This window comes from Spirochaeta dissipatitropha (assembly GCF_054657935.1).
Genome location: NZ_BAAHXT010000006.1, coordinates 172,593 through 283,963 on the forward strand (window position 1 = coordinate 172,593; position 111,371 = coordinate 283,963).

At 48.6% G+C, this 111,371-nt stretch carries 94 protein-coding genes (1 of these 94 only partly in view); 45 read left to right on the top strand and 49 right to left on the bottom strand.

Features of this window, described 5'->3' with window-relative positions:
* Positions 1–346, bottom strand: partial view of a hypothetical protein gene (locus ACYQ2L_RS09230; protein WP_460054324.1) — the 5' portion only. 5 nt of this gene lie to the left of the window's left edge; the window shows 346 of its 351 coding nt (coding positions 1–346); the start codon lies at positions 344–346; its stop codon lies off the left edge, out of view.
* Positions 347–469: 123 nt separating this feature from the next.
* Between ACYQ2L_RS09230 and ACYQ2L_RS09235 the strand changes: the two genes are divergently transcribed.
* The 12 genes from ACYQ2L_RS09235 (at position 470) to ACYQ2L_RS09290 (ending at position 19,632) form a co-directional block, all read left to right on the top strand.
* Positions 470–1,354, top strand: coding sequence for a glycoside hydrolase family 16 protein (locus ACYQ2L_RS09235; protein WP_460054326.1), 885 nt, complete (start codon positions 470–472; stop codon positions 1,352–1,354).
* 115 nt (positions 1,355–1,469) lie between these two features.
* The gene (locus ACYQ2L_RS09240) at positions 1,470–2,633 is read left to right on the top strand and encodes an ROK family protein (RefSeq protein ID WP_460054328.1); all 1,164 of its coding nucleotides are present in this window, start codon (positions 1,470–1,472) and stop codon (positions 2,631–2,633) included.
* A 181-nt stretch (positions 2,634–2,814) separates the two neighbouring features.
* Positions 2,815–3,615, top strand: a complete 801-nt coding sequence (locus ACYQ2L_RS09245) for a sugar-binding protein (protein ID WP_460054330.1) — start codon at positions 2,815–2,817, stop codon at positions 3,613–3,615.
* Positions 3,616–3,659: 44 nt separating this feature from the next.
* Positions 3,660–6,689 (top strand): hypothetical protein, encoded by a 3,030-nt coding sequence (locus ACYQ2L_RS09250; RefSeq protein WP_460054334.1) that lies wholly within the window; start codon positions 3,660–3,662, stop codon positions 6,687–6,689.
* 82 nt (positions 6,690–6,771) lie between these two features.
* Positions 6,772–8,121, top strand: coding sequence for a hypothetical protein (locus ACYQ2L_RS09255; protein WP_460054337.1), 1,350 nt, complete (start codon positions 6,772–6,774; stop codon positions 8,119–8,121).
* 86 nt (positions 8,122–8,207) lie between these two features.
* Entirely contained in the window at positions 8,208–9,929 is a 1,722-nt protein-coding gene (locus ACYQ2L_RS09260) for a glycosyl hydrolase family 17 protein (RefSeq protein ID WP_460054340.1), read from the top strand.
* 213 nt (positions 9,930–10,142) lie between these two features.
* Positions 10,143–11,429, top strand: coding sequence for an ABC transporter substrate-binding protein (locus tag ACYQ2L_RS09265; RefSeq protein WP_460054345.1), 1,287 nt, complete (start codon positions 10,143–10,145; stop codon positions 11,427–11,429).
* Between the two features lie 63 nt (positions 11,430–11,492).
* Positions 11,493–12,347: a carbohydrate ABC transporter permease gene (locus tag ACYQ2L_RS09270; RefSeq protein WP_460054349.1), complete on the top strand. Its 855-nt coding sequence runs from the start codon at positions 11,493–11,495 to the stop codon at positions 12,345–12,347.
* A gap of 4 nt (positions 12,348–12,351) precedes the next feature.
* Positions 12,352–13,272 (top strand): carbohydrate ABC transporter permease, encoded by a 921-nt coding sequence (locus tag ACYQ2L_RS09275; protein ID WP_460054352.1) that lies wholly within the window; start codon positions 12,352–12,354, stop codon positions 13,270–13,272.
* A gap of 8 nt (positions 13,273–13,280) precedes the next feature.
* Positions 13,281–16,439, top strand: a complete 3,159-nt coding sequence (locus ACYQ2L_RS09280) for a hypothetical protein (RefSeq protein ID WP_460054354.1) — start codon at positions 13,281–13,283, stop codon at positions 16,437–16,439.
* 2 nt (positions 16,440–16,441) lie between these two features.
* The gene (locus ACYQ2L_RS09285; RefSeq protein WP_460054359.1) at positions 16,442–19,147 is read left to right on the top strand and encodes a GH36-type glycosyl hydrolase domain-containing protein; all 2,706 of its coding nucleotides are present in this window, start codon (positions 16,442–16,444) and stop codon (positions 19,145–19,147) included.
* A gap of 38 nt (positions 19,148–19,185) precedes the next feature.
* A complete protein-coding gene (locus tag ACYQ2L_RS09290) occupies positions 19,186–19,632 on the top strand; it encodes a cupin domain-containing protein (protein ID WP_460054362.1) in 447 nt (148 codons plus the stop codon).
* A gap of 17 nt (positions 19,633–19,649) precedes the next feature.
* Here ACYQ2L_RS09290 and ACYQ2L_RS09295 read toward each other — a convergent pair whose 3' ends face one another.
* A complete protein-coding gene (locus tag ACYQ2L_RS09295) occupies positions 19,650–20,834 on the bottom strand; it encodes an ROK family transcriptional regulator (protein ID WP_460054365.1) in 1,185 nt (394 codons plus the stop codon).
* A 140-nt stretch (positions 20,835–20,974) separates the two neighbouring features.
* On the opposite strand from ACYQ2L_RS09295, the gene ACYQ2L_RS09300 reads away from it, so the two are divergent.
* Both ACYQ2L_RS09300 and ACYQ2L_RS09305 read left to right on the top strand, forming a co-directional pair.
* Positions 20,975–23,023: an FAD-dependent oxidoreductase gene (locus ACYQ2L_RS09300; protein WP_460054367.1), complete on the top strand. Its 2,049-nt coding sequence runs from the start codon at positions 20,975–20,977 to the stop codon at positions 23,021–23,023.
* A 39-nt stretch (positions 23,024–23,062) separates the two neighbouring features.
* Complete coding sequence (locus tag ACYQ2L_RS09305) at positions 23,063–25,546, top strand: beta-glucosidase family protein (protein WP_460054370.1); 2,484 nt, start codon at positions 23,063–23,065, stop codon at positions 25,544–25,546.
* Here the strand turns inward: ACYQ2L_RS09305 and ACYQ2L_RS09310 are convergent.
* On the bottom strand, positions 25,530–26,531 hold the full coding sequence (locus ACYQ2L_RS09310; RefSeq protein ID WP_460054372.1) for a phosphotransferase family protein: 1,002 nt from the start codon (positions 26,529–26,531) through the stop codon (positions 25,530–25,532). The two genes, ACYQ2L_RS09305 and ACYQ2L_RS09310, sit on opposite strands and share 17 nt — an antisense overlap.
* Before the next feature lie 83 nt (positions 26,532–26,614).
* On the opposite strand from ACYQ2L_RS09310, the gene ACYQ2L_RS09315 reads away from it, so the two are divergent.
* The 5 genes from ACYQ2L_RS09315 to ACYQ2L_RS09335 all read left to right on the top strand — a co-directional run bounded on the left by ACYQ2L_RS09315 (position 26,615) and on the right by ACYQ2L_RS09335 (position 32,512).
* The gene (locus tag ACYQ2L_RS09315) at positions 26,615–28,018 is read left to right on the top strand and encodes a glycoside hydrolase family 16 protein (protein WP_460054374.1); all 1,404 of its coding nucleotides are present in this window, start codon (positions 26,615–26,617) and stop codon (positions 28,016–28,018) included.
* A gap of 82 nt (positions 28,019–28,100) precedes the next feature.
* Complete coding sequence (locus ACYQ2L_RS09320) at positions 28,101–28,979, top strand: nitroreductase family protein (protein ID WP_460054377.1); 879 nt, start codon at positions 28,101–28,103, stop codon at positions 28,977–28,979.
* A gap of 37 nt (positions 28,980–29,016) precedes the next feature.
* Entirely contained in the window at positions 29,017–30,045 is a 1,029-nt protein-coding gene (locus ACYQ2L_RS09325; protein WP_460054382.1) for an ABC transporter substrate-binding protein, read from the top strand.
* The gene (locus tag ACYQ2L_RS09330) at positions 30,042–31,373 is read left to right on the top strand and encodes a sensor histidine kinase (protein WP_460054386.1); all 1,332 of its coding nucleotides are present in this window, start codon (positions 30,042–30,044) and stop codon (positions 31,371–31,373) included. Before ACYQ2L_RS09325 ends, ACYQ2L_RS09330 begins: the two co-directional genes overlap by 4 nt.
* Positions 31,374–31,429: 56 nt before the next feature.
* Complete coding sequence (locus ACYQ2L_RS09335; protein WP_460054389.1) at positions 31,430–32,512, top strand: endo-1,4-beta-xylanase; 1,083 nt, start codon at positions 31,430–31,432, stop codon at positions 32,510–32,512.
* Here ACYQ2L_RS09335 and ACYQ2L_RS09340 read toward each other — a convergent pair.
* A complete protein-coding gene (locus ACYQ2L_RS09340; RefSeq protein ID WP_460054391.1) occupies positions 32,493–33,638 on the bottom strand; it encodes a substrate-binding domain-containing protein in 1,146 nt (381 codons plus the stop codon). The two genes, ACYQ2L_RS09335 and ACYQ2L_RS09340, sit on opposite strands and share 20 nt — an antisense overlap.
* Before the next feature lie 227 nt (positions 33,639–33,865).
* Between ACYQ2L_RS09340 and ACYQ2L_RS09345 the strand changes: the two genes are divergently transcribed.
* The 4 genes from ACYQ2L_RS09345 to ACYQ2L_RS09360 all read left to right on the top strand — a co-directional run bounded on the left by ACYQ2L_RS09345 (position 33,866) and on the right by ACYQ2L_RS09360 (position 38,716).
* Entirely contained in the window at positions 33,866–35,200 is a 1,335-nt protein-coding gene (locus tag ACYQ2L_RS09345; RefSeq protein ID WP_460054394.1) for an ABC transporter substrate-binding protein, read from the top strand.
* 82 nt (positions 35,201–35,282) lie between these two features.
* Entirely contained in the window at positions 35,283–36,224 is a 942-nt protein-coding gene (locus tag ACYQ2L_RS09350; protein ID WP_460054397.1) for a carbohydrate ABC transporter permease, read from the top strand.
* Positions 36,221–37,054 carry a carbohydrate ABC transporter permease gene (locus ACYQ2L_RS09355; RefSeq protein WP_460054401.1) on the top strand — a complete coding sequence of 278 codons (834 nt, stop codon included), beginning with the start codon at positions 36,221–36,223 and terminating at the stop codon, positions 37,052–37,054. The genes ACYQ2L_RS09350 and ACYQ2L_RS09355 overlap by 4 nt, the downstream gene beginning before the upstream one ends.
* Positions 37,055–37,060: 6 nt before the next feature.
* Positions 37,061–38,716, top strand: a complete 1,656-nt coding sequence (locus ACYQ2L_RS09360; RefSeq protein ID WP_460054403.1) for a glycoside hydrolase family 43 protein — start codon at positions 37,061–37,063, stop codon at positions 38,714–38,716.
* A 37-nt stretch (positions 38,717–38,753) separates the two neighbouring features.
* Here ACYQ2L_RS09360 and ACYQ2L_RS09365 read toward each other — a convergent pair whose 3' ends face one another.
* Together ACYQ2L_RS09365 and ACYQ2L_RS09370 are read right to left on the bottom strand one after the other, a co-directional pair.
* The gene (locus ACYQ2L_RS09365; RefSeq protein ID WP_460054405.1) at positions 38,754–39,341 is read right to left on the bottom strand and encodes a CDP-alcohol phosphatidyltransferase family protein; all 588 of its coding nucleotides are present in this window, start codon (positions 39,339–39,341) and stop codon (positions 38,754–38,756) included.
* A gap of 35 nt (positions 39,342–39,376) precedes the next feature.
* Positions 39,377–40,915, bottom strand: coding sequence for a sensor histidine kinase (locus ACYQ2L_RS09370; RefSeq protein WP_460054409.1), 1,539 nt, complete (start codon positions 40,913–40,915; stop codon positions 39,377–39,379).
* 75 nt (positions 40,916–40,990) lie between these two features.
* On the opposite strand from ACYQ2L_RS09370, the gene ACYQ2L_RS09375 reads away from it, so the two are divergent.
* From ACYQ2L_RS09375 to ACYQ2L_RS09395, 5 genes are all read left to right on the top strand, one after another.
* A complete protein-coding gene (locus ACYQ2L_RS09375) occupies positions 40,991–42,058 on the top strand; it encodes an ATP-binding response regulator (protein WP_460054410.1) in 1,068 nt (355 codons plus the stop codon).
* Between the two features lie 115 nt (positions 42,059–42,173).
* On the top strand, positions 42,174–42,530 hold the full coding sequence (locus tag ACYQ2L_RS09380) for a response regulator (RefSeq protein ID WP_460054632.1): 357 nt from the start codon (positions 42,174–42,176) through the stop codon (positions 42,528–42,530).
* The gene (locus tag ACYQ2L_RS09385) at positions 42,527–42,973 is read left to right on the top strand and encodes a chemotaxis protein CheX (RefSeq protein WP_460054412.1); all 447 of its coding nucleotides are present in this window, start codon (positions 42,527–42,529) and stop codon (positions 42,971–42,973) included. The genes ACYQ2L_RS09380 and ACYQ2L_RS09385 overlap by 4 nt, the downstream gene beginning before the upstream one ends.
* 18 nt (positions 42,974–42,991) lie before the next feature.
* Positions 42,992–45,754 (top strand): ammonium transporter, encoded by a 2,763-nt coding sequence (gene amt / locus ACYQ2L_RS09390; protein WP_460054415.1) that lies wholly within the window; start codon positions 42,992–42,994, stop codon positions 45,752–45,754.
* Complete coding sequence (locus ACYQ2L_RS09395; RefSeq protein ID WP_460054417.1) at positions 45,751–47,172, top strand: PAS domain S-box protein; 1,422 nt, start codon at positions 45,751–45,753, stop codon at positions 47,170–47,172. Before amt ends, ACYQ2L_RS09395 begins: the two co-directional genes overlap by 4 nt.
* Here ACYQ2L_RS09395 and ACYQ2L_RS09400 read toward each other — a convergent pair.
* The 6 genes from ACYQ2L_RS09400 to ACYQ2L_RS09425 all read right to left on the bottom strand — a co-directional run bounded on the left by ACYQ2L_RS09400 (position 47,126) and on the right by ACYQ2L_RS09425 (position 53,590).
* Complete coding sequence (locus ACYQ2L_RS09400; protein WP_460054420.1) at positions 47,126–48,358, bottom strand: hybrid sensor histidine kinase/response regulator; 1,233 nt, start codon at positions 48,356–48,358, stop codon at positions 47,126–47,128. The genes ACYQ2L_RS09395 and ACYQ2L_RS09400 overlap by 47 nt on opposite strands.
* 71 nt (positions 48,359–48,429) lie before the next feature.
* A complete protein-coding gene (locus ACYQ2L_RS09405) occupies positions 48,430–50,472 on the bottom strand; it encodes a M3 family metallopeptidase (RefSeq protein ID WP_460054422.1) in 2,043 nt (680 codons plus the stop codon).
* A gap of 43 nt (positions 50,473–50,515) precedes the next feature.
* Positions 50,516–52,288, bottom strand: a complete 1,773-nt coding sequence (locus ACYQ2L_RS09410) for a FliG C-terminal domain-containing protein (protein ID WP_460054425.1) — start codon at positions 52,286–52,288, stop codon at positions 50,516–50,518.
* Between the two features lies 1 nt (position 52,289).
* Positions 52,290–52,535 carry a FliM/FliN family flagellar motor switch protein gene (locus ACYQ2L_RS09415; protein WP_460054429.1) on the bottom strand — a complete coding sequence of 82 codons (246 nt, stop codon included), beginning with the start codon at positions 52,533–52,535 and terminating at the stop codon, positions 52,290–52,292.
* The gene (locus tag ACYQ2L_RS09420) at positions 52,532–52,765 is read right to left on the bottom strand and encodes a hypothetical protein (protein ID WP_460054431.1); all 234 of its coding nucleotides are present in this window, start codon (positions 52,763–52,765) and stop codon (positions 52,532–52,534) included. The genes ACYQ2L_RS09415 and ACYQ2L_RS09420 overlap by 4 nt, the downstream gene beginning before the upstream one ends.
* 54 nt (positions 52,766–52,819) lie before the next feature.
* Entirely contained in the window at positions 52,820–53,590 is a 771-nt protein-coding gene (locus ACYQ2L_RS09425; RefSeq protein ID WP_460054435.1) for a helix-turn-helix domain-containing protein, read from the bottom strand.
* 64 nt (positions 53,591–53,654) lie between these two features.
* Here ACYQ2L_RS09425 and ACYQ2L_RS09430 point away from each other — a divergent pair, with 64 nt between their 5' ends.
* A complete protein-coding gene (locus tag ACYQ2L_RS09430; RefSeq protein WP_460054440.1) occupies positions 53,655–54,212 on the top strand; it encodes a gluconokinase in 558 nt (185 codons plus the stop codon).
* A 48-nt stretch (positions 54,213–54,260) separates the two neighbouring features.
* On the opposite strand, the gene ACYQ2L_RS09435 is transcribed toward ACYQ2L_RS09430, so the two are convergent.
* The 13 genes from ACYQ2L_RS09435 to ACYQ2L_RS09495 all read right to left on the bottom strand — a co-directional run bounded on the left by ACYQ2L_RS09435 (position 54,261) and on the right by ACYQ2L_RS09495 (position 69,788).
* Entirely contained in the window at positions 54,261–55,148 is an 888-nt protein-coding gene (locus tag ACYQ2L_RS09435; protein WP_460054445.1) for an EFR1 family ferrodoxin, read from the bottom strand.
* Between the two features lies 1 nt (position 55,149).
* The gene (locus tag ACYQ2L_RS09440; protein WP_460054448.1) at positions 55,150–56,100 is read right to left on the bottom strand and encodes an aldo/keto reductase family protein; all 951 of its coding nucleotides are present in this window, start codon (positions 56,098–56,100) and stop codon (positions 55,150–55,152) included.
* Between the two features lie 66 nt (positions 56,101–56,166).
* Positions 56,167–56,541, bottom strand: coding sequence for a MerR family transcriptional regulator (locus tag ACYQ2L_RS09445; RefSeq protein WP_460054450.1), 375 nt, complete (start codon positions 56,539–56,541; stop codon positions 56,167–56,169).
* Between the two features lie 48 nt (positions 56,542–56,589).
* A complete protein-coding gene (locus ACYQ2L_RS09450; RefSeq protein ID WP_460054453.1) occupies positions 56,590–57,936 on the bottom strand; it encodes a metal ABC transporter permease in 1,347 nt (448 codons plus the stop codon).
* Positions 57,933–59,297: a metal ABC transporter permease gene (locus ACYQ2L_RS09455; RefSeq protein WP_460054457.1), complete on the bottom strand. Its 1,365-nt coding sequence runs from the start codon at positions 59,295–59,297 to the stop codon at positions 57,933–57,935. The genes ACYQ2L_RS09450 and ACYQ2L_RS09455 overlap by 4 nt, the downstream gene beginning before the upstream one ends.
* On the bottom strand, positions 59,294–60,076 hold the full coding sequence (locus ACYQ2L_RS09460; protein ID WP_460054462.1) for a metal ABC transporter ATP-binding protein: 783 nt from the start codon (positions 60,074–60,076) through the stop codon (positions 59,294–59,296). The genes ACYQ2L_RS09455 and ACYQ2L_RS09460 overlap by 4 nt, the downstream gene beginning before the upstream one ends.
* Positions 60,077–60,091: 15 nt before the next feature.
* A complete protein-coding gene (locus ACYQ2L_RS09465) occupies positions 60,092–61,078 on the bottom strand; it encodes a metal ABC transporter solute-binding protein, Zn/Mn family (RefSeq protein WP_460054464.1) in 987 nt (328 codons plus the stop codon).
* 161 nt (positions 61,079–61,239) lie between these two features.
* Positions 61,240–62,850 carry a methyl-accepting chemotaxis protein gene (locus tag ACYQ2L_RS09470; protein ID WP_460054466.1) on the bottom strand — a complete coding sequence of 537 codons (1,611 nt, stop codon included), beginning with the start codon at positions 62,848–62,850 and terminating at the stop codon, positions 61,240–61,242.
* Between the two features lie 18 nt (positions 62,851–62,868).
* Entirely contained in the window at positions 62,869–64,749 is a 1,881-nt protein-coding gene (locus tag ACYQ2L_RS09475) for a putative bifunctional diguanylate cyclase/phosphodiesterase (RefSeq protein WP_460054469.1), read from the bottom strand.
* Positions 64,750–64,769: 20 nt separating this feature from the next.
* A complete protein-coding gene (locus ACYQ2L_RS09480; protein ID WP_460054472.1) occupies positions 64,770–65,414 on the bottom strand; it encodes a CPBP family intramembrane glutamic endopeptidase in 645 nt (214 codons plus the stop codon).
* Entirely contained in the window at positions 65,407–67,650 is a 2,244-nt protein-coding gene (locus ACYQ2L_RS09485) for a transglutaminase-like domain-containing protein (protein WP_460054478.1), read from the bottom strand. The genes ACYQ2L_RS09480 and ACYQ2L_RS09485 overlap by 8 nt, the downstream gene beginning before the upstream one ends.
* Positions 67,644–68,828, bottom strand: coding sequence for a DUF58 domain-containing protein (locus tag ACYQ2L_RS09490; protein WP_460054481.1), 1,185 nt, complete (start codon positions 68,826–68,828; stop codon positions 67,644–67,646). The genes ACYQ2L_RS09485 and ACYQ2L_RS09490 overlap by 7 nt, the downstream gene beginning before the upstream one ends.
* Positions 68,829–68,840: 12 nt before the next feature.
* Positions 68,841–69,788, bottom strand: a complete 948-nt coding sequence (locus ACYQ2L_RS09495; protein ID WP_460054484.1) for an AAA family ATPase — start codon at positions 69,786–69,788, stop codon at positions 68,841–68,843.
* Between the two features lie 115 nt (positions 69,789–69,903).
* On the opposite strand from ACYQ2L_RS09495, the gene ACYQ2L_RS09500 reads away from it, so the two are divergent.
* On the top strand, positions 69,904–71,058 hold the full coding sequence (locus ACYQ2L_RS09500) for a polysaccharide deacetylase family protein (RefSeq protein ID WP_460054487.1): 1,155 nt from the start codon (positions 69,904–69,906) through the stop codon (positions 71,056–71,058).
* Here ACYQ2L_RS09500 and ACYQ2L_RS09505 read toward each other — a convergent pair.
* Genes ACYQ2L_RS09505 through lepB form a run of 3 tightly spaced genes read right to left on the bottom strand, consistent with a single transcriptional unit; the run spans position 71,006 to position 75,214 of the window.
* A complete protein-coding gene (locus ACYQ2L_RS09505) occupies positions 71,006–72,871 on the bottom strand; it encodes a motility associated factor glycosyltransferase family protein (RefSeq protein ID WP_460054490.1) in 1,866 nt (621 codons plus the stop codon). The two genes, ACYQ2L_RS09500 and ACYQ2L_RS09505, sit on opposite strands and share 53 nt — an antisense overlap.
* Positions 72,872–74,764, bottom strand: a complete 1,893-nt coding sequence (locus ACYQ2L_RS09510) for a penicillin-binding protein (RefSeq protein ID WP_460054494.1) — start codon at positions 74,762–74,764, stop codon at positions 72,872–72,874.
* Complete coding sequence (gene lepB, locus ACYQ2L_RS09515) at positions 74,765–75,214, bottom strand: signal peptidase I (RefSeq protein ID WP_460054496.1); 450 nt, start codon at positions 75,212–75,214, stop codon at positions 74,765–74,767. It lies immediately after the preceding gene.
* Positions 75,215–75,270: 56 nt separating this feature from the next.
* Between lepB and ACYQ2L_RS09520 the strand changes: the two genes are divergently transcribed.
* Complete coding sequence (locus ACYQ2L_RS09520) at positions 75,271–76,455, top strand: peptidoglycan DD-metalloendopeptidase family protein (RefSeq protein ID WP_460054502.1); 1,185 nt, start codon at positions 75,271–75,273, stop codon at positions 76,453–76,455.
* A 204-nt stretch (positions 76,456–76,659) separates the two neighbouring features.
* Here ACYQ2L_RS09520 and secA read toward each other — a convergent pair whose 3' ends face one another.
* On the bottom strand, positions 76,660–79,395 hold the full coding sequence (gene secA, locus ACYQ2L_RS09525; RefSeq protein ID WP_460054504.1) for a preprotein translocase subunit SecA: 2,736 nt from the start codon (positions 79,393–79,395) through the stop codon (positions 76,660–76,662).
* 90 nt (positions 79,396–79,485) lie between these two features.
* Between secA and ACYQ2L_RS09530 the strand changes: the two genes are divergently transcribed.
* The 5 genes from ACYQ2L_RS09530 to ACYQ2L_RS09550 are packed head-to-tail and all read left to right on the top strand — an operon-like array spanning position 79,486 to position 83,697.
* Positions 79,486–80,730, top strand: coding sequence for an LIC_12708 family protein (locus ACYQ2L_RS09530; protein WP_460054507.1), 1,245 nt, complete (start codon positions 79,486–79,488; stop codon positions 80,728–80,730).
* 35 nt (positions 80,731–80,765) lie between these two features.
* Positions 80,766–82,304: an NAD(P)H-hydrate epimerase gene (locus ACYQ2L_RS09535; protein WP_460054509.1), complete on the top strand. Its 1,539-nt coding sequence runs from the start codon at positions 80,766–80,768 to the stop codon at positions 82,302–82,304.
* Positions 82,301–82,840 (top strand): hypothetical protein, encoded by a 540-nt coding sequence (locus ACYQ2L_RS09540; protein ID WP_460054512.1) that lies wholly within the window; start codon positions 82,301–82,303, stop codon positions 82,838–82,840. The genes ACYQ2L_RS09535 and ACYQ2L_RS09540 overlap by 4 nt, the downstream gene beginning before the upstream one ends.
* A 35-nt stretch (positions 82,841–82,875) precedes the next feature.
* Positions 82,876–83,289: a hypothetical protein gene (locus ACYQ2L_RS09545; RefSeq protein WP_460054515.1), complete on the top strand. Its 414-nt coding sequence runs from the start codon at positions 82,876–82,878 to the stop codon at positions 83,287–83,289.
* Between the two features lie 3 nt (positions 83,290–83,292).
* A complete protein-coding gene (locus ACYQ2L_RS09550; RefSeq protein WP_460054518.1) occupies positions 83,293–83,697 on the top strand; it encodes a (deoxy)nucleoside triphosphate pyrophosphohydrolase in 405 nt (134 codons plus the stop codon).
* A gap of 3 nt (positions 83,698–83,700) precedes the next feature.
* Here the strand turns inward: ACYQ2L_RS09550 and ACYQ2L_RS09555 are convergent, their stop codons facing one another.
* Positions 83,701–85,005, bottom strand: coding sequence for a glucose-1-phosphate adenylyltransferase (locus ACYQ2L_RS09555; protein WP_460054522.1), 1,305 nt, complete (start codon positions 85,003–85,005; stop codon positions 83,701–83,703).
* 110 nt (positions 85,006–85,115) lie between these two features.
* Between ACYQ2L_RS09555 and ACYQ2L_RS09560 the strand changes: the two genes are divergently transcribed.
* Both ACYQ2L_RS09560 and ACYQ2L_RS09565 read left to right on the top strand, forming a co-directional pair.
* Complete coding sequence (locus ACYQ2L_RS09560) at positions 85,116–87,467, top strand: DEAD/DEAH box helicase (protein WP_460054525.1); 2,352 nt, start codon at positions 85,116–85,118, stop codon at positions 87,465–87,467.
* Positions 87,454–88,647, top strand: coding sequence for a ribonuclease H-like domain-containing protein (locus ACYQ2L_RS09565; RefSeq protein ID WP_460054528.1), 1,194 nt, complete (start codon positions 87,454–87,456; stop codon positions 88,645–88,647). The genes ACYQ2L_RS09560 and ACYQ2L_RS09565 overlap by 14 nt, the downstream gene beginning before the upstream one ends.
* A gap of 55 nt (positions 88,648–88,702) precedes the next feature.
* On the opposite strand, the gene glgA is transcribed toward ACYQ2L_RS09565, so the two are convergent.
* Genes glgA through ACYQ2L_RS09580 form a run of 3 tightly spaced genes read right to left on the bottom strand, consistent with a single transcriptional unit; the run spans position 88,703 to position 92,698 of the window.
* Positions 88,703–90,157 (bottom strand): glycogen synthase GlgA, encoded by a 1,455-nt coding sequence (gene glgA / locus ACYQ2L_RS09570; RefSeq protein WP_460054530.1) that lies wholly within the window; start codon positions 90,155–90,157, stop codon positions 88,703–88,705.
* Entirely contained in the window at positions 90,150–90,983 is an 834-nt protein-coding gene (locus tag ACYQ2L_RS09575) for a GNAT family N-acetyltransferase (protein WP_460054534.1), read from the bottom strand. Before ACYQ2L_RS09575 ends, glgA begins: the two co-directional genes overlap by 8 nt.
* Positions 90,980–92,698 carry a glycoside hydrolase family 3 protein gene (locus ACYQ2L_RS09580; protein WP_460054539.1) on the bottom strand — a complete coding sequence of 573 codons (1,719 nt, stop codon included), beginning with the start codon at positions 92,696–92,698 and terminating at the stop codon, positions 90,980–90,982. Before ACYQ2L_RS09580 ends, ACYQ2L_RS09575 begins: the two co-directional genes overlap by 4 nt.
* 109 nt (positions 92,699–92,807) lie before the next feature.
* Between ACYQ2L_RS09580 and flgN the strand changes: the two genes are divergently transcribed.
* Genes flgN through csrA form a run of 5 tightly spaced genes read left to right on the top strand, consistent with a single transcriptional unit; the run spans position 92,808 to position 97,192 of the window.
* On the top strand, positions 92,808–93,308 hold the full coding sequence (flgN, locus tag ACYQ2L_RS09585; protein WP_460054542.1) for a flagellar export chaperone FlgN: 501 nt from the start codon (positions 92,808–92,810) through the stop codon (positions 93,306–93,308).
* A 20-nt stretch (positions 93,309–93,328) separates the two neighbouring features.
* Positions 93,329–95,206, top strand: coding sequence for a flagellar hook-associated protein FlgK (gene flgK, locus ACYQ2L_RS09590; protein ID WP_460054547.1), 1,878 nt, complete (start codon positions 93,329–93,331; stop codon positions 95,204–95,206).
* A gap of 6 nt (positions 95,207–95,212) precedes the next feature.
* Positions 95,213–96,460 (top strand): flagellar hook-associated protein 3, encoded by a 1,248-nt coding sequence (locus ACYQ2L_RS09595; protein WP_460054549.1) that lies wholly within the window; start codon positions 95,213–95,215, stop codon positions 96,458–96,460.
* Between the two features lie 34 nt (positions 96,461–96,494).
* Positions 96,495–96,938 (top strand): flagellar assembly protein FliW, encoded by a 444-nt coding sequence (gene fliW, locus ACYQ2L_RS09600; RefSeq protein ID WP_460054551.1) that lies wholly within the window; start codon positions 96,495–96,497, stop codon positions 96,936–96,938.
* Positions 96,932–97,192: a carbon storage regulator CsrA gene (csrA, locus tag ACYQ2L_RS09605; protein WP_460054554.1), complete on the top strand. Its 261-nt coding sequence runs from the start codon at positions 96,932–96,934 to the stop codon at positions 97,190–97,192. Before fliW ends, csrA begins: the two co-directional genes overlap by 7 nt.
* Before the next feature lie 13 nt (positions 97,193–97,205).
* Here the strand turns inward: csrA and tsaB are convergent, their stop codons facing one another.
* The 9 genes from tsaB to ACYQ2L_RS09650 all read right to left on the bottom strand — a co-directional run bounded on the left by tsaB (position 97,206) and on the right by ACYQ2L_RS09650 (position 104,971).
* The gene (gene tsaB / locus ACYQ2L_RS09610; protein ID WP_460054560.1) at positions 97,206–97,904 is read right to left on the bottom strand and encodes a tRNA (adenosine(37)-N6)-threonylcarbamoyltransferase complex dimerization subunit type 1 TsaB; all 699 of its coding nucleotides are present in this window, start codon (positions 97,902–97,904) and stop codon (positions 97,206–97,208) included.
* The gene (gene tsaE, locus ACYQ2L_RS09615; protein ID WP_460054565.1) at positions 97,901–98,377 is read right to left on the bottom strand and encodes a tRNA (adenosine(37)-N6)-threonylcarbamoyltransferase complex ATPase subunit type 1 TsaE; all 477 of its coding nucleotides are present in this window, start codon (positions 98,375–98,377) and stop codon (positions 97,901–97,903) included. Before tsaE ends, tsaB begins: the two co-directional genes overlap by 4 nt.
* Positions 98,367–98,639 (bottom strand): hypothetical protein, encoded by a 273-nt coding sequence (locus ACYQ2L_RS09620; protein ID WP_460054568.1) that lies wholly within the window; start codon positions 98,637–98,639, stop codon positions 98,367–98,369. Before ACYQ2L_RS09620 ends, tsaE begins: the two co-directional genes overlap by 11 nt.
* Before the next feature lie 7 nt (positions 98,640–98,646).
* The gene (locus tag ACYQ2L_RS09625) at positions 98,647–99,612 is read right to left on the bottom strand and encodes a flagellar brake protein (RefSeq protein ID WP_460054574.1); all 966 of its coding nucleotides are present in this window, start codon (positions 99,610–99,612) and stop codon (positions 98,647–98,649) included.
* Positions 99,605–100,492 (bottom strand): DUF8042 domain-containing protein, encoded by an 888-nt coding sequence (locus tag ACYQ2L_RS09630; RefSeq protein WP_460054579.1) that lies wholly within the window; start codon positions 100,490–100,492, stop codon positions 99,605–99,607. The genes ACYQ2L_RS09625 and ACYQ2L_RS09630 overlap by 8 nt, the downstream gene beginning before the upstream one ends.
* Positions 100,493–100,518: 26 nt before the next feature.
* A complete protein-coding gene (gene fliD, locus ACYQ2L_RS09635; RefSeq protein WP_460054584.1) occupies positions 100,519–102,483 on the bottom strand; it encodes a flagellar filament capping protein FliD in 1,965 nt (654 codons plus the stop codon).
* Positions 102,484–102,514: 31 nt separating this feature from the next.
* Positions 102,515–102,895, bottom strand: a complete 381-nt coding sequence (locus tag ACYQ2L_RS09640; RefSeq protein ID WP_460054588.1) for a flagellar protein FlaG — start codon at positions 102,893–102,895, stop codon at positions 102,515–102,517.
* A gap of 131 nt (positions 102,896–103,026) precedes the next feature.
* Positions 103,027–103,881 (bottom strand): flagellin N-terminal helical domain-containing protein, encoded by an 855-nt coding sequence (locus tag ACYQ2L_RS09645; RefSeq protein WP_460054593.1) that lies wholly within the window; start codon positions 103,879–103,881, stop codon positions 103,027–103,029.
* A 229-nt stretch (positions 103,882–104,110) separates the two neighbouring features.
* Positions 104,111–104,971 carry a flagellin N-terminal helical domain-containing protein gene (locus ACYQ2L_RS09650; RefSeq protein ID WP_460054598.1) on the bottom strand — a complete coding sequence of 287 codons (861 nt, stop codon included), beginning with the start codon at positions 104,969–104,971 and terminating at the stop codon, positions 104,111–104,113.
* A gap of 286 nt (positions 104,972–105,257) precedes the next feature.
* On the opposite strand from ACYQ2L_RS09650, the gene ACYQ2L_RS09655 reads away from it, so the two are divergent.
* The gene (locus ACYQ2L_RS09655) at positions 105,258–106,556 is read left to right on the top strand and encodes a hypothetical protein (protein WP_460054602.1); all 1,299 of its coding nucleotides are present in this window, start codon (positions 105,258–105,260) and stop codon (positions 106,554–106,556) included.
* Between the two features lie 15 nt (positions 106,557–106,571).
* On the opposite strand, the gene ACYQ2L_RS09660 is transcribed toward ACYQ2L_RS09655, so the two are convergent.
* A complete protein-coding gene (locus tag ACYQ2L_RS09660) occupies positions 106,572–107,684 on the bottom strand; it encodes a tetratricopeptide repeat protein (RefSeq protein ID WP_460054609.1) in 1,113 nt (370 codons plus the stop codon).
* On the bottom strand, positions 107,681–108,550 hold the full coding sequence (locus tag ACYQ2L_RS09665; RefSeq protein WP_460054611.1) for a PilZN3 domain-containing protein: 870 nt from the start codon (positions 108,548–108,550) through the stop codon (positions 107,681–107,683). Before ACYQ2L_RS09665 ends, ACYQ2L_RS09660 begins: the two co-directional genes overlap by 4 nt.
* A 47-nt stretch (positions 108,551–108,597) precedes the next feature.
* Between ACYQ2L_RS09665 and ACYQ2L_RS09670 the strand changes: the two genes are divergently transcribed.
* Positions 108,598–109,563, top strand: a complete 966-nt coding sequence (locus ACYQ2L_RS09670; RefSeq protein WP_460054613.1) for an adenosine kinase — start codon at positions 108,598–108,600, stop codon at positions 109,561–109,563.
* Positions 109,564–109,577: 14 nt separating this feature from the next.
* Here the strand turns inward: ACYQ2L_RS09670 and ACYQ2L_RS09675 are convergent, their stop codons facing one another.
* The 5 genes from ACYQ2L_RS09675 to infC all read right to left on the bottom strand — a co-directional run.
* Entirely contained in the window at positions 109,578–109,886 is a 309-nt protein-coding gene (locus tag ACYQ2L_RS09675) for a cell division protein ZapA (protein WP_460054616.1), read from the bottom strand.
* Positions 109,887–109,905: 19 nt separating this feature from the next.
* Complete coding sequence (locus ACYQ2L_RS09680) at positions 109,906–110,367, bottom strand: cell division protein ZapB (protein WP_460054619.1); 462 nt, start codon at positions 110,365–110,367, stop codon at positions 109,906–109,908.
* Positions 110,368–110,370: 3 nt separating this feature from the next.
* Complete coding sequence (gene rplT, locus ACYQ2L_RS09685; RefSeq protein ID WP_460054622.1) at positions 110,371–110,730, bottom strand: 50S ribosomal protein L20; 360 nt, start codon at positions 110,728–110,730, stop codon at positions 110,371–110,373.
* Positions 110,731–110,779: 49 nt separating this feature from the next.
* Positions 110,780–110,977, bottom strand: a complete 198-nt coding sequence (gene rpmI / locus ACYQ2L_RS09690) for a 50S ribosomal protein L35 (protein WP_460054625.1) — start codon at positions 110,975–110,977, stop codon at positions 110,780–110,782.
* Between the two features lie 28 nt (positions 110,978–111,005).
* On the bottom strand, positions 111,006–111,371 hold a 366-nt coding region (gene infC, locus ACYQ2L_RS09695; protein WP_460054627.1), incomplete at its 5' end, for a translation initiation factor IF-3.

Sequence of the window (111,371 nt, forward strand, 5' to 3'; positions counted from 1 at the left end):
TTCGTTCCAGTGTACCCGCTATTTTCTGTATTCTCAGTACCCTGTTCCTTCGAATAGCAGCTGAGATTCCTCGCCTTCGTAGGGTTTCGGAAAATGTCCGGCCATTTTTATGATCCTCCATAATACCACGGTAGGGTACGATATGGTGCACACGGTAATCAATTGAAAAGGTTCGCTCGCTGAAGTATCTGCCGCATGACTTGCACTGGAATCGCTGGAAGTCTCCGGCACATTCTGAATGACGCCTGCCTTTCAGCCAGAACCATTTTCGGGGACCAGTGCTTTGAATCTGCTCGGGATCATGGTTATCACATGTACAGTTTGGGCAGTGAGGGGGTATTTTCATTTCTATCTCCTGTTATATGTGTATACAGCAGAGATGTTCATCCGCATTGAGTACACGGGGAAAATATTCTGGTTTTTCTCGATTGTTTATTGCAACCACAAACAAACCATGAGATACTCAGGTATGTTTTTAATCAAGTCAGCATTTATAACTGTAATAGTAATTTTCTTCTCCGGCTGCATAGGTGATTGGCTATGGGCCGATGCAGGAGTTAATCAACCCGTCCCGGATAGTGACTGGGCACTGGTATGGGGAGATGATTTTACTTCACCTGAGCTGGATCTGTCGAACTGGGATTTTGATCTTGGAGATGGTTCTGTCAGAGGAATTCCCGGGTGGGGTAATCATGAACTGCAGTACTATACGAACGATGAGCAGAATGTGTTTATTCGCGACAACAAACTCGTTATCAGAGCAGTTAAGGAAAGTCGCTCGGATGCCCTGGGCAGCGGCTCATATACCAGTGCCAGATTGGTAACACGCGGGCTGCATTCATGGAAATACGGGAGAATTGAGGCGCGAATGCGTTTGCCTGAAGGGCAGGGATTATGGCCGGCTTTCTGGATGATGCCTGAACCCCCAGAAGCCTACGGAACCTGGGCAGCCTCCGGAGAGATAGATATTATGGAAGCCAGGGGAAGTAATACAGGATCTGTTTCAGGAGCAATCCATTTTGGCGGCCAATGGCCGGATAATACATATAGACATAATGATTACGACCTGCCGAATACACTCACGACCGATTTCAATGAATATGCCATTGAATGGGAGGAAGGGGAAATCCGTTGGTATGTAAACGACAGGAGATATTATACGGTACGGGAATGGTTTTCTATGAATCCGGAAGGGTCATACAACGAATTCCCTGCACCCTTTGATCAACCCTTCCATATTATTCTGAATCTTGCCGTTGGTGGATGGTTTGATGGGAATCCTCCGTCTGGTGCTGACTATTTTCCAGCCGAGATGGAGATTGATTATGTGCGTGTATTTGAAATGAGGGAATAAGCTTGAGCATTGGTGCAAAGCTGGCCGCTCTTCGCAGGATCGACGGTAGAACCAGAGATATTTCTTGCATAAGCCTCGCTGCTGCTGTACTATTCCGTGAGTAAAGGGGTTAGGTATGACAGTCGATCGTGTATCCAGTATAAATATGTCAAGAATTCTCCAGATGTTGTACAACAAGGGAACGATTTGCCGACCGGATATTGCACAGGAGCTGAGACTGGACCGATCGACGGTTTCCAAGATGATCAATTCCCTGGTAGACCGCTCGGTTATACGGCTCCTTGAAAAGGGAGATTCTACCCCGAAGGGTGGCAGAAAGCCTGTTTTTCTGGAGCTGAATTATGACCTTGGTCATGTAATCGGAATCGAGCTGCAAACCGATTTCTGGTACATGGTAATTGTGAATCTCAAGGGGGAGATACTGTTTTCTCTGGCTGGTGAACATGCTTTTGAGTCAACTATAGACTCAGTCATAGAGGTAATTGCCTTACAGGCACGGGAAGCATCGAAAGATATGGATTCACCACTGCTAGGTGTAGTAGTATCGGTGCCTGGCATTGTCAAACCGCTGGAAGGCATTGTTCTGCTTTCAAATCCTCTAAATATTTACGCTCCGGTTAATGTTGCTTCGATGATGAATCGGTATTTTGATGTACCTGTACTCATAGAAAACGATGCCAACAGCTGCTGCTGGGCTGAACTGTTCCGTCAGCGGAGAGATACCCCTGACAATTTTCTTTGTGTGCTGGTTGAGTTCAGGCGAACCCGGATAGGGCAGGAAGAGCAGCAGGGAATAGGGGTAGGGCTCGGTATAGTCATAAATCAGCATGTACATTACGGAAGCAGTTTTTCAGCTGGAGAATTCCAGAGTGTTTTTGCATACGGAAACCACTCAACACAGTTCAGCATCTCGGATGAAGAAGCGGCGAGGGTCTCCCGTGATGATGATGTTCTGAGCCGTGTGTTCGGTGAGTTTTCCGACAATGCTGCCCTTCTGGTGAACGTATTCAACCTGAGTGAGATAGTCATTATCGGTGACTTGCTTCATAAAAAAGAAGAGTTCACAGAAATGATGCGGGCTGCAATCCAGGCGAAATGGCCATATGATACGGTCGTAGACTGTACCGTACGCTTTGCGGATCTCGGTCGCGAAACTGTGGCCTTTGGAGCTGCCTGTATGTTTATGCAGAGGCTCTTCTCGGTCCCCAGATACAATAGTGAAGGTGATCTATACCCGTGCGGGGTTGATCTTCTGAGTCATGTACACCCACTTCTGTAGAATCGGAAAGAACGCTCTTTCGAATTCTCACGCAAAATGCAATTGAATAAGCGCCTCTAAAAAATTCAGTAAAATATTTGTTGACAGCTGAAACAATCTGCCTCATAATCACCTATTATTATGTTGATGGTGACCACAAACAAACCATTAACTATGTTGAATGTAATTTTGGAGGTGCTGAATGCGAAATGGGAAAATCCGGAAACAATCATCGGCCGGATTTATAGTAAGCGCTGTGCTGCTGACGGCTACACTGTTCACCGGCTGTCTTACAACTACTGCCAGAGTGCCGATTCCACCGCCGCGGGTAGTGGAAGTGGATGAGGCAATACAGCAGTACGATCCCCCGGTAGGCGAGGTTGCACCAGTTTTCTGGCTGGACGAGCCCTTCGTTGTGGATGGCGATATATCGAAGTGGAATGGATTGATTACTGCCGTACCAAGAGTAATGGTATATGGCGGGTCCTATAATCCGGATATAACCTCGGGAGAGTTTTCCCTGGCTACCGACGGAGAGCAGCTGTTTATGCTGGCGAATATCCGTGACAACGTTCCCAACGAAAATCTGTTTTCACCCGGCCTGGCCTGGCGCGGGGATTCTGTAGAAATCTTTATCGGAACTGAAACTGGAACTCATACTCGATATGCAGCTGGAGATAACCAGATCCGTTTGGTGCCTGTAAGCAAGACCGACAGTTCTGCTTTCAGGGCAGCGGTAAACGATGTGGAAATGACCAGCCAGATGAAGGGACACGTTCAGTTCCATGATCATGGCTACATTATCGAGGCATCTGTACCGCTGGATGTGCTGAATATCAGCTCATTGCGTCCGGGGCAGAGAATCAGGGTGGAATTCCAGATCAATGATGCAGACAGGGGTGAGCGCGAGCGAATGGTTCACTGGATGAGCCCGGCAGACGATGTCTATTACGACCCATCCGCATGGGGTGATGGAATAATCGTGCGGCCTGACGGAGAGTAAAAATGAAAATGAAGTTATCTGGAACAAAATTAATATCCGTGAGTATGTTGCTGTCAGTAATGCTGCTTCTTGTTGGTGGTGGTAGTGTAGCAGCGCAGAGCCGTGGTACTCACTCGGCAATTGAAAGAAGTGCGAACGGCTATCGCTTGATGGTCGACAGTGCACCCTTTGAAGTAAAGGGTGTCGTCTGGTCCTATACCCCGATTGGCGAAAACTATACCTATGACCTCTGGTCAGAGCCTGAGTCGATTATCCGGGAGAATATCGACCGTGATGCAGCCCTCATGAAAGAAATAGGTGTGAATGCAATCCGTGTTTTCTCGGATGTGCCCCCGAAATGGATTACCTACCTGTACCGGCAGCATGGTATTTACACCGTGGTGAATCCCCTGTTCGGACGTTACGGCGTCAGCGCACGGGGAATCTGGTGGCCGAATACCGATTATTCTGACCTCTACAGCCGCCAGGCTATTCTGGATGAGGCACTGTCCGCAGTCGAACTCTACAAGGACGTGCCGGGCGTGCTTATGTTCATGTTCGGAAACGAGAACAACTACGGCCTGGAATGGCAGTCGAATATTATTCAGGACCTGCCGGTAGGTCAGCAGAACGAAGCTCGGGCTGCATACATGTACAGCCTGTTTGAAGAAGCAATTTCACAGGCCAAGGAGATCCATCCGGATACCGTATACAGCCTTGTAAATGGTGATATTCAATACCTTAATCTGATTGAAGAGCTTGTTCCGAGTCTGGATGTGCTTTCGGTCAATACCTATCGCGGTGTTGAATCCGGGGATCTCTTCTACAGAGCAATTGCCGAACTGGACCTACCCATTGTGTATGCGGAATTCGGTGCTGATGCCTACAATGCATTGACGAAGCAGGAAGATCAGTATCATCAGGCATATTTTCTTTTCCATCAGTGGCTTGAAATATATCAGCAGGCTTATGGAAAAGGAAAATCACAGAATGCTATTGGTGGATTTGTCTTCCAGTGGATGGATGAATGGTGGAAGCATAAGCAGGAAGCGGATCTGGATGTTCATAATCCGGAAGGTTCCTGGAGAAACGGCGGATATTTTCACGATTCTGCACCGGGACTCAACAATATGAATGAGGAATGGTTCGGGATTATTGCCCTCAGTGAGCGGAAAATGAACGGTGTACACCGCCGGATTCCCCGAGCTGCCTTCTACATGCTGGGAGAACTCTGGGAACTGTCACTCTATGATTCTACAACGCAGGATATACAAGAGCATTTCAGTTCCATACAGTCCGGCTTGCACCTTGCGCGCGGTGAGTCTATGGGAATTAGAGAAGCGCTGGCTTTCAAGCCGATTAGCCTCGACGGATTTTTCCTGCGCTTTTCTGCTTCAGCAGAGCTTGATGATGTCGCAATCGAGGACGATTGGCGGACAAATGCCGAACTTAGATCCGGTCAGGAGCTTGGCTTGACATTTGGCTTCGAGCCCTATGAAAACTTCAGCGGAACTGCCGAGATGAGATTCTGGCGGAATCCTCTCCTGCCGGCATTCCTGCAGCACAGTGCATACGCTACCTACTATGAGTATGACAGTGCCTCTGGAGAGACGGACGTTAACGCTATGCTCTATTCTGCTGAATTTGAGTATGACAATCCTGCATTCCTGCTCGAAGGTTTTTACCGAAGCGGAAGGCCTGACTGGATGCTCCATGGTGACCCCTTCAATCTGAAGCCGGAAGCCTGGGATCGCTTTAACATGGATATTGCCGGTTCGGATGCACCATTCGGGCTTGAGCTGCAGATGAAGGGAGCGCTTGACGGATTGCGTATAGCCGCCGGTCCTGAATTGTATTGGGGTGCCGAGCCCTCAGTTGCGGTAAATTACTATAATGAATTTTCTCTGGGCAATGCTCGCGCTGATCTGGGACTTATGTACCGTGAGCAGCTTTTTGAAACCGAGAGTGCAGAACCTGGCAAAAAGGCTGGTCGTAAGGCAAGTATATCCAGCGGCTTTGAACTCATGCCCTATATTTCACTGGATGCAGCTGTTCTGCACTCAGGAGCAGAGAAGATTGGTGAGGAGTATGTATACAGCAGGCCGACAGATGAGGGACAGGGATATCTGAATTCAGATTATCTGCTCTTTCAGGGTGAGATTGATTACCTGGATACATTGGCCGGGAAGGTGACAGTTGCAAGTGAGATTTTCCGTTATACCCGGCTCTATGCCCGTTATCTATATGCTGGTCTGGTCGCCAATGCCGAGCCCATGATTCCCAGATCTGGATTTCAGAAAGCAGATTCCGGCAGTGGCAATCGTCAGGAAGTAAATGCCGGCGGGCGCTTTGTCTACGGAGACTTCGCTGCTGAAGGGGAAGTCCGCTGGAGAAAGCCTCTGGTAGGTCCTTTCAGTCCGATAGGATTGTATTCAAATCGAAACAGAATAGATGACCCTTTCTCGGTTTTCTGGAACAGGGAAACTATTGAAGGTGAACTCGTGCTGACCTATGACCAGGAAGGTGCGACTTATTTTCATGACTGGAACAACAAGGATCGCGAACGGTCAACTGTGGCTGGATCACTGTCACTTCTCTACACCTACTATCAGGGGCCGACGGATACCGGGGTCTTCAAGTCAGGCGAAGGTGACTGGTACCCATTCGAGAACGGTCTGCCGGAAGCCTATCATCTGTGGTCGGCTGTCGCCCGGATTGTCCTGAATCCTCTGCCTGGCTTACGGGCCAATGTTGGCGGCCGGATTGGACACCAGCAGAGTACCGGACAGGATGAGCGGCTTGTCAATTATCTTGGCGGAGATCTGGCGCTGCGCTACCGCAGAATAATGCTTGATGGCTCAATTGATCTGAATACCTGGGGACCTCAGACCTGGCACCGTGAGTTCAATCTGACTTATCCAATGCAGTGGTCCGTTGATCTGGCCTATGGCTTTGATATTCCTTCGTTCTACGAGCGAACCGGGAGAATCGGGGTGAATACTACAGGACGGACATTCGGTGAATATTCAGCAGGATCAGAGCCGGAGGACGGGTATCAGACAATCACCGGATTGTATCTGGAGATAAGTTATTAAGGCCTGGTCTCTATAAGAATGTGTAATGATCCGGCCGTAGGCCGGATACATAAATTGCGATCAATTTTTTCAGGAGGAAAAAATGAAAAAGAATCTAGTATGGATGCTTTTAAGCATCGTATTTGCAGCGGCGCTGGTATTTACCGGCTGTCCAAATGACTTCTTAACAGATGAAACACCCGTAGGTGAAACACCAGCAGAGGAAAGCCCTGCTGAGGAAAGCCCAGCAGAAGAAACACCGGAGCCTGCTGATTCTACAGCAGGTCTAATCGGTATTGATGCCTCCATCGATCCGTGGGGTTCGGGGACAGCAATTGTAACCTATGAAAATGACCCATATTACAACTCAGTTCTTCAGCTTACCAGTGGATTTGGCTGGAATATTGATGCAGTTGCCGCAGGATTTGTGGGGATCGTTCCCGGAACCTTGTCTCAGTTTGAGACACTTGAATTCAAGGTGAAATCAGATGATGTCGACTCAATCAAGGTTCAGATGACAGGCGCAGAAAATGCTGAGCTTGAGTTTGATTTTGTGAAGGGAGAAGAGTCTCAGGAGTTGTATGAAGTAACTGAGCTGGAAGGCGGCTGGGTGCAGATGACAATTGATCTGGATGTTTTTGGAATACGTGCTGTTGATCAGGTTCAATTCGGTATTTTACTTCAGAATGCCTCTGGGGTTGTATATCTTGCTGATATTCAGTTCACTGGCGAAGTTGCCCCTGATACTGCAGTTCTGGATGCCCGAATTGAAGCAGCACAGGCTTTGAATGGTGCTCACGTAGTGGGGGAAGAAGGCGGCGATGTCCCTCAGGCGGCTAAAGATGATTTTACAGCCGCTATTGCAGCAGCTGAAGCAGCTGCGGTTTCGACATGGATAGAGATCGCTGCTGCTTATATCGAATTGTCTGCTGCAATGGGTGATTTTCAGTCCGCAGTTATCATTCCTCCACCTGAAGCAAAACCAGCTGAACCTACCCAAGATGCGGCTGATGTGTACGCCTTCTATTCAGCAACTTATGGTGCAACTGACCTTCCTGCTCTGGCTGGCTGGAGTGGTGGTGGCGCTGCAATAGAGATTGTAGAACTTGAAGACGAGAGTAATGTACTTAAGTTAAGTGGAAGTAATTTTTGGGCAGGGTTTGAAGGCGTAAGCTTGAATGCAACAGATCCTGAGAAGACTCACTTCAGAATTGATGTCTGGAACATAAATGCAGATCAGTTCCGGATAAAACTTGTTAATTTTGGTGACCCGAATACTGAACATGAGTTGATATTCACAGGTGATGATTTACCGACAGGAGAATGGATCAGTTTTGATCTGAACCTGAATGATTTTGCTGGTATGACAAGTCGAGATAATATCCAGCAGCTCATAATCTCTTCAACATCAGAAAATGCAGTGTTCTTTATTGATAACATCTACTTCTATTAATAGAAGAAAGTAATGTTGCACTTTGTCAAGCAACAATTCCAGGCGGACCATCCGGTCCGCCTTTAACAGCTCTATTGGAGGGCATAATGAAAAAGATTTTCATTTTAAGTATAGGAATTATCGTTCTGCTGGCAGTGTCATTTGTCGGCTGCGATACTACTGGCTCAGGTGTCCCGATTGTCATTGATGATCAGACGGTAGGTGACCTTAGAGCGCTTGATTCTGAGGTGTTTTCGCGCAAAGCACTCTCATATTCAGGATTCAGGGAAGGGCAGAGCCCGGAGGATGGAATTTACCCGAGTAAAGCAGAGATCCTTGAGGATCTTCAGCTTCTTGCGGCAAAAGGATTCGGCCTGATTCGTGTTTTCAGTTCCGGACAGCATGGCCGTGATGTAATTGAGGTTATTGATGACAGCAGCCTCGACATAAAAGTCCAGCTTGGGGCTTATGTAAGCGGTACGAACTCAGATACAGCTAATCTGGCTGAGCTTGATGAGGCTATTGATCTTGCAAACGATTATAAAGACATTGTTGTAGCTGTGAGCGTCGGGAACGAGACTCTGGTTGACTGGTCTTTTGTTTCGGTTGATCCGGCTGATCTTGTAACATATATCCGTCGTGTGCGTTCAAAAATTGAACAGCCGGTTACGGTAAATGACAACTGGGCTCCTTTTGCAATGGGATCCGGATATGACACGCTTCAGGTCTGGAAAGAGATCGATTATGCTTCAATTCATACCTATGCCTACTGGGACTCCGGATACAATCTCTGGGACTGGCAGCAGTCAGAGATTTCCGAAGGTTCGAGAGCCCGGGCAATGATGGATGCTGCTTTGGCGCATACCAAGAAGAACTTCTCGGATGTCCGGAATGCGCTTATGGCAGCAGGAATCGATATTCCGATTGTTATTGGCGAGACTGGCTGGCAGAGTGTTCCAAGTGCAAGCATTGGATCAGCTCAATACCTTGGTCATCCGGTAAATCAGTCAATGTTTTATAATGATATACGAAAATGGGCCTATGGATCGACTGGGAATGATGCTGGTGATGGCTTTACCCGGCCAGCTGCGGTCTTCTATTTCGCAGCTTTTGACGAACCATGGAAACAATCCGACGATAACTGGGGGCTGTGGGATAAAGATCGAAACGAAAAATATGTGCTGAGCCGTTCAGGATTCAGTCTTTCAGATGCAGTGTATTTTACCGGTTCCGAGGATGCAATTGTGGTTACCGAGGATCGATTTGTTGTCTTCCGCGATGCAGATGAGGCAGCTGGCGAGTTCAAGCCCGACCTTCAATGGAATGCCTGGGAGAATGGAACGACAGCATCCATTGCTACAGGTGATGATAATCCGCCAGAAGGCGAGACCTATGCTATTGTTAATCCCACACCGGCGGGTTGGGGTTGGGGAATGACTCTTGGCAGTGGTATTCAACCCTATGATCTCAGTGCATTCAGCTCAGGCAGTCTGAAATTCAGTGTGAAGACAACATACCCCGGAAAAATCGAAATCGGGTTCTTTACCGGTAATGTCACAGATCAGACTGGTGTGGATGTCTACCTTACTGTCGATCCAGCAAATAACAGCTATGGATATGCAAATGATGGAAACTGGCATGAGGTTGTCATTCCTATTTCTGCTATTGTGCCGAACGCAGCACCGGCATACGAACAGCCGTCTTCGGCAACAATGAACATGGAAGAGATATTCACTCCCTTTGTGATCGGTGATCGATTTGAAGTTACTGGCAACCCAAGCGGTGCAAAGCCTCAAATTGCACTGGACAACATCCGCTGGGAGAAATAATTCATAATAAGAATGTTATTCCTGTCTGCAGTAATGCCGGCAGGAATAACAAATTCCTGTGAAAATTTCCCGAAATAAAAAGTTGACAGGATCATAAATCCATAGGATACTTAGTTTGAGTCGGAAACCAACCAAGGATAAGGAGGAAATGAACAAGAGAGAGAACGCAAGTTATCGACATTGTCTATTTTCAAACCAAGCAAGGAGGAAAGTATGAAGAAACTTTCAACAATTTTAGTAAGTATCGTTCTGGTTACTGCGGTAAGCATGAGCGCATTCGCCGGTGGACAGCAGGCAGCTGCTCCCACAACAGATTTTGATCCCAACAGGACCTATGACCTGACTCTGGGAGCATTCGGAGACCTGGAAGCAGCCTATTCGGTTGTTTTTGAGTCAGCTGATTTCAAAGCCAAGTATCCGAACATCAACATCACCTTCCAGTCTGCTGATTTCGGTGGTCACCATGACCGACTGACAACACAGATTGCTGCTGGTGAGCGCACAAACGACATCGAGTCACTCGAAGTTGGTTTCATCGCTCTCTTCGTTGAGCAGGGTGATGCACTGCTTGATCTGAACCAGGCTCCTTTTAATCATTCCCAGGCAACTGGTGATCTGGTTGAATTTGCTATGGCTCAGGGTCGAACTCGTGCGGGTGAGCAGGTTGCTCTTCCTGTAGACATCGCTCCTGCAGTTCTTTTCTATCGGGAAGGTCTTGCTGCTGAAGCTGGTGCCAACTTTGTTGGACTGAACAGCTGGGACGAATATATTGAAGAAAGTAAGAAAGTAACAGGAAATGGTCGCTGGTCAGTTCCTAATGCTGCTGATGTAGCCAATATCCCACTTGCTGGTGCTAAGGGCGGTTGGTTTGATGCAAACGGAAACGTACTTCAGCCAAAAGAAAGATTCCTTGGAGCATTTGAGCTTGTTACAGCTGTACGTGAAGCAGGTATTGATGCTGACCTCGGCGCATGGAGTGGTCCCTGGATTGAGGCCTTCTCTAACGGAACAGTTGTTACTATGCCTAACGGTGCATGGTGGGGTGGTGCTCTTCGAACATGGGTTGCTCCAGATGTAGACGACTGGAGAGTAACATATCTGCCGGGCAAGGCAATGTCATCACTTGGTGGATCGTACCTTGCTATTCCTGCAACTGTTCCTGCTGACAAGCGTGCTGCAGCATGGGAAGTAGTTAAGTACCTGACAACCAGCAAGGAAGCTCAGCTGCTTACTTTTGCAACCATTGATGCATTCCCTGCGCTGACTTCTACCTATGATGATCCTATCATGAGCGAGCCTGTTCCTTACTTCGGTAATGAGCCTGTTCGTCAGATCTTCGCAGATGTTGCTCTGAACATGCCTAACCAGACTGTAAGTGAATATGATCGCATGATTGAGAGTATCTGGGGATCAGTTCTTGGTCAGGTGATTGAAGGTGATCTTACTCCTGAAGAAGGCTATGATGCTGCTCTTCGCCAGATCAGGGCTCAGATCGATTAATCATTATCTGATATCGTGCGGGTGCAGCAGTAGCTGCACCCGTTTTCTTACAGGAGTTGAGTTGTGAAAAAATCATCGATATCCATACCTGGAATAATCAAGTCCACAGGCCTGTATACAGCACTGATTGGACTTGCTTTTATATTCTTTTTTCCTTTTTATTATATGTTCATCATAGCATCCCATCCGAGAGAGACGATGTTTCGCACTCCTCCCAACATGTGGTTTGGTGGTGCGTTATGGGAAAACCTGCACAGGCTTCTGGTTGTTCAGGAGCAGATCCCGTTTCTGCAGAACTATATGAATAGTATTATCATTTCTGTCCTTACTGTGGTAACCACATTGTTTTTTTGTACCATGGGTGGCTTTGCACTCGCCAAATACGATTTTAAAGGCAAGAAATTTATTTTTATGTTTATTCTGGCCACCATGGCCTTTCCCCCTTTTCTGAATATTATTCCTTTCTATAGGATGATGGTCGCATTTGGATGGATCAACAGATGGCGTGCCTTGATTGTTCCTGGAATGGCAGGAGCTTTGGGTATATTTCTGATGCGGCAGTACATGGAAGAATCAATTCCCAGCGATCTGCTGGATGCTGCTCGCATAGACGGTATGAATGAATTCGGAATATTAATGAAGATTGCATTTCCTCTGGCCAAGCCGGGAATGGGAGTTCTGGCAATAATTACCTTTGTCGGAAGCTGGAACAACTTCCTTGGAGCTTTTATCCTTCTTCCCAGGATGAGTGTCACGAATCTACAGGTTGCCCTGAATACCTTGAATGCTGTCTCTTTCGGGCAGTTTGGGATGGTTTACGCGGGAACGGCCCTGACGATTCTTCCGCTTCTGATCATCTTTTTTGTGGCGTCGCGTCAATTTATATCCGGTCTGACTGCCGGTGGTGTGAAGGGGTAATAAAATGAAAACTGCAACCCAATTATGGGAAAAAATTGGATTTAATCAGAAGCTGGCGCCGTATTTCTTCGTCAGTCCATTCTTTATTCTCTTTTTGATATTTGGTGTGTATCCTATTGGATATTCGTTCTACATGTCGCTGTTTGATATGCGTCTGGTTGGTAATCGCGGTTTTACCGGTCTTGCCAACTATACCCGGCTGTTTACTGTCGATGAGTTTTTTCATATAGCAGTAGTAAATACGGTTATTCTCTTGATTACCGGATCTTTGCTGCAGCATGTTTTTGCAATACCAATGGCGATTCTTGTGAACAGTCCACGGGTTCGAGGCCGACATGCATTCAAGGCGCTCTTTTTTGCACCTTTTATTACCAGTACTGTTGCAACGGTTATTATTTTCGGGATGGTTTTTGACCACAATTTTGGTCTGTTAAACTATATAGGACAGAATTTTCTGGGGCTTGAGCAGATTCGCTGGACCGGCCGTAGTGCACCAATTAAGGCCACAATTTCCATACTTCTGAACTGGCGATTCATTGGTTTTAATATGGTGATATATATTGCTGGACTTCAGGGAATCCCGAATGAGCTGTATGAAGCAGCAGAGATTGACGGTGCAAGCACTCTGCAGCAGCATCGTTTGATTACACTGCCATTGCTGATACCGATCATTTTCTTTGGTGTTAGCCTGAGTCTTATAGGCGGTTTCCAGCTTTTTGATGAACCTTTCGTTCTTCTGGGCGGCTATGATACCGTAGGTGGTCCTGGATCCGGTGGTCTGACAATAGCTTATTATCTAATGCTTACCGGCTTCAAGAACGGACGTTTGGGTCGTGGTGCTGCTATTGCATGGGTACTTTTCTTTATTATCGTCACGGTAACTGCAATCAACCGTAAAGTAACCAACAAATTACAAGGAAAATAAGAGGGATTATGCAGTATTTTGTACAACAGGATTTTCACAGCAAACCGGCGTTCTCGGGATTTCTCCCGGGAATTGCCGGGGTACATGGTATTCCTCTCTGGGTTTTCTATGTAAATCGGGGGCAAGGTATTGCTGGATTCGGCGTTGAGAGTAAGGATGGCTGTATTTCCGAATATCACTCGGCAAAGATGGCATACCACACCGTACGGGAGCAGGGTTTTCGCAGTTTCATTCGAGTGAATGCTGATAATCCCTCCCTGTACGAGCCATTTGCCCAGGGAAATAGCTCAGTTCAGAACGAGTTCAGGGTCGGAATTGATGAGCTGGCCTTAATGGAAGAAAATCATGAGTTAGGCCTTCGATTTGAAGTTCTGTACCGAACTCTTGGTGAGGCCCCGTTGGCTGGACTGGTCCGGGAAGTAAAGGTTACGAACATCGGCAAGCAGAAACTTTCCTGTGAACTGCTTGACGGTCTCCCGCAGATCGTACCTGCAGGTGTTAACTTCAGTGCACTAAAGGAAATTTCCACCACTGCCCAGGCCTGGATGAATGTATTTCCTGTAGATGGCCTCTGTGCCCTGTACAGGGTTGGTGCCAGCATGCAGGATACTGCTAATGTCCAGGTGCAGAAGATGTCCAATTTTGCAATGGGACTACAGAAGACCGCAGACGGCTTCAAGGTTCTTGAACCTGTGTTTGATCCGGATATTCTTTTTCCGGCCCAGCAGTTTATGTCGGTGCCTGAACACTTTGAAAAGAGTGGTGTCAAAGGTCTGGCTTATAATCGACAGATAAAAGAGGGGAAACAGCATTGTGCTTTTTTCTGTGACACTATCTCGCTTGCACCAGGTGAATCCTATGAGCTTGTCGAGCTTTATGGTGGTGGGGCTGAAGAAAAGCAGATTGTTGATTTCCTTGGTTGGTTTCGAACCAACACCAACTATGCTTCTCTTGTCAAGGCAGGTAAGTCAATTACCGACTCGATAGTCAGAAACAGTTATACACATACCTCCAACCCGGTTTTTAATGCGTACTGTGAACAGAATTATCTTGATAATGTACTGCGTGGAGGATTCCCGCATATCGAGAAATCCAGTCAGGGAGGAACCTATATTCCGGTTTTCTCCAGAAAGCATGGCGATCTTGAACGAGATTACAACTGGTTTGTAATACCGCCGGAGTACTACTCCCAGGGATGGGGCAACTATCGAGATGTTAATCAGAATAGACGTGCCGATATCTTTTTTGTGCCGGAATCCGGCAAGGAAATATTAAAGGAATTTGTCAGTCTCATTCAGACAGATGCCTACAATCCTCTGGTCGTACAGGGTAGAACCTACTTCCTGACTGATAAAGCAGCTTCTGCATTTAACTGGAATGAGCTTCCGAAAGCCAGTAAGTATGCCGGTGGTGAGAAATTCTCTCCTGGTGCTCTCTATGCGGCCATTCTCGAAGATATTGGACCTGATAATGCAAAGGAAACATCCGAAAAATTCGCTGAAATTCTTCAGGCGGCAGATGTCAAATATAATGCGGTTCATGGTGAAGGTTTCTGGATTGATCACTGGACCTATAATAATGATCTGCTGGAAAACTATCAGGCCGTCTACCCTGAGCTGATCGATGATCTGTTCTGGGACAGTCGTGAGTATCCTTATTATTTCAGCGGTCATAAGGTATTACCCAGGAAGAAAAAGTGGCAGCTCACCGATGCCGGCGTGCGGCAGTACGAGGCTGTAGAAGAACCTGATGTCAAGCCTGAGAGCAGCTGGATGAAGGACAGAAGCGGGAACATATATCTCGCCAGTCTGGGAGAAAAGCTGCTCGGAATGGCAGCCTTGAAATTTCTCGGTCGTGATCCTTTTGGTATCGGCGTAGAAATGGAAGCTGGCAAACCCGGCTGGTATGATGCACTCAACGGATTACCTGGAATTCTGGGATCCTCATTGCCTGAATCCTGGGAATTGCTGCGTCTTATCCGCATTCTTCTGACTCATGCAGTGAAGCCGGAAAGTCAGGTCAAAGCAGAATTAGCAGAAGAAATCTACGAACTATATTCACGCATACAGGAGTTTCTGCAGCTGGATATTTTTGATAACAAGGATCTGCACGTCAGATGGGATCTCATGGCTTCATGCCGCGAAGAATACCGTGAAAAAACCGCATCCGGTTTCAGCGGTGAGCGGAAGGCGATGAATATTACCCGGCTGAGGGCACTGCTTGAGGATATGGAGCAGGATGTTCTTGCTGGTCTCAATCGTGCAGTTGAACTGAATGATGGAACTCTGCCCTGTTATCTGACGATTCAACCCAGAAATCCAAAGGAAATAAAATATTTATTTCTTGATACTGCTGAAGCTTTCGTTCCGGATTTCGATTTCAAGGCCCTGCCCTTGTTCCTGGAAGGATTTGTTCGTGCTCTCGCGCTGCAGCCGGACCTGGAATCAAAAAAAGCCCTGCATGAAAAGGTTATGAACAGCGAGCTCTATGACAGAAAGCTTTCGATGCTGCGCGTCAATGCCCCGCTGGATGAATTGTCCCATGAAATCGGCCGTGCACGGGCTTTTACACCCGGCTGGCTTGAAAATGGTTCAATATGGATGCATATGCAGTATAAATATCTGCTCGCTTTGCTGCATGCAGGTCTATACAAGGAATTCTGGCAGTTGTCCCGAACCATGCTTGTTCCATTCATGGATCAGGAGGTTTATGGACGAAGCCCGTATGAAAACTCGAGTTTTATTGTCTCGAGCCTGCATCCTGACGAAAACCTGCATGGTCGGGGTTTTGTTGCAAGATTATCCGGTTCAACCGCGGAGTTCATCAGTATTCTTAATATCTGTCTCTGGGGAAAGCAACCTTTCCGTTACAATGAGGGACAGCTTGAACTGCTTTTCGAGCCATGTTTACCGGAAGATCTTTTTGATGACAAACAGATTATTACTGCAATGTTTATGGGAAATACCCTTGTTACCTATCAGCACAAACACGGTGGAGATGTTTTCCCAGGTGGAAATATCGGTATCGGTGCCATTAACCTTCGCATGAGGGATGATAACACTTCAATCGATGTAGAGGGTCCGGTTATTCCTGCACCGTATGCAGCAGCAATCCGTGAAGGTCGCGTGAGTGAGGTAAGGATTGAACTGGAAAGGATCGGAGGTTGATTATGAATTCGTGGGAGTTTACCGGAAAAGACGCGGTATTCCGTCTTGAGAATGCTGATGCTGTCCGCGGAGTATATTTCCCGGTAGCGAATGAGGCCGGATTTATGGCATCGATCTGCCCGGATGGTGGAGGAGATGCCAAAATCGATCATAATCATTTTCTCATGCCACCGGTGTCGGTTGTTGATCTGCATAACAGTCGTTTGAAGCGGACTGCCTGGCTGATACAGGAGAATCAAACACCGTGGTCAATTACCGGTTCTTCACATGCGCAGAAAAACTCGGAAGCGGAGAGTCAGAGTATTGAGGCCGGTCTTTTGTGGCATAAGACCAGCAGACAATCCGGGGATAAAAAGCTTGAATCTGAAATGCTGACATTCAGTCCAGCCGCCTCTGAGCGACTGGAAGTCAGCAGAATCAGCATTAAGAATAATGGTAATTCGACAGTAAAAATCTCACTGGTCCCGGTATATCCATTATACGGCAGGTCAGCAGATTCGTTGCGGGACCATCGACATGTCACATCTCTTCTCAACCGCGTACAGGTCACTGATCAGGGCATGCACCTGATCCCTACCATGAGTTTTGATGAGCGGGGACACAAGAAAAATACTACTGTCTACTCCGTACTAGCTCAGGACAGTCATGGAACTGCTCCCATAGGTTGTTATCCGGACCTCGATCGATATATCGGGGAGCGGGGTGATGCTGAACGTCCACAGGCTGTATTCGATAAGGATTATGCAGCTGGTGTGGTGAAAATATCCGGTAATACCGTTGAGGGTTGTGAATCCATTGCGGCTCTTCAGTTCTCTCCGGTTGAGATTGCGCCAGGTGCTGTATATTCGGTTTTTATGATTAGCGGTGTCTTTGAAACAGCCGCTGAAGCAGAGGATGCATTGAAGCTATATGCTTCTGAAGATGGATTCTCTGCAGCTCTGGATAAAAACAGGGCTTTCTGGGCCGAAAAAACAGAGCCAGTATTGTGTGGTCTTCAGGATGAAAAATTCAACCAGTGGATGCGCTGGGTTTCCGTCCAGCCAATACTGCGCAGGATTTATGGCTGTTCCTTCCTTCCGTATCATGATTACGGCCGGGGCGGCCGGGGCTGGCGTGATTTATGGCAGGATTGTCTTGCCTTACTGCTCATGGAACCTGACGATGTTCGAAAGCTCTTGTTGTCGAACTTTGCCGGTATACGCTTTGATGGAACGAATGCAACCATAATAGGCAGTGAGCCTGGAAGTTTTCTTGCAGACAGAAATAACATTCCGCGGGTGTGGATGGATCACGGTGCCTGGCCGGTACTTACCGTGAAACTATACATCGATCAGAGCGGAGATCTGGATTTTCTTACAGAACAGCAGGAATATTTTTCCGATTCACTCTGGGCTAGAGCCGCGCAGCGGAGAGACACCGCAGCCGGGGCCGATACCCGGCTACGGACTTCTGCCGGTGACATCTATACCGGTACAGTGTTCGAGCACATGCTACTTCAGCAGCTGTCGGCTTTTTTCCATGTAGGGGAGCATAACACCCTTCTACTTGAGGGGGCTGACTGGAATGACGGCCTGGATATGGCTGATGAGAAAGGCGAGAGTGTTGCATTCTCCAGTCTCTATGCAGCAAATCTCCAGTGGCTGGCTGAGGCCGCCGAGCATCTGGCCGCAGCTGGATCAGAAATCATGATTGCTGATGAGTTACTGATCCTTCTTGACCGCTATAATGGTACCCCGATTGATTACACAAACCCGGACAGTAAGCAGCAGCTTCTGTCATCGTATTTCGTAAATGCCAGTGAAGGCCCAGCTGGAAAAAGGACAGCCGTCAATGCTGCGTCTCTGGCTGCTGATCTCAGGGAAAAAGCCGATCATCTGCTTCTGCATATACGAAAGAATGAGTGGATAGATAGCTCCAGCGGGCATGGCTGGTTTAACGGATATTATGATAATAAAGGAAAAAGGGTAGAGGGTGATTTTCCCGGTGGTGTGCGTATGACCCTTACCGGACAGGTTTTCTCCCTGCTTTCCGGTGCTGCTGACAGCAGTCAGGTCAAGAAGATAATTTCTGCTGCGGACACATTTCTCTGTGACCCCGCGGTTGGCGGTTATCGCCTCAACACCGATTTTCAGGAAGTCAAACTGGATCTTGGCCGCTGTTTCGGTTTCGCCTATGGTCATAAGGAAAACGGGGCTATGTTCAGTCATATGGCGGTAATGTATGCCTATGCGCTCTATGCTCGAGGTGAAGCCGCTGCCGGCTGGAAAGTAATGAAAATGATGCACTCTGCTGCTTCAGATTTTTCCCGTTCCAGAATGTATCCCGGTTTGCCGGAATATTTTGATCCGGACGGGAGGGGGCTCTACTGCTACCTTACTGGATCTGCAAGCTGGTATCTGTTGACACTGGTGACCAGAATGTTTGGTGTTCGTGGTGCTTGGGGAGATCTGATTATCGATCCTCAACTGGCATCCGAGCAGTGGGGTGCTAGTGACATGGTGTCTATCCAGACCTATTTCCGTGGAGCATCCCTGCAGGTTGAATTTCTAAATCCTGAAAGGCTGGATGCCGGCTTTTACAGGGTGAAAAAAATAGAGATAAATGGTGCAGAATCAGTATTTACGGCAGAAGAGAGTGGTGTGAAAATTGCAGCTTCCAGTCTATCTGATTCCGGGGCCAGAATTACAGTTCATTTAGGATCTGCGTAATATTGTAGCAGTGACCATTCGGCACAAAGGAGACAGTAATGGGAATCGAACATCTTGTACAACAGAGAGAATATACCGGTGAAGGGTATTCTCCGGTCGTCGATTTCGGCAGCTGGCGTGTTGCAATACTGAACTTTCACCCGGAACTGCTGCCGGAGAATATTGAAAAGTTTCATTGTCATGATGAAACAGATGAGGTTTTCGTACTGCTGCAGGGGAACTGTAAGCTTTATATTGGTGAAACCGATCCTGAAGATTCAGGCCACATAATTGCAATTCACTGTATTAACATGCAGCCTGGAAAAATGTACAATGTAAAAAGCGGGGTATGGCATTCCCATACTCCGAGTATCAATGCCATGGTTTTAATTGTGGAAAACAGAGATACCGACAGCAGCAACTCCCGCGAAATAATGCTCACCAGTGAACTGAGATCAGATCTCACGGCCTTTTCCGGGGTGCGCAGAAAACACAGCATGCTGTAGGAGCTTGTTATAGTCCTCTACAGCTGCTCCATTCTGAAATCCGTTGCGCGGGCAGACCGCTCGCGCAACGAATTCTTCATTTCATCGTTTTTGCTTGCCGAGACATCAGGCAGGGAAAACAGCTGTTCAAGAAACATTCCTGCTGCGCCATAAGCTACTGTCTGTTCCTGGAGATCGCTGAATCTTACCTTGACCCGGGTTGGGGTGTCATAGGACCAGTTTTTGTATATTTCTTCCTGCATGACATCAATAATTTCTGGATGGTACTCAATACGGCCTCCCAGGATTACCTCTTTCAGGTTGAGTACATTCACCAGGAATGCGATGTTTTTGGAGAGCTCATGTGCTACCTTCAGGAATAGTTGTTCATCATCCTCATAAATTCCTGCCTCTTCATCGGTGATATTGAACTGGTTGTTGTATTCGCCGCTTCTAAAAACACTCTGGAATTCTCCTGAAGAATAATCGTGACCGTAATGTACCTTGTGGTCAATGACAATACTTGTTCCGATTGCTATGCCCTTGTATTCTGCATCTATTGCCTTGTTGTTACGGGTTTCTCCGAGTATGTAGATAAAATCTCTGGTGCTCTGGTGAAGCTTGCTGAATGCAATCTCTCCCCACGCTCCGCAGTTCGCATCGTTTTCTATCAGTACAGGTATGTCCAGGCATTTGTCCAGTTCGTCATAGATATTTTCTGGTTCACGCAGATTGAGCGGGTTTGATTGATACATGATACCTTTATATGGATTTATTATACCGCCGGCACCTACTGTAGCTCCAATTACCTTGATTCCCATATCAACGAAGCCTGGAATAAGGCTGTCGTATATGGAGCAGAAGGCCTCAGATATCGTCTGTTTTCCAAGTGAATATTCTTTTTTTACAGTGTATAAAATCCTACCATGAAGATTCACCAGGACAGCAATGAAGGTATCAGTTTGTATTTCAACACCCAGTACTGCACCGTATTCCGGGTTGAGGGACAGAAAAAGAGGTTTTCGACCGCCTGTGGGACCTGAATCACCTTCGGATACAATATTGATAATGCCGGTGTCTATCAGATCATTGATCAGTTTAGATACGGTTGATTTGTCGATTCCGAGGTGTCTGGCCAGCTCTATCCGGCTCATTGTTTTTCTGATCCATAGGCTTCGGAGGATGCGTGCTGTATTTATTCCGATCGTCAGTGACTTGGCCATTTATATATCCATTCGGTAAGGTTGATTTACTCTACCAACTAATGAAGAGATAGTCCACACGATATTAGTTTCAATTACAATTTCAGTCTTGACAATATAATAAAATATGTATATATAAATAATCAGATAAGGAGATTGTGATGAATAAAGTATTGATTATCGGCGGTGTTGCAGCTGGCGCAACTGCAGCTGCGCGGATCCGGCGGCTAAATGGTGACGTTGAGATTACTCTACTGGAATCAGGGCCGGATGTTTCATTTGCGAACTGCGGATTGCCTTATTATATCGGTGGAGAGGTTGAGCATCGTTCTTCTCTCATACTTGCAAGTCCGGAAACCTTTCGCGATCAATACCGTGTTCAGGTTGAACTCCACACCGAAGCCCTGAAAATCAATCGCAGGAAGAAAAAGGTATCGGCCGTAAACAGACACACAGGCCGTAAACGCGATTATTCATATGATGTTCTGATTCTTGCGCAGGGAGGCAAGCCGGTAATACCGGGACTGCCGGGTATCGAAATGGAGCACGTGTTCCAGCTGTGGACCTTGCAGGACATGGATGCAATTCACGGCTTTATAGAATCACGGCAGCCTAAAACTGCAGTCGTTGTAGGCGGGGGCTTCATCGGGCTGGAAATGGTAGAGGCTCTCGTGCACAGGGGTATCAAGGTAAGGCTTGTAGAAATGGCAGGACAGATCATGCCGAATCTTGAAGCGGAGTTTGCCGGATTTCTCAGCAAGCAGCTTCAGGATCATGGTGTTGAATTGAATATGAAATCTGCCCTTTCTTCGATTGAAGCAGGCAGTGTACTGCTGAATGACGGCAGAAAGCTGCCGGCGGACATGGTTATTCTTTCCATTGGTGTACGACCGACACTGAATCTGGTCAAGGACGCAGGTTTTGACATTGGTGAAGCAGGCGGCCTTCTGGTTAACGATAAGCTCCAGACAAGCGATCCTGCAGTTTTTGCAGCCGGGGACATGGTTGAACTTGAGCATCGGATTCTCGGTAAAAAAGTCAGGATCCCTCTGGCAGGACCTGCTAACAGGCAGGGCAGAATCGCCGCTGAGAATGCATTGGGCGGGGCCAGGAAGTACAAGGGATCAATCGGTACATCGATTCTCAAGCTCTTTGATGCAGCAGCCGGATCAACCGGAGTCAGTCTTTCTGCGGCCCGGGATGCAGGAATAGATGCAGATGCGGTTGTTGTTCATAAACTCAGTCATACCGCATACTATCCAGGGGCAGAGAAGGTCAGTCTTATGCTGGTCTATGACCGCAGCAGCGGCAGAATTATCGGTGCGCAGGCGGCGGGTAAAGTCGGTGTAGACAAACGTCTGGATGTAATGGCTACCGCAATCGCAGGAAGACTCACCCTGGAAGACCTGGCCGAACTTGATCTTGCCTATGCGCCTCCTTTCAACAGTCCGAATGGGCCGGTAAATATGGCGGCCTTTACGGCGCAGAACAAGCAGGATGGCTTCAGTCCAATGCTGCTTTCCTCTGAGTTCCTGAGCTTTACAGAGCAGAATGATCCGTTGATTATTGATCTGAGGGATCCTATCAGTTTCCGGAATGCGCATGTTGCGGGTAGCATCAATTTAAGTCAGAACATGCTGCGTGAGCGAATGTCGGAAATCTCTCCGGATACTGCTGTTCTGCTCATAAGTGATGATGGTCAAAAGGGGCATGTATCCCTGAGAATGATGAAAGCGGCTGGATTTTCCAGGGTTTTTAATCTTGCTGGAGGATATATTTCTCTGGAAAGATTTTCCCGGATTCTCTCATTACGCGGAGAGCAGCCTCTTGCTGAATTATTCCCGATTGATTCCAGGGATGCTGCAGCAGAAATGAATGCAGGTCGCAGCGGTGGAAGCAGTGGTGAAAGCAGTGAATCAATAGAAGAGAGTGCAGAAAAAGATCTGCAGGCTGCCCTCGCGGCAAGCGAACCGCTTGTAATCGATGTCAGAACTATAGAAGAGTTCTCATATGGAGCGTATCCCGGAGCAATCCACATTGCACTCGATGAGCTTCCCGGACGGATAGACGAACTCGGTGACCGTGACAGGAAATTGATTCTCTACTGTGCCTCAGGAGCAAGATCTGCCTATGGTGTCCGCCTGCTGCAGAAGCTTGGTTTCGTGAGAGCGGAAAACGGCGGTGGACTTCACGATATGATGTCCAAATAATCACCGGGCAGTGTTATACTGTCTCTCAGGAGGCAGTTTGTGCACAATATTGATCAGATTATCGAGTCGCTGAGCCTGGAAGAAAAGGCATCGCTCTGTTCCGGCAAGGATTTCTGGACCCTCAAGGAAATACCAGATAAAGGAATTCCCTCGATTATGGTCACCGATGGGCCGCATGGACTGAGAAAACAGGCAGGAAACTCGGATCACATCGGACTGAACTCCAGCGTTCCGGCCACCTGCTTTCCTACCGCATCAGCCACAGCTTCGAGTTGGGATGAGGATCTGCTGTATCGAATTGGAGCTGCCCTCGGCGAGGAATGCAGACAGGAAAAAGTGGCGGTGCTGCTTGGTCCTGGCGCTAATATCAAGCGTTCTCCCTTGTGCGGCCGGAATTTCGAATATTTTTCCGAGGACCCGATTCTGAGCGGCCGTCTGGCAGCGGCAATTATCCAGGGAACCCAGGATCAGGGAATCGGCACCTCTCTCAAGCATTATGCGGTGAATAATCAGGAACGGCGAAGAATGCATATAGATGCCAGGGTCGATGAGCGGGCGCTCCGGGAAATCTACCTCAGAGGCTTTGAAATAGCGGTAACACAAGGCAAGCCGGATACCCTGATGTGTGCATATAACCAGGTTAATGGAGTATTCTGCAGTGAGCATCAGGAACTGCTGACTGAAATCCTGAAAAAGGAATGGGAGTTTCCTGGACTGGTTATGACAGACTGGGGAGCAATAAATGACAGGGTCGCAGGGCTTGCTGCCGGACTGGATCTTGAAATGCCGGGTAGTAACGGGGTCAATGATAAACTGATTGTAGAGGCTGTACGTTCCGGTAAGCTGAATGAATCCGTACTGGATGAATCTGTTCGCAGGATTCTCGGAATTGTATTTCGAACGTCTGAAACTCTCAAGGAAGATTACAGCTACGATGAACTGGAGCACCATGAACTTGCAAGGGAGGCAGAAGCTGATTCAGCTGTCTTACTCAAGAATGAAAACCTGCTACCCCTGGATGCGCAGAAAATAAAATCAGAAAAGAAAAAAATTGCTGTCATCGGGAGTTTTGCGCGTGTGCCCCGTTACCAGGGAAGCGGCAGTTCACTTATTAATCCCTGGAGGCTGGATAACGTCTGGGATTCACTCCTTGGCGAGCTCGGTGAGGAACATCTGCTATGGGCTGCCGGATATGATCCGGATTGTGAACAGGCGATCGATGAATTGATTCAGGAAGCCGTCAGGATAGCTGCCGAGGCTGATATAGTTCTCGTGTTTGCGGGCCTGCCGGAGATTTCCGAATCCGAAGGTTTTGACCGTGAGCACATTTCGATGCCGGACAGCCATGTTGAGCTAATTCATGCGGTGGCTCATGCCAATGCAGAGACCGCGGTTATTCTTTCGAATGGGGCTCCGGTTTCTATGCCATGGATTCCTGAGGTCCGCGCTGTTCTCGAGACTTATCTTGGCGGTCAGGCCTGGGGTTCTGCTGTATGCGACTTGCTGCTAGGTAAGATTAATCCTTCCGGGAAGCTGGCCGAAACCTTCCCCTGCTCCATGGATCAGGTCAGTTCTTCCGTCAATTTTCCAGGTGGCACTGCAAGTGTCGCCTATGCTGAATCGATTTACGTAGGCTATCGGTACTGTGACAAGGCGGGTATCGAGCCCTTGTTTCCCTTTGGATACGGGCTCAGTTATACAAGCTTCACGTATTCTGATCTTCAGATGAGCCGTGAGAATGAAAATATTTCTGTCGGGTTTTCCATAACAAATACCGGAAAAAGAAAAGGGAAGGAAATCGCCCAGGTCTATCTTCGCGACTGCGAGTCCAGCGTGTTCAGACCGGACAAGGAATTGAAAGGTTTTGCCAAGGTTGAGCTTGAACCGGGGGAATCCAGGAAACTTCAGATTGATCTTGAGGCGAAAGATTTTGCCTTCTGGGATTCGGGAAACCGTCAATGGTGTGTCGAGGCCGGAGATTTTGAGGTTCTCGTCGGAGCCTCATCAGAGGATATCCTTTTGACTGAAAAGCTGAATTACTCCCTCTCCACTGACAGGAGTCCCGATGGAATAAACTCTGTTCTTTCTTCGACCTCTGCTGACATGAAGAATATTGTACCTGAATATTTCACTCCGGATACCGGTATTTTCCGTAACCTGACTGAGTCAGGAGCTTTTTCACGCCTGCTCGGTAGTGGATCGCATCCGATTGATTTACCGCCCGGTGACCATGACCCCACAGATGGATTCAGCCGTACATCGACACTGGAAGACATCAGCCGAACCCTTACCGGGCGAATTCTCTATCGATTTATCATGAAAAAAGTCAGGCAGTCATTTTCTAAATCTGCTGATCCTAAAACAGCCGCAATGATACAGGCGGTTGTAAAGGAGACACCCTTGCGAAACTGGTGTTTTATGAGCGGTGGCCGGATACCGATGCGGGCAATTGATGGCCTGGCGCTTTTTCTGAGTGGTAAGCGGTTGCGTGGGATTTTGAGAATGGTCAGGAAAGAGCGTTGACTGCTTCCTCAGCACTCAGGACAGCTTTAATCAGCTGCTCCTGAGTCCAGGCACGGTGGTCTTCAGCGAATCCCCTGAAATCGCATTCAATGCGCATAACCAGGGCGAGATAAAGATCGTACAGTTTGATGCGGGTGATGGTGTCTGGATCATCGTTTCTGTATAAGCTGCTGCTGATGGTTTTCTGGAATGCTGTCCTCAATTCTCCGCGGTCTCCAGCGAGCCCCCTGAACCAGAATTCCATGAGGGGGTCACCGAGAAATGAACGGTCACAATCGATGACAGCACGGATTACATGATCATTCATGATAATATTACCATCGTGCAGATCCCATAATACGAGGGCTGCTTGTGTATCCAGGTGGAGTGCTTGTTTACTAGCATCAAGAATTGACTGGATATCGTCTACCGGGAAACCGAGGTCGCTTGAAACATCCTCGGCATCACGGATCAGATCCATCATCATAGAGTTGAAGCAGTCATACCAGCTCTCAAAACGTTTCCCTTTGTCCGTAACTGAACCCCAGAAATCAAATTTCTGGCCAATATTATTTATTTCAGCCTGTAAAACCCCAAGTTTACGGTCAATCTTCAGATTATCTTCAGGTCGAAAATCTGGACTCTGGCGAACTGCGCTTAGTGTGCTGCCCTCAATAAATTCCATGAAAAAACAGGGGTGATCTATGACCTCATTGGCTTCCAGAAAAGCGTATACTTCAGGAACCGGAATTCTGTGTTTCGCCAGCAATTCGAGCACGGCCGTTTCTGTATAGATGAGATCCTTCTCGTATCTCATGACCGGGCAGTCGGAGGGTGGGGATATTTTCAGTACACATGTCCGGCCGTCCTCCACCTTGATTCGGTAAATGGTGTTGGCCCAGCCATCGGTGAGCTCATGAGCTTCGATGGTGTCCGTGTCCATTGCTGCCCGGGAGAGTCGGGTTATTTGCGCTAATCCAATGTTGATTTTTGATTTACTGTGCATGAATCACCTCATGTTCGTTTTTTAAATCTATGTTGACGGCAGCCACCAACAAACCTATACTATTGGGAAAGGAGAGACAATCCATGAAAAGAATTCTTGTTTTAATTATAGCACTGCTTATACTTTCCGTCTCCTGTACTACTTCTGATGATCCTATGGGTAATCTGGAGCTGGTATGGGCGGATGAGTTTGAAGGTACGAGCCTGGATACAAGCAAATGGTCCTACATGCATGGTACCGGAGAACAGTTCGGACTGACCGGCTGGGGAAATAATGAGCTTCAATACTATACAGACCGGGCTGAGAATATTTTTGTTCAGGACGGGAAGCTTCATATCAGGGCAGTTGAGGAAGAATATGAAGGTATGCAGTACACCTCTGCCAGAATCCGGACCCTGGGAAAAGGTGACTGGCGCTATGGAAGGTTCGAGATTCGAGCCAAACTTCCAGAGGGGCAGGGCTTGTGGCCGGCCATCTGGATGCTTCCATCTGATGACGTATACGGTGGTTGGGCTGCCAGCGGGGAAATCGATATAATGGAACTGGTAGGCCATGAACCCGGTACAGTTCACGGAACTCTTCATTTTGGTGGTGAGTGGCCGCACAATACCTATAGTGGTGGCTCGTACCGTCTTGATTCAGGTAAATTCTCGGATGATTTTAATGTCTTCACTCTTGAATGGGAGGAAGAAGAATTCCGCTGGTATGTGAATGGTGAATTGTTCCGGACACAGAAGAGATGGCATACACTCCGTCATGATTTTCCGGCGCCCTTTGACCAGCCCTTCCATCTGCTGATGAACGTTGCCGTAGGCGGCGACTGGCCTGGAGATCCCGATTCCAGCACTGTATTTCCCCAGGAAATGGTTATTGATTATGTCCGGGTGTATCAGGCTCCTGGTGCGGACAATACTCCTTCTGCCTCCGCAGTTGAACAGAGTGAGCCTGCTGAACCGGCTGCAGCAGTTGAGGAACCCGCTGTCGAAGCAGGTCCAGCTAAAGCTGGCCTGCCGATAGACTTCATGCAGGAAGGAATAGACTGGGACAATGTATTCAATGGCTTTGAAGGTGGAGCAGTAGAGGTGGTTGATAATCCATATATTGATGATCAGAACGATAGTCCGCGTGTCGGGAAAATGATCAAGGGAGCCGGGCCGTTCTGGGCTGGCGCATATGGCCTGCTGAATGAATCGTTCAGATTCTCTGAAGAAAATCACACTATCTCGATGCAGGTCTGGTCTCCGAGAGAAGGCGTTCCGGTTCTGATGAAAATTGAACAGCAGGATGGTGGCAATACCTATGAGATCACAAAGGACACTACAACCAGCGGAGAGTGGGAACTCATGACCTGGGACATGAGCAAAGCCGGCTTTACCCGGAATTGGGATGTGATTACCTTGATTTTTGACTTCCGGAATAATGGAGTTGGTGATGGAGGAGAAAATTTCACCTGGTACTTTGATAATCTGCAGGTACATGCGGACTAGCATGAATTAGCTGTATGGCTTCGGGGGGGGCATTGTCTGCAGGGGATGCCCCCCTTTATCTATGTGTATATAATGGGTAGTCATGAAAGAGACCGAGACTGAATACAGATTTCCACAGATCTGTGCTGATACCTGTATCCGCTGCGGACTTTGTATCGCTGATTGTATTGCCGATGCAATTAATTCTCCGGATATGAGCATAAACTATGAGCGCTGCATTCGATGTTCACACTGTTCCGCAATCTGCCCGACAGCAGCTGTCAGCTGGAGAGCGCCTGAAGGAACTTCCTTTACCGGTCATCCTGTACATGATCTCCCTGCCGGTTTTTCCGGGGAACTTGCCAATCTTCTGAAACGGAGACGAAGCATACGACGCTTCAGCGGAAAAGAACTTCCGCATCATTTAATTCAGGACATTATCGAAATTACCAATCATAGTCCCACCGGGACCAATTCCCGCGGTGTCGGAATTACAGTAATCAGTGGATCAGCACGAATGAGAGAATTCAGTGATCTATGCATGTTATTCTTCAGACGGATTTCACGTATTGTCTTGAATCCGCTCAGCAAACCGGTTCTGCGGATTTTTATGGGAAAGAAGGCATTTTATAGATTGATGTCTTATAATAAACACATTGATCGTTATTTTGCGGGGCGTAATAACCTGACACATGGTGCTGCTGCATTGTTTGTGTTTCATGCTGACCGGAAAAGCAGCTGTCCGTCCGAAGATGCCTTGATCTGGGCGGCTCATGCTGCTTTGTATGCCGAGAGTCTTGGAGTCGGAACCTGTTATAACGGCTTTATTGTCCGGGCAGCTCGATACTCTAAAGCAGTTAGACATTATCTGGGACTTCCTCCAGGACATCGTGTGTATGAGACCTTCACTGCTGGTTTTTCGGCGCACTCATATCAGCGGTCAGCTTTTCATGAGGTGGCTTACAGCCGTGTTATAAGCTGAAGTCCTGGAGATGGCTGCATTATTTCGAGGGGTATGAATGAACAGACTTCACCTGCTTCTTATTTCCTTTATGCTGCTGACTGGTATCCACGAACTGTATCCGGATGAGATGATTCCGGAAAACCCTGTCCGTCTGCTGGTGATCGACTCGCAGGTTGGAGAGCCCTATACATCCATTCTTTCTTCACTTTTTCAAAGCCTCCAGAGTAGAGGATTTATTCCAGGTGATTCGATGATTGTGCAGCGCTATTCATTGGGTAATGAATCAGGGGCAATACGCAGGATCCAGCTCGAAGAGGCAGGGCTTGAGTATGATATCGTTCTGGTAAATGGAACAATTGCTGCAATGGCTGCCCAGGAAATAATAGGCAAGGACGGCAGTCTCATGGGGCATGATAAAGTATTTTTTGCCGGTGTAACAGATCCCGTCGGACTTGGTTTAATAGATGATTATGCAGTGCCACCTCCGGGCGCTTTTACCGGGACTGGTTTTACCGTCGATCCAGCAGTCCGCTTGCGGGTTCTCAGGGAGCTGCTGCCGGAGGCGAGAACCATCGGTCTGGTATACTCCGAAATGCCGCAGTCAATTGCCTATCGTGCAATGCTGGAGAAAGCACTTGAGCAGCCGGAGCTGTCGGACCTTAGCATTGAATATCGTTCTGTTGAATTCATAACCGGTGAAAAGGGATACAGAAGAAGTGTTCAGCTGGCACGAGAGCATATACTGGAACTGGATCCGATCGTTGATGTATTTATGAGCCCGAGTGATCAGATGGGGGTGCATTATTCCTTCAGCAGAATGGTATTCGAGACCGCTGAGAAGCCATTAATCGGCTTGTCTCCTCAGGATGTGAACAGTAACAACGGAGCAAGCGCAGCAGTCTTCAGCTCATATGTCCATACTGGAGAAATTCTGGCAGACCAGATGCTCAGATATCTTGCAGGAGAGGATTTCAGACGATTGCATCCGGAGATAGCGCAGCCGGAGATTGCCATACATGATGGACGTGCAGCTCGATTCAACATGATGATTCCGGATCCGGAACCGAGGAAGGTAGGTCAATGATCCCTGGACGAAACTCCCTGAAAGTAAAGATTAATATTCTTGTTATCCCTCTTACCGTGTTCATATTGAGCCTCGCCGGTCTGGTTTCTTTTTTAGGTGCCAGGAACAGTCTTGCTGCGGAGCTGGATGCCCGGGCATACAGAATTGTATATCGCCTTGAAAATGCATTGAGAATCCCCTTGTGGGGCTATAACATGGATACGGCCCAGGCATTTGTTATGGCTGAGTTGAATGACCCGGATGTTATTTCCATATCAATTATTGAAGGTACAGATTCTGTTAGTCCATGGTTCATTTATGTCAGAGATGAGAATGGAGAACTTCACCTGTATGACGAAGAGCCTGCACAAAAGAAGGTAGACACCTCTGCGATTATTACGGTCGAAGGTTCAATACTATATAACGGAAATCAGATAGGTAGTATTGTAATAAAATACAGCCGTCAGAGTGCCATGGCAGAAATCCGAACGCAGGCAATTGTTCTGTTTTCCGGGGTTGTTGTGGTAATAATCGTGCTTGCGGCGGCCTTGAACGTCGTGCTGAATAGTCTGGTTGTCAAGCCTATCGGTAAAATTGTCGGGCGCATGAAATACTTCTCTGAGGAGCAGGGTGGCAGTCTGGAGTTCGGAGAACAGGAGGATGAGATTGCTCATCTTTCTGCGGCTTTTGATCAGATGCTCGATCAGGTCTGGCATAGGGAGGGAGCCCTTCGGGGGGCTCTTGCCGAGAAGGAGATCCTGCTGAGAGAAGTGCATCATCGGGTCAAGAATAATTTTCAGGTGCTGGCAAGCCTTTTCAGCCTGCAGATGCCCAAGGTCAGCAAGGAAGCTGCTGCATCACTGCAGGAAGGTTATAATCGCATTTATTCCATGTCTCTGGTGCATGAAAAGTTGTATGAATCAGATAACCTTGAAAAAATAGATGTTTCGGATTACTTCCGTGATCTTATTGACGTGCTGAAATCAACCTATGGTTCTCTGGATATTATGGTGTCGCTGGAGAGTGAGGAAATTCTGCTTGATCTTGATACAGCAATTCCTCTGGGGCTGATCGTGAATGAACTGGTGAGTAATTCTTTCAAGCATGCATTCAACGAAGCAGATCTGTCAGACAAGAGAGTGGAACTGGTTTGTAAATCCGGAGAAACCGGCATTACAGTTTCTGTGTCAGATAGCGGAAAGGGGCTTCCTGAAGGTTTTGAAATTGAGCGTGATGCTTCACTGGGAATGGATCTTATTGTGAACCTCAGTGCACAGCTGAATGGCAAGTGGACCATGCATTCCGACATAAAAGGAACCAGGTTCGACCTTATAATTCCTTCTGATTGAAATATGTCTCGACAAATCAATAAAGACATGGTATTTGTATTAATGAAGGGGTTGATATGTCTTATAAAAGAATACCTATATTTATATTTGTATTAAATGTGTTTGTTGTTCTACTGCTGGCTTCCTGTATTTCGGGGGCTTTCTCATCCAGGCCAGATACTCTGAAAGATGCCTTCAGTGAGCACTTTACAATCGGAGCGGCCCTGAATTCTTCAACTGTTATTGGCTCGAGGGATCTTGCACTCAGGCATTTCAACAGTTTGACCGCTGAAAATGAAATGAAACCTGCTGTTATTCAGCCCAGGATGAACACCTGGATAACCTTTGGTGCCGATGAGATTGCAGATCTTGCACGTGAGCACGGGCTGGTAATGCGGGGGCACACTCTTGTCTGGCATGAGCAGACTCCAGGGTGGTTTTTCGCGGGAGTAGGCGGACGGGTAGAGCCGGATGTCCTGCTCGAGCGGATGAGACGGCATATGACCGGAATGTATGAGCGCTACGGAGATGTGGTTGTTGTATGGGATGTTGTAAATGAGGCTATATCCGATCAGCCGAATGAGTTTCTGCGTCCATCACCGTATCTGAACATACTGGGTGAGGACTATATACGAATTGCATTTGAAATGGCCAGGGAAATAATGCCGGATGCAAAATTATACTACAACGATTACAGTGTCCTTGATCCGGTCAAGCAGGACAAGATATATGAACTGTTATCTGGATTGATTGCTGAAGGCGTTCCGATAGATGGAATCGGCTTTCAGGGGCACTGGAATATACACTTCCCGAATGCACAGACCCTGGAGCGCGGGATACGACGCTTTGCAGATCTGGGGTTGGATGTGCAGATTACTGAACTCGATGTTTCAATGTACAGACACGAGGATAGAAGTACTCGGTTACCGGAACCTACGGAAGAAATGCTGCAGCTGCAGGCAGAGCGATATCGTGAAATCTTTGAGGTCCTGCTGCGGAACAGCGATGCTGTAAGCAATGTGACATTCTGGGGTGTGGCAGACGATAGAACCTGGCTTGATAATTTCCCTGTCAGCAATCGCAAGAACTGGCCCATGCTGTTTGATGTGGATCATCAGCCAAAGCCTGCATATTATGCTGTTATGAGCCTGTTTGACTGAAAGATGCTGTGCTTTCTCTGACAATGAGTTTAGGTTCAAAAACCAGCTTTTTCCGCAGGTTATAACTGGTATTCTCCAGTTCATTCAGCACGATCTGGGCTGCCCAGCGGCCCAGATCATATTTCGGGTGTTCGAAGGTCGTCAGTGGTGGATTCATGAAAGCAGTTGGCTGGTAGTTATCAAAGCCAAGGACAGAAATGTCCCGGGGTATGCGATACCCGGCTTCATTCAGTGCATGATAACCTTGTTGGGCTGTCATGTCGTTGAAATAAAAAATTGCACTGATTCTATTCTTGTTATCTGCTATCAGTTTTTGTGTGCACATGTAGCCAGGTTGCTCACCAGGCATATCCTCGGCATTCGAAAAACCGGCACACATGCTTTCGGGAACCGGAAAGCCGGCTTCGGACATCTCCTGTCTGAAGCCTTCCAGGCGGTCGAAACCTGACTGTACGTCATTTTTATACACGATTGCAGCATTGTAATGTCCTAGCTGAATGAAATGTCGTGCTGCTAGTCTTCCAGCGATTATGTCATCTACGGTTACTGTTGAGACGAGTTGATTGCTGATTCCCCAATGGGTAGCCACTACTGGTATCCTGATGTTTCTGATTACCTCACTTATTGGATGATCCTCGTTGATCTGCAGGTTAGTCGAGGGTTCGATAATCAATCCTTTCACTCCCTGATCAATAAGCCTGCGGATTGACTGTATTTCCTTGTCCAGATCCCGGTTACAGGGTGCTATTGCAAGGGAATACCCTTCCGAGGCAAGTGTCTCCTCTGCTCCTCTGAAAATTTCCGGGTAGATATAGTCCATGTAATTAAAATTAACCAGACCGATAAATCCTTTTTGTAGCTTGTTATTCTCCTGAGTCCGGGATTCTGCTGATTCCGGTTTGAGATTGAAGCCCCGGAAAAAGGTTCCGCTGCCCTGGATTTTCGAGATAATACCTTCTTCTCTTAACAGCTCAAGGCCTTGCCGTATTGTGGTTCGGCTGACTTTCAATTTTTCTGTCAGTTCCAGTTCTGTCGGGAGTTTCTGTCCCGACTGGTAGTTTTCACTTTGCAGTGTCTGCACCAGGAGGTCTCGTACCGCGCGATATTTAAGGCTTTTTTTGTTCATTTTATCTTCCGTATGTCAATATTTATCTGTAGGGATACGATTATAGAACAAATATTCAATTATTGCACTATATCCTGGAACAGATATCAACTCCTCTTCCGTATTTATCTATGTTTCCAATAAAAAAAGTCTTTACTCCCGTATGATCTGGTGATAGTATGGTACATATCAAGAATAAAAGCAAGTTTGTATCATACAAATTTGCAGGCAATCCAAGGAGGAAACCTATGAAAAAACTACGCATTTCAGCGTTTGTTTTCGTTCTGATGGCATTCGCAGCAGCTGCTGTATTTGCTGGCGGACAGGGAGAGGCTCGGCCTGCATCAACTGCAGACGGCCTGTCGGGAAAACTGGTGGTATGGTCATTTACCGATGAACTGGGCGGCATGCTGGAAGAATTCCAGGCTGTGCACCCGAATGTAGACATTGAATTCACCATTTATCCGAATGATGATGAGGTGTATCTGAATCGTATCAACAATACTATGCGGTCACGCAGTGCTACACCTGACGTGTTCACCGGTGAGCGGGCATGGTTCCGACAGCTGATTGAAGCTGGTTACTGGGAGCCTGTTTCTGGTGCCCCTTATAATGCTGAAGCGCTGACCGATGCGATGGCGGACTATGTTGTTGACCTCGGCCGTAATGCCAATGGTGAAATAACTGCTCTTTCATGGCAGGCAACCCCAGGTGGACTGTTCTATCGACGCAGTATAGCCCGGGAAGTTCTCGGCACTGATGATCCTGCGGTTGTCAGCGAGTGGACCAGTGATCTGGGCAAGTTCTATGAACTTGGTGAAATGATCAAGGAAACTTATGGTGGAGATCGATACCTGCTTTCCGGCTATGGTGATATGTCAGAATTCGTATATAACCGCCGGACAGAGCCCTATATTCAGGGTGATAAGGTAGTTATTCCAGCCACACTGGTTGAGTATATGGAACTCGCAAAAGAAATGCGCGACAACCGAATTGAAGCTGGTGCAACAACATGGTCACCTGCATGGTTCAGTTCAATGACTGATGCCAGCGTATTTGCCTACATTCTGCCGACCTGGGGTCTGCACTATGTACTCAAGCCAAATGCAGAACCTGAAGCCAATGCGGGTGAAGCAGCATGGAGCGGCGACTGGGGCCTTGCCGATCCTCCTGCTACCTATAGTTGGGGCGGTACATGGATCGGTGTTAACACCAACAGCCGGAACAAGGAACTTGCATGGGAACTGGTAAAATTTATTGGAAGCAATCCTGAATTCCAGGAAGCATGGGCTCGTTCTACCGGTGACTTTGTATCTAATGTTGATGTTGTAGATCGCATTAAGGGTGATTTCTCTGAACCATTCCTGGGCGGACAGAATCACTATGCATACTTTGCCGAACAGGTTGCTGGAATTGATGTGTCCTTCATTGGACCATGGGATTTCCAGATCCAGAATGCATGGGGCGATCAGGTTGACCTGTATGCTAATGGTCAGAAAACACTTGATCAGGCAATCAATGACTTCAAGGTTGCTGTACGTGACATAATTCCACGCATCAGCGAAGTAATTGTAGAGCGCTGATCCAGCAGCAGCTGCACCGGTATTGCGGATCAGAATTGATCCGCAGCCGGTTCGGCTGCTTTCCATATCCAGGAGATATATTATGAAACTGCACAGCCTGAATAGAAATACGAAGGGCTATTTATTTATAATGCCGTATTTTCTGGCATTTTTAACCTTCCAGCTCTATCCGATTATATCTACATTGTGGTTGAGTTTTCAGACACCGATTAACATGTTCGAAAATGAGTTTGCCGGCTGGTCGAACTATCAGCGCTTATTTACAACCCCGGTATTCTATCAGTCGATCTGGAATACAGGGTACATGTGGACTGTAAACTTTGTGCCGCAAATTGTAATTGCCTTGCTGCTCGCTGTTATTCTTACTGAGTATGGAATTCGCGGCAAGGAGATGTTTCGCACCTTTTTCTTTTTACCAAACCTGGTGACAGCCGCCTCGATCGGCGTTCTGTTTGCAGTCCTGATGGACTGGAGGTTCGGGACACTTAACATGATACTTATGAGATTGCAGATAGTAAGTGAGCCGATAAACTGGCTTACACGACCCTTGATCGCACAGGGTACTGTTTCCTTTATTCAATGGTGGCAGTGGTTCGGATATACAACGATTATTTTCCAGGCTGGACTTACAGCTATTGATACCGAACTCTATCAAGCGGCTGTTATTGACGGCGGGAGCCGTAGACAGGTTTTTCAGTACATCACGCTTCCACTAATGAGACCTACCATGGCCTATGTTATGGTTACTTCGCTTATCGGCGGGCTGCAGATCTTTGATATTCCCCGTGTGCTCACGAATGGCCGTGGTGCGCCGGATAATGCATTGACCACCATGGTTCTGTACCTGTATAACCAGGCCTTCAGAAACTACAACATCGGATATGCTGCTGCTGTCGCCTACGTTCTGTTCTTTATGATTCTGATACTATCAGTTCTGTTCTTCAAACTGATATATCTCGAGAAAAAGACCGTGACAAATCAGATCAAGAAAATCAAGGATATCAAGAAGGAGGCTGTAGCATGAATCTGTACAAACAGCATCCAGTACAACGGGCCGTTATGTACACCTTTCTGGTGTTTCTGGCTCTGATTTGTATTACCCCGTTTTATATGATGATAATCAACTCAACCCGCAGTAATGTAGAGATATCGCAGAATGTCTGGCTTACTCCCGGTCAGCATCTGCTGCGCAACTATGAAATAATCCAGTCAAGGGTCAATATCTGGCGCGGTTTCTACAACAGTGTAATAATTACCGTACCATCGATTGCTCTTGCTGCCTTTTTCAGCGCAATGACTGCCTATGGATTTGCCAAGTTTAATTTCAAGGGACGGGAACTCCTGTTCTGGATCGTACTTGGAACGATGATGATTCCCCAGCAGCTGGGTCTTATTGGTTACTATGATCTGATCGCTAATATGGGGCTGCTTGATTCATTTGCTCCTCTCATTCTCCCGATGATAGCCAACGCTGGAATGGTGTTTTTCATCCGGGCGTATATCGAGCAGAGCATCAGTGATTCCTTGATTGAGGCGGCCGTTATCGATGGTGCTGGAGAGTTTTTTATATTCAGCCGTTTGATTATTCCGCTTGCTATGCCGGCAATTGCAACAATGTCAATGTTTACCTTCATTGTTAAATGGAACGACCTCATAACACCAATGGTGCTGTTGCACTCAATGAACAAGTTCCCCATGCCGCTGGTTATTTCCAATATACGTGGTTTGTATGAAATGAACTACGGTGCAATCTACCTCGGCGTAACCATCTCTATAATGCCGATTCTTATTGTTGTAGTGCTTTTCTCCAAAGCAATTATACGTGGATTAACCATTGGTGCAGTCAAAGGATAGGACATAATGATACAGATTCAAAACCCCGTACTGAAGGGGTTCCATGCCGACCCTGCAATATGCAGGGTCGGAGAGACGTTTTATATTGCAGTCAGCACATTTGAATGGTTCCCGGGGGTTCTGATTTATCGCAGTAAAAATCTTCGGGACTGGGAACTGGCAGGACGGCCCCTGGATCGTCTTTCCCAGCTGAATATGGCCGGGAATCCATCTTCCGGCGGTATATGGGCTCCTTGTCTCAGTCATGCGGATGGAAAATTCTGGCTGATTTATACAGATGTCAAGAATTGGGCAGGAACCCCTCCGGAGTACAGTAATGGATTCAAGGACTCACATAATTATCTGGTGACAGCCGATTCTGTTGATGGTCCATGGTCTGAACCGGTGTATATGAATTCCAGTGGATTTGATCCCTCACTGTTTCATGACGACGATGGACGGAAATGGTTTGTCAATATGATGTGGGATTACCGTCCCGGCAAGAACAGTTTTGCCGGAATCGTTCTGCAGGAATATAACCATGAGAAACAAGAGCTGTTCGGACCAAGAAAGAACATTTTTCCCGGTAGTCCTCTGGCACTGACTGAGGCTCCTCATTTGTACAAACGCAATGGATGGTATTACCTCATGACCGCAGAGGGTGGAACATCCTATTCTCATGCAGTTACGTTGGCACGAAGCCGGGAGATACAGGGTCCGTATGAACTGCATCCGCAGACTCCCTTGTTGAGTTCTGTGAATGACTGGAAGACCTTTCAGAAGGCTGAAGCAGATGGAACTGATATCAGGCTATCACTTTGTGACGGTCTGCAGAAAGCTGGTCATGGAAGCATGGTTCCTGTCAGTGACACAGAATGGGTGCTCGCTCACTTGTGCGGCAGACCGCTGCCTGGCAGCCTCCGATGCCCTCTGGGTCGGGAAACCGCACTACAGCGTTTAACCTGGAAGGATGATGACTGGCCATGGCCCGAAACCTCAGTGCCGCAAACCGTGGTGAGTTTCGAGGGCATAGCAGAATCTGCGGATTCAGGATCTTCTGAACCATATTCATGGAGAGATGATTTTGATGCTGCAAGCGCTACACCTGAACTGCAGTCCTTGAGAATACCGCTTGATGAACGCGTCAGTCTGAAGGCAAAATCTGGCTGGATCTGTCTTCTGGGGGCTGAAAGTCCTGAAAGCAGATTTCGACAGTCGCTGCTGGCGCGGAGGGTGCAGCATTTTTCATGGTCTGCTGAAACCAGAATGCAGTTTGATCCTGAGGACTTTCAGCAGTTTGCAGGTTTGATCGTACGTTACGATGAACGTAATCAGTATATTCTGCGCATGCATGCGGGAGAGAATGCCAGGCTTGAACTGGGTCTGATCGTGTATGATGCGGGTACCATTGATCTGCCTCTTGGTGAACGTGAGCAGCAGCTTGATTCAAATGAGGTTTATCTGGGTGTTGATGTGCATGAAGGTGATCTACAGTTCCGTTGGAGCTCTGACGGTAGTAAATGGCAGTCTATAGGCCCGGTACTCGATGCCTCGAAGCTCTCCGATGAGTATGCCTTGCCGATGGGATTTACCGGGACATTTGTAGGTATTTCCTGCTTCGATACCAGCGGTCGGAATACACCAGCGTTTTTTGATTATCTGGAATATAAAGAGAAGGCTTGATTGGAGCCCTTTTCTCTTCGCGGAGAAAAGGGCTTTTTTATTGTTCTTTCCTTGTTTCTTTCATTAAATGGAAGATAGATTTTGTATCCGGGCTTATCTCACCGTAGATGAGAAACATGAGAGCAAGCTCCAGGTATGCGAGATAGTAAATCAGGATTATAGCCCGGACTAACAAGGTGATATCTGTCATAAAGGATAGTACAATTACGGCAAATACCAGAACACCATTCAGTTTTAACAGGAATGTGTGCAGGAAAATTACTTTTCCGAATCTTATATATGGTAGCAGTATTGAGCCAATGAAAATAACAATAAATCCAATGAAAAAAGATAAGTTAGGAACAAGATATTCAGGAAACAGTGCGATAATAAAAAACGCCGCCGAAAGGTAATACGCCAGATCTGCAACAGAGTCGAGTAAAGAGCCGAAGGCGCTGCACTGGTCAAGATATCTGGCGATTTTTCCATCCAGAAAATCCGTAGCACCGAGGACAATGAACCAGACAAGGAAGGCATTATAATGTCCTGAGAATGCGAGCGGGTATAAAAAGGGGACTCCTATAAGTCTGAAGAATGAGAGAGCATTTGGTATTGTTAATAGTATCTGTTTTTCCGGGATATTCATGGCCACAGTATATACCTGAATGTCTGAAATACGCATCAGATTTCAACAATAAAGAGCGTACCGTCTCTGCTTTCTATCCTGATATTCCCATTGATTTGCCTGAGCAGCAGCCGCACGAGCTCCATGCCGAAACCTTCCTTCTGCATGTTTTCAGGAAACCCGCATCCGTTATCCATAATCCTGACAATGGTCCGGCTGTTTCTGTTTTCTGCACTTACTTCGATGCGTGGGTGTACGGTGTCGTGAAATGCATGTTTAATTGCGTTGCTGATCAACTCATTAACGATTATTCCCAGGCTTGAAACATATCTGGCTTCCATTTTAATTTCCTGAATATCAGTTATCAGATCAATTTTCCTCTGAGCACTGCTGCTGTTGATTATCTCTCTGCATAATGCGTTCAGGTAGTCTTTGAGGGATACGCTGTTTCTGTCAGACGACTGGTAGAGTTTCTCGTAGAGAACGCTCATACCAATCAGTCTCTGTACTGCTGCCTGTAATTCGGTTTTAACTTCTATGCTGCTGCTCAATTCGGCTTGCAGTGTAAGTATGTTGCTGATTGTGTACATGTTGTTCTTGATTCGGTGATGTACCTCCCGCAGCAGGATTTCTTTTTCCTCAAGAAGTCTCTTGTTTTCATCCATAGACAGTATCAGATCCGAGATATCCGTCAGTACGCAGAGCATAAAATCCCTGCCTTGCAGAATCAGAATTTCTGCTGAAATAACAACATTATGAATGAGACCTGTTGATGATCTTATGTGTGCAGGGTAATTTGTAATCCGGTTATTTGCCCGGAGTTTGTTGTATAACTCAGTCCGTTCTTCCGGTTCCGGCCATATCCCGAGATCTATGGATGATTGCTGTATCAGTTCTGTCTTCGGGTACCCGAGGAAATCTGATCCAGCCTTGTTAATGTCAATAAACAGTCCGGTTTTCAGTTCCGAGAGGATTACAGGATTCGGATTACCGTAGAACAATCTGGCAAATATCTCACGGCTATCACGCAATGCTGTTTCGGTTTTTCTTCTGCGGCGAATGTTGTAAAGCAGCATGAGTGTGAAGAGGCCGAGTACAATAAGTCCGCCAGTCGTGAGGCTTATAATCTGGATATTTCTCTGCTGAACTGCAATCTGAGCAGCTATCTTGTCGCTTATATCTACAATAATCGAAAAAAGCAGGAGCTCATCTTCGAATTCGATGGGGTAGCTGTAGACTTCGACATCCCGGATATTGCTGTCCGATAAACGATGCCTGAAAAGGAAGTAGTTTCTGTCCATTTCGGCGGCCAGCATCATCTCTGTCTGGATTTCTTTCTCTGTCAGGGTGTTTATTTCACTAATATACATCGATTCAATTTCAGGATACCCGTAGAACTCTTTGGCAGCGCGGTTCGCATATACAATCCGACCGGAATCGGGTTGGATCAGCAGCATAATCGTACCGTGATCTTCAAAGAGTCTCGAAGGGCAGATTTCCCTGCCGGATATCTGAATGCCCGGAAGAAGAAGGGAGATCGAAATCAGGAATACCTTATTTCCGCAAATCAGCGCGCTGTAGATTTTTTTCAGCATATTGTATGAGTTATCTCCTTGTATAATTATAGGGGAGGGGGATATCCCTATGCAAATGCATTACAGTACTTGTATATGAGTGGCTCTTATATACTGCTAGTTGATGATGATCCTCTCAGCCTCCTCCAGATGAAGCGAGCTCTTAGCGGTTGTGCTTATATCATAAGTGCAGACCTGGATGGGTATTCAGCTTTTAATCGGATAAAAAACGGTGATATACCCGATTTGATCTTGATGGATATTGACCTTGGCACTGAAAGCTGGGATGGTCCGGAAACTACCCGAAGAATTCATGAACTATGTGAAATCCCGGTTGTGCTGCATACTGCTTATGCTGATCCCCAGACCTTTGCCTCAGCCCGTGAGATGACAAAGTACGGCTATGTGTATAAAACCCCAGGCAATATTGAGTTTGTTATTGCTTCAATTGAAACAGCGCTGAAATTATTCGGGACTGAAGTACGTCTGAGGGAACGTGAGCAGCAGTATCGTGAACTGTCCAACTATCTGCAGGAAATCCGTGAGGAACAGAACGCTTTTGTAGCCGGAGAACTTCATGATGATCTTGGGCAGTCATTGACTGCATTGAGAATGAATTTATCGCTTATTGAGGGTTCGGGTAAGGAAGAGCTGTGCTCGATTATCTCGGATATGGAGCATATTATCGATCAAGCAGTTGACCGAATGCGGATCCTGATCAATGAACTGCGGCCTCCAGTTCTGGACATGGGCAGTCTTGATGATCTTCTGCGTTGGCAGGCCAGGGAGTTCGAGAAAAACTTCCGTTTGCCAATCACTCTGGTAATTCCGGATTCAGGTTGTGCTCACGAACTCTGTGTCAGTAAACAGGAGCGCTTGTGTGTGTTCAGGATTATGCAGGAAGCCCTGACGAATGCAGTGAGGCATTCGGGTGCGAAGTCATTTAAGTTAGGTCTGAAATACGAGCAGTACGGAATTGAAATGTATGTTCAGGATGATGGCGCAGGCTTCGATACAAGGGCTGTATGCACGAAGAGTCGGCAGAAATTCGGGATTCTGGGGATGCATCAACGTGCTGCTGCTATAGGCGGTGAGCTCAGCATTGAAAGCGTACCCGCTTCCGGCACTCTGGTGCGTCTGGTATTACCGATCAGTAAATACTGATCTCTCTACCCTACATTTTTGTATGATTACTAAATTTTACCTCCTTCCTGTGGATTTATGCTGATTTACTGACAATAATGTATCATTATTCCGCGGGAGGTTGGTCGTGAAACTTATGATTGTGGATGACTCCAATATTATGCGTCGTGCCATACAGAAATACCTGATGCCCTTTGGGCTCGAGATTGCGGCGACGGCGGCAGATGGTGTGAGTGCGCTTCGTGAATTCAGTAGATGCAGACCGGACATCGTAACCATGGATATTACCATGCCGGAGCTTGACGGGCTTGGATGTCTGGTGGAGATGCTGAGAATCAAACCTGAGACCAGAATTCTCATTATCACAGCACTTTCTGATCCCGAGACCGGACTGGAAGCAATCAGAAAAGGTGCGCGAGGCTTTCTGACAAAACCATTTACTGCAGCCCAGCTGCAGGAAGAAATGGAACATATATTGGGAGGGATGCAATGACAGAGCTTCAGTTACGTGCATTCATCAGGGTGCTTGTCGAGTATTTCGAAGAGGTCAGCAGTGAAGGGGCACAGATGGGTATTCCCTACATGAGGGAAGGTGAAACAATACTGCTTGAATACACCGGTCTGATAGGAATATCCGGCGCTCAGAGAGGCGGAATATATATAACTGCCGATGAATCGATGCTGCGTGAACTTGCATCAGTAATTCTCGGGCCAGGCGAACTCAGTACTGAGGATGTTGTGGATATGGTCGGTGAACTGACCAATACGGTTGCCGGGAACGTCCGCCGCAGCTTTGGCAGCGGGTTTATGATTTCTGTACCGATTGTACTCAGGGGCCGCCCGGAAGATATCCTTATGAAACTCAGACCGCCGGTTTTTGTAGTGCCAATTCAGTGGCATGGCCACAAGCTTTACCTGTCGGTGGGTCTGGAATAATTCTACAAGGGGTGCACAATGTTGGAATCAGTTACACATGTTGCAGATGCTGGATTAATTGATACTCTGTGGCTGTTGATCTCTGCCGCACTGGTATTCTTCATGCAGGCTGGATTCTCATTTCTGGAATCCGGTTTGACGAGATCCAAAAATAGTATAAATGTCGCGATCAAGAATCTGACAGACCTTGGGGTTTCGATCTGCTGTTATTGGCTATTCGGATTTGCATTGATGTTCGGCCTCAGCAGATTTGGTCTGTTTGGTCTCAGTGGTTTCTTTTTTGCATCCCGGGGTAGTATGTGGATGGCTGCATTTTTCCTGTTTCAGGCGATGTTCTGTTCGACTGCAGCTACCATAGTATCCGGTGCTGTCGCAGAGCGTATGCGATATGTCAGTTATATTGCCTCTACAGTTCTTCTTGCCGCACTTATATATCCTATTCTGGGTCACTGGGTATGGGGTGGCGCATTGCTGGATGGCAATGAGGGCTGGCTTGAAGCTATGGGATTTATAGATTTCGCAGGTTCAACTGTTGTCCATTCGACGGGTGGATGGATTGCACTTGCAGCGCTCCTTCTCATTGGTCCCAGGAGCGGTCGTTTCGATGGTCCGGATGGTCCGAAAGCGATACCGGGGTCTAATATTCCGACAGCTGTTGTAGGTGTAATGATACTCTGGTTCGGATGGTTCGGATTTAACGGTGGGAGTACCCTGGGTTTAACCCCGGATGTGCCCCAGATTCTGGTCAATACAGCCTTAGCGGCTTCTGCTGGAATGGTAGGTGCACTGGCTCTTGGATGGTTGATTATCGGGAGACCGGATGTCGGGCTGGTACTGAATGGCTCCCTGGCTGGGCTGGTTGCGATAACTGCACCCGCCCCCTTTGTGGCGGAGTGGCAGGCTGTGATTATCGGTCTTACAGGTGGGTGGATAATGATCGGGGCGGATATGCTGCTGGTGAGACTGAAAATAGATGATGCCGTCAGCGCAATTCCGGTCCATCTGGCTGCAGGAATCTGGGGTACACTTTCTGTAGCGTTGTTCGGGGATCTGAATCTTCTTGGAAGCGGACTTAGCCGCAGTGAGCAGTTTAATGTGCAGCTGATCGGTATCCTCGCAATCGGGGCTTGGGCTTTTTCACTGGCTTTTATTCTTCTCAAGATAGTAAACAGATTTATGCCTCTCAGAGTAAGTGAGGAGCAGGAGTCCAGTGGCTTAAATGTTGCCGAGCACGGCGTTGCAACAGAATCTCATGATCTTGTCAGGGTTATGGAGGAGCATCGCAGGAGCGGAAATCTGAGTTCAAGAGTGCCAGTTGAGCCCTTTACTGAAGTCGGCACAATTGCAGAACAGTACAATGCAGTCCTGGACAGCCTGAACGAGAATCTTGTAGCCAAATCAGAATACATAAATATTCTGGACAATGTAAGCGACGGTTTATTTCTGATAGATCAGGAGCTTTTCATCGCACCGTATTTTTCAAGGTCATTTGCGGAGATAATCGAAGAAAACGAACCCGGGGGGCTTTCCCTGCGGGCAATTCTACCCAAGCTGCTTCCGGAAGCAAAACTTCAGTCTGTTTTTGAATTCCTGGATCTCTGCTTCAGTGATACCGTTGATCATCGAACGGTGTTAAAGCTGAATCCTCTTCAGCAGGAAGAGTTCTTTTTTGATTCCGGGAATGGCATAATCAGAAGCAAACATCTGCAGTGGACTTTTACCAGGATCAGGGGAAATGCTGACAGCAAGGTTCAGCTGATGGTACTGCTTCGGGACGTGACCAGTACGGTTCTGCTTGGTGAACAGGTTGAACAGCAAAGGAGAGATAGTGCGGGTGAAATGGAGCTTCTGTACAGGATTCTGCATATTGACCCGGCTATGCTGAAGGATTTTATCTCCTCAGCTGAGGAGAATATCAGGACCGTCAATGCAATTCTTGAGTCAGGAAATGCTGTCATGAAAATAGACGACATTTTTTCGCTGGTTCATAGAATCAAGGGAGATGCGGCCCTGCTCAGTCTTGATTTTATTGCAGAACGTGCTCATGAACTGGAAGATCATCTGGCAGATCTGCGTAAGCGGAAACATGTGGGTAATGAGGATTTCCTGTCGGTGACAATTGCCATGAGTCGGCTTGTGAAAATGCTGAATAAAGCCAACGGTGCTACACAACGGCTTGTCTCATTCCAGCATAGTTTTGCTGACAGCAGTGCTGCCTCATCCGGAGATATGCTGCTTGAAACACTCAGGCTTACTGCAGACCGGACAGCGGTTGACCAGAAGAAACAGGTTGAGCTGATTGCCGATATCGATTCCTCAGTCATACCTGCGGAGATGACCCGGGGAATAAGGGATGCTCTTATTCAACTGTTGCGAAATGCAGTAGTACATGGCATTGAGAGCCCAGAAGAACGGACTGCCAGGGCGAAGAACCCCCGGGGGCAGATTTCAGTACGTGTGAAATCTGACTATGATCGTGATCGGAGTGTGCTCTGCGTCTCTGTCCGTGATGATGGTAGAGGACTGGATTTTGATGGTATCAGGAAGCAGGCTGTGCTCAGCGGGGTGCTTGCGTCATCGTCGTCGGATATCAAGCCGGAGGATGCAGCGCGCCTCTTGTTCAGCGGTGGTTTCAGTACAGCAGCATCCACGGATATGTATGCCGGACGCGGAGTCGGCATGGGTATAGTCGGTTCGCTGGTGCGGGAATTCAACGGTCGTATTTCAGTAGCTCATAAAGCAGGAGCATATACAGAGTTTACATTGAGGTTTCCAAGATGAATGAAGTTCATGTGTCTGACAGCATTTTCCGGCTTTTTTTCGAGCAGTCAAAGGACGGTATGTTTGTCACGACGGCGGAAGGCCGATTCATGCAGGTGAATGCGGCCCTTGCACAATTGCTGGGCTATGGCCGGAATAGTCTGTATGAACAGCCGGTATCAGCAATCTACGCGGTTCCTTCAGAGCGCCGACGTTTTCGCTATGAGATTGAATCAAATTCCAGGGTGCATAATTTCAGAATCAGTCTTCAGCATCGCTGTGGTGATGAGATTCCTGCTCTTGTGGATGCTGTAGTCTGGCATGCAGAAGACGGGCAGATTGGAGGCTATGTCGGGACGATTAAACTTCAGAAGGCAGCAGCTTTACAGAATTGTGCTGTTGTTCAGGATGAGGACGAGTTTGCGTTCGATCTTGCAATGCGGGGCAGCAGTGATGGATTGTGGGATTGGGACATTGCCGCCGACAGAGTCCGGTTTTCCTCCAGATTCAAATCGCTCCTGGGATATGGTGATTTCGAACTGAAAGAGAATATGCAGGAATGGACAAGCCGCATCCATCCTGATCATGCAGAGAATTTCCGCACATCCCTCAGAAACTACCTGCTTGGCAAAAGTGATCGCTTCTCACTCTACTTCCAGATGCGTACGAGAGCTGGGAATTATGAGTGGATGATGGTCAGAGGGCTTGGAGAGTTTACCTTTACCGGTAAAGCCTACCGGATAGCTGGTTCGTTAACACATGTAAGTGCTCATATACGAACACTGGAAGGGATGCGCCGCAAGGAGCAGGTTCTGAGCAGAGAGAATGATCGCTTGACCGCTGAACGTGATCTGCTATCCCGGTATTTCTCTACGGATATGATGCAGGAATTATTCTCCAAGGATGGTGACATCAGCAGCGGCAAGAAGGTAAATGCTGCAGTCCTGTGGCTGGAAATACTTGACTGTGCACATTATGTAGAGCTGATGAATCCCGGAGATTTTTCGGCATTTCTGAATGAACTCGTCACGGACATAATGGATCTTGTCTATGGAATGAATGGATCTGTGAACAAGATCCTGGGAAGCAGAATGCTTATAACCTTTGGGTGTCCGGTTTCATCCGGTGATGACGCAGAAAATGCCAGAATCTGTGCCCGTGAGATTCTGGCATATCTGAATACCTATAATGAGGTTCGCCCTTCAATTCTCAGGGATCCTGTCCGGATTGCAATAGGTATGGCTTATGGACCGGTATTTGCTGGTAGTGTAGGTTCTGTTCGCCGGCTGGAATATACCGTGTATGGCAAGGCAGTGGCGGAAGCTGAAGCCTGTCTGGCGCAATGCCGGAACAAGCCTGCAGAGGGTGGATCAGTCCTTAGCATACGAGAGTTCAGTCAAGCTGGTGATTCTGTCGATGCAGTGGAAGTGTCAGGGTAAAACGAACAACCTGCACCGGCATTTCTGCCGTGTGATCAGTGCCGCTGGCAGCCCTGATCCATCCTCCATGGCGTTTCATCAGTTTTCTGGCAACGTACAGGCCGGCGCCTTCTGCCCATTCCTCCCCGGGCATCCTGTCTCTGAAGTTCTGGCTTGAGAAAAACAGATCGAACACTGTTTCAGTATGATCAGCCGAGATACCTGAGACTGCCTGCCCATTGCTGTCCTTTAGACCTGTATGGCAGGCATGGTTCTGTATCGTAATTTCTATTTGTGGATGCGGCTGGTTTTCCAGTATATTCAGATAGACAACTACTGGTGATTTTTCCGGAGAGAATTTAACTGCATTTACAAGAATCTCATTCAGAACCTGGTGAAAACGTTGGGTATCAATCTGGACAGAGGCCTCTGGAATTACGCTCGGGAAACCAGTCGAGAGTTTTCTGTTATAATCCTTCAGATCTTCCTCAATCTTTTTTCGACAGAAATTCTGGATGTCAGTGCTCAAGTCATGTATAGAGACCAGTTCTGTATTCAACTGGATTCGGTTGGTGTCTGCTATCATCGATATGTGCTCAAGAATCTGTTTCTGGACCTGAGCTGTTTCCAGAACCATATCTCCGATATCTGTTGATACAGAGTATTTTCCGTCGACTGGATTCTGTAATTCCTCTTTGAGCAGGTCGATCCAGAGATACCCGCCTGCCTGGTTTATTGATTGTGACAGCTGATCAATCATTCCTTCGGTTTGCTTTATGTCTTTACTGGCATAGAGTTCCCTCCAGTTGTTTTCCTTCTGTCGTCTGCATATAGATTCAAGGCAGCGGTTTATCCGGAATACCAGGTCGTCTGGAACGATTGGTTTGACGATATAGTCATCTGCTCCGGATTGGATAAGTTCAATGGCCTGCTTGAGATTTGAGTCGACCGTCAGAAAGATAAACGGGCAGTCAACACTCAGTTTCCGCACTTCCTGCAGCAATTCATCTCCATTCATTTCCGGCATGTAATAATCTGAGAGTATCAGGTCATAGGATCCTGTGCGAAATGCTTTTAATGCTTCTTTGGGATTACTGTAGCTGTCCACTGAAAAACGGTTTCTGACCAGGACGCTTTCAATGGTTTTCAGGCTTGTCCGTTCGTCGTCTACCACGAGGATATGCTGTTTTTGTGAAGTGTAGCTCATCTTGTATCCTTACAGGCAGTATAGTGCATACGCTGCCAGGTTGCCAGTGAACACAGAATGCAGAGGCTGGTTTACACCAGCCCCCGTTTTTTCATCATTGGTACAGGCTCCGGGTCACGGCCTCTGAAATTCCGGAAAGCCAGGGCTGGATCGATAGTATCCCCAGCAGAAAGAATGTTTTTCAGGAAGGATGCCGATAAATCCTGGTTAAAAACTTTTCCGGACTCCTCGAAGGCCTCGTAAGCATCTGCTTCCAGAACCTCAGCCCACATATAGACATAGTAGCCGGCTGCGTAGCCGCCGTCCGCAAAAAGGTGCAGGAAGTGCGGAAGGCGGTGCCGCATGCCGACAATTGCAGGCACACCGAGTTTGCTGCAGGTATCCCGCTCGAAAACGGAAATATCGAGTTGATCAAGCTCCTTCGGATCAGACATAGAGTGCAGAGCCATATCCACCAATGCGCTCGATGTGTAGGAGACAGTCATGAATCCCTGGTTAAACTCCCGGGTACTGCGGATGAGCTCGATAAGTTCATCGCTTATTACCTGTCCGCTTTTGGCATGTACAGCGAATTTCTTCAGTACCTCCGGTTCCAGGGCCCAGTTTTCATTGATTTGTGATGGAAGTTCAACAAAATCGCGGAGTACATTGGTGCCGGCAAGACGGGAGTAGGTAACATTGGAGAGAAGCCCGTGCAGTCCATGACCGAATTCGTGGAACAGGGTACGGACATCATCAAAACTCAGCAGACAGGGATTCCCGTCACTGGCTTTGGCGAAATTATTGTTGTTGATAATGATCGGATACTGAAACTGCTCCCGGTTTTTTGATTGATCCCGGAACTCGCTCATCCAGGCACCGCTTCGCTTGCTGGATCTGGCAAAATTGTCGCTGAGAAAAACCCCGGTTAGTTTGCCCGTGTTGTCGTGAACCTCGAATACTCTGACATCAGGATGATACATTGGAATTCCATGCTTCTCATGGAAGCTGATCCCGTACAGGCGTGAGGCACAGTCAAACATTGCGTTTATCATGTTATCAAGCTGGAAGTAAGGTTTAAGAACTGATTCATCCAGATTGAATTTTTCCTGACGAAGCTTTTCGGCATAGTAATCCCAGTCCCAGGCCTCCAGTTGCTCAGGTCCGTCCAGGCGAAGGGCAATAGCCTGCAGTTCAGCCAACTCTTCAGCGGCTCGTTTTTTGGCTGGCTCCCACACCCGCTCCAGCAGTTCCTGCGCAGCAGCAGGTGTCTTTGCCATTCGGTCCTGCAGGGCATGCTCAGCAAAACTCCGGTAGCCGAGTAGTGCTGCCTGTTCTGCTCTCAATTTGACGATTTTTGCTGCACCTGGTCTTGTATCGCGTTCCGGACAGGATTCCCCACGTGCCCGGAATGCCTTCCAGACTTTCTCCCGCAGATCACGCCTCGGTGAATACGTCATAAATGGATCAACGAGGGAGGGTGAGAGATTAATGACATAGCCTTCCATGCCCTTTTCTCGTGCAGCGGCTTGTGCAGCATCCAGTACAAAATCAGGTAATCCGGCTCTGTCCTCTTCTGTGGTGAGAGCTAAGGCAAATGCTGCTGCATCTCCGAGGACTGCCTGGGAGAAGTCGGTATAGAGGGAAGCAAGCTCTTCGTTGATTTCTGCGAAGCGCTTGCGGTTTTCGCCGCTGAGTTTAGCCCCGTTGCGTACAAAATCCATGTGGACCCGTTCCAGAAGACGATCTTGCTCTGGGTTCAGGTTAAGGGTCTTCCTCTGCTCGTACAGCTTGTCGATACGCTTGAAGAGTCCTTCATGGAGCGAAACCCGGTTCTCATGGGCTGCAATTTTCGGTGAAAGATCGCGTTCTGCTGCCTGTAGTTCCTTGCTGGTTTCGGAGGAGCAGAGGTTATAGAACACACCAAGTATCCGATCCAGGTTCCAGCCGCTTCTGTCGAACGCAGCCATGGTATTATCGAAATCCGGTTCGTCAGGATTACCTGCGATTGCTTCGATTTCCTGTTGATGCTCGCTCATTGCCTGCTCGAGAGCCGTAGCAAAATGCTCCGGCTGTATTCTGTCAAATGGAGGGAGACCGTAGTTCTGGTCCCATTTATCTGTTAATGGATTCATGTTCATCCAGTCATTCTGAGCGAGTCGGAGCTTGACGTCAAGCCTAATCGGTCATTTCACCTTCGCGAGCAATAACTATTTCTCCACTCTCGGTCAGTTCCTTGATTATCAAGACGATACGCTGTTGGGCGGCTTCAACATCACGGATTCTCAGCGGGCCAAGTCCTGACAGCTGTTGGTTGAATTCTGCAAAGCCATCTTCTGGAAGCACTGCCTCGAAATACTGCAGTACAATCGGATCTGTACTCTTGCATGCACGTGCGAGCTCGGCATAGCTGATGTGCTTCAGAAGCTTCCTCAATGCTGCTGGATCAAGAATTACAATGTCCTCAAAAACAAATAAACGCTTCTTGAGTTCTTCAGACAGCTGAGGTTCTGTCACGTTCCAGTCCTCGATCAGTTCACGTTCAATACTTCTTGGGGCATAACTCAGTATTTCAGCAGCCTTTTCAAGGCCCGTCTGGTCCGGACTATGCCTGCGTCCGGTTCTGATCACCGGTTCTAGAAAACGGCTGTAGCAGTGCAGAGCATGATCGCTGCAGCTGCTGCTGTGCATTATTCTGGCCATAATATCCTTCCGCTCTTCACTGCTGCATCTGTTCAGATATTCGGCTGCCAGTGGAGAGCCCAGAAGAGTCAGGATGGCCGCCTTGCTCTGGCTGTGTTCTGAACCGAGACGCTGCTGCAATGAATCAATGTGCTCTACCGTGAGTGCGCTGAAGACCTGATCAGGATCCATCGATTCCATGGGGATAATCTCCGTGTCCTCATTGTCCTGGATGAGTAATCCCGGATTGATGGATGCGTGTGCAGAAATCCGTTCCAGGGCAGCCTCCATCTTGCTGTTGAGTATTCTGAATCCGGAATCCAGCTGCTCGTGCACCAACTGTATGTAATGCTTCCCGGGAATTTCGAAGCCCAGTTCGGCAATTTCCGGTAAGGATTTCTGTGTCAAATCGATTTCTCCGGATAGTACTGTGGTTTTGCCCGCTGATATTTCGGCGATAAGTGAATCAGGAATTTCGATGCGGCTTCCCGGTTTAAGTTCTGCTACCTCTGCGACACTCATCTCCGGCAACAGCAGTCTGAACCGGGCATCGAATTCGAGCATTTCACTTCTGCGGCTTGCCTGCTCGGATGAGGCGGGAGAATATCCCTGACGGTGAATTCGGTGCCAGTACAATGGGTTCAGTTTTTCGAGCAGAGGCTCAAGCAGTTCGAAGGGGTACACGAGCCGGATGCTGCCTGCTGTATCCTTTGCACTGACTGCAAGTTCAACCATAATAATCATGGCAGTCGGGGGGAGTATCTGGGCATGATCAATCCTGGTTTCTGTATTCTCATGGGCTGTCCGCATGCCATCCACAAACCACCAGCATTTCTGCAGAAGATCAGCAGCAGCAGTTAATACAGGCTGCATGAGCATGCAGTCCAGCCGACTGGCTTCCCTGCGCATGAAGGCGGTTGTGCTGATACCTCCACCTCCGAGTATCTCAGCAGTTAAGTTTGTCAGAACCTGATCTATCTGCAGCAGTTGTCTGCGGGGAAGGGGAGACATGCTGTTGATCGAAATAACGGGATGTTCGGGAACCATGTCATTGAATTCCTCAAAACAGAGCTGATCGACTATCTTAACTCCTGCTGAAACCTCGGTTCGGAGAAAATCAGACAAAAACAAGCTGAGTTCTCGCGCAAATCGTTCATGTATCAGAGACATAGTCGTAATCTGACCGCGGGTAAATTTATCGGGTCGCGTGAAATCATAGGTCTTGATCTGTCCTGGTTCTTTCACTGCTGATCGACCATAAATTTTCATTTCAGTCCTCCTGGTTTTCATCAACGAGCCGGCTGATTCTCAGACCGAAATTCTCATCTATTACGACGACCTCACAGGTTGCAAACGGTTTGCCGGCTGCATAGAATCTGACTGGCTCTCCTGCGATGCTGTCCAGCTCTACAATCGACCCGGGGCCAAGTTCATTTAATTCAGCTATGCTGAGCTCATTTTCACCGATTACAACCTGTACTGGCACTTTTACTGCATCTACGGCTGACAATTTCATTTTCCTGCCTCCTGGATTACAAAGTATGTTTTTCCATTCTCGCTCTGTATCGAGCCTTCTGCTACGACTGTTCCGTTCAGTTCAAGTACAACATGGGTAGGCTGTACCGGGAACGGCCCCGCATAGCCTGCCTGTTTCATTGATTTGATTCCGTTGACAGAACTGCTGAAGGAACAAATATATAGTGCTGGCTGGAGGGATAGTCCCTGGCTTGTTTGATTCTTACTCATGCGTCCTCCTTATCTGTATATAATTATGTCTTGATTTGCTGCTGTAGACTGACACTATTCTGAATTCCTGCGACGATATTCCGATGGTGAGCAGCCGGTAATTCGCCTGAAATAGCGGTTGAAAAAAGAAATGTTGTTGTAGCCAAGAGAGAGGGCAATTTCCAGTATAGAACTCCGGCTCCGTTTCAGCAGGTAGCAGGCCTGCCGTATTCTTACCTGGTTGATATATTCAAAAAGGCTGCTGTCAGTACTCTGCTTGAATAAGCGAGAGAAGCTGCTGCTGTTGAGGGCACATCTGTTGGTGAAAAATTCCAGTGTGAATTGCCGGCTGAAATTCCTGTCGATATAGATCAGAGCATCACTGATGGTCCAGACCGGTTTGAAATCCAGTCCCTCTGCTGTATTTCTCCGGATAATCAGTATACAGAGGCATAAGATATGCAGGATATTGGCTTCTGCCTCGTTGTATGCTCCGTAAGCGCTGTTCAGGATTGTTTCGGCTTTTTTTATGAGCTCCGAAGTAAATAGACTGTCTTCCTTACTGATCGCTGATGCATAGACGCTTGTGTTTGGAATATGCATTGACGATTCCATGCTGTTCAATGCCTGAAGAAAAAAGCCTGTGGGGCAGCTAAGAACCTGGTTCTGTCCTCTCAAATCGATGCGCTCCTGTCGCAAGGGAGGAACAAGCATGAGCGTAGGAGCTGAAACCGTTCTGTTCCCGCTGCTATCGGTAAGGGAGCTGCTTCCGCTGGTGATCTGAATGAGGTGGGCCGAGCTGTAACTGAGTCCGCTGCGGTTTTTATGCAGCTCAATCTTCTCCATATACAGCAGTATAGGCTACAATAGCTTACGGTACTTGCACTATTTTCATTTTCAAGGAGTTGCTATGGATTTTATTCTGCCGGATTGTATTGCAGTTATGGGGGTCGCCGGCTGCGGAAAGTCGACAGTCGCCGCCAGGCTTGCCGGAGAATTTAAGGGCCGCTTTCTTGATGCCGATGATTTTCATTCTGCTGAGGCAAAGGCTCGGATGGCATCCGGAAAGCCCCTCGACGATGAAATGCGGTTCCCCTGGGTACATCGTCTGACTGAGGAAATCCGGGCGGCTTCTGCGGGAGAACGGCATGGACTTCCGCTTTTTCTTGCTTTTTCAGGACTCAGGCAGGCGCATCGGAATTTACTAAGGGAAACAGCTGTTCCCCTGTTATTCCTGTACCTGAAGGGTAGCCGGGAGATACTTCTCGAACGGATGGAATCCAGGATCGGGCATTTTATGTCTCCTGACCTGATTGACAGTCAATTGGCTGCAATGGAGGACAGCAGCTGTGAGAGCGATGTACTGCCTGTTGATGTCGGCCAGCCTCTTGATGATGTTCTTGAAAGCTGTCGGCAGGCACTTATGCTTCGCTGCAGCCGCGATACTTTTTCAAAGCAACATTGCTGAGTAGTCAGGGTTGAGTAGTCAGAAAACTCCACCATAACCGCTTCTGCTTTACTTCTCTGCTGATAGATATATGCGCTCCAGGTATGCTCGGACAGCTTTCATGTGTGGACCTTTACAATATGGCTCCCATCTGCCGGGTTTGTACTCCTGCATACGCCGCTCCAGCTGCTTCAGAGAGTAGCCCTGTTTGAGAACTGTTGGATTTCCTGAATAGAGCGCCTGTTCCGGGCACAGGTATACACAGCCGTAGCAGGCAGAGCATTGATCACGAAATCGGGGTCGATGGTTTTCCATTACAATATTCGCAGCCGGGCAGAGTCTGCTGCAAATTTCGCATCCCGTGCAACTTTCCCTGACTCTGATAGAGAGGGCGAATCTGTGCGCCCATCGTTGCTCCATTCGGCTGACAGCGGAAAATACTCGAGATCGTGTTTGTTTGCTGCACCGTTGTTCAACACCGGAATGCAACTGCAGTGCAATTTGTGAACATTTAACACGTATTGCCTGAAGCAGATGCATGCTGAGTTCATCATGGTAGCCAATCAGAAAATTACTCGGCATTATGAGCATATCCTCATGGACTACTCTGCTGCCATGTGTTTCCAGGAGCCTGATCAGCCCGATTCGACTGCCGCGATTCGGCCCGATCTCCCCGCCGCCTGACACTGATACGACCGCAGACTTTGGAACAGTACCTACTTGCAGATACTCCTGGAGCCATTTATAGACTATCTGCGGTGCGTCAAAGGCGTGCACAGGGAACAGAATTACAAGCATGTCTGCATGCTTGGGGTGCAGACTGCAGAATTCATTATTGCCCATTGATATGTGCTCTTTTTCTGTCTGGTTTCCGAGAGCTGTAAGCTGTTCCCTCAGGCTTTCAGCGGCCCGTGCAGTTCCGCCGGTACCGCTGAAACAGGCAATATGTACCTTCATGCTATGCAGGAAACAACTGATTGATCTTCTTCAGATCATCTTCCTTCAGCTGTACGCCGGCGGCTTTTACATTGCTTTCCACCTGTTCAATGCTGCTGGCTCCGGTGATCACCGAGCTGATTCCCTTTTGCTGAAGTATCCAGGCAAGTGCAAGCTGACCAATGTTCAGTCGATAGCTTTCGGCAATTTGTTTTAAACTGTCGATACGTGAAAGGAGATCACCGTCACTCAGCTGATCTTTCATGAACATATTCAGTTTATCGTTCTCGCCTCGGCTGCCGGCAGGGATTTTACCGCCGGAGTATTTTCCGGTAAGCAAGCCTTGCGCAAGAGGTGAGAAGTTTGCAGTTCCCATTCCAAGATTTCGGGTGACCGGCAGCACATCTTTTTCTATGTAGCGGTTCAGCATGTTATACAGCGGTTGGTTGACAACTGGCAGATGCCAGCCCTTCTGCTTGCAGATGCCCCAGGCTTCAGCGATCTGGTCTGCAGACCACTCGCTGGTTCCCCAATAGAGGGTTTTGCCTTGTCTGATCATGTCTTCCACTGCTTCAAGGCTTTCTTCAAGCGGGACTTCAGGATCAAAACGGTGACAGTAAAAGATATCTACATAATCAAGTTTGAGCCGCTGCAGACTTCCATTCAGCGAATCGATGATATGTTTTCGACTGAGGCCGCGGTCGACTGGGTGTTCACTCATTGGCCAGAAAGCCTTGGTTGCGATTACAAGATGTCGGCGGTTAAATTCCGGCAGGATTTCTCCGAGTAACTGCTCAGCTTCACCTGCATTATAGACATCTGCTGTATCGATGTAGTTTATACCCAGTTCGATTGCCTTCCGGATGATGCTGCGGGCGCTTTCGAGTTCGACCTGATTGCCGAATGTCAGCCATGATCCATAGGCGATTTCGCTTACGCGGAGACCCGATGTTCCTAGATTTCGATATTCCATAAAATTGCTCCTTTGCTGATAGTGCGATGAGGAATTGTGGAGATCTCCACAATTTCCTCTTCATATTTATATTTTTTGTTTACGTTGTTTGAACCATTGTATCTTGCCTTCTACCCGTTCCAGCATGGTTTTGAGTTCTTCCATCTGCTGCAGCACCTTGTTTCGATGGGCTTGCAGGATCATGAGCTGTTCATCCAGGCGACTGTCGCCATTCCGATGCAGCTCGGCGAAGCGCTTGATATCATCGAGATTCATGCCTGTGCCCTTGAGACAGGTGACAAAACTGAGCCATTCGATGTCCTCACTGCGGAATCTTCTGTGTCCGCTTGAGCTGCGGGGGATATCTTTAAGAATGCCTTCTTTCTCATAATACCGCAGGGTGTAAGGACTGAGACCGCTGTGACGGCTCACCTCCTGGACGCTGTATCCTTGATTACTCATACATACAGTCTAATTCCTAGAGTTAACTCAAAGTCAAGCAAATATGCATTATTCGGGAATGTTTTTTCCTTGCGGGTCAATATCTACACCGCTGAAGTGACTGGAGAGAGCTTCCTGCAGCTGCTCATCGGTGTAATGTTCCAGAAGATCGGCTGCCTGGTGAAGCTCCTCTATACCCTGTCCACCATCCTGGAAGAAGTAGAGCTCCCAGAGTCTGTGTAGTCGCAGCAGTCGGCTGGCTTCCTGGGTTCCCTTGTCTGTCAACGCGTACTTTCCTGCTTCACGACGCACAAGTGATTTCAGCTGCAGTAGAAGCAGTGCCGGCTTGAGCATTCCAGATGCGGCCTCAAACGGCGATTTTGCTATTGTCCGGAATTTTTTTCTGCTGATGCCGGGGATGATGAGTTCCTGAGCAAACACAGGCTTGCTTTCAGCAGCCTGCTGTTCATTATTACGAGCCAGCAAACCGAGTATATCCTGCTGGGCTATCTGCAGTTTGAGTGACATTCTGTTTTTTGCCTTTGCAACAAGCCCGTATTCAGGGGCACAGATGAGAGACAGAATGAAGATTATTCCAAGGATAGTTGTCATGCTGCCGGAGCTGCTGGTATCCTCAAATCCGAATACAGGTGGTATGCTGATTGCGGCAATGTGACCGAATACAGCGGCGATTGCTGCAAGAAATACACTGGTCAATACAAATGGGACCAGTTTTTTTGTGAGAAGATGAGCACAGGCTCCGGGGACAATCAGCATTCCTATTACCAGGATGCTTCCCACGGCTTCAAAGGCGGCAACGGTAGTGACCGCTGTCATGGCCATAAGCAGGTAATGCATTCCGGTGCCGCTGATGCCCAGGGTACTCGCCAGAGCAGGGTCAAAGGTTGATATTCTGAATTCCTTGAACAGTAGTATAACTATTGTGCTGTTCAGCAGAAGTACCAGTCCGAGACGAAGCACTGCTTCGGGAATCTCGAAGCCGGCAATTGTCCTTGTGTATAAGGGTACCAGCTCGACCGCTCCGTACAGAACATGCTCAGGATGTATGTCGACATGCCTGGCAGCCTGTTCAATCAGTATGAGTCCAATAGCGAAGAGAATGGTAAATACAACACCAAGTGATGCTCCGTGTTCCAGTTTGCCATGACGCTGCACCAGTTCAACCAGAAAGGCGCTGAGCAGCCCAATAGCACCAGCACCAATCAGCATTACTGTGGATGACCGGCTGCCGGTTATAATGAACGCAATCGCTATTCCAGGCAGTACAGAGTGGCTGATTGCATCGCCCATCATGCTGACTTTCTTGAGTACGAGGAATGCCCCTGTCAGTGCGCAGGATGCTCCCGCAAGTATGCCTGCGACAACTATCCAGGTATCCAGTGAGGTCCACATCATATCTGTCCTCCTGATTCTTCCTGATCCCCGGCGGCGAGTGAGTGTATGCTGATGGGGAGCTGTTGTCCGTATGCCGGCAGCAGGGCTTCGAGCTCGGCTACCAGACTGTCGCCGAGTACATGTTCGATGTAGTCAGCAGAGTGATCGACGTGCGCGGCTGCAACATCTGCATGCTCGAGAAGGTATACCTCCCACAAGCGGTGGTTTCTGGTAACCCGGGCTGCATGGACCTTGCCTTTTTCTGTCAGAATCCATGGTTCACCGGGAATCCGGTAGATAAGCCCTTGCTTCATGAGATTCTTCAGGGAGTTCTTCAATACGGATTGCTTCCATCCCCGCCGCTGCATGAGCCAGTGGATTTGTTGATCAGATGTGCTGTCCATACAGAGTTCTCTGCATTCAAACAAGGCACGCAGCATATTCTGCTGTAGCGTTTTTTTCCGGATCGAGCGGGCATGCAACAGTAAGCGGAGCACCCCGTTTTTTGAACCGAAGAGAAGACTGATAATGAAAAAGCTCCCAAGGACAGTAACAATAACCGCACCGGCGGGAAGCCTTGGAGCGGCTGCACTGATACTAGTTCCAAGATACCCGCCGACTGCGCCGAATAGGGCCGAGAGCATCAGCATTTTTTTCAGTGAATAGGTCCAGAAGCCTGCTGATGCCGGCGGAATAATCAGAATCGCAATTACCAGAATGATTCCGACAGCCTGAAGTCCAATTATAGTAACAGTGACAGCCAGAATCATCAGCAGAAGATCCAGCTTCTGTACCGGCCATCCGTCTCCGGCAGCGAAGCCTGAATCGAATGTGAAAAGTCGAAACTCCTTGAATAAGGCGATTGAGATAAAAACCACACAGAGCGCAGTAATGCCAATGATCAGGGCGTCAGTTCTGACCATGGAGGCGGTTTTTCCAAAAATGAAGGATTCAAGTCCAGCTGCCTGAGCTCCCCTCATCTTCTGTATTATGCCGAGAAGCGTCAGTCCGAATCCGAAGAATACGCTCAGAACTATTCCGAGTGCTGCGTCCTGTGACAGGCGGCTTGCCTTGGTAATGCCGATAACGCACAGCATGCCGAGCAGTCCTGACATCAGCGCTCCGAGCATCAGAAAGACGAGACTCTTGCTATCCATTCCAAGATTATGCATGACCAGAAAAGCGATTGCGACTCCTGGAAGAGCAGAGTGGCCGACGGCATCAGCAAGCAGCGCTCTTTTTCTGAGCAGCAGGAACACTCCGATTACGCCCCCGGCTATGCCCAGGCTGATAGTCCCGAACATTACCACCCTGGTGTTATAATCGCTGAGCAGCAGAACGCGGATCAGGCGATCTATGGTCGGGTTTCCTGAAGGGTTCATGGCTGATTCCCTCTGCCGATTGCGTCAACTGCCCGGTCGAGCAGTGTCAGCCGGCCGCCATAGGTTCGCTTCAGATTTTCCGGGGTGAAAACATCTTCTGCTTTGCCGGCAGCGACGACCCGCATATTCAGCATGATAAGGTAGTCAAAATATTCCCTTACTGTCTCCAGGTCATGATGTACCACAAAGACGGTTTTCCCCTGTTTTCTGAGGCGTTGCAGGATAGCAATAATGGCTTTTTCCGTAGATGCATCCACCCCGGCAAATGGTTCATCCATGAAGTAGATGTCAGCGTCCTGTACCAAAGCTCTAGCCAGAAAAATACGCTGTTGCTGACCTCCTGAAAGACGGCTAATCTGCCGGTCTGCCATTTCAGCCATACCGACCTCGGACAGTCCCTCCATAGCCCGCTTTTTATGAACTGCACTTACAGGTTTGAACCAGCCGATCTTGCGGTACAGGCCCATCGCAACCAGTTCGAGTGCGGTGATCGGGTAATCCCAGTCTACGCTTTCTCTTTGAGGAACATATGCCACAATTCTGCGTTGTTGTCTGTAGGGTTTGCCGGCTATCTCAACCGACCCTGCGGTATGCGGAACAAGATCGAGAATTGCCTTGATGAGTGTGCTTTTACCGGCACCGTTAGGACCGATTATACCGGCCACTACTGAATGGGGAATCTCCAGATCGATATCCCAAAGAACAGGTCTCCGGTGATATGCTACGGTAAGATCCTGTACATACAGTGCTGGTATACCGGTTTCTCGATCTTGCTTCATTGATGCATCCTTTTTTTAACGGGGACTGAGTCGGTTTTTCCACCCGCGATCAGGTGCCTGGCCGCCGAGGGCCCGGACGATGGTGCTTGCATTATGATCCATCATACCGATATATGTTCCTTCATAGCTGCCGGCAGGCCCCATCGCATCTGAAAACAGTTCGCCACCCAGTACCAGATTATGACCGCGGGCTTGTGCACCTTCTATTACAGCCTGTAATGCCCTGTCGGGTACAGTGCTTTCTGCAAAGACGGCCTTGATTTTTCGGTCACTGACCATTCTGACCAGCTGATTGATATCATCGAGGCCAGCTTCGGATTCTGTACTCATTCCCTGAACACCGAATACCTCGATATTATATGCAGCACCGAAATAACCGAATGCATCATGTGCCGTCAACAGCACCCTGTTTTCCATAGGTATGGTGGCAGAGATTTCCCGGATGTAGCTATCTAATTTCTGCAGCTGCTCGCGATATGCTGTCGTATTGCGGCTGAAGTCTTCGCTGTGAGCCGGATCGTAATCCTTGAGCACGCTTTCCACCACCTCCAGTGCCCTGATCCATAATGAAACGTCCATCCACAGATGCGGGTCATAGGCGTTTTCATATTCCTCATCATCCAGGAGGTAGGATTCCTCGATGAGCTCGGAGACGGCATGGACTGGCTTGTTTCGTGCGAGTTGTACCAGAGTGTCGCCCATTCGTCCTTCCAGATTCAGTCCGTTATAGAAAATGAGATCTGCATTCTGCATTCTGGCGATATCTGCCCGGGTCGGGCGGTACAAATGGGGATCAACTTCTTCTCCCATTAGTACCTCGACAATTACATGTTCAGCGCCGACTGCCGAGACCAGGTCGCCAATCATTCCTGTGGTTGCAACTATCTTGATTGGGTAGGAACTGTCTGTGTTACCTTCCTGTCTTCCGGCTGCTGACAGGTTCATAGCAGAACACGATAGAATTACTGCAGATACAGCGGTATAGATAAAAAGCTTTTTCATATGACATCCTTTTTGCTTGTCAATCGTTAGAGTTTGATCAATCAAAATATACTATTTGATTAATAGCGTGTCAAGGCTTGGTTCACATACCCTGTCACAAAAAAACACATGGAATTCCCGGTATGAGAACCGCAGGCCTTAATTCTATGTTATCACTCGGGTTAGGTTGTCAAGGTTTCTATGGATTGAAAAAGCTCCGAGCTGCGCTCTGTTGTTTCTGTCAGGAGTCCATTCTGATGTTGCAGGGCTGTCTCGATAGCTTCCAGTGCTTTCCGTATTCTTTCTGATGCACTATCTATATTGCTGACAAATGTCTCCACCTGCTGGAATTGCTGTATTGCATTTTCCTGTTCGCTTACAATAGTCTGACTGCCTTCATGGATGATCATTGAACTGTTCTGAAGGACCTGCATTGCATTCAGAATCTCCTTGCCTCCCTGCGACAGTTCCATGGTGGAACTCGTAATTTCCTGGAATGCAGATGAAATTTCCCGTATTTCCTGGACTATCTGCTGGAAGCTTTTCCTCGTAACCGTAGTACTTTGTTGCGATGCTTCCATACTCTGGCTTAGCTGTTTGAGGTTCTCTGCGATAATTCGGGAATTTTCCCCGGTTGAGTACGCAAGTTTTCGTATTTCACCTGCTACCACGGCGAATCCACGTCCAGCATTACCAGCATGTGCAGCCTCGATTGCTGCATTCATCGATAACAGGTTCGTCTGGTCTGCTATACCAGAGATAATTGTATTTACTTCGAGGAGCTTCTCCGCCTGTTGTACAGCAGCAGCTACGGTGCGAGCACTTTCTTCCATCATCAGCAAGCCGTTTTCAGCATCGCTCAGCAGCCTTTCGGCACTTTCATGTTTGCGGGCGGTAATATCGGCAACGCTGTCCAGTGAGGCGGACATTTCGTTCACAGCTGCAGTTGATTCCAGGACAACGCTGTTCTGCTCATCTATTTGCTGGTTGAATTTTCCGACCAGCTGATTGCTGTGATCGATAGCTTTGGAGGCTCTCTGCATTCCCTGGTTAAGGGTTAGCGAGTCAGTTATAAGGCTGTTGAGCTCATCCTGAATTCTGTTTGCACCAAGAACTATGGTCTGAAAATCATTTTCAACAAGCTTACTTGCATTCACCTGTTCACCACTGCGATGCATCAGCTCCCTGATTCTGTTTATAGTATCCAGGCTTTCCCGGTGATTTCTGTCTATCTGCTTCAGTGAATGGATCTGGCTGCGGGCAATACGGAATGCCAGGAGTGACACCATAGCATACAGGGCGATCGCAATCAGAGTGCGCTCGCTTAAAAATCCCAGTTCATCTGCCGGCAGGACGGGGCGAATCCTGAAAATAGATACCAGAAGAATGACTGCTATTCCGGCAACAGATACCACGACTGTATACCATTCATTGTCACTGACCGTTACTGTAAGGATGAGCGGTACAAGCATAATAAGGGCTGTCTGATAGCCCTGAAAAGAGGATTGGGCATTGATTACCATGACTAATGCACTCGCTGCAAGAAGAGAGAACAGCAGTGAAAGAAGGACAGCGGCCCGGAATTTCCCCCGGAAAAGCAGAACAAGTGCGAAGGCAAGTACGAGCCAGATTACCAGCTCGAGAGTAAACTCGAGAAACTTCTGCTGGATAAGCTCGTTTAGAATCAGCATCGGCAGCAGAGATAGTAAAATAATCAGTGAAAAAAATAGATTCGGAACCTGATTTCTAGTCGCTATAGGTGCGTTGCGGTAGATCTCATGTAGACGCTTCATAATGCCTCCCCGGCTGGATCATATCATGCAGTGTTTTGTGATCCATGCTTTATAGTCATCAATTCTCATTGGTTTGGTGTAATGCCAGCCCTGGCCATAGGTACAGCCTTTTTTGAGAAGATACTGCTCCTGGAATGGGGTTTCCACTCCTTCTGCGGTAATGTCCATGTGCAGAGCTGCCGCCATAGAGATTATGGCATCGATGATCGGTGATTCCGGATTCGATTCATTAAGCTGCATGACAAAACTGCGGTCAATTTTAAGATTATCTGCTTTCAGGCGGTGCAGATAACCGAGGTTGCTGTATCCGGTACCGAAATCATCAATAGCAAGCCGGCAGCCGGATGATCTAATTGCTTCAAGGCTTCTCTGTATCTTTGGATTTTCCTCCATCATCATTCCTTCGGTGATTTCAAACTCCAGAATCTGCGGTGGCAGGCCCGCTGATTCGAGGGAACTGACTAGCAGTTCGGGGAATATCTTATCTGCAAGATCAAGTGGTGACAGATTAATTGCAAAAACCTGGCTTTCTACCCGGTCACCGAACTCTGTTTTAAGGCTTGCAACGGAGGAAATGGTTTCCTGAAGCACCCACCTTGTAATATTTCTGATAAGCCCGGCTTCTTCTGCGATGGGAATAAATATTTCAGGACCTATGTTGCCGAAACGACGGTTCTCCCAGCGCAGGAGTATTTCACTGCCGCCGCATTCATGGCTGTCCAGCTTGATTTTCGGGTGAAAAGCAAGCCAGAGTTCATTACGTTCAACGGCGTGGTGCAGCTCCTCGGTTATGGCAAAGCGCTTGGCTTCAGCCTGATGCTGTGATTCATCGAAGAAACTGACAAAACCGGGCTGTCTGCTCATCCGTGCAAAACTTGACATCAAATTGGATATGAGAATATCTCTGTTGTTGCCGTCGGCTGGAAATCTGGTAATACTCACACTGCATTGCAGATTTATTGATCTGCCATCCAGCGGAAGAATCTCCTGGATAGTCTTGAGCACTTCAAGACCAAAGGTATCCAGCTCGATAAAATCGGTCCTGCTACTTATTATGAGGAAAACGGTACCTGAATAACGGATCGCAAGATCATCTTTCGAGCAGCAGCGATGAATTCTGCGAGCTGTTTCCTTCAGTACGCTATCAGCCAGGCCTGAGCCCTGAAGTGAATTGATGCGGGAGAACTGATGGATCTTGATTCCAAGGATACTGAAAGCCTGATACTGAAGTGGATCCTTCATTCTGCGGCTTAATTCCTGGTCCAGTCGGTTTCTGCTCGGCAAGGCGGTCACCGGATCGATAAATGCCGCACGGTATAAGTATTTCAGCATAATATGCTGATAGATTACTGATGTGATTCCGAAAAAGCCTGCGATTGTAGCTACCAGCAAAAAGGCTGAAGAAAAATGCGGGTTGTTGAAGAAAGAGAGAGGACCGTAGCTTTCAGCATGGATTATATATAGAATCCCTGATGTCAGCAGGATTGGCAACCCTATGCTCAGCCAGATGCCGACAATATAGAATAGAACAGTATAGGCTGCGATAATGTAAAGGAATCCAAGCCCGTATGTCCCCCCTCCATTCAGAATCAGCCCGGTGGTCAGTATGAGTACTGCAGCACCCAGGATGCTGCGGCTGGTACTGATTCGGCGTGTCAGCCAGAACTGTATGATGCTGCTGACTGTCAGAACGAGATACAAGGTCTGGGTGAGCACCAGATCAGTGGAGCCCTGAATATAATCGTTACTTATGTTGAATGGCAAAGCCGCCAGACTGGCAATCGAAATAGCATATAAGGAGAGAAGTGTAACAGTACTCTGCATAGGTATGCTGTTCGGCTGCGGTGGTACATATAGGAGAAAGCGGACGAACTTACCGTATGCTTTGGAAAAGCTCATCCATATAATATCTTACAGAATCAATATGATTGCAACAAAATCTGCAGAATGGCAATGCTGTTGGTGATCAGATGCAGCAGGATAGGCAGCCGGATGGATTTGGTGCTGATGGCTATCCAGCCAAGCACCATGCCCAGAATCAGTGCCGGGGTGAATTGCCATGGGTTCATATGTGCGAATGCAAACAGTAATCCCGATAAAATGACGGCTCTGGTTCTTCCTTCGGTATTAACAAGATCAAGGCAGATGATTCCTCTGAAGAAAAATTCTTCAAGCAGGGCTGGAAGTACAGCGAGGAATATTATAGCCATCACAAGTCCACGCTGAAGCAGCTGTTCCTGTAGCATAAAGGTGCCTGGCGGCGGGGGGAGGAGTTGGACTGATGCATAATGGATTACACCTGCCGGAATATACGCTGCGAAATACAACAGAACATAACCTGCCATTTTTCTGATCGGGAGAGAGGATCTTTGCGCGAGTATTGCAGGATGACGGTCTGAAAGCCTTGAGAAGTAGAGAATTGCGGCGAGTATATAGGCGGGGATCGGTGCAGCAGAAACTGCAAGCGGAGGCAATCCCACAGCGAGTATGCTGAATCCGGAAATTGTCAGGATAAGCAGCAGGGTCAGGAGCACTGCCTGAAGCATCCCGAATCTGTCAGGCATTCTGCTGTCCGGACTGCTGGAATGTTTTTTCTGATTTCAGACTGCGTCTGATTGACTTCAGCTGCTGAATATCGCTGCGGTCCGGATTAGATCTTCCGTACAGGCGAGAGCTTATAAACAGGAAAATCATGTCGGCATCGTCGATATAGTTCTGTTGATGCGCCTGAACACACCATAATTGCCATCCGCTTGAGCGCGGATCCGGTAAGCCTTTTCCCAGCCCGCTTCGCAGCAGTCTGCGGAGCTCTCTGCGAAAGCGGTCATGATCATTCAGAAACAAGGTTCCGGTCATGAGGAAGAGCGGCAGTAAAACAGCAATGAGAACTATCAGGGCTGCTGTATACAGCAAAAAAGGACCTGCATCAGGTTGATCAGAAGGATCATCATCTTCTACTTGATAGTCGAAAAGACTGGATAATTGGCTGCTGGTCTGTCTGTCGCTGCCAAGCATCAGTTCCTGTAGTTGATCCGGGTTCTCTGCTCTCATGGGCGGGGTTGCCTCAACCGTGACCCAGCCGTAGTCTTCGAGATAGATTTCGGCCCAGACATGAGCAGAGTATCCGGTAATATTCCTGGACCCACCTTGAGATATTACGGGAGCGCTGCCGGAGTATGAAAAGTCGGCAGGGGGGAGGTAGAATCCACTGACATATCTGGCAGGGATCCCTGATAAACGGGCAAGCAGAACAAGTGATCCTGCGAAGTGAACGCAAAACCCGCTTTGGCTTTCATTGAGAAAATATGACAGAATATCCTTATCAGCAGGTACTCTGGGTGGTTCAAGACTGTATCTGAAATCTTCTGATCCGAGGTATCCCAGTATCGCATCCAGAGTCTCCTGATTCGAGTCCCTTTTTATTTCAGCGGCGATTTCCTGTATAGCCTCCGTCGTTCGTGAGGGAACCTGGGTAAAACGATTACGTTCGGTATCACTCAGTCCGTCAGACTGTAATCCTGCAGAAGCCGGTAGACCGGCAAGAACGATGCTGTCACCGCGCATAAGCGGGGACCTCAACTGCAGCCCATGTTCAAGACTGGCTGATAAAACGGGGAAGTCCCTGTCCGCAGGAAGACGAATTTTCCGGGTCTGTAATCGATGAGGAACCGAGGGCAGATAATCACTGTGTACCTGTATACGTGTTTGCTGCAGCTGCGCCTCATCCTGTTCCCCGGAATCATTTTGATCAAGAAGCAGAATCCAGCCATTGTCTGTTATTGCTTCACCTGGTTCAATCCGCCGCTGCCAGCCTGCCCCAGTATACTCCTGGTAGATGTCGGTGCGCAGGTAAAGACTGGCTGATCGAGAAAAACTATCAGAATCTATGCTGAACACGAGGATATCCGAGAGCTGCGGGCGCTCGCTTATCTGCTGGTGATTGAAGTTATATCCATAGGTTGGAATATGGAGGAGCAGAGGGAGTCCGGGTATCCAGCGTGCACTGATATTGCGAAGAGCTGGTGAAATCCAGCGGTCGATGCTTCGGCTTCCCTGTGCCTGCTGAAAATTTGTGCTGAATAGTGCCGGCAGAGCAGCGCTGCCCAGTATCAGAATTGCTATGGCGATATTACGCAGCTGCGGCTTAAGGATTTTCTTTGCGCTTTGGAGTACGTGGAACATCCGGGTTTTCCAGTGTTTTCGGGACCTGGTTGATTCACTGTAATCCCCAGGATCATTCTGCCCGGACACTGCCATGAATCGGGACACAGCCGCTGCAATGACGCAGAGTAGTGTTGCCAGGGCAGCCACTCCTGCTGCTGCGGTGAAGCTCTGTGCTTCTTTTGGTGCAATGAGTAGCAGAATTGTACCTGATGCTGCCGCCGCCAGTGCACACAAGGATGAGAGAGGCCGTTTTGTGATTACTGAAGCAGGAAATGCTGTTACCAGACCAATGCAGACTGCAAAGACAAATGATACGGATCCTCCAATTTTACCCTCAGCTGCGAGATCCAGCCACATAATCCAGACGCTGAAAGGAATAATCAGAAAGAGAAAGAAGATAACAGCTATGTGAATCAGGGGGAGGATAAAATAGGGAAGTACTTTTCTGGATGTGCGTGAAAGGAATATTGATATTCCGGATGCAAGCCCCAGCGAAACTGCCAGCAGCAAAGGTCCTTCTGAATCCAGCTGGTGGTAGCTCAGAATCACAGCTATGGCTGGAATGAGTCCTGCCAGCAGTCCAGGGAAGAGTTTGTGACGGATCAGGGACATGAAGCTGTTGGATTTCCCTACCATTCACTTGTCTCCTTTTCCAGTTCTTCTATGCTGCTGATAATAGCCATTTGCTGTTCGAGTCTTTCCCGCCGCTGCAGGTTTCTGATAGCCTGAATCCGTTCCTCACTACTTCCGCCGAGGTTGGCTATGAGGCGGACCGGCGGTTTTCCTGGCCGCTGCTGCAGCTGGGAAAGTACGTGGCTGTCAATCCGGTGGCTGATTATAATGATACCGGCTGATTGTGAGGGAATGCTGTCAAGCCTCATGCTCTGGGCATGGAAGAACATGCTGATGCTGCGTTCTCTGAACAATTCCAGTTCATACTTGCTGCCCAGGCGGAAAACGGACATCCCCTCGAGAAAGCAATCCGCAGGAATTCCCTGGTCGACGCAGCGTCTTGCCAGTGAAAGCGCGGCTTCCAGTGATATGTCCTCAATCAGGGGATCTGAACTGCCGTTTTCTCCGGTCGGTCGGGTATCAATGAATATGCTCAATCCGCGAGCCGAGGATACATCAAACTCGCGTATCATTGGTTTTCCATACTGGGCGGTCTTCTTCCAGCTGATGTGACGAATGTCGCCTCCGGGCTGATATTCTGCAATTGATCTGGTGAGACTGGGGTCATGCTGTATCCCGCTGCTGAGATCTGAACTGCGGTTGGTGCTGCTGATTCTGTTCAGGCCGATGTGAAGGGGAATAATCCTGGGATAGACATAAAATGTGCGTATCCAGACAGCGAAATCCACCTGTACAAATCCAAAGAGATCCTGCAGCAGTACCTGTGATACACCGGCATTATACACACCCCGGTAGGGGCAGATGATCCGATGTTCGAATGTATATTTTCCCTGGGGACCCAGGCTGCATCTCGTGTTGAGATCAGGTATGCCCTGCTGCCCGACAGCGAATCCAAGCTGAATCGGCAGTCCAGGTAAGGGGCTTTCATTCATGATTGTAAATTGATATTCAACAGCTTCACCTTTATCCGGGTGGTCATTCGAGAACTCCTGGCTCAGGCGCAGTCCGCTGTAAATAATCTTCAGATGCAGAAGTGATGCAGGGAGCAGCAGGAAGATAAACATTCTTAAAAAAATGTAGAAGCCGCCAAGATATGCACCGGCCAGGGAGCTGATGCCGAGAAGCAGCAGCCAGAATAAAATCGGACCGGTTTGTGGCCGTATTGCGAAGCCTGATTCCATTATTATCTGATCCTATGTGCCGGCTGGAACCGGGACCCGTTCAAGTAGGGTTTCCAGAACCTCCTGAATATTCTCTCCGCTGATTCGTGCTTCGCCGGAGATATTCAGTTTATGTGCATACACTGCCGGGAGCATTTTACGGACATCCTCGGGAGCGGTGTGATCACGGCCGGCAAGCATGGCAGATGCCCTGGCCGCTCTTAATAAATGCCCCGATGTCCGGGGACTGACACCGCTGTCCAGCTGTCTGCTTCTTCTGCTGGCCGCTGCAAGAGCAGTAATGTATTGCCTGACTTCCTGTGAAACAAATATTCCGGAACAGATTCTGCGCAGTTCCATGAGCTTCTGCGGATCAAGCAGCACTGGTGCCTGTTCAGGTCTAACGGATTCAGCTGTAAGCTCAAGTATTTCCATTTCCTGCTGTTCCGTCGGGTATCCGATCGAGGCAGAAATACCGAACCTCTCAAGCTGACTTTCCGGCAGCCTGAAAGTTCCGGCAAAATGGGAGGGGTTCTGGGTCGCTATCAGAAAGAATGGCTGAGGAATCGGTCGTGTCTGATCGTCTACCGTGATCTGTTCCTCCTGCATTGCTTCGAGGAGGGCACTCTGTGTTCGCTCCGATGCCCTGTTCAGCTCATCCGCAAGCACAAACTGATGTTCAATTGCGCCCTTGCGGAAGACAAAATCCTGCTTGTGCGGGTCGTAGATATTCATCCCCGTTATATCGCCTGGAAGCACATCCGGGGTCAGCTGAATACGCCCGAAGTCCATGCCGGTAATCTGTGCAAGGCCCTTGGACAGAGTGGTTTTTCCTACTCCAGGTACATCCTCAATAAGGACATGAAGTCCTGAAACGAGCCCGGTAATAACAAGGTCCACCGTTGAAGGACTCCCGATAAAGCAGAACGATATGGCCTGCCGGATTTTTCCGCATAATTCATGAGCATCATGTAGGGTCATGCGTTCATCATAGGATGAATACCCTCTGAACGCAAGCTGTGTCCCATTTTTCAGTTAATACCGGAAGAAAATGTTTCTGCTTGACAGCCATGATCCCAGGACCTAATCTTTAGTAATGCAGGATCATAATCATAAACCGACAAGCTCCTGCCGGGATGCAAGCACAGATGTTCCTGGCGCACTTCACACAGATGAAGTGCCTCAGTTCATAGCAATCGGCTTCGATGATAACGGCTATTCCGGGCTTGCGGAAAGCGGCTATGGCGGCGCCCTTCAATGGGTGATCGAGTTGTTCAACAACAATCGAAATCCTGACGGATCTGCAATGCGGGCCAGTTTTTTTCTGCAAACAAAATTGGCAGAGGAGGGAATCGAGAACCCTGCTTATGTGGTGAAAGCCTGGAGACTTCTTTCGCTTGCCGGTCATGAGATTGCCTGCCATACCCATAACCATCCCCATGGAGTTCATATCGACCGGAACCTGATGAGTCGCAGTGTTGCTCTGGATGTGGAAGACTGGATCCGGGAAATCAAACTGAGCCTGAAAGTCCTGGATGGTCTTGGGCTTCCCATACCCAGCGGATTCAGAGCACCGTATCTCGAATATAACAGTCACACCTTTGAGGCATTGTCCTCTCTGTCCTTTCTGTACGACTCTTCGATTGTTGAGGATACAGGCGATTACTCCAGCAGTTCCCATGCCCTGTGGCCATATACTCTCCACAACGGGAGTCCAGGGGAACAATGGCAAACAGAGAAAGTATTTGGTGAGAAATCAATTCTGGGAACTTATCCCGGGATCTGGGAGCTGCCTGTCAGCAGTCTTACCGTACCAACCGGAGATGAAGCCAGGAAATTTGGAGTGGATAGGGATATACGCAGCAGAATTGCTTCCCGTTTTCCGGGTTTTAATCCGCATGACGGGAGAATAACCGGCTTTGACTGGAACATATGGATTGAATACGGACTGAATGCAGACGAGGCATTTGCTGTATTTGCTCATAATCTGGATCTCAGGCTGTCCGGAAATCGAGCACCATTGATTATAGGGGCTCATAGCGATATCTACAGTCCTTTGTATGATCTGCATAACGTCAGTGATGAGCAGCGTCTCGGTCTACGGTCAAATGCCCCGCAGCGTAGACTCGCGATCGAGAAATTTGTTGATTACGCTCTGCAGTTCAGCGAAGTGCGTTTCAGCAGTATGGAAACTGTTCTCAGCTGGGTGCAGAATCCAGTTCCCCTACAGCAGACTGCTGTTCCTCTCTGATCATATCCAGGTTTACCAGCATTCTCTCCAGCAGCCTGATCTGGTAGTCTGCAGAATCGCATATTGCGGAGTAGAGTGTTTTTGAACTATCAAGGGGATGTCTGCCTGGAATGGCCTCGGATTGAATCTCTTCCAGGGCTTCCTGCAGTAAGAAGCCGGTGACATCCTTTGCTTCATGTTCACGCAGCTGACTGTCGTAGGTGTTCAGTTTTGTAATCCAGTTCTGATTCCAGCTCTCCGGCTGATCCCAGTTCTTTCCAATATGCCTCAGTGCCTCCGCCGCTATTTTGCGGATCTCATGCATGGAACCCAGAAAGGTCTGGATCCTGCTGTGAAGAACTCCGGCATTATCCGGTGTTTTTTCTGAATATGCTTCAGCTGCGGCTCTGATTTCCTTCAGGTTTTTATCGATGTAAGCTCTTGCCGCTTCCCGCTGCAGCAGATCCTGCCAGTCTGCCGGTTCAGCGCCATCAATTTTGAGGCCTTTTCGGGAGAGCGGATGCAGGTGTATGTCAGGATTCTGAATGAGCTGCATGCTGAACCACTGCTGATATACCTGCATGCGGGCATCAGTCTGCAAAGGTTCTCCGTCATAATCGATAGCTGGTATTTTCCCTCCGTCCACCAGATAACGCCATAATAGATGTTCGGCAGTCTGATAACGTGTGCTCAGGCAATGTACCCGCTCCTCGAAGAATGATCCGCGACAATGAGTCGCCCCGCTCGGAAATCCCAGATCCAGTCCTGCACAGAAGATCTCCGTACAACCGAACAGTTTCAGAACCTCAAAGGCAGAAGTGGCGACAGACCCTCCTGCTCCCAGTTTACCCCGGCTGCCGAAACAGTCTTCCAGGAATTTTCCAAGCGGAAAAAGGGAATCACCAAAAAGGAAGGGGCCGTTCAGGCAACGGAATACCCTGGGATGTGCAGAAGATTCAGATACGACAATAGCGTTGCTGTTTCTGCAGTAGTCCACATGACGCGTATTCCAGTATTGGGGATCAACCACCACAACAATATCGGGATCAATACCTTCCTGCAGCAGTATAGGCAGTGCAGTGTCCACAGCAGCAATCAGACAATGATTCCTCAGTTTAACAAGCTGAGGCAGGATGTCATTAAGTCCCGGCCCAGCCGCTACAAGCAGACCGGGGATGCCGGTAAATTTGTGTTCTGCAAGCTGAACTGCCGCAGCGCTGCAGTTAATCTTGATATTTGCTGTAAAATTCCGCAGCCAGAGTTTTCCGAAGCGTTTCAGGGTGTTATGGTTAACCTTACGGCGTTGGAGCAGTCTCTGTAATCTTTGCTCTGTCCCGTGAAAGAATTCGATATTTCTGTCAACGCTGGGCTTGTGTCGGATTATGTGCAGCTGTTTGTACTGAATATCTCCCATTACGCTGTCTCCGGGAGGGGCATCAAGGCCTATAAGCAGGGTCAAATCCCTGTGCCCAAAGAGATCCTCAAGATCAATATAATGGAATGCAGCGAAAAAACCTGTAGGATCAGGATCAATAATGTACAGGCTGTGATCCGGGAACTGTCTGCACAACTCAAGCGCTGTATAGCCCATGCCGAAACCGAAAAGTATTATCCATTCATCCTCCAGAATTTTTCTGGAACCGAGCAGGCGTTCGGCTTCCTTCTTCGGATTGTATTTACTGTGCATGAGCCGCTTATCGATTTCAATGCTGGGAAACCCTGAAGCTGTCTGAATGAGGGCAGCGTTCTCAGGGAGGTGTTCCGGTATTTGAAGTGGGTGAGCAGGAAAACGTTCCCGGTACATTCTGCGGTTTTTTTCGAGAATTTCCGGCATTTATTCCAGCTCCAGAATAATTCGGCTGTTATTATCCAGCAGGGTTCCCGGGGAGGGGTCCTGTCTGACCACCCAGCCATTTCCCCTGATTATAATGTCCAGATCAGGGTTGTTGTACAGTGGCATAACGGTACGTTTTGGCAGCCCGGTAAAATCCGGCATAACGTCGTCGATATGCGGCAGCTGCATCTGGGTAATCTGGATATTTGCGGATTCACGGTACACAGTGTCGCCTTCTCTGGGGATGCCCAGATATGGAACGAGGTACTCTGCCAGTCTCCGGATTACGGGAGCTGCGATCCGGCCGCCCAGGTGTTCCCCTGCCTGTGGATTTATAATAACAGTATATGCAATAACCTGGGGGTCTTCAGCCGGAAAAATAGCCAGCGTTGATGGAATGAAAGCGCTCTCTGAATAACCTGCACCCGTAGGATCCATCATCTGAGCCGTTCCGGTCTTGGCTGCGATCTGGATTCCGTCGACCCTTGCTCTCCAGGCTGTACCGGTATCCAGTGTACTGCCAACCATCATGTCGAGCATTTGCTGCGCAGCTGCTGGACTGATTACCTGTCTCACAGGCTCCCGCTCGAAGGAACTGAGGCTTGTACCGTCAGGGGAGACTATTCTCCTTACTATCTGGGGACGGATGAGGACTCCATTATTGGTGAATACAGAAGCGGCTGCCAGCATCTGCATTGCGGATACGGCAATCTCCTGACCAATAGTAATAGTCGGCTTGGTCCTTGCCGACCAGCTTTCCGGGGGTCTGAGAATCCCGCGTTCCTCGCCGTTCAGTTGTATGCCACTGCGTTCTCCGAAGCCGAATTGCCGCAGCATATGATACAGCTGCTCATTGCTTACCCGGTCAGAGGCATAAGCTGCTCCGACATTGCTGGATGTACGGATAATGTCAGCCGCATTTACCATTCCATAGGCGTTCAGATCCGAGATCGAGAACTGCAGATCCCCATTACTGAAGCGCTGATATGCCGTCCCGGCATTGAAAAATTCGTCCGGGGATATTACGCCAAGGTGCAGAAATGAAGCCATGGTGAAGATCTTGAAAACCGAACCTGGTTCGTAGAGGTAGCTTATCGGAATGTTTCTCCGCTGTTCTCTGGTATAGCGTGAAAAATTATTCGGGTCATATCCGGGCTGAGCGGAGTAGGACAGGATCTCTCCGGTATACGAATCCATAACGATTATCATTACAGCATCAGCCTGGTGTTCATCACGGGTTGCAGAAGCCAGGTGATCAGTAAATGACTGTATTCCACTGTCAATTGTCAGTACTATCTGGTTGCCGAAGCTGTCCTGTCCACTGCTGTCATATGCTGCTGACAATTCACGGTTATAGCGGTATTCGATACCATCCAGCCCCTGATTATCGATTCCGACGTATCCGATAACATGAGCTGCCAGTGAACCTTCTGGATAGCTTCGCCCGAAGTCTTCCTGAAGGTGAATACCCTCCAACCTTCCCTCGGACTTGAGACCTCGTATTTTTTCTGACTCTTCCTGACTGACGGTCCGTTTTATAAAGAGGAACCCCTGTTCGTTTCTGAATCGCTGCAGCAGCTGTGCACTGTTGAGGGAGAGAATGTCTCCAAGCAGCTCGGCGGTTTCTGCTGGCTGGCTGATACCTGGCGTCCAGGCGGTAACGGTGTCCAGGCGTGTCTGCATGGCAAGTATGGTGCCGTTTCTGTCGAGAATCGGACCTCTCTCGGTACGGAATTCCTGTGTCGGATTTGATCTTCTGTCTCTGCCTTCGAGTACCATTAGTCTGAAAAAATCACTGATGATAAAAACACAAACAGCGATTACTATCCAGAACAGGAAACGCAGTCTGCGTGTGGTTCTTTTATGTACTTCATCCTTGATGCTGTCCGACATCTATCGTTTACCTATAACCTTCCCTCTGACGCTTGAATGCGGAACAAAACCGAAATGGCGTGAATCCAGTGATGCATCCGGGTTATCTCCCAATACCATATAATAGCCCGGAGGGACCCTGGAATACAATTGGATCACACCGACAGGTTGGGGAACCAGGGTAATTATATCAGATCCTGCGACCAATCGACTATTTTCATTTCGGGTTATCGGATCCCTTTCAACTGCAGCCACTCTTTTTACGGCGAGGGCAGGCTGATCCGGGCGTTCGAAAAGGATAATGTCGCCTGTTTTTGGCTTGCTGTATCCGAATAGCAGTATCCACACCCTCTCACCATTACGGATGGCTGGTTCCATGGATTTACCCTGAATCTCAAAGATAGTTATTGCAAATAACAGAAACAGGAGTAGAATAGCGACTGGTACAATTACAAGGATGTTTCTGAGCATCTTTTTTCTATTACACTATAATTCTCAGCCGGCATCATGTCGATAGTAAGGTCAGTATGGAAAAGATTATACAGCAGCAGCATATAAAACGTCGGCGCTCCGGATATCTGAAGCAGGAGTACAGCGAAAAACGCAGTCCTGAAATGATACTGAGTACTATTCAGCGCGGTACAGCTGCAGTCACCGGGCATTCCAGGAATGCAGTACGGGAATCAAGGCGTGTCTCGGTACGGGGACAATCCGGCGGACTGCTGCAGGGATCATTTGTCCGCAGCCTCACTGTATATGTAGATCCCTTGTATACTGCGATGCTCATGGCCTCACTGCTTTTCCTGCTGGCAGTTCTGCTTGTGCAGCAGAATGGTTCCCTCCCGGGGACCTGGATCTTTACAGGAACAAATCTGAGAGCCCCTGCCAATGTCGAGAGGCTGGATTCGATACTCCTGGAGGCTTATCACACTGCTGGTGAGGATGGAATTTCAGATCTGCCGATCTCACTGGATCTGTCAAAGTTTGAGCGCATCACTTTTACAGAGCATGTAGTGAAGGAGAGGGAGACCCTGAGCGGAATTGCCCTGCGTTATGGTTTGCGGATGGACACTCTCGTTTCATTCAATCAGATTAACGATGTGCGGCGAATGCAGATCGGCAGCCGGCTGCAGATTCCCAGCAGTGACGGCTTGCGGCATATTGTACGCCAGGGTGAGAGCCTTGAAGGTATAGCTCGGCGCTTCAATACAAGTACCGTTCAGCTGATTGATGCCAACAACCTGCGTTCCGACGCTTTATCGGTTGGTCAGGAGCTGTTCATTCCCGATGCCAGAATGAATGATACCGACCTGCGGATGGCCCTGGGTGAACTATTTGTGTATCCTGCGCGAGGCCGGTTCACGTCCGGATTCGGTTATCGCAGTGATCCTTTTACCGGTGTCCGCCGCTTCCACAATGGCATAGATATTGCCAACAACCCCGGTACCCGGATCACCGCTGCCAGGGTCGGACGCGTCGCTGATCAGGGGGTACATCCTACCTATGGTAATTATATAATCATAAGTCATGACGGCGGCTTTCAGTCATTGTATGCTCATCTGCAGCGGATTGATGTCCGCCGCGGGCAGTATGTCAGTCAGGGACAGGCTATTGGAACAATGGGCAGTACCGGTAGAAGCACCGGACCCCATCTCCACTTCTCGATTTTCCACAATGGAAATCCGGTAGACCCGCTGAGGTATTTACATTAAGATAAGGGCGTTTAGAGGGAGGAATCTGATATGAGGAGACTGGCAATCGTCATTGTATGTCTGCTGGCTTTGGTTACATTTATCAATGCCTTTACCAGCGAGCAGGCAATGAGCACTGCCGCAACAGGCAGTGCTCATATTCTGTAAGCGATCCCTGACTATTCCTGTCAGGGATTTACACAATTAAAAATATCGAGCAGCTTTTCAGCTGCCGTGACAGTGCTTGTACTTCTTTCCGCTGCCGCAGGGACAGGGCTCATTTCTTCCGACTTTGGGAACCGCTCTCTGAATGGTAGGTGTTCTGCCTCCGGCCTGTGAAGGGCGGGGGGCTGCTGAACGGCCTCCGGCACTGAATCCAGCCATTGAATCATGACGGGTCTGTATCTGTTCCCGGCTTCTTCTGGCAGCCATTTGCGCCTCCGGTTTCAGGCTGTCTGCCTTGACCAGAAATACCTTCCTGGCGATCGCTATACGAATCTGCAGCAGCATTTCTTCGAATATCTGAAAACCTTCGAGCTTGTACTCAAGCAGGGGATTCTTCTGGCCATAGGACCGGAGGTAGACAGCCTCTCTGAGGGCCTCAAGATTTTCCAGATGATCCTGCCATCGGGCATCGATATTTCTCAGATATTCATGACGGATTGCAGTGTTAAGCATTTCCTCGCCGGCGGCTTCATTTTTTTCAGCCAGATCACCCGAGAGCTCGCTTATGATGCTTTCACGAATAAAGGATGCAGGTTTCCCGGAAAGATCCTCTATGCTGACTGATGGAGTGAAATACAATTCCTCCTGAAGCCGGTCAAATATGACCTGAACCTCGTGAGTGCTCCCATGGCTGTCCGGAGAATATCCGGAGAGGGCATCATCCAGAATATCCTCTGCTGTTTTCAGAATTCTGAGGTACAGCTTGTCATCTTCCATGATTGCATCACGCTGTTTGTACATGAACTTTCTCTGTTCATTCAGCACATCATCGTATTCGAGCAGATGTTTCCGGATTTCGTAGTTCCGCTCCTCCACCTTGGTCTGGGCACGCTCGATACTTTTTGAGATCCACTTGTGATGAATCGGCTCATCATCATTCAATCCCACCCGAGACAGCATGTTTTTCATGTTACCGCCGCCGAAGAGGCGCATAAGGTCATCATCCATGGACAGAAAAAACTGGGACTGTCCGGGGTCACCCTGCCGCCCCGAACGTCCGCGGAGCTGATTATCGATACGCCGTGATTCGTGGCGCTCAGTTCCTAATATATAAAGGCCGCCAAGCTCTACGACCTCTTCATACTGTTTTCTCCATTTCAGGTTTTCTTCTGCGAGAGCCTTCTTGAAGCTCGCCTCATCGGCCTCTGTACCAACCTTGTGTCGTGTCCGGAATTCAGGGTTTCCGCCAAGTTTGATATCCGTTCCACGACCGGCCATATTGGTGGCTATTGTTACAGAGCCTTTTGCCCCGGCTTCTGCAATGATCAGGGCTTCCCTGGCATGATTCTTGGCGTTCAGAACCTCATGGGGAATGCCGCTCTTTGTGAGAAGAGCGGATAGCACCTCAGAACGCTCGATCGAGGCTGTACCAACGAGCACCGGCTGTCCTTTTTTCTGAAGTCTGCCGATATGCTCGCAAATTGCCTTGTATTTTGCACTCTCGTTCAGAAAGATAATATCTTCATCATCCTGTCTGGCTACCGGGCGGTTAGTCGGAATGACTACAACATCAAGTCCATAAATGCTGCCGAATTCCTTGTCTTCTGTTTCCGCTGTACCCGTCATACCTGAGATCTTCTCGTACATGCGGAAGAAATTCTGGAAAGTAATAGTTGCCAGGGTCCTGTTCCTCTGAAGTATCTTGATACCTTCCTTGGCCTCGATTGCCTGATGCAGTCCATCGGAATAGCGTCTTCCATGCATGATGCGTCCGGTGAATTCATCGACTATCTCAACCTTGCCCTCGCTGAGTACATAATCCTTGTCAATCTTGAAGAGTGTGTGTGCTTTCAGGGTCTGGGTGGCATAGTGAATATATTCAAAATTTTCGTCCATAAAGAGCGATCCCTGAATTATTCCCCGCTGCTGTAGAAGCTTCTCAAGCTGATTCAGGCCCTGGTCGGTAAAACTGACTTTCTTGCCTTTTTCATCCAGCTTGTAGTCACCAATCGGCTCTTCAGGATAGTCGTCGGTTTCGGGATCCTTCTCGCATTCCTGCAGATTCCTGATTATGGAGTTCACCTGCTGGAATTTTTTGGTGTCATCCTCAGCCGCTCCGGAAATAATCAGCGGGGTCCGGGCTTCATCGACCAGAATCGAATCAATCTCGTCGATAATGCAGTAGACATGGCCGCGCTGTACCTTGTGCTGGCGGCTGAAACTCATATTGTCTCTCAGATAGTCAAATCCGAATTCATTGTTTGTGCCATAGGTGATATCCTGCTGGTAGGCAATTTTCCGATGTTCGGGGTCCATATTTGCAAGTATTGCTCCAACCGTAAGCCCGAGAAAACCGAAAATCGGACGCATCCAGGCAGCATCACGTTCCGCTAGATAATCATTGACGGTAATAACATGGACACCTCGGCCTGGCAGTGCATTCAGATATGCAGCGGCAACCGACGAAAGCGTTTTTCCTTCACCGGTCTTCATTTCCATGATTTTTCCCTGATGAAGAACAAGGCCTCCAAGTATCTGTACATCGTATGGGCGCTCTCCCAGGCTGCGCCGTGCAGCTTCCCGTGCAAGAGCAAAGGCCTCCGGGAGTATATCATCCATACTCTCACCATTGTTCAGGCGGCTGCGGAATTGTTCTGTCATTACCGGAAATTCGCTGTCGGGTAGATTTAATGCCCAGTTTTCCAGTGTGTTTATACGCTGCAGTGTTGGCAGGAGCTGCTTGATATCTTTCTCATGTTTTGATCCAAACAGAATATCGATGAACGACTTTTTCATTCCGATACTATACCCATGCAGGACTCATGCGGTCAACAGCATATCCGGTGTCAGATTGACAGCAAAACAGCTCAAGGGTAGTATTCGATCATGGGAGGATACATCATCGTTTTTCGCCGAATCTCACTCTATATAAGCGTCACCCTGCTTCTTGCTGCAACAAGCATCCTTTTTTCAGGCTGCCCTGAAGCCCGGCGTTATGTGGTCCAGGAACATCTCTTTTCCATAGAACCCGGTAAGGCAGAGCATACCATAGATCTGTTCCACTCAGCTTCACGCCCCTTCGATGAGCGTTCAGATATTTATATGCGTGATGGTCTGATCTGGCTCGTTAACCGGAATGCCAATAAAATTATGACATTTACCTCCTATGGTGATTTAGTCGGTCTGCTTTTTGATCCTGATGAAAATCCGGTACCGGCCAGTCTGCCGATAGTCCGTAATGGATCTGCTGGTATCAGCAGCAGGCGGGCTATTGCGTATGAATTTCACCGTATAGGCTGGTTTTCTGTTGATTCCCGCCGTCGGATATTAGTGGAGGATCTTCTGCCGCAGGATCGATGGCAGAAGGATGCCGAAACCGGAGCCGTGCTGAACCGTGTCGTGCTCCGATTTTCTCCTTTCGGAGAGCTGATTGATTACATCGGTCAGGATGGACCCAGAGGGGAACCATTTCCGCATATCCAGCATGTTATAACCACATCCAATGATGAGCTGGTTGTTGTGTCCAGGATACCGGACCGCTGGCTTGTATACTGGTTTCTTCCAGATGGAGAACATTTAAGTACGATCGAGATACCAGTGGACCGTCTGCCAATTCCTTCCGAGGGATATATTCCGTCCCTGCAGGAGGTTTTGCCGGATCCCGAAATGCGCAGGATCTATATCAAGATCGATTATTACAGAAAGCTCACTGAGGGTGTAACAGCAGGAATTCAACGTGTTGATCAAGGTGAATCCAGGGTATATTGGCTTGATCTGAACGATGCTGTGTACGAGCAGAACATCGAAATACCGGCGAACAGGGTCGAGACCGAGGAATCAACGATCTTTAACCCGCTAACCAGAAACTATCCATATGTACTCCTGGGGATACAGCCGAATGGTCACCTGCTGTTTATGAGTGAAGAAGCGGATGACAGGGTTCAACTGCTGCTCATGAATACATCAGGCAGGGTAGTCAGACGGCGGTCAATTGAAATCCCCTCGGATGCAGTGCTTTATCGCAGGCTCAGATTAACTGACAGTGGAATACTAACCGGTATTCTGCTGTATGAGGATGGCGCTGATGTTTTCTGGTGGCGGACGGACTCAATGCTGCCGCATGGATTATAGCAGAATCAGACAGGCGTTCAGCCGGAGGAGGAATTATGCAGCTTTTGGCAAGTTCCCGGGAGAAACAGGCTCTGGACAGGTTTTGTCAGGAAGAAGCAGGTTTTCCGGAAATAGTTCTTATGGAACAGGCCGGACGAAGCTGCTGGGAGAGGCTCTGTGGTGAGATCTGTTCAGACTTAGGCTTGAAGGATCAGGCACTGAAGCTTGCCGTTCTTGCAGGACCTGGCAATAACGGTGGTGACGGTTTGGTCCTTGCGCGTCATGCCCTCCAGGCCGGCTGGACTGTACAGCTTGTTTATGCGCATGATGCCTGGCGTGATCTTCCGGAAATACAACGCAACATACTGTGCTCCTATGATTGTCCGCAACTTCATTGGCAGCAGGAGCGGGAGGAATCTGCTGCAGCCCTTGAAACAGCGGATCTGATAGTAGATGCCTTGTTTGGAGTCGGTTTGAGCAGACCTCTCCATGGACAATACGAGGAAATAATTTCCTTTCTCGATTCATGTCATGTACCAGTTGTTTCAATAGATCTTCCTTCAGGTCTTTTCCAGGACATTCCGTCAGAACCAGCGGTGCAAAATGCCCGGCCTTCCGGTTGCGTGCGGGCAGATGCTGTAATCGCTGTCAGACCCGCTGATAGTATTCTGATTCATCCGTTTTTCCGTCCGTATTACGGCCGTTTATATTTTGCCGATGCAGGTTTTCCACCGGTCTACATGCAGGCTCACTCCAGCGCGATACTCCTGGAAGCGGCGGATGAACAGCGTTTTACACTTACTTTGAATCCAGCTGCCTACAAGGGAAGCCGGGGTCATGTCTGCATGTACGCAGGCAGTGCCAGATACCATGGTGCGGCCTTGCTGGCAGCAGGTTCCGCCGGTTGTACGGCGGCCGGCAGGGTCAGCCTTGCCGTGGATCCCTCAATCGAGCAAATTATCCGCTGTTCCACCCAGGCGGCAGTGGTACAGTCTTCGGATGACTCTCCTCCTCCGGGAACTACGGCACTCCTTGTCGGCAGCGGCTGGGATCAAACCGGCGACAGGCTGTCGCTGCTGCAGCGGCTTCTTGCTTCCGGCCTTCCAATGGTGATTGATGGCGACGGCCTCCGGCTTCTTGCCGGGCTTCAGTTTCCGGCCTCAGCGGAAGATGCGCCGGATTCCAGGATTCAGGATCATGAGAAGTGTCGTCTTCTGCTGACTCCTCATCCCGGTGAACTCTCAGCATTGATCGGCTGGGATATAGAGAAGGTGTTGCGTCATGCAGACGAGGCAGCCCATAATCTCGCCAGGCAGTGGAATGCAGTGGTAATCGCAAAATCTCATGTCAGCATAATTGTGCATCCTGATGGCAGGGAATATCGTCTGGAAGGTATGGAACCATCCCTGGCAGTTGCCGGCAGCGGCGATCTGCTGGCGGGCCTGGCTGCAGGAGAACTGGCAGCCGATGCTGATCCGCTTCGTGCTGCTCTGAAGGCGGCGCTCCGTCACCTTGCTGCGGGAAAAATCCTGAGAGAAAGCAGGGGATGCGGAGACGCTGATAGTCTTCTTGAAATACTGCGAGGCTGCAGATGAAGATCAGACGCCAGGCAGAGGAAAGCAGAGGAACCGAGGAGCTGCGTTTCCATTACCGCAGGGAAGAGCGGGACAGACATCGAAGTGCAGGAGAAGTTCTTGACTATGATGCACGCCGTCGGCGTCTTTCCAGGCGGCTTCTGATTATTATTTTTGATATAATACTGGTCAGTATAGTGTATCTGATCTATGTCTTTTTTCTGCAGCCTGATCCATCGAAGGAGTTCCTGAATGGGGTGTCCTATACAGCAACCGCCAGTTATTTCGATGATTCCATACTGCTTAGGGTTCTTGCTGAACGTCAGGAAGCGGGCAGTGGATCCGGACTTCTTTCGCTGGTGGTTTTCGATGCTGACAGCTCGCAGGAGCTTGGGCGTGAGCTGGACACACTTGGGAATGATCCCGATGATTCCCGCCGGATCCATATGCAGATCTACGATTATCCGGAGAATATCAATACCCTGCGAATAGAAATCAGTCTGGAAGATCAATTCGGCACAAATCTACTGCTATTAGCAAATATTGAGGCATATTGATTGACCGGACAATAGGGATGAATTATCATATCAGTATGATACAGTTATATATAGTGTCGGTTTTCAGTCTTGTTCTGTCCGGTACCATTCTGGCTTCACCTCTTATCGATGAAAAGATCACTCTTCCTAAAATTTTTAACCGTGAAATGCTGGAATCTCCGAATTTTCAGCTTCTTGCAGCCCTTATTACTTTCGTAACGGGATTCCTGCAGTTTCTGTTTGCACCGTTCGGAGGAGTCGCGGTAATCGGTAACCTTTTTCCCGCACTCGGGGGTATAATAGCTGGTTTCAGCATTGGCCTTCTGTACTATCAGGCCAAGGCAACCGTCATTTCCCCACGGCTCGAAAAGATTATTGATGTTTTTATTGGAAACAGGGATGTAGTCGGGGTTCTTGTACTGATTATTGCGCTGCTGCATTTTCTGCTTCCAACAGTGATATTATTGTAGCCGATGCCTCTGTCAGTCGCCGCAGTTTTTTATAAAAATGGACGGATTCTCCTCGCCAAAAGAGTTCCAGGAGGAAGTCTCAGTGAATGCTGGGAATTTCCGGGAGGGAAGGTGGAAGATGGAGAATCAGCCGCGGAAGCTCTGGATCGGGAACTGAAGGAAGAGCTGGAAATTCAGGTTCAGGTCGGCAAATGCATTGCAGAGGGAAGCTTTATCCATCGAGGTCAGGAGAGGCGTCTGGAAGCCTATCTTGTTGAATGCGCAGAAACAGATCTCGACAGCCTTGTCCTTCATGAACACACTGAGACCTGCTGGGTTTCATGTGCAGAAATAGCGGATTATAATCTGGCTGACTCAGATCGCAGTATCCTTCCGCAGGTGATATCCTCCCTGGATTGTGCTGACTGAGCCCTATATTCTTGATCCCGGGGGCAGCATGGTATTCTTCGGGATAACAATAATACCATCCTTGACATGGAAGTGTCCAAAATCGCCATCTTCATAATGCTGCCTTTCGAAACCTATGCTGCTGTTCTCACCGATACGTGCATTCTTGTCAATAATCGTACCGCGGATTCTGCATCCTCTTCCGACACCAATGTCCGGAATTCCACGGCGCCGGTTCAGTTCCCGTTCTGAAGGCGTCTCATAGTAATCCGCTCCCATGCAGACGACACCTTCCATTTCAGTGCCGCTTTCAATCAAGGTCCGGACCCCGATTACAGAATTCTGGATGTTGGCATTGGTGATGATACAGCCATCGCCACATAGAGTCTGGTGCATGAAACTGCTGTTGAATTTGGTTGATGGAAGGTCGCGTCTGTGAGTATATATCGGCATGCGTTCATCATAAAAATTGAAATCCGGGTTGATTGAGGCTAAATTCAGGCTAGTGTTATAGAAAGACCGGATGGTTCCTATGTCCTCCCAGAAGCCATCGAAGATATAAGCATTTACATTACCTCTGGAAATAAGCATGGGAATAATTTCGTTACCGAAATCCGTGAATTGATTGTCCAGTGCTGATTCCAGGGCATATGCATCGAAAATATAGATACCCATGGATCCCAGGTAGATTCGGCCTTCATCCCTGGCCCTGTCCGAGGGTATCAGGGCAGTCGGTACCTGCATGGAGCTGATATCTTTGGCCATTGAGGGTTTTTCTACGAATTCTTCAATGAATCCTTCTTTATTGGTTTTGATTACACCTAGCCCCGTTGCCTGCTCGCGGGTCACCAGCGTCCCGGCAATAGTAACAGCTGCATTGCTTTCCAGATGCTGACGGTACATCTCCGCGAGATCCATCCGGTATAGTTGATCCCCTGAAAGAATTATGTAATGGCTTGGATTCTGATTATTAAAATGATGGAAGTTTTTCCGCACGGCATCTGCGGTGCCTTCATACCAGCCGCTGTGATCAAAGGTCTGCTCCGCTGCCAGAATTTCAACAAATCCTCTGGAGAAAGAATCAAAGATATAGGTGCTGGAGAGGTGAAGATGCAGAGATGCCGAATTGAACTGAGTCAGAATATAGATTTTCTTGAAGTCGCTGTTTATGCTGTTTGATATGGGTATATCAACAAGTCGGTACTTCCCTCCAAACGGAACAGCTGGCTTTGCCCGATCCTTGGTTAATGGATACAGGCGTGCACCTTTTCCACCTCCGAGTATTATTGAGAGTACATCACTGCCGCCAGATTCCGCTCTTTTCCGCATGTTTTAAATAGTAGGGCCAGCTGGCGGTACAGTCAACAGCAGGCTGATATAATTTTCATACACGTGAAAATCTGTTATGCTTACTGCAGTAGCAGAAACGGGGAGGCAGGATGCAGAATACCAGGCTGGAGAGCATCGTTGGTGAGCTGAAGTCGGACAGTTCTTTTATGGAGAATGTTGTTCACTGGCTGGAGGTTCCTGCCAGAAACGGGAGTTTTCTGGAAATCCCCGGGGATATTGGTGTGAGTCTGAAGACCGGGCTTCAAAACCGAGGTATCTCCCGGTTGTACTCGCATCAGGCTGAATCTTATGAGGCCATAAGATCCGGCAAATCCGTGGTTATTGTCACGCCGACAGCCAGTGGAAAGACCCTCTGCTACAATCTGCCTGTTCTGCAGGCCATTATTGAGAAGCCCGAGACCAGGGCGCTGTATCTTTTTCCCACCAAGGCCTTGAGCCAGGACCAGCAGAGTGAGCTGAACGGTCTGGTAGACGGGCTTAATATCAAGGTTGCTACTTACGATGGTGATACGCCTTCTTCGGTTCGGGCCTCAGCTCGATCAACAGGTCAGATTGTTATATCAAACCCGGACATGCTGCACTCTGGCATTCTGCCCAATCACCCTAAATGGATACAGTTTCTGCGTAATCTGAGGTATGTGGTAATCGATGAAATTCATCAATATCAGGGGGTGTTCGGATCCCACACTGCCAATCTTGTCCGGAGACTCCGGCGCATCTGCCGGTTCTACGGGGCAGATCCGGTATTTATCTGCTGTTCGGCAACAATCGGTAATCCACGGGAGCTTGCAGAGGCTGTGGTCGGCCTGCCCGTGGCTTTGCTGGATAGGAGCGGAGCACCGCATGGAACCCGTCATATGATTCTCTATAATCCGCCATATGTTGACAGGGTTCAGGGAATCCGTAAGGGAATTCCTGCCGAGGCCAGAAGTCTTGCGCTGCGTTTTCTCAAACAGGGTATCAAGACGATTGTGTTCGCAAGGTCAAGAATGTATGCCGAACTGATCGCCGGGTATCTGAATCAGAGTCTGCATAATGTATACAACGATAACCAGGGCATCCGGGTAGAATCATATCGAGGGGGGTATCTTCCGAACGAGCGACGCGATATTGAGCGGGGATTGCGTGAGGGCAGCGTACACGGTGTAGTTTCTACCAACGCGCTGGAGCTTGGAATCGATATTGGAGGTCTGGATGTTGCGATACTAGGGGGGTATCCAGGGTCCATTTCTTCTGTCTGGCAGCAGTCCGGCAGGGCAGGCAGAACAAGTGACCATGCTCTTTCGATTCTGATAGCCGGATCGGCTCCACTGGACCAGTATGTCATGCAGCATCCGGACTTCTGTCTCGCCGGTAATCCTGAGCGTGCTTTTGTTGATCCGGAAAATCCATATATCCGCGCCGATCATATCAAATGTGCAGCCTTTGAAATTCCCCTGAATCCTGAGGACGAATTCTTTCCGGATGCTGCTGATTTTGCGGAGCTGCTATGTGAAAGCGGAGTACTGCGTTTTACCGGCGGCAGGTATTACTGGGCGGAGCGCAGTTATCCGGCTGAGGGGGTTTCGCTGAGGAGTGCTGTCTCCGAAAATGTAGTGATAATTGACCGTACCGGCGGGAAACACAGAGTAATCGGCGAGATGGACAGAGTCAGCGCAAAGGAGCTGATCTTTCCGAAAGCAGTGTATCTTCACAGAGGTGAGCAGTATCAGGTAGAAGAACTCGATATGGAGAATCGGCGCTGCTATGTCAGCGAGTCTACGGTGCAGTATTATACAGACGCTCTGGTAAAACGCCAGATTCAGGTTCTGGAGGAATTTGAATCCCGATCCATACCCGGTGGGGAACTGCGGATGGTAGATATTCTTGTGAGAAGTCAGGCCTCGAAATACAAGAAAATCCGCTTCCACAGTCATGAAAACGTCGGCTATGGAGACATCTCTCTTCCCGAGGAAGAAATGCATACACGGGCTGTGGTTTTTCTTTTTCCACCGGACTCAGCTGCCGGGAAAGCCCTTGAAGGGAGCCTTCCTGAATCACAGCCTGGTCTCATTGCACGCCTGGGATACCTCATGCGGAATGTAGCTCCGGTATATGTGCTCTGCCGAAGCAGCGATATCGGAACAGCAGAACGTATCCGGGATCCACATTATGGTGTTCCTGCTCTGTATGTATTTGATCGTTATCCGGGTGGTACAGGTCTTGCCGAGGCTATCGCCGGTGGTATTCCTGTCATATTGAGAGCTGCAGCAGAGCTGGTAGATGCCTGCGGCTGCGAACAGGGATGTCCTGCCTGCATCGGTGTGCGGGATACAGAAAATGAGGTTGATCCTGATCCGAGAAATGCAATGCAGCTTTTTCTTCATTCATGGCTCGGAGGCAATCTGCAAGGTAGTAAGGCTGCTGTAAAGCTCCTTGGAGACGAGCGTGGATCTTGCTGAAAGACTGCGGCAACGAAGGAATATGCTCAGGAAAAGTACCGCGGATGCCCCGGAAAAACAGCCTTTCTGTCTGGCCGGCTGGCATCAGCTATCCGGACATCTCTGGACACGTGAGCTGGGTTTTCCCGTCCCGGATTGTCCCCAGCTGTCTCGTGGAAAAGTCTCTGCTGATGAGCACAATGATATATTCCACCGCCTTATCCGGAAGGACGATTTTGAGCTGCTGTTCCTGAAGAACTCCGGACTCTTGTTTTTTGACATTGAAACCACGGGACTCTCGGGAGGTGCAGGAACCAGTATTTTCCTGCTCGGAGCCGGCGCCCTTGAGAATCAACAGTTCCGGCTTGTCCAGTGGTTTGCATCAGATTATCCCGGAGAGTCAGATCTCCTTCAGCATTTCGCTGATTTCTGCAGTGGCTATAAGGTTCTTGTATCCTATAACGGCAGGAGTTTTGACTGGCCCCTGCTGCAGACGAAAGCAATAATGTCGGGAATCGATCTGCCTGTACTCCCTCATATCGATCTGCTGTATCCCTGCAGGCGGCTTTACCGATACTTTCTGCCTGACTGCTCACTGTCAACAATCGAGCGTGAGATTCTTGAAATAAAGCGGGATATCGATATTCCCGGACGCGAGGTGCCTGAGTGTTATTCTTCTTTTCTGGAAAATAACAATGCTGCTGTTATGACTCCGGTATTTGCTCATCATGTTCAGGATATCTGCAGTCTGCAGCGACTGCTTCAGCATCTCAGGTGTCTTGTGCATCCAGAGCTTGTCTTCCAGACTGCATGTGATGTGCGTAATCTGGCTTCACTTGCGGCAGCCGCCGGGCATGATCCAGTTGATGTTCTGCGGCAGGGAATGGACAAATTATTCGCTGGAGAATACCGGAGCGGTTATATACAGCTACAGCTCAATCGTTCCGGTAGGTTATTGCTCTGGGTGCTCAAGCGGCAGGGGAAGTGGTCGGAGGCAGTAGATCTGCTAACGCATCTACAACAGGTTTTCGGAGTAAATGACAGTTTCTGTGCAGTTGAGCTATCCAAAATCTATGAACACAAACTGAAAGATTACGGGGAGGCTTTGCGTGTACTTCAGCCTGCAGACAATGCAGAGGGAATTTCTCACAGGCGTCAGCGATTGGAGAGAAGGATAAGCAGCTGGAGAAATCAACTATAAGCGCTTCCGCCCGGGTTTCCTGTTTCAGATCACCGCCGACATCAGCTATACTTTATCAGATATCTCTTGGGTATTTTGCTGTCCAGGCAATGGTTCGGGTATAAAGATCCAGATATTCCTTCGCAGATTGCTCCCAGTCAAAGCATTCCTGCATTGCCTGAATCTGCATTGTTCTGAATTGGGAGGGGTTTCTGGTGTAGAGACGAACGGCCCTGCTGACTTCGTGTTCGATAGATCTGGCATTTGCATGCTTCATCAGGAATCCGGTCTTTCCGTCACGTACCGTATCAGCAATTCCTCCGGTTCTGGTAGCTACAGGCAGGCTGCCATATCGCATGGCATAGAGCTGACTGAGTCCGCAGGGTTCATATAGCGAAGGCATCAGAAAAAGATCTGAAGCAGCCGCAATTCTGTGTGCAAGTCCTTCATCATATCCTATAACTGCTACGCAGTTCGAATTCCGTTCCTGGATAGCCTGCAGTTCCAGCTCGCACCAACGTTCCCCTGAACCCAGGATCACTACCTGAACTTTCTGGCCCTGACAGATGCTTTCCAGAGCCGCGTGATAGGGGTGTGCAAGTTCATAAATACCTTTTTGAGAAACAAGCCTGGTGACCATGCCGATCAAGGGTATTCCCTCAGCCTCCTCAAGCCCTGTTTCGCGCTGAAGTAGACGTTTGCATTCCGCCTTGCCGTTCAAATCAGTGTGGGAGTAATTGACCGGAATATTTTTATCATGAGACGGATCCCATTCATCGTAATCCATTCCATTTGTAATGCCGCTCAAGCGCTGTGCATGCTTCCTGACGACTTTTTCCATTCCGAAACCGAACTGCTGCTGCTGGATTTCCCGGGCATAGGTTCTGGAAACGGTTGAAAACTGGTCTCCGCAGGTAATGCCTCCAGCCATGAAATTCAGCTTGTCATACAGAATCAGCCCGCAGTGTTCAGCCTGGTGACGGTTAAGTCCGATATCTTTCAGGTGATCAATACTGAAATCACCCTGGTAACCGATGTTGTGTATAGTAAACAGGAAGGCATTACTGCTGCCGTGCTGCCGGAGAAATGCTGGTATCAGTCCACTCTGCCAGTCATGGCCATGTATAATGTCCGGCTGCCATTTCAGTGCAGAACACAGTACTGGCACAGCTGCACAGAAAGCAGCATAGCGGATCAGATTATCTTCATGAGCTTCATCAATCCGTGGACCGTATACGCCTTCTCTTGCAAATAATTCCGGAATATCAAGGAGATATGCAGTAACAGATTCAATGTGTGTTTCCAGAACCGAGGCTTCGAAAACACGGCTTCCCATCCGGATTTTTCCGATATCATGTTTTTTAACGCTCTCGAATCGACATTCCAGGTAGTTAGGGAGGAAAATACGGACATCTGTTCCTAATGCTTTCAGGTGCTTTGACAGCGCACCGACGGCATCAGCCAGACCGCCGATCTTGACAATGGGATGCGCCTCTGAGGCTGTCATCAATACCGAAATTGAATCAGACATAGGCAATAGCATAACCTCCCGCGCGTGAAAATCCAAGCTTACGGTACAGAGCTGCGCCGGAAATATTTCCGGGCTTGACGAAGAGGCTTATATTGTACCGATCAGCCCGTAATGCTTTCATCAAGCCTTTTAATGCCAGGCCTGCAAGCCCTTGGCTCCGCCATTCCGGCATTGTATATACTCCGCCGATTTGATTGCAGTTCAGCCCCCTGGCATTCGTATGTGCCTTGGCCAGGAAGTGTCCTTCATGAAACACCCCGTAACCGATGTGACGTTTGAGCATATAGCGCAGATTTCTCGCGACAGTTTCTTCATGGAGCATATGGCCGGGGAGCAGGACTTCTTCACGTTGATATCCTCTTTCAAGTGGTAGTATCAGGGAGAAATGAGAAGGATCAAGCGGGAGCAGCTGGAAGCCTGGCGGGATCACGAGCCGTAAAGGAGTTGGAGCCCGGTGCATGAGATGGTATGGGATATATTCACGAGGATGTATTCCTGCTGCATGCAGATAGAATCGGAGATTTGCATCCATACCCATGATCGTTGCAGGACTATAGTTTAATTCCGGCAGGGAGGCATCAGGATTATTTCTGAAACCGGCGGTGAACCAGGGAAAGGTGTACCCTGATTTTTCCTGGAGTATTATACCCTCGGGGAGTGAGTCTCTGCTCGAACTATGTATCCATACCTGGCTGGAAGTAAGTGGACGGAGCAGGCGATCCGTAAGTGCACTGTATTCCCATTCATGCAGATTACCCAGGAGTTCTGCCAGGATTGCATATTCTCTTCTGGACAGTAGCTGCCAGGGAGATCTGCGGAGTATCATCTGCTTCCCTCTATCAGGCTCTGGATCGGCATTGTCCCGCGGGCTTCTATAGTACCCTTCAGGACAGAAAATCCAGCTCTTGCAGGATCATCAGTCCATCCGTATACAGCTACTCCGCGCTGCACCCAGGGTACAGTACTTAGGTATACAGGGGAGAGTAGTGAAAAAACTATTACCTTGTCCGCATAAGCTTCCAGCTCCTGCAGTACCTGTCCTGAGTTCGGATCACTGAGGGCATAGATAATATAATCGTAGCGCTCAGCCATTTCACGTACCTGAAGCCTGTCTCGGCTGTTGCTGAAATAGAAATTCCGGTTCTGGAAGCGGTATTCATCGGCTCGAGGAAAAAACTCCCTGCCGACCCGGAAGAATGCGGTGTTGTGTCCAGTAAGCAGGATTCTCTCGTCTCCTGTAAATTCCGGCAGTTTTTCGCTCCCTATGAGACTGACACTCCTGGCTGCCTGCCCCATAAAAAACTCACGAGCTGTTTCACTGGGCATCATATTCGGCAGATTGCTGCTGTCGGGAAACAACGGGACGCGGTATTCGGGATCATGCAGATAGCGAAGCTTGGTCTTGATTATTCTGCGAGCTGAATTATCTACGGTTTCTGCAAATTCAGGATCGGAGTAATAGTTGGAGACAAGCTGCCGCCAGAGTTCACCGTTAAGTTCAGGTGTTGTTGAGAGCATGATCATATCACTACCGGTACGGATAGCCCGAATAACCAGGCCCGGAATTTCCTCACCATAGCGGTAACCGTAATCCAGCGCACCATACATGTAGAGGTCATCTGTTACTATCAATCCCTCAAAACCAAGTTGCTTCCTGAGCAGTTCACGATGAAAAAAATTGGAGAAAGATGCTGGTGTATCATCTCCGCTGATCAGAGGGAAGCTCAGATGGCCGCTCAGCAAGGCGGGAATATTTTCCGCTATGAGCATGCGAAAGGGCAGTAGGTCTCTCTCCCAGAGGGTATCCAGATCCACCTCAACAGTTGGAAGCAGGAGATGTGAATCTCCGGAGGCGGCGCCGTGTCCGGGAAAATGTTTACCGGTTGCAATGACTCCATGTATCTCGTGTCCCTGGTAAAATGCGGTTCCTAGAATTGCGGTCTGAAGTGGATCATCACTGAATGCTCTCGGGCCAATTACATGGGCCTCAGGATGCGTGTACACATCAACGGTTGGCGCAAGATTCATGTTCACACCCATCAAGCGCAGTTCTTCGGCAATGATCTTTCCCGATTGAAACGCATCGTGACTCAGGCCGCTGGCTCCGATTGCAAGGTTGCCGGGCGTTATGGATGTCAGGTCCTTGATGTGCCTGACCCAGCCCCCTTCCTGATCCGTGGAGGTGATGATGGGTATTCCGGTTCCCTGGTGGGCAGCAGCCTGTTGCATGAGACTGATTGAATCTGCAAGGTCAGGTACATTGTTGCCGTTCCAGCCAAAAATCTTGACTGCTCCGATATTTCTTTCATTTATCCACTGCATGAGCAGTGGAGATGGCTCGACACTCGGCCATCCAATCATCAGCATCTGGGCCAGGCGCTCTTCAGGACTCATCCGGAGCAGGATCTGTTCGGCATGAGCTGGCAGATCCTCAAACTGTTCATAGAAGAAGGTGTCCGGATTTTTTTCCGCGAAAACACCGGAGAAGGGCAGGGTGCTGAGAAGCAGTATCAACATAAATCGGACAGCAGGCTGTTTCATATTCGCGTCCACTATACCGCAGGCGCTGCTTACCGGCAAGTAAGAGAAAATGATGATTTTACTCTCAGGATTCCGCGCCGAATGCCGACATTGAGAGAAAGGAGTAGCTATGCAGATTCAGCCTGAGATTGACGGTCTTGCCCGGACACTTGAACAACAAATAGCATTGCTCACAGAGCTTGTGCAGCATGAGCGTGAAATGCAGAAAGCTGTGATTCTCAAGGACTGGAACGCCATGCAGCAAGCCCTGGACAGCATTCAACAGCTAAGTGAGGAAATCTATACCTGTGAAAATGAGCGGGTGATCAGATTCCGCGATCTGCTGGCTGTGCTGTCGCTTCCTGCTGATACCGGTTTTTCTCTTATGACTGCTGGTTTGAGCAGTCAGAACCGTCTTCTGCTCGACTCACTCTACCGCCAGCTCAAGGCGGTTGTCAGTCAGGTGCAGAATATTACAGGCGGGATTGATGCTTATATCAGCAGCACAGTTACAACTATGAATCAGATTCTTGAGGAACTGTTCCCCTCATCCCGCGGAGATGTATACACCCGTTGTGGAAATGTACGCGGTGCTCAAGCCGCCGCAGTGATGATCAATCATCAGCTTTAAGTGAACAGGCAGGAGGTCTTATGCAGTCTACCTTTTCCGGTATAGAAATCGCAAAACGCGGGATTATGGCCCATAATGTTGGTTTGCAGACAGTCGGACATAACCTCAGTAATGCCTCAAGCGAGGGCTACAGCCGGCAGCGTGTAGAACTGCAGGCCTATTCACCGCTGGATAAACCCGGTCTGAATCGAGCCGAGCGGCCGGGGCAGCTGGGTCAGGGAGTAGAGGTTGCCCGGGTCAGCAGAGTACGGGATATGATTCTCGAAAACAGGCTTGTGAGTCAGGCCCATGGCGAGGAATTCTGGAATGAGAAACAGAAATACCTTCGAATGGTAGAGCAGGTATACCTCGAACCCGGTGAGAATTCCGTCCGTAACCTCATGGATAGATTCTGGGATTCCTGGCAGGAGCTTTCTGTGCATCCTGACCAGATGGTTCCGCGTCAGGCTGTCCTGGAGCGGGGAACGGCCCTGATGGATGGAATCAGAGGACAGTATCATGATTTATACCGTATACAGACAATGCTCGAGGATGAGATCAAGGGAGATGTTCACACCATAAACCAGCTCAGCCGGGATATTGCCGCCTTGAATCAGGAAATAGTAAAGGTGGAAGCTGTCGGAGATAACCCGAACGATTTATATGACCGGCGCGATCTGCTTGTCGAGCGGCTTGCTCTGACGGTAAATATTGAAACAGATAACCGCAGCCCAAATGAATATTCAGTGTATGTCGGTGGCAGGAATATTATTCAGGGCTCAACATTCAAGACACTTGAGCTGCGGCCGGATCCGAACAATAACGGTTTTTCCGATGTAGCCTGGGCAGACAGTGATGAATTGTTCAACCCTCGCGGAGGAAAACTTGCCGCTCACCTTGAGCTTCGGGATGTCGACCTGCGTGGAGAAATCCAGCGGCTGGATAATATGACTATTAACTTCGTTGATCTGGTGAATGAGGTGCACCGAGCTGGTTCAGGTATGAACGGACGCAGCGGTGTTGATTTTTTTGTCGAGCGTCCGGCAGTTAACAATGTACTGGGAAATGTGGACAGCAATGGCGATGGCACCTTTGACAGCAGTCATATCTTCCGGATTAAAGGCGCAAACAGACTTGAACCCAAAGATCAGCTTGGTATACAGGGTGAGATTACACTGTCAGGGCCCAATGGACCGGTCTCAGTTGTGTATAACCCTACCGACAGGGTAGAGGATGTAGTCCGCCGGATTAATCTCTCCGGTGCAGAGGTGGTAGCCCGCCTGAACAGGAATAATGAACTCGAACTGAAGGGAACTCCATCAGCGAACCCCGATAACCCGGATTTCGTAATCCGCGAGGTACAGGACAGCGGCCAGTTTCTCGTTGGCCTTGCTGGTATTCTCTCTGCAACGGGACTTGACGGGGCTTATTCTTTTGCCCAGGCAGATGCTGTTCTTAACCTGCAGGTTGGAGTAGAGAATCTGGCAGTCACTCCACAGGCGAATCCCTCTGCCTGGCTTGAGGTCAATCAGGCGATCCGCAGGGAACCCGCTTCAATCGCAGCTGGTTTCCCTGAAAACGGGCGTGCAGCAGAAGTCGGTGACGGAGGTGCGGCCCTGGAGATTTCCCGTCTCAGGAATACACCGGTTATGGTAGGACAGATTGCAAGTTTTGATGATCATTTCGCCGAGGCGATAGCAGATATCGGATTGAAAGGTCAGGAAGCTGAACGATCCTGGCACACAGAGCGTCAGATAATGAAAGATCTGCGTGACCTGCGCGATAGTATATCCGGTGTGAATATCGATGAGGAACTGGCACAGATGATAAAATTTCAGCATGGATATAATGCAGCAGCAAGATATATGAGCACCATCAATCAAATGCTCGATACGCTGATCAACCGCTTGGGGGTATAGTAGATCATGAATAGAGTCAGCTCGAATTACAGCAGTAATAATATGATGTTTCATACACGGAATCGCGAACTTGAAATGGCACGCTCACAGAATCAGATGGCCTCCCAAACCCGGATTCAGGAACTGCGTGATGATCCGATCGCAGCGGCTCATTCAAGCCGTCTGCAGTCCTACGACGCCCGTCTGGAGAGGTTTCACAAGAACTCCCTGACAGCCATGGACCGTCATCGCCATACCGAAGGTCAATTGTATCAAGGGGTTGAAGTCATGCAGCGGATCCGCGAACTAGCGGTGCAAGGTGCGCATGGAACCTATAGTCCTGAGGATATGAAGCTCATGGCTGTTGAGGTGGATGAGCTTCTGCAGGAGATGCTTAGCATAGCCAATGCCAGGGACGGAAAAGGCAAAGCGGTATTCGGAGGTGGACGGAGCGATAACCTGCCTTTTCTGGCTTCTATGGGAAATGTTCCCGGTGCAGGGAGGGAAATGATCAGCGAAGTCCGCTATACCGGAGACATTACCAGGAACCTTGCTGAGGTCTCGGAAGGGGTGTATATGCCCTTGAATTTTCCCGGAAACGAGGTTTTCTGGGCTGAAAATCAGCAGGTTTACTCGAGTGTTGACGCCTCTGCATTCACAGTGCAGCAGGACTCATCAATCAGTATACAGGGAAAAGAGATTCAGCTTCAGGAAGGTGATTCTGTATTTGCTGTTATGGCAAAAATCAATGCCTCCGGTGTAGGAGTCAGAGCCCGCATGGATCCGGTCGACAATTCACTCGTAATGGAGACTACCAGCCCCCAGCAGCTATGGATCCAGGATAATGGAACCGGCACGGTATTGCAGGATCTCGGAATAACAGCTGGTGGAACCGAGCGACCTCCTCATAACATAGCTGCAACAGCTCAGGTCTTCGGTGGCAGTGCATTTGACATGATCATTCAGCTTCGGGATCGATTGATGGAGGGTCGTCCTTTCGAGATCGGCGGTGATGGTCTCAGGGGCGTTGACCAGGCAATGGAGAGTATGCTGACAGAACTTGGCAAGCTAGGCGCCCAGCATGCCCGTCTGGAGAAAGGACTGGATACCCTGTCGTATAACCGCCTTGTTACCGGAGAACGTAATTCCCGCTTTGTGGACCTTGATATGGCGGAAGCAATAACTGAACTGAAACGTCTTGAGAGCACGCATAAGGCAGCCCTGTCTGTGTCTGCCCGAATAATGCAGACCACACTGCTTGATTTTATTCGCTGATCTTTAGCCTGATACATGAAGTGAGGAAACCTGAATGAAAATACAATCAAAGGCATACGGAGAGATAGAGATAGATGAACGGCAGCGGATCCTGTTTTCCCAGGGAATTCTGGGCTTCGAGCGTCTGCAGGAGTTTGTCCTCATGGACGCCCACCAGCAGCCGTTTTACTGGCTTCAGAGTTCGGAACTGGTAGAGGTCGCATTTATACTGATTGATCCGCACATATTTCGTCCTGATTATGATATTTCCCCCTCTGCGGAGGACTTTGAGGATGTTGACTACCAGGAAGGGGATGATCTGCTGGTATTTGCCATCGTTACTATTCCGGAAGAACAGCGGAGAATGACAGCTAATCTACAGGGCCCTATTATTATCAACAAACGGAACCGCATAGCAAAACAGGTTATTGTGACCGACCAGCGCTGGCAGGTGCGTCACAATATCTTTGAAGAACTGGCAAGGACCCGCGCATGTTAGTCCTGGCAAGAAAGAAAAACGAACGAATTCTTATCGGCGATCAGATAGAGATTTCCATTATCGAGATCAAGGGAGATCAGGTGAAAATCGGTATTCAGGCACCTAAAAATGTGTCGGTGTATCGTCATGAAGTATATGAAGCGATTCAGGCCGAGAACCTTGAAGCATCGCGCTCCATTGCATCCTTACCCGATTTTTCAGATTTTCAGCTCCCCCCTGGTCAGTCTGATAAGAGTGAAAACCAGGGGATGTAGCACCGGGGAAATTCTATTTTCCCTCTTCGGCCTGGCTCAAACGGTAGTATTCGGGGCCCTGATCATTCCTGTCAGACTCTCCGCGGAGGAAAGCCTCTGCAGCAAGTTCGGCTGTTCCGGCTGAGCAGCCGCTGTTGAGCCCGGTAAGAAATTTGCTGCTTCCTGTGAAATCCCTGAACGAATCCGCATGGGGGCCAAGCACTCTGATATCCTCGGGGAGAATATGATGTTTATCCAGCAATTCTTCTGTCTGTGTGATGTCAGCATCAATGACCGGACTCAGGATTTGACCACTGGAAGTGAATAACTGCAGATAATAGCGCTGTTTTTTTCCGTCTATGCATGGGAGCAGGTATGCACACTCATGTTCAGCGTGACACTCATGTTCAGCATGAAAGCTCCGTACCATGGCTTCCAGTGTGGGTATGGAAATCAATTTGGGATTGTCATGACCCGCACAGAGCCCCTTGCAGAAAGCCGCTCCGATTCTCAGGCCTGTAAATGAGCCGGGGCCTCTTGTCCAGGCTACTACATCGATTTCTGACAGGGGGCAGGTCTTCAGCAGCTCTGCAGCAGCTTCTGCAACCTGTTCAGCATGACGCAGCCCCTGACGCTCTTCTATAAGCTTATCCACACCTGGTCCACGAAGCCTGGCCTGAAATATTTCGGTACTCGTATCGTATGCCAGAACCATTGGTTTTTGGATGCTCATGAATCCGCCTTTTTTTCCTGTTTCAGGTTCTGTGTGAAACTCTGCGGTTCAGGGCTTATAGTAATCAATCTTGTATCCTTGCTGTCACCAAAGGCCATGTGAACCGTGATTGCTGCAGGAAAAATTGTTTCGGGTACCCGGTCAGCCCATTCAATCAGCATGATATAATCAGGATCAGAAATCATTTCTATGAGGCCTAATTCATCCAGTTCCTCTTCACTGTTAATCCGGTATAGATCGACATGTATAAGCCCTGGTAGGCCTCCTTCACCCTTGTACTCCTGCACGATGGTGTAGGTGGGGCTTGTTATCGGTTCAGATATGCCCAGTCCGATCGCTGCACCATGGGCAAGTACGGTTTTTCCGAGCCCGAGTCCTCCAACTACGCGGATGATTGATCCGCCTGTCAGTGACCTGCTCAGTGCAGCCCCGATTTTTTCTGTATAAGATGATGTAGGTGATTCAATCTGCATCTACTAAGGTACCTTGCTTGTCCATGTCAGCAATAAACTGCTTGAGCTGTTGTTTTGCAGGGATTATAGGGTAGTCAATCGATTCCAGATAATCAATATTTATTGAGGTGCCGCCAAGCGGTGAGTGCTCGATGGTAAACTTTATGTGTTTTTCTTCCGGTTTACGTCCGAGATACTGCAGCACTGCATGTGCATGGAATATCCGGCGGTAATGAATATGTGAGTTGATATGTGAAATATTTCTGAGTTCAAGTATCTGCATCAATCCCCTACCTGCCGATTCTGTATTCTCCGAATCCTAATACAAAAGCATCAATCGTGTTAAGATGATGTCTCGACAAACGGGTGAACTGCAGGTGCATTCGTGAACCCATGCGGGACGGGTTTACACCGACTACCTTTCCGTATAATTCGATATGATCACCGGCTGGTGTATCGAATTCTGCTTTCAACAAACTGCCTTTTTCAAGAGGGCTGCGGCAGCGAATGCAGCAGCCGCCGGCTGAAATATCCTCGATTTTACCCATATACCGTCGTTCCTGCAGAACGCGGGCTCTCTTTTTTACTTCCTTTTTCCCCGGGACGGTTTCGATAACGATCGGGTAGTAATATACTGGCTTTTCATAGAGTCGCCGTGGTGCCTTGCGCTTGCTGATCACTCTGAGGTTTGCGGAGTGACTGAGAAACATTGTAGAGATACCGCGTACGGTATTGTAGCCTACGTTGGTACTGGCGAATTGATACAGACGGCCTTCATCACCGATTGCCTGGACGTATATCTTGCTGCCCTTGCGGACTCTGACCTGATTTCCCTGGTTATCCCTTGGTGTCTTGATTCCAAATGCGCTTTGGGTGTTGGCGGTGATTACGCTCTGGTATACGGAATTGCTGTCTGTCTTTATTTTGACATTCATCCCGGTACCAAAATCCTTTGTACTGTCGTATCCCTGTTCCTGCCGGTCTCTTTCAATCTGCAGTTTTCGTAGAGCTTCATACACATTATGCAGCAGCATTTCATCAGAGCTGCTTGGAGTCTCCCGTTTTCTGCGGCCCACATGAAGCCGTTCCGCATAGGTCATGAGGAAGTCAAGATCATTCAGCAAGCGTTCCGGCAGAGGCAATTGATATTTTTCCGCAATAAGAAGTAATGCGGAAATTTCATCATCGTTGAGACCCCTGCCGTGTGCGGCATGCTTGAACCTCATTTTCGGGATCAGTCCGAGTTTCTTAGCCATGATGCGCCTCTTGGACCTTTGTGCATACTGTTTCAAGCAGAGGTGCAATTTCGTACTCTATTATGTCCCCGATACTTACACTATCCTGATCTTCCAGTGCCGCTTCCAGTTCCTGGAGGAGCCGATTGAGATCCTGCTGCTGGGATTCTATACCGGAAAGATCGATTGAGTGCTGAATATCGGACCTGGCAGGAAGATAACCGAGGCATCTGAGCAGTTTTGAAAGCAGTTCACAGAGATTAAACACGGTATGCATGGCTTCACGCTGATCCATCGACTGCAGCTGGACAGAAACCTCCAGAATTGCCGGCATCAAATCCATAATTCTATCGGCTGCGTTCGCTGCAGATGCATCGGGATGTATTATCTCTCTTGATCGATCCTGCAGGATGGATCGTGCCATCTGGATAATTACGGCAACGGATTTCCGCTGTTCTTCTCCTGGTTCGTGTTCCTCGGCGCGAAGTGCCAGAATGATGGTGTGAAGATCGGTTCTTCCTTTACTATCACCACTGATTTCCCTGTTCAACTGATCCTGTATATAGGGATATTCCATCGCAATATCCTGAATCTGTTGTAGATTTCCCTTGAGAACGCCTTCTTCCAGCAAATTCAGGTAGTCATCCATTACGGTGAGGCCACGCAAGCGGTATTCCAGAGGACTGCAGGTTGTTATTTCCAGTTGCTGTGATTTTTGCGCTTTCTGCTTGCCGGTTTCTGGATCAGGCGGGGAAGAAATAGGTTTTCCGTCAAGCTGAACTTCAGCAATTATTTCACCGGCTGATTCAACCCAACTACCAAGTTGGTCAAGAACTACTTCTATGGTGTCTGTTTCATTTATTGTCACATCTAATTGCTGCTCGTTCATCCGGATTTTCATAATTGCCCTGCTTTCGTAATTTCTGTTTATCTATTGTTATTTGGATTCATGCTTTCAAATCGCTGTGCGTTTGACTCCATCTGTTGTATTGCCCCTTCCATACGTGCAAACTCACGTCGGAGTTGGTCCGCTGATCGTTCCAGCCGTTCATTATATGTTTCGATCTGCCGATCATTACGTGCTATGGAAGAGTCGATGGTACTGGTTCTGGTGGCAATTATACCGCCAGTCTGTGTATACGGTCGGGTAAGCCTGTTAACTTCAAAAGCAACGCCGCTGTTAACCGCTCCGTCACTGTTTGAATCGAAGCCGAAAAGCCGCCGTACGCCGTTGAAATCGCTCTGCAGGGCCTCATCCAGAAGGTTTTCATCAATCTGCAGATATCCGCGGAGGTTAGATGGATCAAAACCACGATTGCCTCCGGCTGCATTTGTTGAAACACCGATCTGCGACATCATGGAAAAGCCCTGTCCGTCTTCAGTGGGATACGCAGCGGATGTCGCATTCTGAAGTGATCGGATGAGCTGATTCAGGGTATTGTCACCTCTCATCATGCCCAACCGTTCCAATGCTGTTTCTCGTTCTTCTGTTGTGAAATATGCAATCTCGTTAACGATTTCCTCATCGGCACGTGAGAGAATCAACACTTCGGTAAAAAGCTGATTGTAGTATCCGGCAAATTCGATTATGGCATCTTTGCTTGCTTCACGATCTGGTCCGACCTGAACTTCAACCGGTTCAGCGCTTGCTCTCCTCAGGTTGAGGGTAGTTCCTGGTATAATGTCATCAATTCTGTTCTGCGGCCGCTGAAAATCGATACCATCCACCCGTACGATTGCATCCTGTGCGCTGGTCAGAGGATTTACGGCCTGGTAGTCACCGCGGGCAGCAGCATCATAGAGCCGGATATTTCTGACAGAAACCTCCTTCAGGCTGTTTCTGTTTCGAATCTCCAGACTGTCGGGGCTCTGCACCTGCAGATCCCTCAGCGATATATTTACGGTCTCGTATTCACCGCTTTCCCGCGGTGCAGGCAGACGAAATTCCCTGCTGCCGCTGCGGATAAACAAGGTATTCGGGTCTTCAACTACGGGAGGAGGTTCTGGTGGAGTCATATCCGGCAGATCTATCTCCAGGGCATGGTCGCGAAGGCTGACCCCCCGTAAGGTAATACTGTCCGCACCGGGAAGTTCCGGACCGGGGGGCGTAGTTATCTCGCTGCGTTCTTCCTCGGGAAGTGAGGTAATACGTACTTCCATTTCTATCCGGAGATCCTGTGCTTCCAGGGAGGGGAGGGGGATATCCAGTTTTGATTCCGCCTCGGCAATCGCCTCAGTGCGGTTTCCCGGCAGCTGTACCTGTATTTCAGAAGATCGTGCCTCTTCAATAAGTCCGATGTCCAGGGCAAACTGCACGGCATCATCCTCGAATCCCAGGGTATTATCCGCCCCTTCATGCAGGGATTCAATAATAAACCTGCTTGTGGATGGTGTATCCTGAACAACCCTTGTCCGTATGTGGTCGCCCATTCTTCGGTTCAGTGAGGTAATAAAGTTTTCCAGATTGCCGCCTCTGTAGCGCAGGCTGTGCTCCCGATCACCGATGGTGAAGGTGTATGTTCCTTCTGGGACCTGCAGATCGCGTGCAATCGGATTGCTGGAAAACCGGTCAGCGGCCGCAGTTTGACGTACAATTACATCAACACGGTCCTCCTCTGCGCTCCGTGATGCGGATGCTGTCAGGATCAGTTCATTACTGGAATTCGCTATTCTGCTTCTGAAAGGGCTGTCAATGCCGAAGAGTCTGTTTGATGCTGACTGGAGTGCAGAGAGATTCCTGTTGACCTCCTGCCATGCACGCTTCTGGGCTTCCTGTGTCTCGACCTGCCGCTCAAGGCGCCGAACAGGGGCTGCTTCAGCTTCAATGATCTTATCTATCTGTTCCTGAGAGAAAAATCTATTATTTACGCCAGGAATAGTTATATCTGACATCAGCAGTATCCCCGACCGCTGAACCAGCGGTCTATATTTCTTCGTCTATTAGCAGTCCGACAGCTTCCCGGATGCGCATGCTTATTCGCTGCAGCTCTTCGGGAGGCAGTTCTTTAATTACTTTATCGGTATCAGCATCAACGACCTTGATGATTACTCTATTCAGATCTGAATTGATGGAGTATTTCAGGCGTCTGTGAAGAAAACTGGAGGTCTGCTCGAGTTCTCTGAGGACAGGTTCCAGTTCTTTTACCTGCTTACGGGTCTGTTCCTGCTTTTCCGCTTCTTTTTTGTGAACTTCCGCTATTTCGGCACGGGCGGCGTCATTTTTGACAGCCTCAGCCTTGGCTGCGGTATGATGAGGTAGGTTCTGTGTTCGGGCATCTGCCCTTGTATCAATCTGGAAAGCCATTGCTTCCTCCCAAACCTGTTAATCAGGGTTCAAGGAATGAAGAGAAGGGGAGGCGCGACTCCCCCTCCTTCGTGTTGCATTTCCAACCAAAAGATGACGTCCAGAAATCTCTTGGGGAATCAGCGGAGGTCTTATCCCAGCAGCTGCAGCACGCCCTGAGGCATTACATTTGCCTGTGCAAGCATTGCCTGGTTTGACTGGGTCAGGATCTGGTTTCGAACGAATCCGACCATTTCTGATGCCATGTCAGCATCTCTGATCTGTGACTCGGCCGCCTGCAGATTTTCAGATGCGGTAGCAATTCCTTGCTGTGCCATCTGGAAACGGTTCTGGTATGCACCAAGATCTGCACGCTGACGGTTTACCGCCTGCAGGGCTGTATCAATAGCTCCGATTGCATTGTTAGCGCCTTCGGGGGTTGAAAGGGATATGACTCCATTCTCGCCCTGTGCGTCCATCAGGCCCAGAGCTGCAGCGGTCATTGTACCAATGTAAACCCGCTCGTTCTGGTCCATGTTTGCTCCAATCTGGAACTGCATGATCTGGCCTGTTGCAGAATCTGCTGCAAATGCGCCTGTCAGCATATTCATGCCGTTAAACTGCGCATGGCTGGCGATCCGGTTGACCTCGTCCACTAACTGCGAAACTTCGACCTGAATCTGCATTCGGTCTTCCGCTGTGTAAATTCCGTTTGCCGACTGTACTGACAGTTCACGTACGCGGTGAAGAATATCCTGTGTCTGCTGGAGATATCCCTCGGTTGTCTGAATGAATGAAACTGCGTTCTGAACGTTTCTCTCAGCCTGATTCAGACCTCGGATCTGGCTTCGCATCTTTTCAGATACTGCAAGACCTGAAGCATCATCGGCGGCTTTGTTGATCCGCATTCCGGAGCTGAGCTTCTCTATGCTGCTGGTAGTTTCTGATGTACGGAAATTCAGCTGTCGATTGGCAAACGCTGCGCTCGCATTGTGGTTAATTATCATATAACCCTCCTTGTTGGTTCTTCTTGGGCAAATCCGTTGCCCAACCTGTGCCGAACAACCCCCGATAAGTCTTCGCGCTTTCTTACCGGATGCTATTACGGGGAAACCGCCCTGATAAAATCAGGGGGTTTCTCCGCATTTCGACCTGAACCTGGAGAGTGTTTTTCAAAGAACAAGGGTTCCTTCCCTCAAGTGGAAGGAACCAAACCTCATTCTATAGGTTAATACTCTAACCCAAAAGTTGCAAGACTCCCTGAGTACGAACATTAGCCTGGGCAAGCATTGCCTGGCTTGACTGCATAAGAATCTGGTTCTTTACGAATTCAGCGGATTCTTCAGCCATGTTTGCATCACGGATTCGGGATTCTGCGGCCTGAAGGTTTTCAGCACCGATGTCGAGTCCCTGAATTGCGAATTCAAGGCGGTTTTGGTATGCGCCGAGATCAGCCCGCTGCTTGTTCAGAGTCTGCAGGGCTGCGTCCAGAGTTCCGATAGCTGCATTCGCATTATCGGGTGTAGAGAGGCTGAGTACTTCCTGTCCGTCCATGCTCATTACACCAAGGGCCTGTGCGGTCATTGTTCCAATGTGAACCCGTTCCCGCTGATCCATGTTGGCTCCGATATGGAAGTACATAGAAGCTGTAACCACGTTGTTTCCCTGGTCCTGCGCAAAACGACCGGTCAGCATGTTCATGCCGTTAAACTGGGCATGTGATGCGATTCGGTTTACTTCCGCCACCAGCTGACTTACCTCTACCTGGATCTGCATGCGGTCTTCGTTGGTGTAGATACCGTTGGCTGACTGTACTGCCAGCTCACGAATTCTCTGCATGATATCCTGAGACTGCTGAAGGTATCCCTCAGTGGTCTGTATAAAGGAAATACCGTTGGTTGCATTGGCTGAAGCCTGTCGCAGACCTCGAACCTGTGAACGCAGTTTTTCTGATACTGCCAGACCGGATGCATCATCACCTGCACGGTTGATGCGGAGTCCAGAGCTCAGTTTTTCCATGCTGCCGCTTACTGCCTTGTCATTGAGACCAAGCTGTCGGTTGGCGAACATTGCGCTCATGTTGTGATTAATAATCATTGTGATCCTCCTTGAATCGTTTCGCGGGCATCCTTGCCCTTTTTCAGTTCGGTAATCGTGGCCACTTTTACCAATTACTGTTTTTTTTTTCTCAAGCCATCCACAATTGTGTCCGACATTAAGATTAGGGGTAGGTCATGCTGCAGGCCCTCGGGACCTGAAACAAGAAAAACCCTTACCAACAGGATCGGCATCAGTACCGAAAATCTTTAACAAAAAAAACAATATTTATTTTAGACCGAGGAAATTGGCTTTTTCAGCGATATAATGGGGCCGAGGAAAATAAATGAAAAAAATATGCCTGATTCTGATTTTATCTGTATTCACAGTATTGCCTGCGGTCAGCCAACGCCCGAGAATCGCGGTTCTTGATATTCAGTCTTCAACCATTGATCCTGCCCAGGCAGTTATTCTTACGGATATTTTCCGGACCGAGCTGTTCAAAACCGCGCTTTTTCAGATAGTTGAACAAACACAGATCCAGCAAATTGTGTCAGGTGGCGAGGCGATTAGCAGCGGTACACTCGGCAGGCTTGCTGAAGAACTTGATATTGAGTCGATTATGGTTATGAACCTCGAAAGGCTTGGTACTGAACGCCTGGTTTTTAATGTCCGGATTATTGAGGTTCCTGACTTACTTCTTGTATATACCGAGAATTTCTTTCTGCCCAACGAAGATCATTTGTTTGATACCCTGGTTGAGCTTACGCAGAAAGTGCGACGTTTCTTTTCCGATGATGATACGGCATCGCTGTATACGGAAGATGCATGGTGGCTGCAGCTAGGCGCCGATGAACGCCAGATTGAATTGTTCGGCCAGCTTGGACTGGAGCCGGGGGATTATACCAGCTTGCGTCAGTATGATATAAGCTTTGGAATCGAGGATTTTGAACATGCCGTTCGACGTAATTGGGATCTGTCGGCGATTCAGCAGTTTTTTCAGGCCGAGATATCATACTACAATGTGAAGAGGGCTTTTTCTCTCGGATTGTTTTCCCTGGATCATTACCGTGCGGCTTTCCGCCCCAAGGGTTTTGATTTTAATGACTATATTGATGCATATGAGAACAACATTCTTTCTCCCGAGGAATACCGTAGGTACAGGGAGGGATACAGACGTGATCATCTAATCGCTGGTATTGGAGGTGTGGCAGATAACTTCCCGATTGTAAATGCAGATTTCGGCTATCCCCTGGTGCAGGTTGGCTGGGAACACTTCTGGACGAGTTATCAGCGGAATTTATGGAAAACAAGTTCCGAAGTAGGATTGAAGTTCCTTCTGATTGCACCTACGCCTTATCTGCGCTGGAACTTCTATATAGGTCAGCCTCCGTATTATCTGAAGCTTGGGGCCGGTGTAGCTTCCGAGCTTCTGCTTGGAGGTCATGTTTCGGTTTTCAGTTCTGTAGGGATCGAGGTTCTGGAACACTTCGAGGTATCTGTGCTAACAGCATGGACTGGAACTCAGCCCCAGGTTTCTTATACCGATCTTGAAACCCGGCGCGATGAACCGGGCTACGTGGGTCTGAGTTTCCCTTATTACGGAATCATGTTTAGCATGAAACTGACAAATTATTTTTTCTGAGAAGGTCTTTGGGGCCTATTCTCTACTGCGTAAGTGTTCCAGATATTTCAGGGCAATCGGGTCTTCCGGGTCATAATCAAGAACTGTCTCGAAGAAGCCTCGCGCCTGATCATAGTCTTCCATCTTCAATGCGAGTACACCAAAGTTGGAAATGACTTTGGTGTTTTGAGGTTCCGCTTTGAGGGCAGTTTCCAGTGCATGCCGAGCGTCCTGATATCGATTCAATTCCATGTAGCAGATTGCCAGCTCGTTCTGGGTATCTGCCTGACCGTGATGCAGTTCTGATGATTTTTCAAAAGCAGTGGCGGCGTCCTGATAGCGGCCAAGTCTCCTGAGACCCCAGCCAAGCAAAAACCAGGCGTTCCATACCTTGGGGTTGTCCCGGAGGAATTCCTGTATGCGTTCCAGGCCTCGTTCTTCCTGCCCCATAGCTATAAAGTCGTATGCTTCCTTGAACTTGGTATCCTGGAGATTCTGGGTTTCAATTGTCTGACGGAGTCGATTGGCTTTCTCAATCAGCTCTTCATCCTCGCCTTCGCTGATATAGGCCTGCAGATGATGAAGCGCCTGGTCAAATTCGTTATGTCGTGCATAGAAAAAGCCGGCATTTAGATGAGCGATAATAGGAACGTCATCCATTTGGAAGAGCTTGTGATATTCATTGAAAGCAGCTTCAAGGTATTCCTTTTGCAGGACTGTGTTTTCTATTTCCGAGAAAGCCTGGGCTCTCTGTTCGCAGATCAAGCTCAGATTCATCTGGCTGAGAGCATTATCCGGTTGCAGATTTGCGAGGGCACGGAAAATTTCTTCAGCAATAGCCATGTCTCTGTTTCGTGCTTTTATTACTCCGGTTTCCGAAAGTTCTTCGGGAAGATCTGGTTTTACAGACAAGATGAAATTCCTGAAATAATCAACATCCTGGTGATCGGGCTGGTATGCAAGTATTTTGAGCATCGCAGAGATAATGGCTTCCCATGAAAGTTCGCTGATCGACCAGTCCTGTTCCTGGCTGGATTCAACTGGAAGCAGTATCGATGGATTAATCTGGAAGCCCTCAATATTATGCTCCCAGTCTTCCGGTACAGAGATGTACATAATGTGCTCAAGGCTGGGGTGAGTGTGTTTCATTGCGGCTCCTTGTTATTCTCATTGTCCTGCGCCTCTAATTTCTGGACAGGGGTTTTCGGTTTTGTGATAGTTTTAAGGTATGCATTCAGTCGAAGTTTGTAGCGCATTGGTATAGTATCTTCCTTGAATTTAACGGCAAATGCTGCCAGGTCGCTACGGCCTTCAACCGGTTCAAATCGAATAATTGTTCCCGGAATATCTATGCTTTCTGGCGGTTCGGTAAACCCTAGTCGGAGTACAATATCTTTTTTGACCAGGAACTGGGCGACGCCCATAAGGATAATCTTGCTTCCTCCAAACGATATATCCCGTACTATACATTTCCGTGGAATACCGTCAACCATCAGCATTCCTCCCTTTGACGTCAGACTGAGATTCTGGATAGTAGTATTTGTCAGAACAACGCGTTCTTCCTTGCGATTATGGGCCGCACTGTTTGCTTCCTGTATACGGCCAAGGATTTCAATTAAATCGTTTGGAGGCCGCTGGGTGAATGTCATAGAGATGAAGTGCAGATTATTGTTCGGATCACCGGATTTATATGGAGTGAACCCGGTAATTCTACAAGGAACGAAAAAACTGATTGGGTTCCGCTTGTCACGCTGCAAAAAACTGAAGCGCAGGTTGATTGCAGCTTTACTTTCCTTCAGACTTTTCTTGAGTGTCGGCGTTATATTTGCTACTATCTTGGCACCTGACAAGGACGAGGAATAGATTACACAAGGCCATTGATAGCCCTGCAGTTTTATATAAATCTGCTTGGTGTTCAGCAGTGAGGCGCGAATCACTTCCTTGGTAAATGTTATATCAACATCCTTGAAAGCATCGTAGTATCGGGTTATCTGGGAGCTGGTAGTAATGGACATACCTTCTTGTCATTCCTTTGGCGGCCCAAGATGAAAGGCAGCGTTATATGAAAAATCTCTATGGCTTCGGAAATCCGCTTATGGACAGTATACACCATGTTTCAGAAGGTGTAATCATCTCGGCGGGCTTTGTGCCCGGCTCAATGAATCTGGTTGATTTACAGCAGCGTTCGGAAATCGAACGAATTGCAGGTCCAGGCAAGCAGACTGCCGGTGGCAGCTGTGCTAACACACTGCGCGGAGTTGCTCATCTTTCCTCTGCATCACAGGCGGATATTCGCTGCACCTACACAGGAGCTGTCGCGCATGATACACAAGGGAGGGCATTCGAATCAATCCTTCATGAGCTAAATATTCGTTCACATCTTGCATTCAAGCCGGATTGCTCAAGTGGGACATCCAACGTTTTAGTTAGCCCGGATGGCCAGCGTACTATGTTTACTTACCTTGGTGCATGCAGGGAGTTCAGCAGCAGTGATCTGCATATATCTTCTATTCAAGCCTCAGATGTGTTTTATACAACCGGCTATATGTGGGACAGCCCGGGCCAGCGACAGGCAGTTGAAGAGGCCATGAAAGCTGCCAGGGAAGCTGCCGTGATGGTGGCTCTTGATATAGCGGATCCTTTTGTTGCAGACAGATATCGTCCGGAACTCATGGCTGCGCTCAAGCTTTATTGTGACCTTGTTTTCTGTAATGAGGATGAATTACGCAGTCTTCTGGAGCTTCCGGACGCAGATAGGCAGTCACTTATGGATGCAGCCGGGCAGCATGACGTGACCTGGTTGGTCAAGCTGGGCGCTGATGGCTGCTGTGTAGTTAACCGATCACTCAAGTGTATGGTTCCGACGATCGCAGTTGAGCCACTTGATACAACCGGTGCTGGAGATGCATTTGCGGCCGGATATCTGTATGCTGTAATGCAGGGAAGGGGACATGAAGAAGCGGCGGTTGAAGCGAATCGACTCGCAGGCAGGGTAGTGTTGACTGAAGGTTGTGCCTATACCTCCTGAACACGGGTTTGTATTTAATCCTGCAGGCGTAGATCCAGTTGTCGGATAAGATCCTGTGTGATTTGCTGAATGTCGATTTGATGTTCGGGGTTTTTGCTGGTGCTGCTGCGAGCATGATCGGTTCCCAGCTGAGACTGTAGCTGGAAAAGTTCGTCTGCTACCATAAGCGCGGTGATAATGGAAATTTTCAGGGGGTCATCGGTTCGTACATTTCTGCCGGTATCGGCTATTTTATCTTCGAGGAACCGAAGCAGTTTTTCAACATACTCCGGTTCCTCATCGGTTGCAATGGAAAAGCTTGTACCTAACAGGTCTATCTGCACGCCGGTTCTCCGATTTTCATTAGAATATATCTAGTTCGGCCTCCGGCTGATGAGCCGGTTCCTCTTCATAATAATCGGTAACTTCTGTCTGCTGTTCATCGCTGTCCTGCACTTCGGCCTTGGCTTCTTCGTGTTCTTCATTGGAAGAATCGGGAGCTTCGGCGGCAGGAGGATCAGTTTGATCAGCTTCTTCTTCAATTACAATGCCTTCTTCGGCACCGCCGGCTTGTACAGGCTTGCTTGCCTGTGCAACCGCATCCTCAAGTGAATCCAGATGTGAAAGGGCATGTAGAATGCCTTCCTCTATCTGAGCATACTTCGTGCTGTGAGCGTCGATCTGATCCTGCAGTTCGGCAGCCCGGTTCTCGGCCATCTCGGCGCGTTCCTGCATTCTGCTGTTTTCCTGCTGTAATGTGTCGATCTTTTTGACTGCTGCGAGCACCCGCTCCTGCAGTCGCTGTATTTGCTCAAGCTGAATCATGCTTTACTCCCCGAGGTTTTTCTTCGCAGTCTTAACCAGTTCCTGGAATGCCTGCGGATCTTCAATTGCGAGGTTGGAAATAACCTTTCGGTTGATTGCTACCTCGGCTTTGTTCAGGCCAGAAATGAAGCGTGAATATGTAATGCCTTCATTTCGGCAGGCGGCAGAAATACGGGTAATCCAGAGTCGGCGGAATTCCCTTCTTCTTACCTTGCGGTCGCGGTATGCATAGCTGTGTGCTTTTGCAACTGCGTCTTTTGCAGTTCTGTGCAGCTTGCTTCTGCGTCCCCAATAGCCTTTTGCCTGTTTCAGAATTGCGTGGCGACGGTCTTTCCGTCTGGTGCCATCAACTGATCTTGCCATTATGGTCTCCTTGCATGTTCCGGTCTTATACCGGTAATCTCAGCCTGCGTTACGCGTAAGGCAGCAGTTGCCGTGCTCGCTTCTGTTCTGCAGGACTGAGAATTCCGGCTTTTCGGAGTTTTCTCTTCCGCTTGGTGGACTTTTTGCTCAGGATATGTCGAAGTCCCTGTTTTTTATACTTCACCTTACCGTTTTTGGTAATGGTGTAGCGCTTGGCCGCACTTTTGCGGGTTTTCATTTTAGGCATGTATTACCTTCCTTACCGTAAATTTGTATTACTTCTTGGTCAGCTTCGGACTGAGGATCATCGACATAAATCGACCTTCCATCATGGGCTTGCGATCTACTGCGTACCCGTCTTCAAGCAAATCCAATACTTTATCCAGTACTATCAATCCGCGTTCAGTGTGAGCAAGCTCACGTCCCCGGAAACGGATTGTGACTTTTACCTTGTTGCCATCTTCAAGGAAGTCTTTGACGTGCTTGGTTTTAAACTGCAGATCGTGAGGTTCAATCTTTGGCTGCATACGGATTTCTTTCAGCTGCGTCTGTTTCTGCTTTCGCTTTGTCTCACGGTTTTTCTTGTCCATTTCGAACTTGTACTTACCGTAATCCATGAGCTTGCATACAGGTGGATTTGC

What these genes read in the sequence shown, in the direction of transcription:
- ACYQ2L_RS09595 (WP_460054549.1), top strand. Translation starts at nt 95,213, where the DNA reads ATGAATAGAGTCAGCTCGAATTACAGCAGTAATAATATGATGTTTCAT.
- flgN (WP_460054542.1), top strand. Translation starts at nt 92,808, where the DNA reads ATGCAGATTCAGCCTGAGATTGACGGTCTTGCCCGGACACTTGAACAA.
- ACYQ2L_RS09640 (WP_460054588.1), bottom strand. Translation starts at nt 102,895, where the DNA reads ATGGCTTTCCAGATTGATACAAGGGCAGATGCCCGAACACAGAACCTA.
- lepB (WP_460054496.1), bottom strand. Translation starts at nt 75,214, where the DNA reads ATGCTCAGAAACATCCTTGTAATTGTACCAGTCGCTATTCTACTCCTG.
- ACYQ2L_RS09405 (WP_460054422.1), bottom strand. Translation starts at nt 50,472, where the DNA reads ATGAATCCATTAACAGATAAATGGGACCAGAACTACGGTCTCCCTCCA.
- ACYQ2L_RS09275 (WP_460054352.1), top strand. Translation starts at nt 12,352, where the DNA reads ATGAAAACTGCAACCCAATTATGGGAAAAAATTGGATTTAATCAGAAG.
- ACYQ2L_RS09295 (WP_460054365.1), bottom strand. Translation starts at nt 20,834, where the DNA reads ATGGCCAAGTCACTGACGATCGGAATAAATACAGCACGCATCCTCCGA.
- fliD (WP_460054584.1), bottom strand. Translation starts at nt 102,483, where the DNA reads ATGTCAGATATAACTATTCCTGGCGTAAATAATAGATTTTTCTCTCAG.
- ACYQ2L_RS09255 (WP_460054337.1), top strand. Translation starts at nt 6,772, where the DNA reads ATGAAAAAGAATCTAGTATGGATGCTTTTAAGCATCGTATTTGCAGCG.
- ACYQ2L_RS09325 (WP_460054382.1), top strand. Translation starts at nt 29,017, where the DNA reads ATGAACAGACTTCACCTGCTTCTTATTTCCTTTATGCTGCTGACTGGT.
- ACYQ2L_RS09290 (WP_460054362.1), top strand. Translation starts at nt 19,186, where the DNA reads ATGGGAATCGAACATCTTGTACAACAGAGAGAATATACCGGTGAAGGG.
- ACYQ2L_RS09320 (WP_460054377.1), top strand. Translation starts at nt 28,101, where the DNA reads ATGAAAGAGACCGAGACTGAATACAGATTTCCACAGATCTGTGCTGAT.
- rplT (WP_460054622.1), bottom strand. Translation starts at nt 110,730, where the DNA reads ATGGCAAGATCAGTTGATGGCACCAGACGGAAAGACCGTCGCCACGCA.
- tsaE (WP_460054565.1), bottom strand. Translation starts at nt 98,377, where the DNA reads ATGCAGATTGAATCACCTACATCATCTTATACAGAAAAAATCGGGGCT.
- ACYQ2L_RS09620 (WP_460054568.1), bottom strand. Translation starts at nt 98,639, where the DNA reads ATGCAGATACTTGAACTCAGAAATATTTCACATATCAACTCACATATT.
- ACYQ2L_RS09465 (WP_460054464.1), bottom strand. Translation starts at nt 61,078, where the DNA reads ATGAAAAAGCTTTTTATCTATACCGCTGTATCTGCAGTAATTCTATCG.
- ACYQ2L_RS09360 (WP_460054403.1), top strand. Translation starts at nt 37,061, where the DNA reads ATGATACAGATTCAAAACCCCGTACTGAAGGGGTTCCATGCCGACCCT.
- ACYQ2L_RS09345 (WP_460054394.1), top strand. Translation starts at nt 33,866, where the DNA reads ATGAAAAAACTACGCATTTCAGCGTTTGTTTTCGTTCTGATGGCATTC.
- ACYQ2L_RS09420 (WP_460054431.1), bottom strand. Translation starts at nt 52,765, where the DNA reads ATGAGTAAGAATCAAACAAGCCAGGGACTATCCCTCCAGCCAGCACTA.
- ACYQ2L_RS09475 (WP_460054469.1), bottom strand. Translation starts at nt 64,749, where the DNA reads ATGAGCTTTTCCAAAGCATACGGTAAGTTCGTCCGCTTTCTCCTATAT.
- ACYQ2L_RS09440 (WP_460054448.1), bottom strand. Translation starts at nt 56,100, where the DNA reads ATGGAATATCGAAATCTAGGAACATCGGGTCTCCGCGTAAGCGAAATC.
- ACYQ2L_RS09660 (WP_460054609.1), bottom strand. Translation starts at nt 107,684, where the DNA reads ATGAAACACACTCACCCCAGCCTTGAGCACATTATGTACATCTCTGTA.
- fliW (WP_460054551.1), top strand. Translation starts at nt 96,495, where the DNA reads ATGAAAATACAATCAAAGGCATACGGAGAGATAGAGATAGATGAACGG.
- ACYQ2L_RS09625 (WP_460054574.1), bottom strand. Translation starts at nt 99,612, where the DNA reads ATGGCTAAGAAACTCGGACTGATCCCGAAAATGAGGTTCAAGCATGCC.
- ACYQ2L_RS09485 (WP_460054478.1), bottom strand. Translation starts at nt 67,650, where the DNA reads ATGGTAGGGAAATCCAACAGCTTCATGTCCCTGATCCGTCACAAACTC.
- ACYQ2L_RS09630 (WP_460054579.1), bottom strand. Translation starts at nt 100,492, where the DNA reads ATGAAAATCCGGATGAACGAGCAGCAATTAGATGTGACAATAAATGAA.
- ACYQ2L_RS09385 (WP_460054412.1), top strand. Translation starts at nt 42,527, where the DNA reads ATGACAGAGCTTCAGTTACGTGCATTCATCAGGGTGCTTGTCGAGTAT.
- ACYQ2L_RS09280 (WP_460054354.1), top strand. Translation starts at nt 13,281, where the DNA reads ATGCAGTATTTTGTACAACAGGATTTTCACAGCAAACCGGCGTTCTCG.
- ACYQ2L_RS09575 (WP_460054534.1), bottom strand. Translation starts at nt 90,983, where the DNA reads ATGATACTCCGCAGATCTCCCTGGCAGCTACTGTCCAGAAGAGAATAT.
- ACYQ2L_RS09455 (WP_460054457.1), bottom strand. Translation starts at nt 59,297, where the DNA reads ATGAACCCTTCAGGAAACCCGACCATAGATCGCCTGATCCGCGTTCTG.
- ACYQ2L_RS09365 (WP_460054405.1), bottom strand. Translation starts at nt 39,341, where the DNA reads ATGAATATCCCGGAAAAACAGATACTATTAACAATACCAAATGCTCTC.
- ACYQ2L_RS09260 (WP_460054340.1), top strand. Translation starts at nt 8,208, where the DNA reads ATGAAAAAGATTTTCATTTTAAGTATAGGAATTATCGTTCTGCTGGCA.
- ACYQ2L_RS09265 (WP_460054345.1), top strand. Translation starts at nt 10,143, where the DNA reads ATGAAGAAACTTTCAACAATTTTAGTAAGTATCGTTCTGGTTACTGCG.
- ACYQ2L_RS09370 (WP_460054409.1), bottom strand. Translation starts at nt 40,915, where the DNA reads ATGCTGAAAAAAATCTACAGCGCGCTGATTTGCGGAAATAAGGTATTC.
- ACYQ2L_RS09560 (WP_460054525.1), top strand. Translation starts at nt 85,116, where the DNA reads ATGCAGAATACCAGGCTGGAGAGCATCGTTGGTGAGCTGAAGTCGGAC.
- ACYQ2L_RS09315 (WP_460054374.1), top strand. Translation starts at nt 26,615, where the DNA reads ATGAAAAGAATTCTTGTTTTAATTATAGCACTGCTTATACTTTCCGTC.
- ACYQ2L_RS09355 (WP_460054401.1), top strand. Translation starts at nt 36,221, where the DNA reads ATGAATCTGTACAAACAGCATCCAGTACAACGGGCCGTTATGTACACC.
- ACYQ2L_RS09665 (WP_460054611.1), bottom strand. Translation starts at nt 108,550, where the DNA reads ATGTCCATTACTACCAGCTCCCAGATAACCCGATACTACGATGCTTTC.
- ACYQ2L_RS09535 (WP_460054509.1), top strand. Translation starts at nt 80,766, where the DNA reads ATGCAGCTTTTGGCAAGTTCCCGGGAGAAACAGGCTCTGGACAGGTTT.
- ACYQ2L_RS09530 (WP_460054507.1), top strand. Translation starts at nt 79,486, where the DNA reads ATGGGAGGATACATCATCGTTTTTCGCCGAATCTCACTCTATATAAGC.
- ACYQ2L_RS09550 (WP_460054518.1), top strand. Translation starts at nt 83,293, where the DNA reads ATGCCTCTGTCAGTCGCCGCAGTTTTTTATAAAAATGGACGGATTCTC.
- ACYQ2L_RS09500 (WP_460054487.1), top strand. Translation starts at nt 69,904, where the DNA reads ATGCAGGATCATAATCATAAACCGACAAGCTCCTGCCGGGATGCAAGC.
- ACYQ2L_RS09645 (WP_460054593.1), bottom strand. Translation starts at nt 103,881, where the DNA reads ATGATAATTAACCACAATGCGAGCGCAGCGTTTGCCAATCGACAGCTG.
- amt (WP_460054415.1), top strand. Translation starts at nt 42,992, where the DNA reads ATGTTGGAATCAGTTACACATGTTGCAGATGCTGGATTAATTGATACT.
- ACYQ2L_RS09520 (WP_460054502.1), top strand. Translation starts at nt 75,271, where the DNA reads ATGGAAAAGATTATACAGCAGCAGCATATAAAACGTCGGCGCTCCGGA.
- ACYQ2L_RS09415 (WP_460054429.1), bottom strand. Translation starts at nt 52,535, where the DNA reads ATGAAATTGTCAGCCGTAGATGCAGTAAAAGTGCCAGTACAGGTTGTA.
- ACYQ2L_RS09655 (WP_460054602.1), top strand. Translation starts at nt 105,258, where the DNA reads ATGAAAAAAATATGCCTGATTCTGATTTTATCTGTATTCACAGTATTG.
- ACYQ2L_RS09235 (WP_460054326.1), top strand. Translation starts at nt 470, where the DNA reads ATGTTTTTAATCAAGTCAGCATTTATAACTGTAATAGTAATTTTCTTC.
- rpmI (WP_460054625.1), bottom strand. Translation starts at nt 110,977, where the DNA reads ATGCCTAAAATGAAAACCCGCAAAAGTGCGGCCAAGCGCTACACCATT.
- ACYQ2L_RS09460 (WP_460054462.1), bottom strand. Translation starts at nt 60,076, where the DNA reads ATGAAGCAAGATCGAGAAACCGGTATACCAGCACTGTATGTACAGGAT.
- ACYQ2L_RS09340 (WP_460054391.1), bottom strand. Translation starts at nt 33,638, where the DNA reads ATGAACAAAAAAAGCCTTAAATATCGCGCGGTACGAGACCTCCTGGTG.
- flgK (WP_460054547.1), top strand. Translation starts at nt 93,329, where the DNA reads ATGCAGTCTACCTTTTCCGGTATAGAAATCGCAAAACGCGGGATTATG.
- ACYQ2L_RS09330 (WP_460054386.1), top strand. Translation starts at nt 30,042, where the DNA reads ATGATCCCTGGACGAAACTCCCTGAAAGTAAAGATTAATATTCTTGTT.
- ACYQ2L_RS09400 (WP_460054420.1), bottom strand. Translation starts at nt 48,358, where the DNA reads ATGAGCTACACTTCACAAAAACAGCATATCCTCGTGGTAGACGACGAA.
- ACYQ2L_RS09245 (WP_460054330.1), top strand. Translation starts at nt 2,815, where the DNA reads ATGCGAAATGGGAAAATCCGGAAACAATCATCGGCCGGATTTATAGTA.
- tsaB (WP_460054560.1), bottom strand. Translation starts at nt 97,904, where the DNA reads ATGAGCATCCAAAAACCAATGGTTCTGGCATACGATACGAGTACCGAA.
- ACYQ2L_RS09445 (WP_460054450.1), bottom strand. Translation starts at nt 56,541, where the DNA reads ATGAGTAATCAAGGATACAGCGTCCAGGAGGTGAGCCGTCACAGCGGT.
- ACYQ2L_RS09505 (WP_460054490.1), bottom strand. Translation starts at nt 72,871, where the DNA reads ATGCCGGAAATTCTCGAAAAAAACCGCAGAATGTACCGGGAACGTTTT.
- ACYQ2L_RS09670 (WP_460054613.1), top strand. Translation starts at nt 108,598, where the DNA reads ATGAAAAATCTCTATGGCTTCGGAAATCCGCTTATGGACAGTATACAC.
- ACYQ2L_RS09680 (WP_460054619.1), bottom strand. Translation starts at nt 110,367, where the DNA reads ATGATTCAGCTTGAGCAAATACAGCGACTGCAGGAGCGGGTGCTCGCA.
- ACYQ2L_RS09375 (WP_460054410.1), top strand. Translation starts at nt 40,991, where the DNA reads ATGAGTGGCTCTTATATACTGCTAGTTGATGATGATCCTCTCAGCCTC.
- ACYQ2L_RS09395 (WP_460054417.1), top strand. Translation starts at nt 45,751, where the DNA reads ATGAATGAAGTTCATGTGTCTGACAGCATTTTCCGGCTTTTTTTCGAG.
- ACYQ2L_RS09490 (WP_460054481.1), bottom strand. Translation starts at nt 68,828, where the DNA reads ATGGAATCAGGCTTCGCAATACGGCCACAAACCGGTCCGATTTTATTC.
- ACYQ2L_RS09545 (WP_460054515.1), top strand. Translation starts at nt 82,876, where the DNA reads ATGATACAGTTATATATAGTGTCGGTTTTCAGTCTTGTTCTGTCCGGT.
- ACYQ2L_RS09435 (WP_460054445.1), bottom strand. Translation starts at nt 55,148, where the DNA reads ATGAAGGTACATATTGCCTGTTTCAGCGGTACCGGCGGAACTGCACGG.
- ACYQ2L_RS09335 (WP_460054389.1), top strand. Translation starts at nt 31,430, where the DNA reads ATGTCTTATAAAAGAATACCTATATTTATATTTGTATTAAATGTGTTT.
- ACYQ2L_RS09495 (WP_460054484.1), bottom strand. Translation starts at nt 69,788, where the DNA reads ATGACCCTACATGATGCTCATGAATTATGCGGAAAAATCCGGCAGGCC.
- secA (WP_460054504.1), bottom strand. Translation starts at nt 79,395, where the DNA reads ATGAAAAAGTCGTTCATCGATATTCTGTTTGGATCAAAACATGAGAAA.
- ACYQ2L_RS09410 (WP_460054425.1), bottom strand. Translation starts at nt 52,288, where the DNA reads ATGAAAATTTATGGTCGATCAGCAGTGAAAGAACCAGGACAGATCAAG.
- ACYQ2L_RS09470 (WP_460054466.1), bottom strand. Translation starts at nt 62,850, where the DNA reads ATGAAGCGTCTACATGAGATCTACCGCAACGCACCTATAGCGACTAGA.
- ACYQ2L_RS09555 (WP_460054522.1), bottom strand. Translation starts at nt 85,005, where the DNA reads ATGCGGAAAAGAGCGGAATCTGGCGGCAGTGATGTACTCTCAATAATA.
- glgA (WP_460054530.1), bottom strand. Translation starts at nt 90,157, where the DNA reads ATGTCTGATTCAATTTCGGTATTGATGACAGCCTCAGAGGCGCATCCC.
- ACYQ2L_RS09480 (WP_460054472.1), bottom strand. Translation starts at nt 65,414, where the DNA reads ATGCCTGACAGATTCGGGATGCTTCAGGCAGTGCTCCTGACCCTGCTG.
- ACYQ2L_RS09650 (WP_460054598.1), bottom strand. Translation starts at nt 104,971, where the DNA reads ATGATTATTAATCACAACATGAGCGCAATGTTCGCCAACCGACAGCTT.
- ACYQ2L_RS09285 (WP_460054359.1), top strand. Translation starts at nt 16,442, where the DNA reads ATGAATTCGTGGGAGTTTACCGGAAAAGACGCGGTATTCCGTCTTGAG.
- ACYQ2L_RS09510 (WP_460054494.1), bottom strand. Translation starts at nt 74,764, where the DNA reads ATGTCGGACAGCATCAAGGATGAAGTACATAAAAGAACCACACGCAGA.
- ACYQ2L_RS09240 (WP_460054328.1), top strand. Translation starts at nt 1,470, where the DNA reads ATGACAGTCGATCGTGTATCCAGTATAAATATGTCAAGAATTCTCCAG.
- ACYQ2L_RS09350 (WP_460054397.1), top strand. Translation starts at nt 35,283, where the DNA reads ATGAAACTGCACAGCCTGAATAGAAATACGAAGGGCTATTTATTTATA.
- ACYQ2L_RS09450 (WP_460054453.1), bottom strand. Translation starts at nt 57,936, where the DNA reads ATGATGTGGACCTCACTGGATACCTGGATAGTTGTCGCAGGCATACTT.
- ACYQ2L_RS09250 (WP_460054334.1), top strand. Translation starts at nt 3,660, where the DNA reads ATGTTGCTGTCAGTAATGCTGCTTCTTGTTGGTGGTGGTAGTGTAGCA.
- ACYQ2L_RS09430 (WP_460054440.1), top strand. Translation starts at nt 53,655, where the DNA reads ATGGATTTTATTCTGCCGGATTGTATTGCAGTTATGGGGGTCGCCGGC.
- ACYQ2L_RS09310 (WP_460054372.1), bottom strand. Translation starts at nt 26,531, where the DNA reads ATGCACAGTAAATCAAAAATCAACATTGGATTAGCGCAAATAACCCGA.
- ACYQ2L_RS09580 (WP_460054539.1), bottom strand. Translation starts at nt 92,698, where the DNA reads ATGAAACAGCCTGCTGTCCGATTTATGTTGATACTGCTTCTCAGCACC.
- ACYQ2L_RS09380 (WP_460054632.1), top strand. Translation starts at nt 42,174, where the DNA reads ATGATTGTGGATGACTCCAATATTATGCGTCGTGCCATACAGAAATAC.
- ACYQ2L_RS09425 (WP_460054435.1), bottom strand. Translation starts at nt 53,590, where the DNA reads ATGGAGAAGATTGAGCTGCATAAAAACCGCAGCGGACTCAGTTACAGC.
- ACYQ2L_RS09300 (WP_460054367.1), top strand. Translation starts at nt 20,975, where the DNA reads ATGAATAAAGTATTGATTATCGGCGGTGTTGCAGCTGGCGCAACTGCA.
- ACYQ2L_RS09540 (WP_460054512.1), top strand. Translation starts at nt 82,301, where the DNA reads ATGAAGATCAGACGCCAGGCAGAGGAAAGCAGAGGAACCGAGGAGCTG.
- csrA (WP_460054554.1), top strand. Translation starts at nt 96,932, where the DNA reads ATGTTAGTCCTGGCAAGAAAGAAAAACGAACGAATTCTTATCGGCGAT.